Here is a 114,923-nt window from a genome sequence, read left to right as displayed (position 1 = left end):
GTCAGCTACGGCGTCGGCACGACCGACAACGCGGAACTCGAGACCACCCTCGCCGCGCTCGAGCCGGCCGAGCCGGGCGCGGTGGTCGCCTATCTGGCCGGTGACGCGGCGAGCACGGTGAACGCGCAGGTGATCCGGCTCAACGGCACCGGCGGCCGGTAGCCCGGCGGCGCGCCCGCCGACCGTGGGCGCGCCGCCGCACGATCACGCGACGACCGTACCGCCATAGGACGTGAAGCCCCGGCCCAGCGCCTGGCAGGTGAAGCTGCCGTGGAAGCCGACCTGGCACGACGCGCCCGCGTGCTCGATGGTCGGACCCCATTGCCCCGAACCGGTCTTCACGTCGTAGATGCTGGGATTGCCGCCCGCCAGGGTGTACGCCGCGGCCGGGTCGAACGTGGGATGCGCGGGCAGCCAAGGCTGGTCGATCGCGATCTCGTTCACCGTCACCGGCACCGGGATGTAGGTGTCGCCGACGTAGTAGCTCAAACGCATGGGCGAGGCGAAATCACATCCGAGCGCGCCGTCCGCGAAAATCGCGCAGTTCATGCTGCCCACCGAGAAGTAGACCGTGCCCGGGTCCGCTTGGGCGTTACCGGCCGCGAGGATCGGCGCCACCGCCACGGCGGCGAGTGCTCCGGCGAGCTTCGTGCTGCGCTTCATATCGTCTCCTTGTTGCTTCGCTGATGGACAACCCACCCGGTGATTCTGCTGAGTCTGTCGATCCGAGACGAGATTCCGTTTCGCCGACCCGTCGTCCGGGCACCGCGCCACGAGCGACGCGGTGAGCAGACGCTAACGCGGCGATAACTTACGGACATCCCATCGACATGCGAGGTCAATAGCGTATACAGCCATGTCGACACGGATAGCGACCCTGGCGGACGCGGCGGGCAAATCCCTACGCGACGTGGTGTACGCGGCACTGCGCAGCGAGCTCATGAACGGGGACATCAAGTTCGGCGAACGTCTGACCGAGCCGAAACTCTCCGCGCGATTCGGCATTTCGCGCACACCGATCCGCGAAGCGCTGACCGTCCTGTGCTCGGACGGACTGCTGCAACGCGAGGAATACGGCTTCAGTCCGGTCCGCCCGAGCATCCCGCTGATCCGGGACCTGTACGAGTTGCGAATCACCCTGGAACTGGGCGGCCTTCAGCGCGCGATGACCAATCCCGCGGTCACGCACGACCGGGAGCTGCTGGAATCCGAGCGCGCCGCATGGCTGGAGCTGCGCGCCGACCCGCCGGAACAGGAGCCCGGTTTCGTGGTGCGCGACGAGGAATTCCACGTCACGCTGCTCACCGCGGCGGGCAACACCGAGATGGTGCGGGCGCTCAAAGCGGTGAATTCCCGCATCCGCCACGTGCGCATGTACGACTTCATGGTCAACAACCGGATCGAGACCACCATCGCCGAGCACCTGGGCATCCTCGACGCCGTGCTGGCGGACGATCTCCCGCTCGCGTACCGGCTGTTGCACACGCATATCGGTGAATCGCTGGACGTGGTGCTCGAACGGGTCACCCGCGCGATCGCGGCGATGTCGCTGGCCACGGAATAGCGAGGAGCGGTAGTGGGACTGGAATTCGATGCGGTGCTCGTCGCGAACCGCGGCGAGATCGCGTGCCGCATCATGCGTACCGCCCGGGCACTCGGGCTGAAGACGGTCGCGGTGTACTCCGACGCGGATGTCGGCGCGGCGCACGTCGAGATGGCCGACGTCGCCGTGCGTCTGGGTCCTGGCCCGGCCGCGGAGTCGTACTTGCGCGCCGACCTGGTGGTCGATGCGGCGCTCGCGACCGGGGCCGGGGCCATTCATCCCGGCTACGGATTCCTCTCGGAGAACGCGGAGTTCGCCACCGTCGTGGAGGAGGCGGGCATCGCGTTCGTCGGCCCGACTGCCGAGCAGCTGCGCGTCTTCGGCGACAAGCACACCGCCCGTACGGCGGCGCGTGCGGTCGGCGTACCGCTCATTCCGGGCAGTGACCTGCTCGAAGCGGCCGATCACGCGGTGGCGGAGGCGGAGCGGATCGGCTTTCCCGTGATGCTCAAGGCGGTCGGCGGCGGTGGCGGCATCGGCATGCAGGCTTGTTTCGGCCCGGACGAGGTGCGCGCGGCCTACGAGCGCGTGCAGCGCATCGCGGCGGCGAATTTCGGTTCGGCGGGCGTCTTCCTGGAACGTTTCGTCGCACGGGCCAGGCACGTCGAAGTGCAGTTGTTCGGTGACGGCCACGGCCGCGTCGTCAGCCTCGGCACCAGGGACTGCTCGCTGCAACGCCGCAACCAGAAGGTGATCGAGGAGGCGCCCGCGCCGGGACTCACCGCGCAACTGTCGGAGCGCCTGCTCGCCGCGTCCCGGGAACTCGCCCGCTCGGTCGGGTACCGCTCGGCCGGGACGGTGGAATTCGTCTACGACGCCGACAGCGGGGCCGCGTCGTTCCTGGAGATGAACACTCGCTTGCAGGTGGAACATCCGGTCACCGAGGCGGTCACCGGCGTCGATCTGGTGGAGTGGATGCTGCGCCTGGCCGGCGGGGACACCTCGATGGTGGACGAACTGCCCGAGAGCGGTCCTGCGATCACCGGTCACGCGGTGGAGGCCCGCGTCTACGCGGAAGATCCCGGCCACGATTACCGCCCCAGCGCGGGCCTGATCACGGCCGCGCGCTTCCCGGCTGACGTGCGGGTCGACACGTGGGTCGACACCGGTTCGGAGGTCAGCCCGTATTACGACCCGTTGCTGGCGAAGGTGATCAGCGCGGGCGAGAGCCGAGCGGACGCCTTCGCCGCACTGCGCACCGCGCTCGCCGCCACGCGGATCTACGGCGTGCAGACGAACCTGCCGCAACTGCGCCAGGCCACGGCCGAGGGCCGGGTCCTGCGCACCGAGCACACCACCACCACGCTGGCCGAGATCCGCCCGGCCGGCCGACGCATCGACGTACTGCGCGGCGGGACCATGACCACGGTGCAGGACCACCCCGGTCGGATCGGCCTGTGGAACGTCGGCATTCCGCCGTCCGGCCCGATGGACGACCTCTCCTTCACCCTCGCCAACACCGCGGTCGGCAACCCGGCCGGGGCCCCCGCGCTCGAATGCACCCTGGAGGGCCCGCGATTGCGCTTCTCCGATGCCACCGTCGTGTGCGTGACCGGTGCGCCTGCTCCGGTGACGGTGGACGGCCGCTCGGTGTCCATGTGGGAGCCCGTCACGGTGGCCGCGGGCGCGGTACTGGACATCGGCGCACCCACCGACACCGGCCTGCGCACCTATCTGGCGGTGCGCGGCGGCATCGACGCGCCGCTCTATCACGGCAGCGCGGCCACCTTCACCCTCGGCGGATTCGGCGGGGTGACCGGTAGCGCCGTAACCACCGGCGACGTGCTCGGCATCGCCCCGGCCGACGCGAGCGCACTCGGCTCACCCGCCACGGTGCCGCCGGATGAGCGGCCCCGTTTCACCCACGAGTGGCAGCTCGCGGTAGGCATCGGCCCGCAGACCTCCGCGTACTTCACCGACGACGACATGATCCAGTTCTGCACGCACCCGTGGCGGGTCGGCAGCCACGCCAATCGCACCGGCATCCGCTTGGAGGGCCCGAAACCGGCCTGGTCGCGCACCGACGGCGGCGAGGCCGGGCTGCACCCGTCCAACCTGCACGACAACCCCTACAGCGTGGGCGCGCTGAACGTCTCCGGTGACACGCCCATCCTGCTCGGGCCCGACGGCCCGAGCCTCGGCGGATTCGCCTGTCCGCTGACGGTGGTGTCCGCGCATCGCTGGCGGATGGGCCAGTTGCGTCCCGGCGACTCGGTGCGGTTCGTGCCGGTCGACGACGACAAGGCGGCGGCGTTGCGTTCGTCCGATGGCGGTCACGTGCCGGAGCTGGTCACCGATGCTGCCGCGGCCCTGCGTGATCGCGGTGTTCTCGGCGGACTCGAGGCGTCGCTGGACCGTCCGCGGGTGCGGTACCTGCGCGGCGGGGACGACAACGTCCTGGTCGAATACGGCAAGATGGTGCTCGATCTCGGGCTGCGCATGCGGGTGCACGCGCTGGCCGAAAGCCTCGCGGGCGTCCGGCTGCCCGGCATTCTCGACGTGACGCCCGGCGTCCGGTCCCTGCACATCCACTTCGACCCCGCGGTGCTGCCGCTGTATCGGTTGCTCGGCACGTTGACCGACCTCGAACTCGAGCTGCCCGCCACGACCGACCTGGTGGTGCCGAGCCGCACCATCCGGTTACCGCTGTCGTTCGACGACCCGTCCATCGCCGAAGCCATCGACCGTTACCGCAGCGGTGTGCGCGACACCGCGCCATGGCTGCCGTCGAACATCGAGTTCATCCGCCGTATCAACGGGCTCGCCTGCGTGGACGATGTGCGCACCACCGTCTTCGACGCCGAGTATCTGGTGCTCGGACTCGGGGACGTATACCTCGGTGCGCCGCTGGCGGTTCCGCTGGATCCGCGGCACCGCCTGGTCACCACCAAATACAACCCGGCGCGCACCTGGACCCCGTCGGATGCCGTCGGCATCGGCGGTAAGTACCTGTGCGTCTACGGAATGGCCTCCCCGGGCGGCTATCAACTGATCGGGCGCACCGTGCCGATCTGGTCCAGCTACCGGCAGTCCGCGCCGTTCGAACCGGGCACGCCCTGGCTGTTCCGGTTCTTCGATCGCATCGTCTGGGAGCCGGTCGGCGCGCAACAGTTGCTCGAGTACCGGCGCGCGGCCGAGGCGGGCAGGTTCGACGCCGAGGTGAGCGAGGGCAGTTTCGCGCTCGCCGACCACCTGCGCCTGTTGCGGACCGAGGCCGACGCCATCGCCGAGTTCGAGGCCGGACAGGCCGCCGCGTTCGAGGCGGAGAAGGACGCGTGGCGGGCGGCGGGCGAATTCGAGCGCAGCACGGTCGCGCCCGTCGCCGCCCCGATCGACAACCCGCTCGCCGGGCTACCCGCCGACGCGACGGTGGTGTCGGCGCCGATGATCGGCAATGTCTGGCGGGTGGAAGTCGAACCGGGTCAGCAGGTCGCGGCCGGTGCGCCGGTGGCCGTCCTGGAGGCGATGAAACTCGAACTACCCGTGCACAGCCCGAGTGCGGGCACCGTGCTGAAGGTACTGACCACACCCGGCGCCAAGGTGGAGCCGGGCACGCCACTAGTAGTGATCGGAGTCGACTGAATGCCCGCAGGCGTCCTAGGCAATACGGCGGCCGACCCCGTCGAACGCGTCGCGGCCGCTTATCGGCGGATCGCCGAGGTCGATCGGCCGGAGGTGTGGATCACCCTGCGACCGGAATCCGAGGTCGCCGCCGAAGCGGCCACCCTCGCGCGGCGGCTCGCCGCCGGAGAATCCTTGCCGCTGGCCGGAGTTCTGGTGGCGGTGAAGGACAACATCGATGTGGCGGGCCTGCCGACCACCGCGGCCTGCCCGGAGTTCGCCTACCTGCCGGAGGTGACCGCGGCGGCGATCGAGCGATTGCTCGCGGCCGGGGCGCTGGTGCTGGGAAAGACGAACCTGGATCAGTTCGCCACCGGGCTGGTCGGGACGCGCAGCCCGTACGGCGCGGTGCGCAACGCCCACTATCCGGAGCTGGTGGCGGGCGGGTCCAGTTCCGGTTCCGCCGCCGCGGTGGCACTCGGCATCGCGGACATCGGCATCGGCACCGACACCGCCGGGTCCGGCCGCGTGCCCGCGGCACTGCACGGGATCGTCGGCATCAAGCCCACCTTGGGAATGATCCCGGCGCATGGGACCGTGCCCGCCTGCGCCGATTACGACGCCGTCACGGTCTTCGCCGCCGACCTCGACTCGGCGGTCGCCGCGGCCGCGGTGATGGCGGGCCCCGAGCCGCGCGACCCGCGCAGCCGGACCTGGCCCGCCGACGTCCGGCTGGCCGCCCCGCTCGCGCCGCGCATCGCCGTGCCGCGCCCGGAGGACCTGACCGCGCTCGGCGAGCCGTATCGGGAAGCGTTCGCCCGCACCGTCGCCGGTGTCGCCGATATCGGCGCGAAGACCGAGGAAATCGACATCTCCGTCCTGATCGACGCCGCGCTATTGCTCTACGACGGTGCGCTCGTCGCCGAACGTTATGCCGCGGTGGGCGCGTTCCTGGACACCGCTCCCGCGGGCGCCGACCCCACGGTCACCGCGATCATCGGCGCGGCGCGGGAGAAGACCGGCACGGCGTTCGCCGCCGATCTCGAGCGGCTGGCCCGCGCGAAGGCGGCGGCCGCCGGACTGCTGCACGGCTTCGACGCACTGCTGCTGCCGACGACCACCGAACACCCCAGCATCGCAGCGGTGCGAGCCGATCCGATCGGAATCAACCGGCGGATGGGCACATACACCAATTTCTGCAATCTGCTGGACATGGCCGCCGTCGCCGTCCCCGGCGCGTCCACCGCCGACGGCGCGCCGTTCGGAGTCATGCTGGTCACCCCCGCCTTCGCCGATCAGGTGGCCGTCGACCTCGCCGCCCGCCTGCTCGGTTCGGAAAGCTCGCCGCTGCTGGTCGATCGCGGTGTCGACCTCGCCGTCTTCGGAGCACACCTGCGCGGACAGCCGCTGCACTTCCAGCTCGAGCAACTCGGCGCGCGCTTTCTCGGCGAGATCCGGACCACCGACGCCTACCGGCTGACCGCTCTCGACACCACGCCGCCCAAGCCGGGACTGGTGCGGCACGGACCGGGCCGCGGCGCCCCGATCGAAGGAGAACTGTTCCGCGTCTCCACCGCCGGATTGGGCGCGTTCCTCGCCGAGCTTCCCGCTCCCATGGCCCTGACCAGCATCGAACTCGCCGACGGCCGCGAGGTGGTCGGTTTCACCTGCACCTACGATGCCGCGAGCGCCGCGACCGACATCACCCATCTCGCGAGCTGGCGCACCTACCTCCAGCGTCGTTCCTAGGTCGCGCTTTTCACCGATGGCCCATGGCCGCGAGTGCTCCTCGCCGCCATGGGCCATTGCCCTGTCCACCTGGTTAGACATTTGTGCTAGACAGTTGTGCCAGTCTGTGTTAGACATATGTCTAAGACATTTGGTCAATCCAGTGGGAGTCGAGGAAAGTCATGAGCGCCAAATCCGTAAGCAGCCAGCTCCGCGTGCTCGTCGCCGGTGGCGGCATCGGCGGCAATGCCGTCGCGCTGCAACTGCTCCGGTCCGGCATCCGGGCCACCGTCGTGGAGCGTGCCGCGGCGCCGCGGCCCGGCGGGCAGGCCGTCGACCTGCGCGGGCCCAGTCGCGAGGTGGCCGAGCGGATGGGCTTGATGCCGGGCATCCGCGACTACCAGCTCGACGAGCGGGGCATGAAGTACGTCGACGACGCGGGCCGCGAGATCCTCCGCATGCCCGCCGAACTCTTCGACGGCAAGGGCGCGGTCGCCGAAATCGAGATCACCCGAGGGGATCTCAACCAGGTACTGCTCGACTTGCTCGCCGCGGAGGGCGGCGTCGACTACCGGTACGGCGAGTGGATCACCGAGATCCGGCAGGACGACGCGGGCGTCGACGTCACGTTCGCCTCCGGTGCGGCCGAACGGTTCGACATCGTGATCGGCGCGGACGGGCTGCACTCGGCCACCCGCCGGATGGTCTTCGGCCCCGAGGAAAAGTTCGCGACGTACCTGGGCGGATACATGTCGTTCTTCACGTTGGCGCGCCCGCAAGACCTCGAGCCGCACTGGTTCACGATGCACTCGCTGGTGGGCGCCACCGGGCTGGGCATGCGTCCCGACGCCGACCCGGCCACCTGCAAGGCGCTCGTGGTGATCCGCGCGGCAGCCGATCCCGCGCTGCGGCGGGATGTCGCCGCACAGCAGCAGTTCATCCGCGACCGCCTGGCCGGCGGCGGCTGGGAATCGGCTCGCATCGCGGCGGCCGTGTCCGAGGCGCCGGACTTCTACTTCGACGAGCTGGCCCGGATCGACATGCCGAGCTGGGTCGAGGGCCGAGTGGTCCTGCTCGGCGACGCGGGCTACTGCGGTTCACCGCTCACCGGCCAGGGAACCGCGATGGCGCTGGTCGGCGCGTACGTCCTCGCCGGTGAGCTGGCCGCGCACGCCGCCAACCCCGGCTGGGGCCTGGCCCGCTACCAGGAAGTGCTGCGCCCCTTCGTGAAGACGGCCCAGCAGTTGCAGCCGGGCGGCCTGAACGCCATGACGCCCAAGTCTCGCTTCGGCATTCGCGCGGGGCACGCCCTCAGCAAGCTGATGATGTCGAAGGCAATGCGCCCGGTGATGATGCGGATGTTGAGCAAGACCGAGAGCTACGATCTGCCCGACTACTCGGCCGCGACGGTCTGAGCCCAGGCGCGGCGGGGTCGCGCTTCGACCGGAGTCCCGCGCGGCTCCGGTCGACGACGTGCCGGATCAGGCGATGACCGTCCGGTCGTCGAGCAGGAACGGCAGCACGAAGTCGCGCAGCATCGCCCGTTCCTCGTCTTCACCCGCACCGGGCAGCGTCAGCAACGACACCATCGCACGCACCACCCACCGCCCGACGCGCTCGGCGGCGACGGCGGGCAGCCCGGGGCGGAATCCGGCGACGAAGTCCGTGGCCAGCGCGTCCACCACGCCCGCCGAATTCGCCAGCTGGGCAACGATGCCCGCGTTGGACGGTTCGAACCAGACCGCCAGGTGCGGCGTTTTCCGTACCTCGGCGAGCAGCGCGGTCAACGTGTCGAGCAACTGCTCCCCCGGCTCCGCGCTCGCGGGCACCGCGCGGTCGCGCCAGACTCGCTCGATCAACTGCCGCGCCTCCCGCCCCGCGAAGGCCACGTACAGCGCCTGCCGATTCTCGAAGTAGCGATACAGCGTCGCCCTGGAACAGCCTGCGGCCTCGGCGACTTCGGCCATGCCGACCCCGCTGACGCCCTTGTCGATGAACAGCGCGCGCACCGCGTCGAGAATGCGCTCACCGGCCAGCTCGGTGCGGCCGTCGGCCAGCCAATCGCCACTCATGCCGTGTCCTCTCCTACTTCACCGCACCGCGGCGCCACTCCGACAGCGATGGGAACCGCCGCACCGAGTTCTCCGGCCCGCCGACGCCGGGTTCACCGGCTGCGGCGCGGGCGGACGTGCGCGGTCCGGGTCGCGCCACCTCGCCGCTCAGCCCCTGCACCGGAACGGCACAGTAGTCGGCCTGCGAACGTACGGACCGCTCGCGTACTCGACCGCGTCGATGTCGACCACGTACTCGGGGAACCGATCGAGCAGCTCCTCGAGCGCGACCCTGGCCTGCATCCGCGCCGCCGCCGCACCGAGACAGTGGTGCGGCCCGTGCCCGAAGGTGAGGATGCGCTGCGGGTTCCGGTCGATGTCCAGTTCGGCGGCGTCCGCGCCGAACGCCCGCTCGTCGCGGTTGGCGGACCCGAACACCAGCAGCACTTTCCGCCCCGCTCGTACCGTTTTCCCGGCCAGTTCGACATCGCGCGTCGCGGTTCGCGCCAACCCTTGCACCGGCGAGGTGAGCCGGGCGAACTCCTCGATCGCGACGCGAATCCGGTCCGGCTCCGCGGCGAGCGCGGCGCGCTGGTCCGGGTGCTGTTGCAGTAGTTGCACGGCGCCGCCGAGCAGGCCCGTGGTGGTGTCGTTGCCGCCCGCGACCATGGTCCAGGCATAGGCGAGGATTTGGATCAGCCCGCGCACGTCCGCGTCGTCGGCCGCCATTCCCGCCTGGACCAGCAGTGACACCGTGTCGTCACCGGGATCGGAGCGCCTGCGTTCGATCAGCCCGGCGAAGTAGCCCATCATCTCCGCCGACGCCGCCTGCGCCTTGGTGTTCGTCCGGTCGATGCTGCCAGCGACGACGGCGTCGGTCCACCCGTCGAACCTCGCCCGGTCCTGTTCGGGCACCCCGAGGTAATACGCCACCACCATGCTCGGCAGCGGCTTGAACAGCTGCTCGACGATGTCACCGCCGCCCTGTGCCCCGAGGTGGTCGAGCCGGTCGCGCACGAACCGGCGGACCACCGGCTCGACTTCCTCGACCTGACGCGGGGTGAACCCGCGAGCGACCAGTTTGCGGAAGTCGGTGTGCTGCGGCGGGTCCTGCATCACCAGCGGGGGGTTTTCGGTCAGGCCGAGTTCATCGAGTTCGCCGTATTCCACCGTCAGCCCGTCGCGAGAGGAATACGTTTCGCTGTCGCGTGCCGCCGCGTACACGTGTTCGTGCCGGGTGAGCACCCAGTAGTCGTTCTCCGGGCGCGCCGCCGGTACGACGTGCTGCACCGGATCGTGCTCACGCAGCGCCCCGTACATCTCCCAAGGCGATGCCCAAGTGGGGCCGGAACGGAGTTCGAACACCGGAGCCGACCGATACGCAACGTTCACCATGTATCGACTGTAAGACAGAAACACACACATGTCTAGAACAGGTTCCAGAAGGCGGGCCGATCACCCTCGCGACCAGCCCAGCCACACCTTCCCGCTACGGACCCGGTGCCGCACTCATCGGTTACCTTCGGCAGCGGCAACCACCGTGTCGTTGCCGGTCAGCTCCAGGAAGAGCCGGTGCGAGCATCCGCTCCGCATCCGCGTCCACCGGGTCGGCCACCCCTCGTAGACCGGCCCGGCGGACACCACCCCCGAGGTCCGGCCTGTCACCCCTCGAGACAGGTCGTTCCCCGGTTCGCACCTTCGGTGCTGGGCTTGTTCCTCCCGCGAGACAAACAATGCAGGCCGGCGCTTGGCACGCACTTAAGAACACCTTGCAAGATCGAAACCGCAGGTGAATACACCTTTACCAAGCGGTGCCCGGCAAGCTCCTACCGCGCGGAGCCGGATCGCGGGATGATGGTCACGAGTGCGCCGAACGATTGGGAGCGACGATGGAAACCGTGGTGGTCTGGATTCTGGCCAGCCTGCTGTACTGGTGGGGCCTGCTGTAGGTGTACGAACCTGGCCGCCCGAACCCGGCCAGGTCCCCCCTGCAGTCCCCGCGAAGTCCGGCGCACCGCGGCGACGGAAGCGCGCAGTCGGCGATGCCGATCGGTTCGATGGGGCGGGCGCCGCGGGTCACCGTAGACGTTCTACAGCTACCTTCGCCACTTCCGCCAGCAAGTCGTTGTTCGCCTCGGCGTCCGCGTCGGACTTGCGGCTCAGGATCGCGATCACGATCGGTGCCCGGCCACCCTCCGGCCAGACGATCGCGACGTCGTTGGCCGAGCCGTAGGAGCCGGTGCCCGTCTTGTCGCCGGTGACCCAGTTCGCGGGCAACCCCGCGCGGATGCGTTCGCCGCCGGTGGTGTTCGCCTTCAGCCAGGCGACCAGCTGATCGCGTTCGGGTGCGCCGAGCGCGTCGCCCAGCGCCGAAGCGCGGTAGTCCGCCGCCAGCGCGGCGGGCGTGGTGGTGTCCCGCTCGTCACCGGGGATCGCGGTGTTGAGTTCCGTTTCCCAGCGGTCGAGCCTGCTCGCCGGATCGCCGAGCGTGCGAAGGAACGCCGTGAGCCCCTCCGGTCCGCCGATCTCGCGCAGCAGCAGGTTGCCCGCGGTGTTGTCGCTCCGGGTGATCGCGGCCTCGGCCACTCGCGCCATGGTCATCCCCTCGGCCACTCCCGCACTGGTCACCGGCGAGTGCTCGACCAGATCCGCTTCGTGGAACCGGATCACTCGATCGAAATATCCCGTGTCGAGCGGATGCGAACGCAGCAGCGCGGCCGCCGCGAGCGCCTTGAAGGTGGACAGGAACGGGAAACGCTCGTCGGCGCGGTGGGTCACCGTCCTGCCGGTGCCGGTGTCCACCGCGAACAGCCCGATCTGCGCGTCGTAGCGAGCCTCCAGGTCCGCCACGCTCGTGTTCGCGGCGGCACTTACTTGGACGCTGGATGTGGTCGAACCCGGCTGCGCCGCATCCGTTCCCGTACCGCAACCGGCCAGCAGAGCCAATGCGGCGGCGAGCGCCACCCGGTGGTCGCGTGTCAGCCGAGACATGCCATCACTCTGGCACCCGGGCACCTACCGGGCAAACAGGATCGGCCGGACACGCCGAAGGCAGGCGAGCGCCGATGACACACACCTGCCTTCGATGCGGGCGCTCAGCCCTGCGAGCTGCCGTCGAGCCCGGCGCGCACGCCCTCCTCGACCCGCTTGCCGAGGTCGGCGTCCACGTTCTTCCAGTACTCGAAAACCCTGCCGAGCACCGGTTCCCGCACACCGCCGAGCACGTGGCCGACGATGTTGCGCACCAGCCGCTCGCGTTGCGCGTCGTCGAGCACCTCGCGGACCAGGGTGCCCGCCTGGGTGAAGTCACCGTCCTCGGCGTGCCGGAGGTAGCCTGCCCGCACGATGGCCGGGTCGAAGTCCCAGAGGCCGCCGTCGGGCGCCCGCTCCGGGGCGGCGTGCGGTCCACCGAACGAATTCGGCGCGTACACCGGCACATTCGGCTCGTTGTAGTGGTACCGCATGGCGCCCTCCTTGGAGTAGGAGTTCACCTCCGCCGCCCTGGCCTGGTTCGGCGGCAACTGCGCGTAGTTCGTGCCGATGCGGTAGCGGTGCGCGTCCGCGTAGGCGAAGACGCGGCCGAGCAGCATCTTGTCCGGCGAGAAACCGATGCCGGGAACCACATTCGACGGCTCGAACGCGGCCTGCTCGATATCGACGAAGTAGTTGCGCGGGTTGCGGTTCAGCGTCCACTTGCCGACCTCGAGCAAGGGGTAGTCCTTGTGCGACCACACCTTGGTCAGGTCGAACGGGTTGAACCGGTAGCCTTCCGCCTCCGCGACCGGCATGACCTGCACGTACACCGTCCAGCTCGGGAAGTCGCCGCGCTCGATCGCCTCCCACAGGTCCTTGCGGTGGTAATCGGCGTCCTCGCCCGCGATCCGGTCGGCGTCGGCCTGGGTCAGGTATTCGATGCCCTGGTCGGTCTTGAAGTGGTACTTGACCCAGAAGCGCTCGCCCGCGGCATTGATCCACTGATAGGTGTGCGATCCGTAGCCGTTCATGTGCCGGTAGGTCTTCGGGATGCCGCGATCGCCCATCAGCCAGGTCACCTGGTGCGCGCTCTCCGGACGCAGGGTCCAGAAATCCCACTGCATGTGGTGATCGCGAAGACCGTTGCCGGGCAGGCGCTTTTGCGACCGGATGAAGTCGGGGAACTTGATCGGGTCCTTGATGAAGAAGACGGGCGTGTTGTTGCCGACGAGGTCGTAGTTGCCGTCCTCGGTGTAGAACTTCACCGCGAATCCGCGCGGGTCACGCCAGGTGTCCGGGCTGCCCTGCTCACCGGCCACGGTGGAGAATCGCGCCAGCGACTCCGTGCGCGCGCCGGGCTGGAACAGTTTCGCCTTGGTATACCTGCTGACGTCGTTGGTCACGACCAGTTCGCCGTAAGCGCCCGCCCCTTTGGCGTGCACGATGCGTTCCGGCACCCGTTCCCGGTTGAACTGGGCCAGCTTCTCGATGAGGTAGTGGTCGTGCAGCAGAATCGGGCCTTGCGCGCCCGCGGTGAGCGATTCGTCGTCGCTCTCTACCGGGATACCGGTGTTCGTGGTGGTCGGCTTGGTCATCGGACTCCTCGGCTGGTGAACATCGTCCCGGGAGTGCTACCCGGGGTGGCAAGGTGCGGACCGCTACTCGGAACGGCAGGTCGGGCACAGTCCCCAGAAGACGACCTCGGCTTCATCGACCACGAATCCGTGAGCGTCCGAAGGGTCCAGACATGGGGCTTCGCCCACGGCGCAGTCGACATCCGCGACCGCACCGCAGCTTCGGCACACCAGATGGTGGTGGTTGTCACCGATCCGGGTCTCGTATCGCGCGGACGAGCCCGCGGGCTCGATCCGCCGCAGGATCCCGGCGCGCACGCAAGCGTGCAGGACGTCGTAGACAGCCTGCGTGGACACCGAGCCCAGCGCGTCCCGGACGGTGGCGGCCACCGTGTCGGCATCCGAATGCGGCCGCGCGGCAACCGCGTCCAGCACCGCGATCCGCGGGGCGGTGACCCGCAAACCCGCTGCTCGCAGCCACTCGCGTGGATCGGCGCCGTTGGTGTGCATGCTTCGATTCTGGCTCTTTTCTGGAATAAGTCAAGAAAATAATCTGGAATCATTCAAGAAATGTTTCGGGCCCGAAGACCCCGTCTACCGCCTCGACTCGCCGAGCACACCCCATCGAAGTGGCGGGCGTCACAGATCTGCCCCGGAATAGCTTGCGGGAGCCGCTGGTTGAACCCCCTGTCGGCGTCCGGACAGCCCCGGGCCGCACCCTTTGTCGCTTCGAGCGACCACCCGCCGAGAGGCGCTTGTGGGACGTCGACACCCACCGCCGGCGTCCGGACAGCCCCGGGCCGCACCCTTTGTCGCTACGAGCGACCACCCGCCGAGAGGCGCTTGTGGGGCGTCGACGGTTGTGACACCGATATGGTGTCCGAGCTCGCAACGCCGCCGGATTCCTCGCGAATCCGGCGGCGTTGTCATTTCCGACCACATCGGTCGAGTGGCACCTGAGCGTGAGGGCTTCTCGCGTTTCGCCGCAGCCATGTGCCCTCGACGGAGTTCTTCGCCGAGTCGTACTCGCTCTGCGGCGGCAGGGGCGATGCGAAAGGATGCACTCCATGGCGTCGCAGAACGGGACCTTGCACCGCAGGCTCGGGCTCACCGATTCGGTGGTCATCGGGTTGGGGGCGATGGTGGGGGCGGGGATATTCGCGGCGCTGGCGCCCGCGGCGGCTTCGGCAGGGAATTGGTTGCCGGTGGCGCTCGCGGTGGCGGCGGTGCTGGCGTACTGCAATGCGATGTCGTCGGCACGGCTGGCGGCGCGGTATCCCGTGTCCGGTGGAACGTATGTCTACGGGCGGGAGCGGCTCGGGCCGTTCTGGGGATATCTCGCGGGGTGGGGATTCGTCGCGGGCAAGTCCGCCTCGTGTGCGGCGATGGCGCTGACCGTCGGTAGCTACGCCTGGCCCGAGCAGGCGCACGCCGTAGCGGTGGGGACGGTGGTGGCGATCACCGCCGTCAACTACACCGGGGTGCAGAAGTCGGCGTTCGTGACCCGGGTGCTCGTCGCGGTGGTGCTCGCGGTGCTGGCCGTCGTCATCGTGATCGGGCTGGCGGGAACGCACTCGGGGGCAACGGCCTTGCCCGACCGGATCGGCCCGCGCGAGGTGCTCACGGCGGCGGGGTTGCTGTTCTTCGCGTTCGCGGGGTACGCCCGCATCGCCACGCTCGGCGAGGAGGTACGCGAACCGCGACGTACCATTCCCCGTGCCGTCATGATCGCGCTCGGACTCGCTCTCGTGGTCTACGCGCTGGTGGCGGTCGCGGCGCTGAGCGTGCTCGGCTCCGCCGGACTGGCCCAGGCCACCGATCCACTGGCGCGAGTGGTCGCTGCGGCAGGCGTCCCGGCGGCCGCTCCGGTGGTGCGGATCGGCGCGGTACTCGCGGCGACCGGATCGCTGCTCGCGTTGATCCTCGGCGTGTCACGCACGGTGCTCGCCATGGCGCGGGACCGTTATCTGCCGGGCGCGCTCGCCGCCGTGCATCCGCGGTTCGGGGTGCCGCACCGCGCGGAACTGGTGGTCGGCGCGACGGTCGCCGTGGTGGCCGCGCTGTTCGATCTGCGCGCGGCCATCGGATTCTCCTCGTTCACCGTGCTCTTCTACTACTCGATCGCCAACATCTCCGCCGCCACCCTGACCACCGAGGAGAACCGCCCGCCCCGGTGGGTCCCCGTGGTCGGCGCGGTGGGCTGCGTCGTCGTCGGGTTCTCCCTGCCCCTCGGCTCCGTGCTCGCCGGGCTCGGCGCGCTGGCACTCGGCAGCGCGTTATATGGCCTGGCCAGGCACTCCCGCCGATGACGCCCGCCGCTCGCGGCAGGGCCCCAGGCCCGGCACCAAAGTCATCCACGCATCGACCTACGGCATCGGGGTGACACTTCCCCGCTCTCCTCGATGCCTGCGCCCGGCGCCCGCCGATTCCGACTGCCGCGCGGTCCCCGATCGCTCGGCACGCTCGCCCGTTCGCGCGGCGGGTCTGCGATAAGGGTGTCCGCCGATCGAGTTTCAACGACGAGGCGCCCGAGTCCGGCCCCCGCGGAGATCAGACGTCCAGTTCCCCGCCTGTTGCCGGTGTGATCAGGCGAAAGGGCGCTAGCCTCTTGCGTATGGGGCGTTTCGGTGGATTCCTGGCGGGAATCGCGGCAGTTTCGCTGGTGGCGGGCAATGTGTTCGCCGCAGGCGCGGTGGCCGCGCCCGGCGAGCAGGTGCGATGCGCGGTCAGCTCGGGACGCGATCTGGAGCGGGCGGCGCCGGAACAGGTCGGTCTGGATTCCGTGAAACTTCGGGACGCACTGACCTTCGCGTCCGGCCGAAACCGGTTCAACGTGCAGGTGTTCCGGCACAACTGCCTCATCGGCGAGGGACCGACGAACGACCAGACCGGCGACGTGGCCTGGAACATCTGGAGTGCGACGAAGAGCGTCGTCTCCTTGCTCGCCGGAATCGCCTGGGACCAAGGGAAACTCGATCTCCGAGCACCGATCGACCGCTATCTGCCCGCCGGGCTCGGCGATGCGGCGCACCGGTCGATCACCGTCGAGAACCTGCTCACCGAGACCTCGGGCATGCGGGTCGGCGTGCTGACCGAGGGCGTCACCGGTGTGATCCCGGTCGACCCGGACAGCGCGGTGCAGGCGCTCGGCGTGCCGCTGGACAATCCGCCGGGCACCGTCTTCACCTACAGCCAGCGCAATGTCGACCTGCTGGCCTACGTGCTGGAGCTGGCCGTCGGCGAGCCTCTGCAACGGTTCGCGCAGCGCGAATTGTTCGATCCGCTCGGCATTCTCCGCAGCGATTACTACTGGGCGCGCGACCGCTCCGGGCACACCTACGGTTACGCGCACCTGATGATCCCGCCGAACGACTTCGCGAAACTCGGCCTGCTGGTCGGCAACGACGGGCGCTGGGGCGCGCAGCGGATCGTCTCCACCGACTACTTGGCCAAGGCACGCACGCCGTCACCCACGAACGCGTGCTACGGCTACCTGTTCTGGCTCGGCAGCGGTTGCGCCGAGATCGCCGACTTCCTGCCCGGCGACGTGTACGCGATGGCCGGGCTCGGGTTGCAGAACGTCTTCGTCATTCCGAGCCTCGATCTCACGGTGGTGTGGACCGGCGTCTTCGGCAACGTCAGCGGCCAGGGCGTGTCGGGCGTCGTACAGAACACCCAGGAACTGCCCTACGAGTTCTTCCGCAAGGTGTTCGACGCGTTCGACGAGCGGCCGGTGCCCGACCCGGGGCCGTATGTGGAGCCGCCGCTGCGGCTGGACCCCCGCCGCTTCGTCGACACGGACATCCTGGTCGCGGTGTTCGGGCTCGGTCCCGCCGCCTATCCGGGCTGCAATGTCTTCGCTTGCCTGAATCACCCGCTGGACCCGCCGTTCACGGACACCCCGCCGGGGTGCGCCATCCTGGTCTGTCTCGGACCCGACCCGCGCACCCCGGGCATCCGCTGACGGCGCGGTGGATTACCGGGCCGCGGACAAATCCGTGACCCAGCCGTGCACGCTGTCGGTACGCAGTGCCGCGTGGTGGCGTTTGCGCAGCCCCTGGGAGATCGGGCCGGGCGCGCCGTTCGCCACGACGCGGCCGTCCACCTCGACGACCGGCGCCGCGCCCGCCGACGTTCCGGTCACGAAAACCTCGTCGGCGATGTACAACTCGGTGAGATCGACGGTGCGTTCGACCACCGGAATGCCGTCCTCGGCCGCCAAGGTGAGTACGGTCCTGCGGTTGATGCCGTCGAGGATGTCGCAGGAGACATCGGGGGTGATCAGTGTGCCGTTGCGGACCAGGAAGATATTGGCCGCGCTGAGTTCGCAGACGTGCCCGTTGCCATCGAGGAAGACGCAGTCGTCGTAGCCGCTGTCGATCGCGTCCTGCTTGGCCAGCACGGAATTCACATACGCCCCGTTGACTTTCGCGCGGGACGGAATCGCGTTGTCCGGAATGCGCCGCCACGGACTCGACTTCAGGCGCATGCCGTCCTGCGGGACGATGGGCACCGCGTCGTAGACGAACATGCTGACCTGGATCGCGCAGCCCCGTACCCGGGTGCCCGGAATGGACTCGACCACGTGCACCGTCGCCCGGACGAAAACGTCCTCGCGCGGAGCGTTCACCGCGATCAGTTCGACGACGGTCGCACGGAACCGCTCGAAATCCCACTCCGCCGCGAACCGATCGATTCCGATGATCTTGCAGGACTCCTCGAGCCGGCGGAAATGGTCGTCCAGGCGGAATGCCGTACGCGCTGCTCCATCCACATGCACCGGGAAAACGGTGTAGACGCTGAGTCCGTACAACACCGCCGACGATGCGACGCCCACCGTGGCCGCATCGGCCGCCACGATCCGGTCGCCGAGATACACATGAGGATGAGGATTCGCCATCGGCGCAGGCTAACAGCCGCGCCGCGCGCCGAGCGAGGCCTTTTCGGCGGGCAGACCGAGGTCAGTCGTACTCATCCGGCAGTTTCAGGGACCCGCAAGAGCGACGTTCGGCGCGAACGCGTCATTCACCGTTTCGCGGAGCGGGCGAAGCGGGCGGTGTCCATGTAGTCGCGGAAGAGCACGACCTCGCCGTCGCGGATATGGACGACGTTGACGGACGTGCGAACTCGGGCGCGGCCGGTTCCCGGGACGGTCATGTCGACCTCGTTCTCCACGAGCAGCACCTCGGGGTCGGTGGTCTCGTAGACCTGGGGATGGATGGCGTGCACTTCGATTCCGGAAAGTCCCGACCAGCGCTGCGCCAAGTGCTCGCGAATCGCTTCGCGGCCCTCCAAGCGGGCCGGGAGCCCCGGGACGATGAACGGGATCTCGAAGATGGCGTCGGGCGCGAACCGCGCGACGAACGCCTCCGCGTCGCGGGAGCGTAGCTCGCCGAACAGCCGCTCGACCACCTCACGCGGGCTTTCGACGGGCCAGTCGAGAGTCATCACACACCTCCGAATAAGCGGAACGAACGACCCGCTTATCATTCGGAACGAGCGCCCCGTTTGTCAACAGTAAACTCGTCCCTCATGACCGAGCCCGAGGGCCGACCGCTGCGCGCCGACGCCCGCCGCAACCGCGAGCGGGTGCTGGCGGCCGCGCAAGAAGCGTTCGCGGCGGAGGGGCTCGCGGTGCCGCTGGACGAGATCGCGCGGCGAGCCGGTGTCGGCGCGGGCACCGTCTACCGGCACTTTCCGACCAAGGAGGCGCTGTTCGAGGCGGCGATCGTGGATCGAGTCGACCGGATCATCGCCTCGGCCCGGGAACTGGCCGACGCCGCCGACCCGGTGCCCGCGTTCTTCGACTTCCTCGCCCGGCTCGTGGCGGAGGGCAGCGTCAAACGCGATCTCGCCGATGCGGTGGGCGGCGCGGATGCCCCGGCGTATCTGCGGCCGGTGCACGAACTGAACACGGTGATCGGCACGCTGCTCACCCGCGCCCAAGAGGCGGGCGGCGTACGCACCGACATCGATGTCGATGACCTGATGCGCCTGGTCAAGGGCGCGTTCCTCGCCACCCACGGCAGCACGGCCACTCCCGCGCAGCGCGACCGCACCTTCGCCGTCGTCTTCGACGGACTGCGCGCCCGCTGATCGGTTCCGGAAACGACGAACGGGCCACGGAAAGTCCGCGGCCCGTTCGATCGATCCGTCTCAGCGGTCGCCGATCAGCACCTCGGCGATCTGAATGGTGTTGAGGGCAGCGCCTTTACGCAGGTTGTCACCGGAGATGAACAGCGCGAGCCCGCGACCGTCCGGCACGCCCTGGTCCTGGCGGATGCGGCCGACGAGGGACTCATCGATGCCCGCCGCGGCGAGCGGTGTCGGCACGTCGACCAGCTTCACGCCGGGCGCCTTGGCCAGGATCTCCTTGGCGTGCTCGACCGAGAGCGGCTCGGCGAATTCGGCGTTCACCGAGAGCGAGTGGCCGGTGAAGACCGGCACGCGCACGCAGGTGCCGCTCACGGCCAGATCCGGGATGCCGAGGATCTTGCGGCTCTCGTTGCGCAGCTTCTGATCCTCGTCCGTCTCGCCGGAGCCGTCGTCGACCAGCGAACCCGCCAGCGGAAGCACGTTGAACGCGATCGGGGCGACGTACTTGTTCGGGGCGGGGAAGTCCACGGCGCGGCCGTCGTGGGTCAGCTTCTCGGCGTCGCCGATCACCGCGCGGGCCTGGCTCGCCAGCTCTTCGACACCGGCCAGGCCGCTGCCGGAGACGGCCTGGTAGCTGGACACGATCAGGCGGCGCAGACCGGCGATGTCGTGCAGCGGCTTGAGCACCGGCATGGCCGCCATCGTGGTGCAGTTCGGGTTGGCGATGATGCCCTTGACCAGGTTGCGCGTCTGCTCCGGGTTGACCTCGCTGACCACCAGCGGAACCTCGGGGTCCTTGCGCCACGCCGAGGAATTGTCGATCACCGTGACGCCCGCCGCGGCGAAACGCGGCGCCTGCACGCGGGACATGGTGGCGCCCGCCGAGAACAGCGCGATGTCCAAACCGGACGGATCTGCGGTCTCGGTGTCCTCGACGACGATCTCGCGGCCGCGCCAGGGCAGCGTCTTGCCCGCCGAACGGGCGGAGGCGAAGAACCGCAGCTCGTCGGCCGGGAAGTCGCGCTCGTCCAGCAGTTTCCGCATGACGGCGCCGACCTGACCGGTCGCGCCGACGACTCCTACGCGAACTCCCATGACCTATCGCCCCGTTCCCGCGTGAACCACCGCGACCTCGTCGCCGCCCAGATCGAAGGCCTTGTGCAGCACCTGCACGGCCTCGTCCAGTTCGGTGTCCTTGACCAGCACGGAGATCCGGATCTCCGAGGTGGAGATCAGGTCGATGTTCACACCCGCCTCGGCCAGCGCCTCGCAGAAGGTGGCGGTGACGCCCGGGTGGCTCTTCATGCCCGCGCCGACCAGCGACACCTTGCCGATGTGATCGTCGTAGAGCACCTGGGAGAAGCCGATCTCGGCCTGGCGCTTGGTCAGCATCTCGACCGCGCGGGCGCCCTCGGACTTCGGCAGCGTGAACGTGATGTCGGTCTTGCCGGTCTCGATCTTCGAGATGTTCTGCAGGACCATGTCGATGTTGATCTCCGAGTCGGCGACGGCGCGGAACACCTTGGCGGCGTAGCCCGGTTCGTCCGGCAGCCCGACCACGGTCACCTTGGCCTCGCTGCGGTCGTGCGCGACGCCGGTGAGGATTGCTTGCTCCAAGGGGATGTCCTCCATCGATCCGTAAACGTAGGTGCCCTGCTTGTCGGTGTAGGACGAGCGCACATGCACGGGCACGTTGTAGCGGCGGGCGTATTCGACGCAGCGCAGCATCAGCACCTTGGCCCCGCAGGCCGCCAGTTCCAGCATCTCCTCGTAGGAGACCTGCTCGAGCCGCTGCGCGTCGGGCACGATCCGCGGATCGGCGGTGAAGACGCCGTCCACGTCGGTGTAGATCTCGCACACGTCCGCCTGCAGCGCGGCCGCCAGCGCGACGGCCGTGGTGTCGGAGCCGCCGCGACCCAGCGTGGTGACGTCCCTGCTGTCCTGGCTCACGCCCTGGAAGCCCGCGACCAGGACGACGAGGCCCTCGTCCAGTGCGGCGCGGACCCGACCGGGGGTCACATCGATGATCTTCGCGTTGCCGTGCGCGCCGGTGGTGATCACACCCGCCTGCGAACCGGTGAACGAGCGGGCCTCGGCACCGAGGGAGTGGATGGCCATGGCGACCAGCGCGTTGGAGATGCGCTCACCGGAAGTGAGCAGCATGTCCATCTCGCGGGCGGGCGGCGACGGCGCCACCTGCTGCGCGAGATCCAGCAGCTCGTCGGTGGTGTCACCCATGGCGGAGCAGACGACCACCACATCGTGGCCCTGCTTCTTGGTCTCCACGATCCGTTCAGCGACGCGCCGGATACGCTCGGCGGTCGCCACCGAGGATCCTCCGTACTTCTGAACCACGAGAGCCACGACAGGGTCCTCCAAGATCGACAACAAACTGGTAACAGTCATTCAGGGTACCGGCCGGGGCCAGCGGTTTTGCCGCTACCTACCCGGCTTGTGGAAAAGCCCACAGCCGCATCCCATCCCGGTCGCGCCGCGCGGCCCGCGGCGGATGAGGGACGATGTGCACATGAAGAGCACACTGCTCGAGGTGCGAACAGGCCACAAGGAAGTGGTACAGGACATCACGCCACAGTGCGCGACTTTCGCGCGCGAAGCGGGCGGCGACGGGCTGCTGCACGTCTTCGTGCCGCACGCCACCGCGGGGATCGCGGTCATGGAACTCGGCGCGCGCAGCGACGACGATCTGCTGGCCGCGCTGCGTGATCTGCTGCCCGCCGACGACCGGTGGCGGCACGCGCACGGTTCGCGCGGACATGGACGCTCCCACGTCATGCCCGCCCTGATCGCGCCGTACGCGACCGTGCCGGTGCTCGGCGGGAAGCTCGCCCTCGGCACCTGGCAGTCGATCGCGCTGGTCGATCTCAATGTCGACAACCCGGACCGGCAGGTGCGACTGTCGTTCCTCACCGACGCGACCTGACCCGGATTTCTCCGGGCGGAGCGATAACGGAAAGATCGCTGCCGAACCGACCACCGCACCCGGCCGGTGCGGGCGGCCGGATTCGCCGGGTCAGGTTCGGGTGAACCAGCTGACCTGGACGCCGTCGCCGATGGCCTTGCGCTCGGTCGGCCGGAACAGCGTCGGACGGAAGTCGCCCGCGAAGGCGGGTACCCCGGTGCCCGCGACGACCGGATAGCTCTTGATCACCAATTCATCGATCTCCTCCAGCAGCGCGGCGGCGAGCAAGCCGCCACCCGCCAGCCAGATGTCCTTACCGTCCTGCCGCTTCAGTTCACGGACCAGCCCCACCGGGTCGCGCTCGACCAGTTCGACCGCCGGGTCATCGATACGGCCGAGCGTGCTGGACACCACGTACTGCTTCATGTGGGCGTACGGGCTGGTCACGCCGATGGCCAGGGCCGGGTCGTAGGTGCCGCGACCCATGACGAGAGTGTCGAATTTCTGATTGGGCGCGTCCACGGCGAGGCCGATGTGTGGCCGCACGTGAGTGGGTAGCGTCTCGGGATACTCCGCGCGCAGCCAGTCCCACATGTCATCGCCCACCGGAATGAAGTCGATCTCACCATTCGGCCCCGCGATATAGCCGTCGAGGGAAAGACCGACGAAATAGACGAGTTTTCGCATGAAATACCTTTCGGATGGAGGTCGGGCGCCGGCTCAGGCCCGCGTGAACCAGGTGACCTGAGCGCCGTTGCCGAACTCCTTGCGCTGTACCGGGGCGAACAAAGTGGGACCGAACACGCCGGAGAACGCGGATATCCCGCTGCCCGCGACCACCGGATAGCTCTTGATGATCATCTCGTCGATCTCGCTCAGCACTTGGGCGGCGAGTTCGCCACCGCCGACCAGCCAGATGTCCCCGCCTTCGGCTTGCTTCAGCTCCCGCACCAGGCCGAGGGGGTCGCGTTCGACCAGCTCGACGGCCGGATCGTCGATGCGCCCGAGCGTGCTGGACACCACGTACTGCTTCAGGTGCGCATACGGGCTGGTCACCTTTTCGGACAGGGCCGGTTCGTAGCTGCGGCGGCCCATCACCGCGGTGTCGCACCGCTTGTTCGGTTCGTCCACTGCCATCCCCACGAGCGGACGCAAGTGACTCGGCACGAATTCCGGATACCGGCCGTTGAGCCACGCGCCCATTTCGGCGTCGGACGGATAGAAATCGAACTCCCCCGCCGGGCCCGCGATGTAGCCGTCCAGCGACACAGCCACGTAGTAGACAAGCTTTCGCATACCAGCACCTCACTTGTAGTACTCTGTTCGTAGTGGTTGAAAGATAGTACTACGAATGGAGTGGTGTCAAGTGCGGACCAATCCGGAGCGACGACAGACGCTGGTCGACGCCGCAATCGAGGTCTTGGCGCGTGATGGGGCGCGCGGACTGACCTTCCGCGCGGTGGACAAGGAGGCCGGGGTACCCGCGGGCACGGCGTCGAACTACTTCGCCAACCGCGACGACCTGCTCACTCAGGCGGGCCGACGGTTCTACGAGCGGCTACAGCCGAGCGAAGCCACGATGACCCAGCTGACCGACGGTCCGAAGACCCGCGCCAATATCGTCGAGCTGATGACGGAGACGGTCGGACGCATCGAGGCTTTCCGCACCGGCTACCTCGCGCTGCTCGAATTGCGCCTGGAGGCGACCCGGCGGCCGGAATTGCGCGCGGTGCTGACCGAGCGGGTGCGCGAGGACATCGACTACAACGTGCGCAACCATCTCGCGGCGGGCCTGCCCGGTGACGAGAAGTCGGTGCTGTTGCTCTACCTCGCACTGAACTGGCTGATCGTCGACCGGATGACGCTGCCCGACGTATTCACCGAGGAGCAGAGCCGGGCATTGATCGAAGCCGCGGTCGAGCGCGTGATCAGCGCGGACGACTGAATCGGATCCGGCGCCTTCGCCCGAATGGTTGTGACGCGCACCACTGGCGGTCGATAATGGGGCGATGATCGCACATGTAGGAGATCGACTCTGCGTGCATGGACACGTGGTGGGAGAAGTGGATCACCTGGCCGAGATCATCGAGGTCCGCGGGCCGGAGGGGACGCCGCCCTACGTGGTGCGCTTCTCCGACGGTCACGAGTCGCTGGTGTATCCAGGGCCCGACGCGATCGTCGAGCCCGCCACATCGGAATGAACGACGCGCCGGATCGCGCCGGGCGGCCTCGCCCGCGCTCGGTCCGGCGCTCCCCGACGGGAGACGCCGCTCGCCGCGCCGGTCAGGCGCGGCGTTTGGCGTAGCGAGTCAGCGCGAAGGCCAGCACCCCCGCGATCAGCACCTTGCCCGCCGTCTCGATGATCGCGTTGACATCCACGGCCGGATGCCAGGTCAATCGCCCGTCGCGGAGCACATAGGCGCCGACGGGCTTGGCGCCTACTCCGAACGCCACGCCTTCCCCGGCGCCCTCCCCGTCCGGACCGTTCCCGGTACCGCCGCCTCCGCCACCGCCGCCCCCGACCGAGGCGGCGGGAATGACGATCGCCCCCTCGGATTCGTAGGGCTCACCGTAGACCCGGCGCACCGTGATCGCGTCCCGCGCCTGCGCCAGCAGTTCGGCGTATTTCATGACATCCTCCCGCCCGACCGACGGCGCCGCAGACCGGCGCCGATTCGGATCCGATCGTAGGCGCGCGAACCTCCGGCCGACCCTATCCTTCCGTCCGGAAGTTGTTCCTGCGGTAGCCGATCGCCGATCTCGACCTGATAACGGCGCGTTATCCGGTTAGCCGAGATGCGGTCTCGCACAGTCAGGTTGACGAACCGGACAAATCGCGGAGACAATCGGCCGACTTGTCCAACAGGGGGTCGGAGGTATGCCATGCGCACCAAAACGGATATCCGATTCTTCGTCGATACCGATCCCGAACAGGTCATGGATGCCCTGACAGCCGTCGAATCGCTGCCGGAATGGTCGTCCTCCTACAGCGACGTGCGGGTCGCCACCCGCGACGCCCGGCGCAGGCCGCGGCGCGTCTTTCTCAAGGCGGAACTGCTCGGCAGCTCGGATCTGCAAGTGCTCGAATACGATTGGACCGACGACCGGTCCTCCTGGGTTGTCGCCGACAGCACCCGGGGCGTCCGGGGCGGCGGCTTTTTCGAAGTGTCCGACAGCGTCGACGGCACGCACGTCTGGTACCACGTCGAGCTCTATCTGCCCCTCCCCGTTCCCGGATTTCTGCTGAAACGCACTTTCCGCAAGGCCAATGAAGTGGTCGCGGAGTGTTTCATCGATTTCGCCGAGCGGTTCCCCGAAACAGAGACCTATCAACCCGTGTAGCCGCGCTGTGCTCTGCGCGAAATCGGCGGGCGGGCGCGGCAGCGAACCGGCGCCGAACCGATCGGGGTGCGACGATGAGCGGCATGATCGGTTCCAAACGAGTGCGGTTCCAGCCGATGGCCGAAGACGCCTCGGTGACGCAGCTCGAGCTGTTCTTCGACCTGGTGCTCGTCTTCGCGCTGACCATGGTCACCGGCTTGATCGCGGATGACACCAGCGCGAAGAACGCGCTGCGCGCGGTGCTGGTGCTCGCGGTGATGTGGTGGCTGTGGATCGCCTACTCCTGGCTCGGCAACGTGGTCCGCGCCGACGAGGGCATCGCACGGGTGGCGATGTTCGCGGCCATGGGCGGCGCGTTCCTCGCCGCGCTCACCATCCCGGAGGCGTTCGACGACAAGCCCGGCGGGTGGTTCGGGCCGCTGGTCTTCGCCGTCGCCTACCTGGTGGTGCGATTGGTGCACCTCGGGATGTTCTGGCTGGCCAGTGCCGATGATCCGCAATTGCGCGGCCAGTTGCTGCGCTGGGCGCTCGGTTCGATCACCCTCGGTACCACGCTGCTGGTCGTCGCCGCGCTGACCACCGGCAGGGTGCAGATCGCGCTGTGGATCGCCGCGATCGCGGGCGACTACCTGTGGACGTTCTTCGCCGGCACCGATTGGCGGTTGAATTCGGCCAGGCATTTCGTCGAGCGATACGGTCTGATCGTCATCGTCGCGCTCGGTGAATCGATCGTCTCTATCGGCATCGGGGTGGCCGGTCTGCCGATCTCCTGGCCGATCGCGCTCGGCTCGCTGCTGGGCCTGGCCATCTCCGGTCTGCTGTGGTGGGCCTATTTCGACGTCGCCGCCCTGGCGGTGGAGCACGAGTTCGTCCACGCCGAGGGCAGGCGGCAGATCAAGATCGCGCAGGGTTCCTACACCTTCTGGCATTTCCCGATGATCGTCGGGATCATCGCGCTGTCACTGGGGCTGAAGAAAGTTCTCTACTACGTCGGGGATTCCTCGCACCACACGCTGAAGGACGCGCTGTACGGCATCCCGCTCTACGCGCTCTACGGCGGCGTCGTGCTGTATCTGATCGGCCTGGTGGGGTTCAAGCACTTCGCCACCGGCGCCGTCACGATGCCCCGCGTGGTCGCCGTGGCGGTGCTGCTGGCGCTCATCCCGTTGGCCTGCGCCCTGCCCGCGCTGGCGTCGCTGGCCCTGCTGTGCGTCGTCCTGATCGCGCTGATCGCTTGGGAGACCGTGCGTTTGGCGCAGCCGCGGGACGCGATCAGGCACGCGGTGCCCGAGTGACGCGATGCCGCACGCAGTCCTCGTCGGGTGTCGGCCCGTACGCGGACGGCGGCACCCGCACACCGTCGCGGACCGCGTCGCGGATCTGATCGATGTTCTCCCGCAGCACGTCCGCGACGAGTTCGTCGGTGCGCGGATCCTCCAGCACCTGGAACACGATGCGGAAGGTGGTGTCGGCGATCAGCCGGATGATCTCGTCGTGGAACGGGATGTAGCGCACCCGGCCCGCCTGCGGGTCCTTCTTGATCAGCTCGAGGATCATCTCGTCCAGCTCGGCGCGGTTCTCCTCGAGGGCGGCCGCGATGTTGCGGGTGTAGTGGCCGGTGCGCAGCACCTGCGCCACCTCGTCCATCACCGCGATCGTCATCGGACGGCGGATGGTGTCGACGATGGTCGCCACGAACCGGTTCACCACCGCGGCCGTCACCCGGTCGCCGAACAGGCGATCGGCCACCCTGGCGAGCCGGACGACGATCACCACGATCCGCAACAGCCGGAAGCCGCGGAAGAACAGGCTGGTCACCGGGATCATGCCGAGGACCTCGTACCAGTACACGAGCGGGAAGGTCCACGGCCAGCCCGCGCGGCGCCAGCGCCACAGGAACTCGATCGCGAACACCGCGCACAACGACCAGTCGGCGACCACGACCGCGTGGTAGGTGTGCCCGGAGACCGGGAAGAAGGTGATCCAAGCGACCAGCGCCACGGAGATGACGGCCAGCGCGAGCATCACGAAGTCGGTCCACAGCATCGGCGGCTTGCGCGGATAGTCCTGCGGCTGCGGCGATTCCCGCAGCCCGTATCGATCGGCCGAGGAACTCTCGATGCCCGAACTGGAAGCGGGAGCGGACACTGCGAATCCCTTCGACGCCGAACGGTGCCGCCGACATTAGTACGCCGAAAGCATGCTCGGCACGGTTGGCGATACTCCCGGGCGCACCGCCCGGAGGCCTACGTGCTCAGCGACCGGCGCGAACGATCGCCTCGATATTGCGTTCGGCCAGCGCGGCGATGGTGAGCGACGGATTGACCGTCCCCGTGCTGCCCGGTATCGCCGCGCCGTCCATCACGTAGAGACCGGGATGACCGTGCACACGGCCGTAGCCGTCGGTTGCCCGCCCCAGCACCGCTCCGCCGAGCGGATGCGCGGTGAACAGCGCGTTCGCGTCGTAGCCGAGTGCGCTGTACTCGACGAGGGCGTCCGATCGTTCGGCGATCCGGTGGTCGACCGCCCTGGCCGCCGCCACGGTGTCCTCCCGGTTCTGGGCCGACCAGCTCAGGCCTACCCGGTTCGCGGCCCGGTCGTAGCCGAAACGGGTACGGGTCGGGTCGAGCACCATGCCGAGCGATGCCAGCGCGCCGGTCTCGAACGGGATGCCGGGGATGTACCAGCTCTCCAGGGTCAGCGGTACGCCGGATTCGTCGAAGATACGGCTCGCGCTCGGCACGCCTTGGCCATGACCGGCGAGCGCGCTGGCGCCGCGGGCGAGCACCACATCACCGTTGGTGCCCCAGCCGTCGCCGACGTGTTCGTTCAGGTTCGGCAGCGCACCGGTGGCCTGGGCGCGGACCAGCAGTTCGGAGGTGCCGATCGATCCGGCGCCGAGGAAGAGCCGATCGCAGGTGAGGGTGCGGGTGGACAGCACTTCACCGGTCGGCGACAGCTTCGTCACGGTGACCGCGTAGCGGCCGCCGGATTCCTGCGCGATGGCGTCCACCCGATGGCCGGGGAAGACCCCGCACCGTCCGGTGCCCTGCGCGTAGGCCAAGTAATTCTGGTTCAGGTCGAACTTGGCGCCGTTGGAGTTGCCCAGGTTGCTCCTGGCCGCCGTGGCCGAAGGCTTCGCGCCGCCCGCGAGTTCGGCGCGCAGGATGTCCCAGTTGAAGATCGAGTCGTTCGCCTGCGGCTGGTAGCCGGCTTTGCGCACCTGGTCGTCCCAGGCGCGGGAATGCGTGAACGGCGAGGAGTTGTAGATGTCCGCGGGCATCGGGCTCAGCCGCAGCATGTCCCGCACGCGCGGGTAGTAGACGCGCTCCATCTCGCCGTAATCGACGGTGCCACCGAAGACGTGGTCGAAGAAGCGGCGCTGCGGGGCGATCATGGCCCCGCTGAAGATCACCGAGCCGCCGCCGACCGCCGCCGCGCGCCAGACGTCGATGCCCGGATACTCGGTGCAGTCCAGCACGCCGCCGAAACTGGCGAAATGCATCGGCACCTTGGTGACGCCGGTGAACTGGGTGCGGTGCCAGAAGCCGCGGCCGTCGGGCAGGTCGTCGCCGGTGAAGATCTCCCGCCACGGATCGTTCGGCCAGCGCGAACCGCGTTCCAGCACGGTGGTGACGATCCCGGCCTCGGCCAGGCGCAACGCGGTCACGGCGGCGCCGAAGCCCGAGCCGATGACGATCGCGGGCGAGTGCTCCGCCGGATCGGGAACCGGGGCGAAGATCTCCGGCACCCAGGCGCGGAACAAGGCCTCCCACATCGGGTCGGCGGACGCAGTACTCGTTCCCGCCATCGTCCCCACAGCACCGAGCAGGGCGGCGGTGCCCGCCGCCTTGAACAAGGCACGTCTACGCACCGGTCACCTTCCATCATCAGGCTTAGCGTGCGCAGATTACCGGTATTCCCGTTTTGTGAACAGATATCCGTTTTTGCTATCGGTCGAACGGCAGCTCGTCGGGGCGACAGGTCGCTCCGGGGGCGGGTAGCTGTAGGTCGATGAGATAACGCTCGCGCAGCTTCCGGGTGCATTCGTTCAGCGGGGTGTGCCCGTACCCGTCTTCGACGACGACCAACCGGGCGTTCACCAATTCCTGCTGCGCGCGCCGCGCGCCGCTGAGCGGAGTGACCGGGTCGAATCGGTTGTCCACCAACACGGCCGGGGTGTCCGATCGCAGGATCCACGGCCCGGTGTACCGCTGGGCATACCCCTCGGGCGGGAACGGCCAGAAGGCGCACGCGTGGAGCAACGACAACCAGAACGCGCCGTAGGTCGGGCTGACGCCGGCCAGATCTCTCGCCATGCCGGACCATTGGCCGGGATCACGCGGAAAGCTGTTGTCCGCGCAGGAAATCGCGACAAACGAGTCGAGGAATCCGTCCGATTGCGCGGTCGCCGAGAGGATCTCGCCCACCGCGTCGGGATTGCCCGCCGGTCCGCGTTCCAGTTCGGCGAGCAGTTCGGCCAGGGCGGGCCAGCCCCGCTCCGGGTCGTACAGCAACAGCGCGTGCGACGACAGCACCTCGGCATAGGTGACCGTGCGCGCCCGCTCTCCGGCCCCCACCACGAGCTGTCCCTCGCGAAGACGTTGCAGCACAGCGTCATTGCGGGTGCGGAGGTCGGCGGGGCGGACGGGAGCGCCCGCACCTCCGCTCACGACGGCATCGCCCTGACCGCCCGGCGCGGCGAAGGCGCAGCGCTCCCGTCCCGCGTCCGCGCACAGCCGCAGGAATTCATCGAGCACTTCTTCGGTTCCGGCCGCGCGGTTCTCGACGGCGCTTCGCGTGTCGTTGGTGTACGTGTCCGGGTCGATCACCGACGCCAGGTGCAGCGCGCGCACCCGATCGCCGAACAGCGCGCCGTACACCTGGCCCAGGTAGCTCGCGTAGGAGCCGCCTTCGTAGGTCAGCTGCGGATCGCCGACGGCTCGGCGCAGCAGGTCCAGGTCGCGTGCCGCATCGACGGTGGTCAGGTGTCCGAGCAGTGCGCCGCCGTGCGCCGCGCAACCGGCGGCCAGCTCGCGGCTCGCCGCGTCGGCCGCCCGCTGCTGCTCCGGGTTCGCCGGTGGCAGCAAGGCGCCGGACCAGAACCGCCGCTGCTGCTCGATGTCCGCGAAACACCGCACCTGCCCGCTCCGGCCGATACCGCGCTGGTCGAAGGTGACCACGTCGAAGCGGCGCGCGAGCTCGCCGCCGAGCAGTTCCCCTTGCTCCGCCCAGCGCAGCCCCGACCCACCGGGACCACCGACGGCGGAGAACAGCGTGCCGATCCGCCGCTGGGGGTCGGCGGCCTGCTGACGCACCACCGCCAGCCCGAGGGTCGGCCCGTCCGGATGCGCGTAGTCCACCGGCACCTGCGCGGTCGCGCATTGGAACCTGTTCAGCTTCGGCTCCGCGCACGGCGCCCATTCGAGCAGCGGCGTCGGCGCCGCGTCGGCCTGCGCGGCCAGTTCCGCGACCGCCGACTCGTGTCGGCTCGGCGGACCGCCGCAGCCGCTCACCGCGGGCAGCGCTGCGGCGAGGGCGGCGGCGATGACGATCTTCCAGCTAGGCACGGCACTCATCCTGTGCCCCGTGCGGGCGGGCGTCGTCCCCCTGAGGATTGACATCCCACCCTGAGATCTTCGCGGCATTACCCCGCCACCCGGCGCGACCCGTCCTAGGACGCCATCAGGCGGACCACCGCGATGACGCCGACGACGACGATGACCGCGCGCAGCGCGACCGGCGGCATCCGCCTGCCCAGCCGTGCGCCGAGCTGTCCGCCGATGATCGAGCCGAGCGCGATCAGCACCGCCGCACGCCAGTCGACGTCCGCGACGACGATGAAGATCAGCGCGGACACCGCGTTCACGATCAGGGCGAGCGCGTTCTTCACTCCGTTGAGGCGCTGGATGTCGTCGTGGACGAAAACGCCCAGCAAACCGATCAGCAGCACGCCTTGAGCGGCTCCGAAGTACCCGCCGTAGACACCTGTGGCGAAGATCGCGGCGAACAGGACGGGGCCGCCGTGCGCGGGCGCCGGGGCGCCGTCGTTCTCCCTGCGGCGTTTGACCCAGTCCGCCAATCGCGGCTGCACGACCACCAGCACCAGTGCCAGGATGATCAATATGGGCACGATCGCCTTGAACGCTCCGGCCGGCAGGACCAGCAGCAGGACCGCGCCGGTGATGCCGCCGAGCAACGACGCGGTGCCCAGCCGCACCAGCCGGTCGCGCTGGCCTGCGAGTTCCCTGCGATATCCGTGCACGCCGCTGATCGAGCCGGGGACCAGACCGATGGTGTTGGAGACGTTCGCGGTCACCGGAGGAAGGCCGAACGCCAGCAGAACGGGAAACGTGAGCAGCGTGCCGGAGCCGACGATGGTGTTGATGCCGCCCGCCGCGATGCCCGCACCGAAGACGGCCAGTTGCTCCAGCCAGGTCATAGCCAATCCTTCGACGTCCCGTCGGACCACGGGCCCGTACAAGCGTTGTCCATTGCCGGACCGAACGGTAGCCGGGTCGTCGGATCACCCGACGACGGACCTCCCTTCCCGCCCGAACACCGGCACGGTAAACTCGCGGACATCATGCAGCGGGCACTTCTTCTCGACCGCCGCGACGGGGTCTGATCGGACCGGCTCCCGTCGCGGGGTTTTGCCGCGCCGGTCGACCCAGCCCATTGGGAAAAACGACATCCTCGGGAGAAACCCCCATGTCCCCTGCTGACGCATTCGTATCCGCCGCGCGCACCATCACCGCGCCGAGCAAGCCCGCCCCGGCCGACCAGCCCGGGTGGAACAAACAGAAGAACTCCTCGATGCCCACCTTCCGGTACCGGCCGTTCGCCGAGGAGGTCGAGCCGATCACGCTGCCCGACCGCACCTGGCCGGACCGGGTCATCGACCGCGCGCCGGGCTGGTGCGCGGTCGACCTGCGTGACGGCAACCAAGCGTTGATCGACCCGATGAGCCCCGCCCGCAAGCGCCGCATGTTCGACCTGCTGGTGCGGATGGGCTACAAGGAGATCGAGGTCGGGTTCCCCTCGGCGAGCCAGACCGATTTCGACTTCGTCCGCGAGATCATCGAGGACGGCGCGATCCCCGACGACGTGACCATCCAGGTGCTGACCCAGTGCCGCCCGGAGCTGATCGAACGCACGTTCGAAGCATGCGCGGGCGCGCAGAGCGTCATCGTGCACTTCTACAACTCCACCTCGATCCTGCAGCGGAAGGTGGTGTTCCGCGCCGACCGCGAGGCGGTGAAGAAGATCGCCACCGACGCCGCCGCGCTGTGCCTGGAGATCGAGCAGCGCTACCCGGACACCTCGTGGCGCTACGAGTACAGCCCGGAGTCCTACACCGGCACCGAGCTGGAGTACGCCAAGGACGTCTGCGACGCGGTCTCGGCGATCATCGCGCCCACGCCGGACAAGCCGCTGATCATCAACCTGCCCGCCACCGTGGAGATGGCCACGCCGAACGTCTACGCCGACTCCATCGAGTGGATGAGCCGCAACCTGGCCCGCCGCGACTCGATCGTGCTGTCGCTGCACCCGCACAACGACCGCGGCACCGCGGTGGCCGCCGCCGAGCTGGGCTACCAGGCGGGCGCCGACCGGATCGAGGGCTGCCTGTTCGGCAACGGCGAGCGCACCGGCAACGTCTGCCTGGTCACGCTGGGGATGAACATGTTCTCCCGCGGCATCGACCCGCAGATCAACTTCTCCGACATCGACGAGATCCGCCGGACCGTCGAATACTGCAACCAGCTGCCGGTGCACGAGCGCCACCCGTACGGCGGCGACCTGGTCTACACCGCGTTCTCCGGCAGCCACCAGGACGCCATCAACAAGGGCCTGGACGCGATGAAGGCCACGGCCGACGCCGCAGGGGCGGATGTCGACGACATCGTCTGGGAGGTGCCCTACCTGCCGATCGACCCGAAGGACGTCGGCCGCACCTACGAGGCGGTCATCCGGGTCAACTCGCAGTCCGGCAAGGGCGGCGTCGCCTACATCATGAAGACCGACCACGGGCTGGCGTTGCCCCGGCGGTTGCAGATCGAGTTCTCCCAGGCGATCCAGAAGATCACCGACGGGGAGGGCGGCGAGGTGACGCCCAAGGAGATGTGGGACGTCTTCCACGAGGAGTACCTGAGCCCGATCCGCCCGCTGGAGCGGATGCGCCAGAAGGTCACCGCGTCGGAGACCGACGGCGGGGTCGACTCCATCGTGGCCGTGGTGAAGGTCGACGGCGTCGAGCAGGAGATCACCGGCAAGGGCAACGGGCCGCTGGCGGCGTTCGTCGACGCGATCGCCGCGGTCGGCTTCGACGTCGAGGTGCTGGACTACTCCGAGCACGCGATGTCCGCGGGCGACGACGCGCAGGCCGCCGCCTACGTCGAGTGCGCGATCGGCGACAGGGTGGTGTGGGGCGTCGGCATCGCCACCTCGATCACGACCGCGTCGCTGCGCGCGGTGGTGTCGGCGGTGAACCGGGCGCACTGACAGCGCATTCCGGAAGGACTCGGACGGGCGTCGCGACGGTTGCACCGCGCGGCGCCCGATCCCGCTGGCGCAGACCGCTTGTGGGCCGCGCCGCTCCCCACGTCCGGCACGCCTTCCGCGATACGGCGTAGCGAACCCCGTGCTAGCGTGGGATTCGCACTCCAAGCGCCGAGCTCTCTGCTCGAATTCCCGAGCAGATGGGGGAACCGTGACAACTAACGACCACAATCCGACCTCACCGCCCTGGCTGCAGAGTCATTCCGTGGAGACGGCCGAAGTCAGCGACGCGGAGTCAGCGGCCACCGATCCGTCGGCCGAACCGATCGGCGGCGAGGAAGCGAAGGAATCCGACGTGGCGGATGGGCCTGCCCAGCCGGACGCACAACCCGAACAGCCGGAGCCGCAAGGCTCGACGGAGCAGACCACGGTCTACTCGCAAGCAGGCGCACCGGCGCAGGCTTGGGCTCCCCCGCAGGCCGGACCGGCCGAGCCCTACGGTTCGTACGCCCCGCCGACCCCGGGCCCGTACCCCCCTCCGTCGCCGTTTCCCGGGGAGCCGTTCCCTACCGGCGCATTTCAGCCGCAGCAGAGTCACAGTGGTAGCCACCCGATAGCCCCACCTCCCGACGGACCCCATCCCGGTTACGGGGAGTACCGCCAGGAGATCGGCGGCGACGGCTTGGTCCGGCGGGTTCCGGTGGATTCCGCGCCGCCCGAATCCGGTGCGCCGCAGCAGGATCAACCCAGTGGCCCGATCTACAGCTGGGCTCCGCCGCCCCCGCCGGTGACGCACCAGCCTCCGCCGCCCCCGTACCAACCGCCGCCTCCGCCGCCGCTCGGGCAACCGCAGATGCCGAGCTGGCAGGGCGGTCCGCCGCATCTGTCCGCACCGCCGTTCCAACCGCAGCATGTGCCGCAGCCCGGCCAGCCGGGACATTCGGTGAACGACCTCAACCTGCTCAGGCGGGCCCGCAGGGCGCCGCGCAGCGGTTGGCGCCGTGCCGTGCACAAGGCGTCCGGCGGCATGATCAACCCGGGCGAGTCGGCGGCCGACATCGTCTACCAGGACCTCGTCGACCGGGTGAACCAGCCGGTGCGCGGGGACTACCGGATCGCGATCCTCTCGCTCAAGGGCGGCGTCGGGAAGACCACCACCACGGTCGGTCTCGGCTCCACCTTCGCCTCGCAGCGCGGCGACCGGGTCATCGCGATCGACGCCAATCCCGACCTGGGCACGCTCGCGCACCGGGTGCCGCGGCAGACCCGCTCCACCGTGCGCAACCTGCTCGAAGACCAGCACATCACCAGGTACTCCGACGTGCGGGCACACACCTCGCAGGCGCCTAGCCGCTTGGAAGTGCTTGCCAGTGAACAGGATCCGGCGGTCTCCGAGGCGTTCAGCGAAGCGGACTACCGCAAAGCGATCGGCATTCTGCAGTCGTTCTACAACATCATCCTGACCGACTGCGGCACCGGCTTGATGCACTCCGCGATGGCGGGCGTGCTGGATATGGCGAGTTCGCTGGTGCTGGTCACCTCGCCCGCCATCGACGGTGCGCGCAGCGCGTCGGCCACGCTGGACTGGCTCGACCACCACGGCTACGGCAAGCTGGTGGAGCGAACGGTCGTGGTGGTGAACGCTTCCCGGCGCGGCGCGTCCACCGTCGATCTCGACCAGCTGCGCAAGCTGTTCCTCGACCGCACCCGCGCGGTGCAGGTGGTGCCGTTCGACGACCACCTCGCCGAGGGCGCGGAGATCGATCTGGAACTGGTGAGCAAGCCGACGCGGCGAGCGCTGCTGGAGCTGGCGGCGATGGTCGCCGACGACTTCGGCTACGTCAGCTCGCAGTCCCAGCATCCCTACCGGCACCAGCCGCCGCCGGGATTCTGATCGGTTCATCGGCCGACTCGGCGCCGCCGCCCGGAGCTATGCCCGGGCGGCGGTGCCTTTTCCGTGCGGCGTCCCGGAATCGGCCGTCGCCGACATGGCGGCCGATTCGAACGCCGCGAGCACGGCCGCGATCGCCGGACGGGCCTCGGCCCGGGGCCGGGTGGCCAGTTCGTACATCCGGGCGGCACGCACACCGGACAGCCGCAGCACCGCCAGGTCGGGGTGGCCCACGGCGTAGCGCGGCATGAGCGCGACACCGTAGCCGACGGCGACCAAGGTCTCGATGACGCGGAAATCGTTGAGGCGCTGCGCTATGCGCGGCTGCACGCCGGTCACGGTGGCGATCGAGCGCAGCACGTCGTCGACGGGGAATCCGCCCCGCACGCTCAGCCAGGTCTCGTCGGCCAACTCCTCCGGCGTCACGGCCGAGCGGCCCGCGAGCCGATGCGTCGGTGCCGCGACGACATCGATCGGCTCGCGCATGAGCACCCTGGTCGCGACGCGCGGATCGGCGATGGGCGCGGCGCGTTCGTCGCGGTGGGTCAGGACCACGTCGTAGTCGGCGAGCAGTCGCGCCACCTCCGACGGCGGCACGTCCTCGTCCCGCGCGACCACCTCGACACCGCTGTCCGCCAGGCCGGGCAGCACATGCGGCAGCAGCAGGGCCCCACCGGAGGGGAACACCGCGACGCGGACCCGTCCGCGCGGTGAGCCGCGATAGTGCGCCATTTCGGCGACCGCGCGATCCATCGCCGCGAGCACTTCGTCGGCGCGCACCACCAGGGCGCGGCCCGCGTCGGTGAGCCGGACCCGTCTGCCGTCGGGTTCGAGCAGGGCCACGCCCGCTTCCCTGGCCAGCACCTTGAGCTGCTGGGAGACGGCGGAAGGCGTCATCGACAGCGCCGCTGCGACGGCGGCCACGGTGCCTCGATCGGCCAGTTCACGCAGCACTCGCAGCCGCTCCAGGGCCATGGGCGGACCGGATGTGACCGGGTAATCCATTAAGTGAAACTACACCATTCATCCATTATTATTCGATTGTCCTGATGATTAGCTAGCCGCACGATGTAGTGCGTGACCAACCGCGACCGCCTGCTCGGCCTGACCGTCGTCCTGCTCTGGGGATTGAACTTCCTCGCCATCCGGGTGGGGCTCGACCACTTCCCCCCGTTCTTCTTCGCGGCGCTGCGCTTCGCGGTGCTCGCGGTGCCCGCGCTGCTGTTCGTTCCGCGTCCTCCGGTGCGGATGCGCTGGATCCTGCTGTACGGCACCGGGTTCGGCATCCTGCAATTCGCGTTCCTGTTCACGGCGATGCGGGTGGGGATGCCGACCGGGCTGGCCTCGCTGGTCCTGCAATCCTCGGCGCCGTTCACCGTGCTGCTCGGCACGCTGCTGCTGGGTGAGCGGATTCGCCCGGCGCAGGTCGCGGGGATCGCCGTGGCGGTGGCCGGCATGGCGGTGATCGGCTGGGACCGGCTGGAACACGCGACCCTGCTCCCGGTGCTGCTCACCTTGGCGGGCGGGCTCGGCTGGGCCTTCGGCAACATCGGCGCGCGCCTGGCGGGTACCGAGACGCCGGGCGTCAACCCGCTGCATCTGATGCTGTGGACCACCGCCGTGCCGCCGGTGCCGCTGTTCGCGCTGTCCGTGGTCGCCGAAGGGCCCACCGCGGGCGCTCGCGCCTTCGCCGAGTCGTGCACAGCCGAGGGTTTGCCTGCCCTGCTGGCTCTCGCCTACATCGCCGTTCTCGCGACCGTCGTGGGCACGGGACTGTGGACCTACTTGCTCGGGCGCTATCCCGCCGGGCTGGTCGCGCCGTTCTCGCTGCTCGTTCCGGTCGTCGGGATCGCCGCCGCCTGGATCGCACTCGGCGAGACACCGACCCCGTTGTCGCTGGTCGGAGGCGTGGTGGTGCTGGCAGGCGCGTTCGCCGCCACGTCGAGCAGGCCGCGGGCCGTGACGGCCGACGTCCGCACCGGGGCACCGAGCGTCCCCGTGCCTGCCGACTCCGGCCACCCGGCCTGACGGGCGGTCACGCCCGGATCCGGTCGGCGGCAGCGACGCCGCGGGCCGGACCCGCGCGACCTGACCGGCGCCGCCCCAGGACGCCGAAGCGCTCGCGCCCGCGTGTGCTCGGTCGCACGAGTTCCGCGCGTCGCATCGATCGCTTCGCGGGGTCGGTGCGAGATCCTCGAATTGCCGCCTTACAGTAGTGCCCGGCGTGGAAGTTGGTCCCGGTTCTAGCAACAGAGCGGCGCATGGCAGAAAATCGATGGACCGTATCGCGAAGAACACTGCTTCGTAACACGGTCGCGGCGGGAGTGGCAGCGGGTGCGCTGGCGGCGGGTGCGGTGCGACCGACGCCGGGCGCGGCGAATCCCGGTGGAAGACGGGTCGCGGTGCTGGGCGGCGGTGTCGCCGGTCTCACCGCCGCGCACGAGCTGGCCGAACGCGGGTTCCAGGTCACCGTCTACGAAAAGCGCGCGTGGGGCGGCAAAGCCCGCAGCGTCGGCGTACCGGGCACCGGAGTCGAAGGACGACCGGACCTGCCCGGTGAACACGGCTTCCGCTTCTTTCCGGGCTTCTATCAGCACGTGCCCGACACCATGCGCCGAATCCCGTTCCCGGGCAACGCGAACGGCGTATGGGACAACCTCGTCGCGGTACCGGAAGCGCGATTCGCCCGCAGCGGCGGCGACGACTTCCGCGTCCCGCTCGGTCCGCGTTCCCGCGCCGAATTCTCACCGGACAGTTTCCGCGAAACGCTCGGCGCTGCGCTGTCGACCGCGCTGAAGATGCCCCCGACGAGGGCATCTACTTCGCCGAACGCCTGCTGGTCTTCAACACCAGCTGCGATGCCCGCCGCGTCGGCCAGTGGGAGCGGACGTCCTGGCACGATTTCGTCGGCGGCCACGCCCGCTCGCACGAGTTCCGCGCGCTGCTCTCGCGCACGCTGACCAGCATCATGGTCGCCGCGAAGGAGAACGTGGCGAGCGTGCGCACCATCGGCACGATGGGCGAGCAGTTCCTCGGCAATCCGCTGGGGATCGGCAACGACGGCGGCTTGGACCGCGTGCTCAACGGCCCGACCACCGCGGTCTGGATCGAGCCGTGGATGCGGCGGATCCGTGAACTCGGGGCCGAGTTCGCGCTCGGCACCGAGGTGCGCGGGCTGGAGGTGCGCGACCGCAGGATCGTCGCGGCCCGCGTCATCGACGAAACCGGCGCGCAGCGCACGATCGAGGCGGACTATTTCGTCGTCGCGCTGCCCGCCGAACGAGCGCGCACCCTGTGGTCGCCGCAGGTGCTCGCCGTCCAGCCGGAACTGGCGGGGATGGACAACCTCGTCACCGACTGGATGAACGGCATCCAGTTCTATCTGCGCAGGTCGGCCGACATCTCGCGCGGCCACACCGCCTATATCGACGCGCCGTGGTCGCTCACCTCGATCAGCCAGAACCAGCTGTGGCGCCGCAAGCTGACCGAGTTCGGCGACGGCGCTGTGCGGGACTGCCTGTCGGTGGACATCTCCGACTGGAACACCCCCGGCATCCTGTTCGGCAAACCGGCCAAGGAGTGCACGCACGAGGAGATCGCGCGCGAGGCGTGGGCGCAGATCCGGGCGCACCTGGACGACCGCGGCGAGGTACTGGGCGACGCCGACCTGCACTCCTGGTTCCTCGACCCGGGCATCACCTGGCAGGAGGGGCAGCGGCGCAATGCCAACGCCGATCCGCTGCTGATCAACACCGCCGGGTCGTGGGAGTACCGTCCGCAGGCGCACGGCGCTGTGGAAAACCTCTTCCTGGCAGGCGACTACGTGCGCACGAATGTCGACCTTGCGACCATGGAGGGCGCCAACGAGTCCGCGCGCGCCGCGGTGAACGCGCTGCTGGACGTGGCCGGTTCGAACGCGGAGCGCTGCCGGACCTACACCCTCTTCCGCGCGCCCGAACTGGAGCCGCTGCGCCGGATCGACGCCGACCGCTACGCGGCCGGGCAGCCGAACCTGTTCGACATGCCGGTGTGACCGGAACACCCGAACGCCCGTTCTCGAGTTATTGCGCTGACCTCAGCAAAGCGATAGTCTCTGCCCATGCACGGGGAAGAGGGGGACCTCAAAACGCGGGGAAAAATCTGGCGTTGGAACAGCAAGCGCGCGACAGGAATCGTTGAGTCCATCACCGGAGATCACATCTGGTTCGGATTGGACTCATTACGCGGGAGGGATTTCGACGATATCTCGATAGGCGACAGCGTCGAGGTCGAGTACGAATTCGCCCAGCAGGACTCCCATACTCTCCGCGCAGTGAGAATAGACTGGTTGTAGATCACGCTTTTCAACGGGGGGATAATGAAATATTCTTTTGCGGCAGCTCTCGCCACTGCCGCGCTTCTATGCGTGCCGAGCTTTGCTGCCGCTGAACCGAACCCGGCCGACCTGGAGTTCACGGCAAGTTCTGCGTATCGAGAGTACCAGAACAATATCGCGACGTTCACCGGCCAGGTGAACTACAGTTCGAACGTGTTCGCATGGTCGTTGAAGCTATTGCCCGCGACTCAAAACATTGTGTACGGCGGCATGAACTGCCATACCACAATAGGCGGTATTGCCGGCTACTCCGACGATCATCAAAACATCCCGCGCGACTACCTCCTCCATTCGAGCATCAAAATCGATCGAGGACGATGGCACAAGCTACGTAGTCGATGTGATTTCAAGGTGTTGACCGATGCCGGAATGCAGCCAGGCGATGTGGAAACGTCTGTCGACTTCATCGCCAGGTAGCCGCGCTCCTGGCATCGTCGGAGTTCTCCGACGGAGCGGCCGACCGGCATAAAAGTGCGGCACGCAGCGATCGCGCCCACGGCTGAGACAGCCCCGTGTATGCCGAGGGTGGGTTGATGGTCAGCAGTTCGCGCATCCGCCGAATGGGCTGGTGTGCCGCGGGTCGGTGTCGTTGCGCTGACCGCTACACAGCCGGGTAGTCCCAACATCTTGGACATCCCGGTGTGAACGGATGTGATCGATCTCCCCTCGCAGGAACCGATTTCGAGCGCCATCCTCCGGGCTGCGGTGCTTGAATCGAAATATGCGTGAAAGCATCGCCTCCGACGAGATCACCGACCCGGCGGATCTACGGGCGTTGCTCGGCGAAGTCGCGCCGCGCACCGCCACCAAGGAGCGGGCCGCGCTGCACGCCAGGGACCGGGAGTGGATCGCCACCTCCCCGTTCCTGGTGATGAGCACCAGCGATGCGAACGGCAATTGCGACGCCTCCCCGAAAGGCGATCCGGCCGGGTTCGTGCGGGTGCTCGACGACACCACCCTCGCCGTGCCGGAGCGCCCCGGTAACCGGCGCGCCGACGGCTACCTCAATATCCTGGCCAACCCGCATGTCGGCCTGCTGTTCGTGATTCCCGGCCGCCGCGAGACGCTGCGGATCAACGGCCGCGCCCGGCTGGTGCGCGACGCGCCGTACTTCGACGACATGGTGGTGCGCGGGCACCGCCCGATCCTCGCCGTCGAGGTGGATATCGACCAGATCTTCTTCCATTGCGCCAAGGCGTTCATGCGCAGCCACCTGTGGGAGCCCGAGCAGTGGCCGGAGGACACCTTGCCCAGTGCTGCGTGCCTGGTCAAAGAGGTGCAGACGAACGTAACCGAGACGGTGGAGGAACTGGAGCGCTACTACTCGCCGGAGAACTACGCGGCCAAGCTCTACCGGGACTGAGCCGCGTGGCCCACGCCACCCGCCCGCGGCGCGCCCGGAGCACGGGGCGAACATAGACTCGCGACGTGGCAGACATATCGGTGCGCGGACGGCTCGCGCTGGCGGCGGCGGGAGCGGCGTCCTGGGCCTCGCAGAAGGCGGGTCGCGGCAAGGGCTCGATGATCGGCGGCCTGATCGCGTTGAAGATCGATCCGACCGTGATGGACCAGTTGGGGCGGCAGCGGCGCACCGTGCTGGTGACCGGCACGAACGGCAAGTCCACCACCACGCGGATGACCACCGCCGCGCTCAGCACCCTCGGCGCGGTCGCGACCCAGGCCGACGGCGCGAACATGGACGCGGGCATCGTCGCCGCGCTCAACGCGCACCGGCGCGCGCCGCTGGCCGCGATCGAGGTGGACGAACTGCACCTGCCGCACGTCACCGATTCGCTGAACCCTTCGGCGGTGGTGCTGCTCAACCTCAGCCGCGACCAGCTCGACCGGGTCGGCGAGATCAACATGATCGAGCGCAAGCTGCGTGCCGGGCTGGCCCGGCACCCCGCCACCGTGGTGGTCGCCAACTGCGACGACGTCCTGGTCACCTCCATCGCCTACGACCACCCCAACGTGGTGTGGGTGTCCGCGGGCAGCGGCTGGGCGATGGACGCGACCAGCTGCCCGCGCAGCGGTGAGCCGATCGTCTGGGAGGGCGCCCACTGGCGTAGTACCGGTGCGGATTTCCAACGCCCCGAACCGGATTGGTGGCTCGACGGGGAAGACCTGGTCGGGCCGGAGAACGCGCGGTTCCCGCTGCGGCTCGCGCTGCCGGGCCGGGCCAATCGCGGCAACGCGGCGCAGGCGGTGGCAGCCGCCGTCGCACTCGGCGCCGACGCGGAGCAGGCCGTCGCGGCCGCCGGCACGGTCCGCGAGATCGCGGGCCGCTACCGCACCGTGCAGGTCGGTGAGCACGACGCGCGTCTGCTGCTGGCGAAGAATCCGGCCGGCTGGCAGGAGGCGCTGTCGATGATCGAGCCCACCTCCGCGGGGCTGGTGATCGCGGTGAACGGCCAGGTCCCCGACGGCGAGGACCTGTCCTGGCTGTGGGACGTACGGTTCGAGCACTTCGAGGGCGTGCAGGTGGTGGCCGCGGGCGAGCGCGCCACCGACCTGGCGGTGCGGCTGACCTACGCAGGCGTGGAGCACACCTTGGTGCCCGATCCGGTGCGCGCCATCGCGTCGTGCCCCGCGGGCCACGTCGAAGTGCTGGCGAACTACACCGCGTTCCGCGATCTCAACCGTGACCTCGAGGAGCAGGCATCGTGAGTACTTTTCGCATCGGCCTGGTGCTGCCGGACGTGATGGGCACCTACGGCGACGGCGGCAACGCCCTGGTGCTGCGCCAGCGGCTGCGCATGCGCGGCTACGACGCCGAGATCGTGGAGATCACGCTGTCCGACCCGGTGCCGGATTCCCTGGACATCTACACCTTGGGCGGCGCGGAGGATTCCGCCCAGCGGCTGGCCACCCGGCACCTGCAACGCTATCCCGGCTTGCAGCGCGCCGCCGCGAAAGGCGCGCCGGTGCTGGCCATCTGCGCGGCCATCCAGGTGCTCGGCCAGTGGTACGAGACCTCGGTGGGCGAGCGCGTGGACGGCGTCGGCCTGATCGACGTCACCACCTCGCCGCAGGCCGAACGCGCGATCGGCGAGGTGACCACCGCACCGCTGCTCGACGGGCTCACCGCCGCGCTCACCGGCTTCGAAAATCACCGTGGCGGTACGAAACTCGGCAGTGAAGCGCACGGCCTTGCGCGCGTCACCCGTGGCGTCGGCAACGGCGTCGGCGACGGGCTGGAGGGCGTCGTCCAGGGTTCGGTGATCGGCACCTACATGCACGGCCCCGCGCTGGCCCGCAACCCCGAACTCGCCGACCTGCTGCTGACGCGTGCCCTCGGCGTCACCGAGCTGGCTCCCCTCGACCTCCCCGAGGTAGATCAGCTCCGCCGGGAGCGCCTGCGCGCCTGAGTTCGGCGGGTGGTCTCGCCCCGTCCGGCTCCGTGCGCACGTCGACGCGTGGTAGGCGGGCCGGATTCCGCCGGTCGGGGTTGCATCCTGTACCCGGGTACAGGCTTACCGTGGCCACATGATGGTTTCGCCTTCCGCTGGGGATTGGGTGCCGGAGTCATGCACCTTGCCCACCGTCGAGCAGCCCGTCCGGGTCGCGGAGTTCGATCGGTTCTTCGCCGAGTCGGTGCGGGGCGCGCGTCGGCCCGCGCGCACGCGGCTGGATCTGCTGCTGGACGCCGACGCCGAACCGGTCGGCCGTGACCTCGCCGCCCGGGAATCGGGTTGCTGCTCGTTCTTCGCGTTCAGCTTCGGTACCGCCGATTCCGGACCGGTGATGCACATCGAAGTTCCCGACACCGAGGTCGAGGTCCTCGATGCGCTCGCCGCCCGGGTGGAAGCCTCGATCGGCGGCCGGAGGTGACCGGCCTGCGCACCGGCGAGCCGGCCGCGGCGGCGGGAGTGAACGCCCAGACGCTGCGGTACTACGAGCGGCGCGGCCTGCTCGCCGAACCGCGGCGGTCCCTGGGTGGGCACCGACTGTATCCGGAGCAGTCGGTCACGGTGTTGCGGGTGATCAAAGCGGCCCAGCGGCTCGGGTTCACCCTCGACGAGGTCACCGAACTGCTGGCCGCCACCCGGTTCGGCCGCCGCCGCGCCGATGCCGGGTTGCAGGCCCGCGCCACGGCCAAGCTGGCCGTGAGTTTGTCCCGGCCGGCACAGCTCGGCCTCGCCCTCAGCGCCGCCGGGGTGATCGGACTGTCGTGGTCTCGGACCCGCACCCGGCGCACCGAAACCTCGACGGGCTGTACGGCTTCGGGATGCGACTGCCCACGGCACCCTGAACCCGATTCGTAAGCTCGGCGGCCGTCACCCTTTCGGTTCCGCTGTCCGCCCTGGCCCCCGTCGCACCGAGATCGGCTGCGCCCGCTGGTGGTTGTGGCGCAGGGTGGCCCGGAATGGGCGTCCGCTCCGGGTGTTCAGAACCCCGCCGACACAACGAGTTCGTGGGACAATCGCTTGATTCTCCAGATGCGAGGGGGACTGATGCGTTCGGCGCCACTGCTCGTCGCGTTGGGTTTGTGCCTGGTCGCCTGCGGCACACCCGAGCCCGCTCCCAGCCCGACAACCACGACTGTGCCGACGTCATCAGCGGCGGCGCCGTCGATATCGACTACCGAACCCGTGCCGACGTCGGCGGACCAGCCGACGGTAACGGTGATCCGGTCTCAGCCGGCCCGAAACACCGACTCGGCGAACGTGCCCCAGACCTCGGTATCACTCACAGCCGTCCCGTTGACCGAAAGCTTGCCGACGACAGCCGATATCGGGGCGACCACGCCCGACGAAGGGGCTCGGCTCACCACGCCCCCGAGCTCCCCCTTCACCAGTCCCCCTGCCACTACGCCGTCGCGATGAGCAGCGCGCGCACCGATGAGACGTCACCGTCTCGGCGCGCGATGGCTTTCGCGGTGGCGACATCGGAAGCGACCCTGACCCTGGCGGTGCTCTACTACGTCGGGTCGGTGTACACCCGCTCCTGGTACGGGCATTTCGGAATCGACGCTCGTCTGCTGGACTTCAGCGTGTCCGACTACGTCATCAAGAGCCTCGACGGCGCCTTCTTCCCGGTCGTGCTGGCGTTGTTGATCGCTGCCGCGGTGTTCGCACTGCGGCAGGTTCCGCTCGTAACGGTCATGCGCACTCGACGGCCGCGGCGGGCGCTGCGGCTGTGGGTGCGGGCAGTCACTGTCGTCGGGGTGCTGCTGTGCACCGGGGTCGCGGCAGGGCTTGTGCTGCGTAAGCAATTGCCCAGCTGGATGAGTCTGGGCCTGCCGCTGATGCTCATCACCGGCGTCGCATTGATCTGGTACGCCCAGGAACTGTCCACCACCTACCACCGGTTGCTCTACCGACGACCCGGCGACTCCCCACCCCGTCGGTCGGTACCCCTGCTGGTCACGTTATTGGGTTTGGCCTTCCTCGCCGGATTCTGGGCCATCGGGTACTACGCCGGCGTGCAGGGCAGCCGTAGCGCGACCGAGGAGGAGAACCGTGGTCTCGGGCATCAGCCCGCGGTCGTGGTGTTCAGTGTCGACCGACTCGCCATCGCAGGCGGAAAGTCCAGAATCGACGCGATCACGCTGCCTGACACCAGATATCGCTATCAGTACAGCGGACTCCTGCTGCTCGCCCGCGCCGACGACCGCTATTTCCTGATCCCCGCCGACTGGGACAAAGAACGCGGTGACCGGGTCTTCGTCATCACCACCTCCGACAACATCCGCATCGACCTCGCACCGCGACGCGCCCCGAAACAACCCGATCATCCGTAGCCGCGCACTCCGCGCGTGTCCGACGAATCGCCGACCGAATGTCGAACTCACGAGGGCGGTCCGATTCCGATCTCGGTGACGTCGACGGAAACGCTGATCGTGCTGTCCTTGGCGTCGGTGTAGATGATGCCGCGCAGCGGAGGGACGTCCGCGTAGTCCCGGCCCCAGGCGGCGGTGATGTAGCGCTCGTCGCCGAACTGGTCGTTGGTGGGGTCGAGGTCCAGCCAGTGGCCGGTGCGGTCGGATCCGTGCGCGGCGGGTGTCCACACGGCCGCCCAGGCGTGCGTGGCGTCGGCGCCGACCATCCGCTCCTTGCCCGGCGGCGGATCGGTGGCCAGGTAGCCGGACACGTAACGGGCGGCGAGGCCGCGCGACCGCAGGCAGGCGACGGCGAGGCGGGCGAAGTCCTGACAGACGCCCGCGCGTGCGGCGAACACGTCGGCCACCCGGGTGGACACCGTCGTGGCGCCGGAACGGTAGGCGAAGTCGTCGTGGATACGCGTGTTCAGTTCGGCCACCGCGTCCAGCAGCGGCCTGCCCGGCGGGAAGGATTCGGCCGTGTACGCCGCGACCTCCGCCGTGATCTCCGGCGGGTGCAGGTCGAGGGCGAACTCCACGGCGAACGGTCCGTTCGCACCGGTCGGCCGCGCTTTCTCCCACGGTTCGGCGGCCGGTCCGCCATCCCGGAGGGGGGCGTCGACCTCGACCAGCGATTCGCCGACGACGGTCAGCGCACGATGCTCGGTGGTGACGTGGAAGTAGGAGGTGATGTTGCCGTACACGTCCGCGCCCACCGACCGGTCCGAGGGAGCCGGGTCGATCCGGATGTCGTGGGACAGCAGTCGCTGGCCGGGCAGATCACGCGGCGTGAGGTACGCGCGACCGTAGGAATTGGTGACCTCTCCGGAGTACGAGTACTTGGTGCGATGCTCCACTTGATAGCGGCGCACCGCACCGCCCGGGCCGATCATTCGACAACCTGCGCGCTACCCCACAGCGGCTGGATGCCGACCGGCAGCGACAGCGTCGTGGTCTCGAAGGATTCGGATACCTTGCGCAGCCGCAAGTGCACTCCCTCCAGCAGCTCCGCCAGTTCGATGCGCCGGTCGTCGGAGTCGGTGACCTCCAAGTCGTCGGGGTCGAGGCGGCGCAGCATGCGGCGCGCGTCCGCGAGCAGCCGCTGCGGACGCGAGGACGCCGAAGCGCCGGGCAACGCATGGAAATCGGCGTGCAGCCGTTCCAGCTGGTAGGCCAGCGATCGCGGGTTGGCGGTGTCGAACAGCAGGAGTTCGGCGACGTTCGACAGGCGCACCGAATCCTGATGCCGCCTGCGGTAACTCACCGAGGACTCGGTGGCTCGCAACACCCAGTCCGTCACTTCTCGCTCGGTCTGCTCCGGATACCGCTTCGTCAGCGCGGCCGAGAGCAACGCGGTCATGGCGAGACCGCGCTCGATGCGCTTGCCGATGTCCCTGACGTGCCATCCGGTGTCGCGGATCAGCGACTCCCCGTCGATCCCGGACAGCGCGAGCAGCCCGGCCAGGGTGCGCGAATGCACGTCCGACAACTCCGCCTCCAGATCGTCCACCCCGGCCGGATAACCGGCCAGCGCGCGGTCGACCGCACCGAGGATCATCCACGTGTCCATCGACAACTGGTCGCGCACGGCGCGCGCGGCGTTGCCGTACCGGTCGATCGCGAATGCCAGCGATCCGGGCAGCTCCCGGTCGATCGTCAGCGCGACGAGATAGTCGTGACCGGCACGGGACGCGCCGGGCACCGGCGCGCTGTCCTCCGCCGCGCTCGTCGTCTCGTCGCTGTCCGATCGCCCGGCGACGGCCTCCACACCGGCCGCGACCGGAGGCGCATCGGCACCGGCAACGGCTTCCTCGCGGGGGGCTCCTCCCGCACCGGGCACTGCCGGAACGGGTCTCGGCTGCCCTTCGGCATGCGCGGTCGAGCCGGCCTCGGCGTGCGCGCGCTCGTCGCCGTATCGCGCGACGCCCCGGTCGACGGCGCCGCCCGGCGCGTTCGTGCCGCGATCGGCCGAACTCTGCTGCGGCGCAAGGGCTCGCACCTCTGGACCGAACAGTCCCTCGGTCGGAGCCGCCGTGGCGGTGACCCGGCCGAGGGCGGCAAGGAGTATCGGCAGCGCCTCGGCGCCTTCCAGCCAGGGGCGATAACGGAACTCCTGGTAGCGCTCGTGGGTGGCGATCAGCAGACGGGCGGCGTCCTCCGCGCGCTCGCCGTAGCGGCCGATCCAGAACAGGTCGTTGAGCACGCGCGGTGAGCTGATCGCCGCCACGGTAGGGGCGGTGCGCCGTTCGCGCTCGCGGGGCGGCTCGGTGCTGATCGCGGCGGCGGCCGTCGGCGCGGCGCGTACCCAGATGTCCTTGGCGGCGACCTTGCGCGCGGCACGATCGAGCGTGCGCTGACGCAGCTGGCCGAGACCACCGGACATCACGGTGTAGCCGCCCCGGTGGGCGAGCGAGAACAATCGCATGCCGACGGGAGCCGCACCGAGGCCATCGTGATCGCGGATGGCGGGCGTGACGGAGAACTGCGCCGGTTCCTGGCCCACCCACTGCCACCCGTGCGCATCGATCCTGGCCTTCAGCTCCGCGCGCTGATCCCGGCTCAGCTCGGGACCGAACAGCGTGGCCCCGTCGACCGCGGAGCGGAGGATCAACTTGTCCAGCCGCGCGATCAAGTGCTTGCGTTCCCGCTCGTGCCAGCCCCAGTACGACGGCGCGCTCTCCAGCAGCAGATCCTCGCCCAGCAGCGCGCGGGACAGGGCGGGCAGGAAACCGGCCAGCGCGGGATTCTCCAGCAGCCCACTGCCGAGCGTGTTCACCACCGTCACCGCGCCGCGCCGCAGTACCTCGACCAGTCCCACCACGCCCAGCCGTGAGTCCGGCCGCAGATCGAGCGGATCGGAGAATTCGGCGTCCACCCGCCGCAACACGACGTCCACCCGCTTCAGCGTGCCCAGCGACCGCATCCACAGCGCGCCGTCGCGCACCACCAGATCGGCGCTCTCCACCAGCGGAAAACCGAGCGTGGAAGCGAGATACGCCTGGTCGAACGCGGTCTCGGAGTGCACGCCGGGGCTGAGCACCACGACCACCGGCTCGTCGTCGTCGGTCGGCGCCGATTCGATCAGCATCAATCGCATCGCCCTGGCGAACGGCGTCAGCGGACGCGGATTGGCATGCTCGAACGATTCCGGGACAGCGGTCGAGACCACCCTGCGGTCCGCCAGCGCGTATCCGGCGCCCGCCGGCGCCTGCGTCCAGTCGGCGAGCGCCCGGAACCGCCCGTCGCTCCAACGGCTGATATCGCAGGCGTGCAGGAAGAGCTGGTGCCGCCCCGGCACGGTGATGCCGTGCGCGGCCCGGACGTAGCCGCGGTTGCCGAACACGGCCTCCGGCGCGAGCAGTCCCGAGCCGAGCGTCCTGCGCGGCCCGTAGATATCGGTGAGCACCTCGTCGAACACGCGGGAGCGCTGCTCCAACCCGGCCTCCAGCCGGGTCCAATCGTCGGCGGCGACCAGCAGGGGAATCGGATCGAGGCGCCACGGCGCGGGGGTTTCGGCCGCTGCGCCGACCTCGAGGTAGGTGATGCCGTCGTCGTCGATCAGCCTGCGCACCCGGCTGTCCAGCCTGCCGAGGCCGTCCCCGCCGAGTTCGGCGAAGTCGGCCGACAGCTCCGACCACATCCGGCGCACGTTGCCGTCCGCGTCGACCAGTTCGTCGTAGTAGCCCGCGACGGGCGCGCCGCATTCGTCGTAGGCGGCGGTTTCGGCGCCCTCCGAGCGGTAGCGCGTGAACTGCTCGCGCACCGTGGCGCCGGTCGCGGTCTCCCGCCGCTCATCGCGCAACGTCACCGCGCCGACCTCGCTTCCGCGCCATCCGTACCAACGGTCGTCGAACGCTCCGGGCGGTCCGCGCCCGGCGGACTGTGTGACTATTTTCGCATGTCGCGGCCCCGGCACCGGGTGAACCGGCAGCCCGCGCGGCGTGGCCGCACCTGCGCCGGACACGGCGACACACGGGCCGGGGTCCCACAACCAATGCCGAGCCGGTGGTATCACCGAACCACGACAACGATCTCGTCAGGAGGTCATATGCGTACACCAGGTTGTTCATCTTGCGAATCCGCGTTCGACCACTGCCATGGAACCCTGATCGTGCACGCGAGCCGGATCGCGGAATGCACCGACGAGCAGTGCCTCGACCTCAGCCATGACCGGCACGCCTTCGTCCTCGATTGCCGAGACCTCGCGGGCGGCTGCCGGTGCACCGACGACGACACGGTCCGCCGCCGCGCCTGAACGGTTCCGTACCCTGGCCCGGTGAGCTATGACCACGTGTTGCTACCGTCCGGTGTCGCGTCGTCGATCGCGGAGGTCGACGCCTACCTGAGCACCCAGCAGGGCGCCCCCGAGTCGGGGACGGTAGCGCGGATCGCGGCCGAACTGAACAGACGCAACGCCGAACTGCCCGAGGAGGACGGCTTTCTCAGCACCGCGCCGGTCGGCGGCGCGGCCACCGGCGCGGTGCTGCACGTGGCGTGTCTCTACGACGCGATCGGTTTCGTCCGCCACCTGCTGTTCGAACTGGCCACACCGCTGAACTACGCCGTCTACGACCCCCAGCTGGCCTGGCTGATCGATCCCGCCGGACATGTCGACGCCATGGTCACGCACGGTGGTGCGGGCGAGTTCCCGTACCTGACCGAAGCGCTTGTCCAGCAGTGGGTCCCGGAGCTGAGCCCGCCCAACCCGTACCTCGTGGTCGAGCGCGGCGACCAGTTCTACATCCAGACCTACCGCGACAACTCCGGCGCGTACACCGTGGAATACCGGGACGGCGATCCCGACAGGCATTTCGGCACCACCATCTCCGACCCGGCCACCGTGGCCGCCCTCATCTGGGGCTGGGCCAACGACGACCGCAGCCGTTTCCCCGGCCTACCCTGGTCTCGCGTCGATCTCTAGCACCGTCACTGGTTCTGGATGGCCAGCCGGCCCGCCAGCGCGAGGAACGAGACGCCGAAAACCCGCCGCGTCCAGGTGACGACGGCGGGCCGGGAGACGACCTGGCCGCGGACGGCGGCCGCGCAGGCGCCGTAGACCGCGAACACCGCGAAGGTCGCCAGCATGAAGATGCCGCTCAGCTCGAGCATGCGCGCGACGGCGTCCGGCGCGCCGCTGGGCACGAACTGCGGGAGGAACGCGAAGAAGAAGATGGTCAGCTTGGGGTTGAGCAGGTTCAGCAGCACCGCCGAGGTGATCACCTTCCGCACCGAGGGCGCGGGGTGCCCGGTCCGTTCCGGCACGGCGAGCGCGCCCTTGTCCCGGAAGGTGCTCCAGGCCATGTACACCAGATAGGCGACGCCGAGGTACTTCAGCGTCTGGAAGGCGACCGCGCCGGCGTTCAGCAGCGCGGCCAGACCCGTGATCGCCGCGATCAGGTGCGGGACGGTGCCGAGCGTGCAGCCGAAAGCCGCGATCACCGCGGCCCGCACGCCCCTGGACAGTCCGGCCGCGAGCGTGAACAGCACACCGGTTCCGGGGGTGGCGACGATGACGAGCGTCGTCAGCAAGAATTCGATGCTCATCTCCGACACGGTAACCCACGCCGGGCGGCGCGCAATCCCGCTCGGGAGAGGCGTTCGCGCCTGCTACAGCGCGCGCCGCCCGGACAGCGCGCGGCCGAGGGTCAGCTCGTCGGCGAATTCGAGGTCGCCGCCCATCGGCAAGCCCGAGGCAAGCCTGGTCACGCTCAGGCCGGGGAAGTCGCGCAGCATCCGGACCAGATAGGTGGCGGTGGCCTCGCCCTCGGTGTTCGGATCGGTCGCGATGATCACCTCGCTGACGTCGACGCCGTCCTCCTGGTTTCCGATGCGCGCCAGCAACTCCCGGATGCGCAGCTGGTCGGGGCCGATGCCGCTGAGCGGATCGAGCGCGCCGCCGAGCACGTGGTAGCGACCGCGGAACTCCCGGGTGCGCTCGATCGCCTGCACGTCCTTGGGTTCCTCGACCACGCAGATCATCGTCCGGTCCCGGCGCGGGTCGGCGCAGATACGGCACAGCTCGCCGTCGGAGACCGTCCCGCACGTCACGCAGAACTGCACACCGTCGCGCACCTTCTGCAGCGCGGCCTGCAACCGATCGATCTCCGGCGGCTCCACCCCGAGCAGGTGAAAGGCGATGCGCTGGGCGCTCTTCGGACCGACGCCGGGCAGCTTGCCCAATTCGTCGATCAGATCCTGGACCGGACCCTCGTACAACTGCTACCCCGGCTCAGAAACCGGGCAGCGAACCGCCGCCGAGGCCGCCGGACAGCGGTCCGAGCCGTTCCGCGGCGACGCGCTGCGCGTTGGCCATCGCGTCGTTGACCGCGCCGATGACCAGGTCCTGCAAGGTCTCGACGTCCTCGGGATCCACGGCCTTCGGGTCGATGGTCAGCGACACCACCTCGCCGCTTGCCTTGATGGTGACCCGGACCAGGCCGCCGCCCGCCTCGCCTTCCACCTCGGTCGCCGCGATCTCTTCCTGGGCTTCCATCACCGCCTGCTGCATCTGCTGCGCCTGGGCGAGCAACTGTTGCATATCGAACTGGCCACCTGGCTGCACGGGAGGGTCCTCTCTGAAGAAGGTGTCACCGGCCAGCCTAGTCCTGCCGCACCGTGTCCCCGGCGCGGCCCGACGGGTCCGATGTCGCGGCGCATGGTGGATAACAGGTTGGGTAGTTCCGGTGGAGACCGACCGAGCGCGCCTTACCATCGACACCGAGTCGGGGCCGGTGTGCAAATCTGGAGACAAAGATGATCGCAGTTCGTGCACGTTTCCTGAGCACCCTGGTGCTCACGCTTGGTGTTCCCAGCATCTTTCTCGGCACTACGGCGCCAACGGCGTCCGCGGACACGGAGATCATCGATGCGACCGAGATCATCAACGCGACCGAGGTGATCGATGCCCAAGAGGTCATCGATGCCGAAACCACCCCGGCGGTCGCGGACTACGGTGACGGTTGCGTCCTCTATCCGGACGACAAGGCCGCGACACTCGATTCGCTGCGCTTCCGGTGCTCGGCGCAGCAGCAGGACGCCATCTTCCGCGCCGCGCCGCTGGGCGACGTTCCCTCCGGTGTGAAGTCGGGCTGGGTCACTCGTCCACCGGTCATGCAAGCCGTCGCGCCCCCGCTGTGGATCGGCAAGACCTTCTACACCGGCCCGGACGGCGGCTACCTGATGAACCGCCTCACCGGTGCGGGCATCGAGGGCTGGCGCGCCGACGTCTACGCGGCGCCCGCACTGACCGACGGGCAGCCCGCCTGGGCCCTGAACTACGCGCCCTCCCCGACGCCGCCGGTCTACGACGAGATCCGGGAGGTCACCCCGGGTGTGTGGTTCGGCTATTCGTGGTGGCGCGGCGCGTTCCAGACCACCCTGCTGCTGACCTTCGCGCTCGCCTGAACACCGGGTGTCGTTGACCCTCCCGTCGCTGGAGGGTGTTGGCTGGTGCCATGACGGCAACCGTCCCCATCGGGGAGTTCTCCAGGCTGAGCAATCTCAGCGTGAAGACGTTGCGCTACTACCACGAGATCGGCCTACTGGCTCCGGTCGACGTGGACGCCGGGTCGGGCTATCGGCGGTACGCGACGGCGCAGGTCACGCAGGCACAGTTGATCCGGCGGCTGCGCGAGCTGGACATGCCGGTCCCGGAGATCCGCGCCGTCCTCGCCGCGCCGGACGACAACGCCCGTGACGCCACGCTGCGCGCGCATCTGGAGCGCATGGAGGCGGAGCTGATCCGTACCCGTGCGGTCGTGGCGTCGTTGCGCTCGCTGCTGACGCCCGCACCCCCGATCACCGTGGAGTATCGCGTGGTTCCGGCGTTCCCGGCCGCGGCGATCGGCGCGACGGTGGCGCGCGAACACATCGCCCAGTGGTGCGCGTCGACCTTCCCGGCGTTGTACGAGGCGCTGGCCGCCGCGGATATCGCACCCGCGGGTGCCGGCGGCGCCACCTACGGCACCGATTTCTTCGAACAGGACGAGGGCGCGGTCGTCGCGTTCGTCCCGGTCGCCGACGCCGACATCGTCTTGCCCCCAGGCCTTTCGGCGATCGAGTTACCCACGCGACGATTCGCCGTCACCGTGCACGAGGGGCCGTTCGAGGATTTCGACCGCACCTACGGCGCGCTGGGCAGTCATGTCGCCGAACACGATGTCGCGTTGCCCGAACCGATCCGCGAGTTGTACCTGCTCGGACCGGATGTGTCCGACGATCCCGCCACCTACCGAACCGAAGTGTGCTGGCCCATCGCCCAACCGTGAACAAGGAGACATCCATGACGCTCTCTATCGCCCATGTCACCATCGACTGCGAGAACGCGGGCGCGCTCGCCGAATTCTGGTCGCGGTTGCTGGAGACGCCCGTCGATCCCGGCCCCACCCCGGAGTTCGCCACCGTCGGCCGGACCACGGGCGCCGCGACCGCGCTGATGTTCCTCCGGGTGCCCGACAAGAACCCCGGGAAGAACGTGATCCACCTCGACCTGCTCGCCTCCGACCGGGACGAAGTCGGACGCGCGATCGACCTCGGCGCGAAGCACGTCGGCGACTTCGACGAGTGGGGCATGAAGTGGACGACGCTGGCCGATCCCGAGGGGAACCTCTTCGACATCGCGGCCGAGTAGGCCGCTCGACATCGCGACGACGGCCCGCACGGACCGTCGTCGCGTCCGTCCGATCAGGCCAGTTCGCGCTGCAGGTTCCCGAGCACCTCGGCCTGGATCTTCTTCAGGCCGAGCGGCGCGAAGATACCTTCGAAGATGCCCGCGATGCCGCCCGCGCCCTTCCAGGTGGTGCGCAGCGTGACCCGAGCCCCCGTGCCCTCCGGCGTGACGGTCCAGGTGTTCACCAGCGTCGAGTTCGAGTCGCGCTCGGTGACAATGGAATCGGATACCGAGACGACCGCGTGCACGTTGCGCGAGCGCTTCTCGGTGGCCTGCAACGTCCACTCCGCGACGGTGCCCGCGCCCTTGCCGCCCTCGACCACCTTGTAGTCGCGGTAGTGCGACGAGAGAATGCGCGGACGCACCGTGTCGTAGTCGGCGATGGCCTCCAGCGCGCGCTGCGGATCCGCCTGCACGTCGATCGAACTACTGGCGCTGACCTGTCCCACAATGAGCTCCTTGTCCGGATGCGGTGTCTCGACCGAGCTCCATCCTGCCCTGTCGGCGCAGGAGGAAAGCGCCGAGGGTGCCGCGAACTACTCCAGACAATTCGGTATTCCATTTCGCAACATATGCGTGACATTTCTCCGCCACCATGCCCGCGCGGTGGCCCCGCCGTTTGGTCCGTACTAGCGTCGAGGGGTGGCAGTGAGTCTGTTGGGGAAGGCCGGACACGCACCGGCCGCACGCGAATCAGGATTTGCCGCGCATCGAGCGGGCGTGGACCGTCTTTTGGCGAGCTACCGCGCGATACCCGAGCACGCCAACGTCCGGTTGGCGAAGAAAACGTCGAACCTATTCCGCGCCAGGGCGAAGAACCCCGCGCCCGGCCTCGACGTCTCCGGACTGACCCGGGTCATCGCCGTCGACCCGGTCGCCAAGACCGCCGATGTCGCGGGCATGACCACCTACGAGGAGCTGGTCGCTGCCACCCTCCCGTACGGGCTCGCGCCGCTGGTCGTTCCCCAGCTCAAGACGATCACGCTGGGCGGCGCGGTCACCGGCCTCGGCATCGAGTCCACGTCCTTCCGCAGCGGCCTGCCGCACGAGTCGGTGCTGGAGATGGACGTGCTCACCGGCGCGGGCGAGATCCTCACCGCCACGCCGCACAACGAGCACGCCGATCTGTTCCGCGGATTCCCGAACTCCTACGGCACGCTGGGCTACACGGTGCGGTTGAAGATCGAGCTGGAAGAGGTGCGGCCGTACGTCGCGCTGCGGCACGTGCGTTTCCGGGACCTGCGCGAACTGGAGGCGACCCTCGCGACGATCGTGACGGACCGCGTCTTCGAGGGTGAGCCCGTCGACTATCTCGACGGCGTCGTCTTCTCCGCCGAGGAGAGCTACCTGACGCTGGGCCGCCGCACCGACGAGCCGGGCCCGGTCAGCGACTACACCGGTATGGACATCTTCTACCGGTCCATCCAGCACGACGGCGACACGCCCAAGCGCGACCGCCTGACCATCCACGACTACCTGTGGCGCTGGGACACCGACTGGTTCTGGTGCTCGCGCGCTTTCGGCGCACAGCACCCGAGGATCCGCCGGATCTGGCCGAAACGCTACCGGCGCAGCAGTTTCTACTGGAAGCTCGTGGCGCTGGACCACAAGTACGCCATCGCCGACAAGCTGGAGGCCCGCAAGGGCAATCCCCCGCGCGAGCGGGTCGTGCAGGACATCGAGGTGCCGGTGGACCGCACCGCCGACTTCGTGGAATGGTTTCTGCGCGAGATCCCGATCGAGCCGATCTGGCTGTGCCCACTGCGTTTGCGCGAGAGCGGCGACCCGGCCGGGCCGGGCGGACGCACCTGGCCGCTGTACCCCCTGGAGCCGGACCGGACCTACGTGAATGTCGGATTCTGGTCGGCCGTGCCCACCACCCCCGGGCAGCGAGAGGGCGCGGCCAACCGCGCGATCGAGCGCACGGTGACCGAGTTCGACGGGCATAAGTCGCTGTACTCGGATTCCTTCTACGACAAGGATGAGTTCGCGGCGCTCTACGGCGGAAACATCTATACCGAACTGAAGAAACGCTACGACCCGGACCAGCGCCTGCTGGATTTGTATTCGAAGGCGGTGCAACGCAGATGACGACATTCAAGGACCGTTCCGATGTCTTCGCCGATCTCGGGACCAAACTCAGCATTGCCGAGATCTTCGAGACCCTCGTCGAGGGAGAAGTCCCGATCCGCTTGACGGCCTACGACGGCAGCTCGACCGGACCGCGGGATTCGGAGTTCGCGCTGGACATCCGTACCCCGCGCGGCATCAACTATCTGGCGACAGCCCCTGGCGACCTCGGCATGGCCCGCGCCTACATTTCCGGCGACATGACCGCGACCGGTGTGCACCCGGGTGATCCGTACGAGATCCTGAAGGCGCTGGACGGGTTGAAGTTCCGCCGTCCGTCCGCGCTGGCCCTGGTGACCATCGCGCGCTCGCTGGGCTGGGAGCGGCTCAAGCCGGTCGCCCCGCCGCCGCAGGAGACCCTGCCGCGCTGGCGCCGGATCGCCTTCGAGGGCCTGCGCCACTCCAAGACCCGCGACGCCGAGGCGATCCACCACCATTACGACGTCTCGAACGCCTTCTACGAGTACGTGCTCGGCCCGTCGATGACCTACACCTGCGCGGTCTACGGCGACGAGAACTGGACGCTCGAGCAGGCACAGGAGAACAAGTACCGCTTGGTGTTCGAGAAGCTCCGGTTGAAGGAAGGCGACCGGCTGCTCGACATCGGCTGCGGCTGGGGCGGCATGGTGCGCTACGCCGCCAAGCGCGGCGTGAAGGTGATCGGCGCGACGCTCTCGGCCGAGCAGGCGGACTGGGCGCAGAAGAAGATCGCCGAGGAAGGCCTGGCCGACCTGGCGGAGGTGCGCCATTCCGACTACCGCGATGTGCCGGAGGGCGAGTTCGACGCGGTGTCCTCGATCGGCCTCACCGAGCACATCGGGGTGCACAACTACCCGTTCTACTTCGACTTCATCAAGAGCAAGCTGCGCGACGGCGGCCTGTTCCTGAATCACTGCATCACCCGCCCGGACAACACCCGCACCACCAAGGCGGGCGATTTCATCGACCGCTACGTGTTCCCGGACGGCGAGCTGATCGGCTCCGGGCGGATCATCTCCGAGATCCAGAATATCGGGCTCGAGGTGCTGCACGAGGAGAACCTGCGCGAGCACTACGCCCTGACCCTGCACGAATGGTGCAAGAACCTGGTCGCCAACTGGGACGCCTGCGTGGCCGAGGTCGGCGAGGGCACCGCGAAGGTGTGGGGCCTGTACATGGCGGGATGCCGGCTGGGCTTCCAGCGCAACGTGGTTCAGCTGCACCAGGTGCTGGGGGTCAAGCTCCCCGCCGACGGCGACTGGACCGTGCCGCTGCGCCCGTGGTGGCAGCCGTAATCCGGTTCGCTCAGAAGGCCTGACTGCCCGCCTCGTTCAGGAGTTCATCCAGGAACGGGGCGGGCAGTTCGATGTCACCGACCTGGGCCGAGGCGGGCAGGTCGGCGCGCAGCACGCGCAGGATGCCGACCACGCCGGGGCCCGCGTCCAGCAGCGGCCTGGTCCAGCCGAGGCCTGCGCAGGTGGTGACCGCGGGTAGCAGCAGGTTGGTGGCCTCGCCGACCCAGCCCGCGGTGGCCAGACATTCGGCCAGGAGCAGCGCGGCGTCCAATTGGGCGCGCGGACGGTGCTTTTGCAGAGTGTGGTCGTAGAGCGCGCGGGCGCGGCGAACGGCCCGGTCGTCGGAGCCGGGCCGGTGTTCGGCGAGCAGCGCGCGAATCGCGGCGAGTTCCTCCGCCTCGGCGGTGAGCAGGGCGGCGCCGGTCAGCCGATGCCCCATCTGCAACGGCGTGGACTCGCTGAGATCGGTGTAGCGGCGCTCCCCGGCCTCCAGCGGAAGCCCGAGGCGCAGCCGTTCGGCGCGGATGTGCGCGGCCAGGCGCGCCAAGCGGTTGTCGGCGGCGATGCGCGCGCCCTCGTCCAGCCGCGTGGCCGCGGTGAACAGATCCCCGCCGACCGCCTTGACCCGCGCGCCGACGACGAAGGTGGAGATCAGGAAGTCCACCGGCCCCACCCGGGTGACCAGCTCGTGGCTTTCGTCCAGCAGCCGGTCGGCGGTCTGCAGATCACCCCGGCGATAACTTGTTTCGCCGAGCAGAGCGGCGGCTACGCGCACCGCGTGCGAGCGCGGTCCGGAGCGCTCGCGCGCGGACTCCCACGCCTGCTGGAAACAGCGGGTCGCGGTGGCGACGTCGAGTTGCTCGTAGGCGGCCGCGCCCTGGCCGCAGCGGCCGAACACCAGGCCCAGCGGGTCCTTCGAGTCCTTGTGGTAGTCCTCGGCCCATTCCTGGATCTTCCTGGCGCCCTCGAAGTCGAATCCGCACAGGCGCACGAACGTGGTGAGGTTCGCCGCGGTCGAGACCGTCCACGCCGGTAGATCGTCCGGCTCCTGCAAGCAGTCCGCGATCCGATCCAGCACGCCCTCGGTGTGGTCGCGCGCGATCTGGTCCGAAGCGGCGAGCACCGCCGCCTGGCAGCGCTGCACGCGCACATCCGCGTCACCGGTGGAGCCGCGGGCGAGGATGTTGGACAGCCTGCCCAGCGCGTTGCGCGCCGCGCCGGACTGCTGCAGGTTGACGTTCGCCCTGGCCACCGCCATCAGCAACTTCGAGCGCGAGGCCACCTGCTGCATCGGCAGTTTCGACACGCTGCCCAGCAGGGTGGCGAGCCGGGATCCGTCGATCAGGTCCATCCCACCACCCTCGAGCAGGTCCAGCGCCATCTTCAGATCGGTCGCGGCCAATGCGTGGTCGACCGACTTGCGCAGCAGCTGGTGTTCGGCGTACCAGCGCGAAGCCTTGCGGTGCAGTGACTTCGACTTGCCGGGGTGAACGCGATCGAGCCGGGTCCGCAGATGCTCGGCGAACAGCGGTTGCATCCGGAACCACTCCGGGTCGTGCTCGATGCGCCGCAGGAACAGTTCCCGTTGCTCGGCCTGCTCGAGTAGCTGTTCGGCGTCCGGTTCACCGGACAGCGCCGCGGCGAGCGAGCCGCAGATCCGCTCGGTCACCGCGATCGACATGAGGAACTCGAGCATCTTGGGTTCCAAGGTGTCCAGCACGTTCTCGGCGAGGTATTCGCGGATGCCGTGGTTGCCCTCCGACAGCGTGGCGATCAGCTGAGCGGGGTCGGCGTTGCCGCGCAGGGACAGTCCGACCAGTTGGATGGCCGCCGGCCAGCCGTCGGTCGCGGTGTGGATCTCGGTCACCTGCTCGGGGGTCAGGTCGAATCCGTTGCGCTCGACGAGGATCTGCCTGGTCTCCGCCTCGGTCAGGCGCAACGCGGCCGAGCCGATCTCGACCAGCTCGTCGTGTACCCGCATCCGGCTCGTCGGCAGGCCGGATTGCTCTCGGCTGGTCACGACGAAACGCAGGTGGTGGCAGCCGTTGTCCAGGAGGGCTTCCATCGCCCGGTGCGCGCCCGCGTCGGTGATCCGCTGCCAGTCCTCGACGATCACCACGACCGTCTTGCCCGCGGCGTGGATCTCGTCGATGAGCGTGGGAATCACGAACGCGGCGGCGTCGGCGGGCCGCTCCTCCAGCACTTGGTCCAGACCGGCGCCGACGTCCGGGTGCACCCGGCGGATCGCCTGGATCAGGTGGGCGAGCAACCAGATCTCGTTGTCGTCGTCACGGTCGATACCGATCCAGGCGACGGCGGCAGAGCTCTCGGTGAGTTCGGCGCGCCACTGCGCGGCCAGTGTGCTCTTGCCGAATCCCGCGGGCGCGTGGATCACCGCGAGTCTGCGCCGTCCGCCCCCGCGCAGGGTGTCCAGCAGACGCGGCCGCGGTATCGGGTCTCGCGTGGGCGTGGGGGGACGGAATTTGGTCACGGCCGTCGGCGGTGCCGTCGTCGAGGTCGCCGAATGCTGCGAGACGGCGGGCCGCAGCGTCAACGGCCAGCTGCGGCGCGCGGTGACCGCGGGACGGGAACCGGTCCACGCCACGGTCGGTAGGCCCACCGCGGTCGGAATCGTGGGTTCGGGTTCCGGCGTGGTGTCCAGCAGCGCCATTTCGTCGGGCAGCTGGCCATGGCCGCGCTGCACCTCGCGCAGCATCTCGCCGAACTCGTAGGCGCTGGCCGGGCGATCTCGCGGACTCGGAGCCATCGCGTGTTCGATGACGGTGGCCACATCCGGCGGAATGTCCTGTTCGCGCAGGTCCGGCACCGGCTGGGTGGTGATTCGCAAGAACTGCGCCACCACCCGCTCCCCCGCCTGCCGCTCGAAGGCGGCGTGCCCGGTGAGCAAGGCGAACAGCGTCGAGCCGAGGCCGTAGACGTCGGACCGGATGGTCGGCTCGTCGCCTTTGAGGACCTCCGGCGCGGTGAACGCGGGCGAGCCGGTGATCATGCTGCTGGACGTGCGGAACCCGCCCGGGATGCGGGCGATGCCGAAATCCGTCAGCTGCGGTTCGCCATAGCCGCTGAGCAGGACGTTGGCCGGTTTCACGTCACGGTGCAGGATCCGGGCGCGGTGTGCGCTCTCGATGGCGCCCGCCAGCTTGACCCCGGCTCGCAGCGAGTCCGCCCAGGTCAGCGGGCCCTGATCGCGGATGAGCTGCTCCAGGGACCCATGGGTGCAGTACGGCATGACGATGAGCGGCATGCCGGTCGCCGTCACGTCCACCTGGAGGATGTCGACGATATTCGGGTGGCCGGACAGCCTGCCCATGGCTTGTTCCTCACGCAGGAACCGCTCCCGGCTCTCCTGGTCGATCTCCGAGGAGAGCACCTTCACCGCGACCACCCGATCCAGCGCGGTCTGCACGCAGCGATACACCACGCCGAATCCGCCCCGGCCGATCTCCACCGCACCGGACAGGCCCATCGCCTCCAACTCGTCGGCGATGTCGATGGGCGCATCCCGCCGCGTGTCCGTCTCGGCCGCAGCCGATTCGGGGCGCACCCGGCCCGAACGCGTCTGTGGATTCATGTGATCACCTCGAACTCACATCGAATCGGCGACATCGGCGACCGAACTCCGCGCCGACTCCGGACGCCGTGTCCGATATGTCTGCGCATACTCCAACGTAGCGCGGCCCGGTATCAGGCGGGTGACGTTTCCGAACAGCACGACTCGTGCCGCCGATCCGTACGTTCCGCGCAGCTCGGCGCTCCGGTCGGGGGCTCGATGTCCGGCGCGAAATGGGCTCTCGCGCTCACCTTTGCAGGCGTCGCCTCGGCTCGTGACCGCCGCCACGTCTGATCCACCCTGATGGATACCCGAGCAGGAGCCGGCCAACCGGGTCCATGAGCTATCCGCCGTGGATCGGTCAGCGCTGCTCGGCGGGACGTGTCGCTGGAGTGATCCAGAAGGTCATGCGCTCCATGAGCTTCCTGCGTTTGGTGTTCTGAAAAGCGGCGATGCGCCATCGGCCGTCCCTGCGGACCACGGTGTAGGTCTGGACCTTCGCCGGCTCCTGCTTCGGCGATCCCTTGTAGGTGTCGCCACGGCTGGTGACCACGGCGACGTCCGGACCGTAGTGGCGAATGTCCAGCACCGCATCGGCCAGCCGGGTGCCCTTCAGGACGCCCGCGAACAAGGCTCGGTGCGAAGCCACGATGTCTGCGCGGCCACGGTAATGGGTGCCGAGGTAACTGGTGTAGGTGGCGTCCTCGGTGAAGACCTCGCCGTAGGCGTCGGCATCTCCCCGCCCCCAGGCGTCTGTCAGCTCGGCGAGAACGGCCAGGATGCCGCGCCGGTCGGTGTTCTCGTCGCCACTCATGATGGTGCCTCCATGGTAGATTACTTCTTGTGAGAGCTTTCTTCTTATAAGAAGTCTCTTCGTGTAAGAAGAAATTAATGGATGGAGGGATCTCGTGTCAACACCCGAGGCCGCGCCGCACGGCCTTCGACCGGACGCCCATGAGGTCTACCGGCGCTATCTGAGCGCGGTGATGCTGCACGGCCAAGCCGGGGCGCGGGCGGTCGATCTGGGCGCCACCGACCTCTACGCGCTCAACATCCTGGGACTGGCCGGACCGATGACGCCGGGCGAACTCGGCGCTCGCAGCGGCCTGACCACCGGCCCGACCACCCGGCTGATCGACCGGCTGGAGGAGGCGGGCTACGTCCGCCGCGCGCCGGTCCCGGGCGACCGGCGCAAGGTGATCGTCGAACTGGTCGGCAAACCCGCTGATCTGGACGAGGTCCTCGCCCCGGCGCGGCGGCGCATCGGCGAGATCATCGGCGGCTATTCACCCGAACAGCGCGAAGTGCTGTTCGACTACTTCGCGAGGGCCGCCGCCGCGTACCAGGCCGCCGCCGAGGAGTTGCGTCCCGCGGACTAGGCGACGGCGAGGACGACGATCCGGGTGATCTGGCGGCTGTCGAAATTGTCGTCGCTGACCAGGACCAGGGTTCGTTCGCCGGAAGGCAGCCGGGGACCCCACGTCATACCCTCCACGTTGTCGACGGCGGCGAGTCCGACGTCGTCGAGGTCCACCAGCAGCCGCTTGGCCGCCGGGCGTGCGGCGCCGAGCGGTGCATCGAGGATGTCGGTCGCGCCGCTCAGGTCGGCCTCGTAGACGCGGATCTTGTTGGCCGTCCCCGGGGAGAAAGACCGTTCCAGCACAAGAAGTTTCGTGGGGTCGAGCGGATCGGCGGCGAGGATGGACGCGATCCCGGTGCCGCCGCGGCCGGGTTCGGGCCGCGACTCGGCGAAGACGGGCTCCATCGGATACGCGTACTGGGCGAGTAGCGGTCCGGATCGAGCCTGGACGGTGATGCGCGCCAGTGCCCCACTGGTCGTGGTCGGCGGCGGTCCGTCCGGCAGCAGCGGCCCTTCCGTCGCGGTCGCGAACAATGCGCCGGAGGCGAGGAAGGTCGCTGCCTCCAGCGCCTGGTTCTGCCTCGGCCCGGAACCGGGACGCATCCGTTCGTTCTCCGGAATCGGCAGCTCACCGGCATAGGAGCCGTCCTGGTGCGCGATCCGCACCGATGGGTCGGCCAGTAGGTCGCCGTCGCGTTCGCCTTCTTGCGTCCAGTAGTAGTCGCCGGTCCACGGATCGACCCGGATCTCCTCCGGGTCCACCGACATCGGCGGGTAGGCAGCACCCGTCGCGGTCAGCAGCGGCCGGGTGCCGGTGATCGTCACCGGTCCGACGCCGCGCTCGCCGACCTCGATGCGCGCGGTGTAGTACCGCGCGGGGTTCTTGCTCGACCGATCGTCGCTGATCAGCACGAATTCACCCGTGCGTGCCGAGTAATCGATACCGGACAGGCCGCCCACGGTGGTGCCCTCGAAGTCCAGGCCCGAAGCGATCACCTGCTCGCCCAGCAAGCGCACCGAGGGCACGGGCGCGGAATCGGCGCCCGCCACCGGCGCCGATGCGAGGACGAGGGCACAACCGGCGATCAGAACATGGCAACTACGTCTCGGCACGGCTGCCAACCTATCCGGCCGGAAGGACGCGAACGTGCACGGGCTGGGAAGCGACGGAAGCCCGCCACCGCGAAAAGCGGTGACGGGCTTCGCCGTTGCGTCAGGCGCGAGACTACTTACGCAGCGAGGCCGGGACCTCGAAGCGCTCGCCGTAGTTCTTGGCGAGGTAGTCGGCGCGTTCCACGAAGGCCTCCTGGCCACCCGGGTAACCGACGATGAACTGGTGCACACCACCGGTCCAGGCCGGGAAGCCGATGCCGAAGATCGAGCCGATGTTGGCGTCGGCGGTGGAGGTGAGCACGCCCTCGTCGAAGCACTTCTGGGTCTCGATCGCCTCCGCGAACAGCATGCGGTCGATCAGATCCTGCAGCGGGACACCGAAGTCCGCCGAGGTCTTGAAGTGCTCGCGCAGGCCGGCCCACAGACCGGTGCGCTTGCCGTTCTCGTCGTACTCGTAGAAGCCGGCCTTCTCCAGGCGACCCGGACGACCCTCGGACACCATGTAGTCGATGACATCCTGCGCCGGGTGCCGCTTGACGCCCAGGGTGGTGTCGCCCGCTTGCGCGGCTTCCAGGGTCTCCTTGGCGATCTTCTGCATGAGCTTCATGTTCAGCTCGTCCGACAGCTGCAGCGGCGCGGCCGGGTAGCCCGCCTGCAGACCGGCCTGCTCGATGGTGGCGGGCTCGATGCCCTCATTGAGCATGGCGATCGCCTCGTTGACGAAGGTGCCGATCACGCGCGAGGTGAAGAAGCCACGGCTGTCGTTGACGACGATCGGGGTCTTCTTGATCGCGAGGGTGTAGTCGAACACCCGGGCCAGCGCCTCGTCCGAGGTCTTCTCACCCTTGATGATCTCGACCAGGGGCATCTTGTCGACCGGCGAGAAGAAGTGGATGCCGATGAAGTCCTCCTGGCGCTTCACGCCGGTCGCCAGACCGGTGATCGGCAGGGTGGAGGTGTTCGAGCCGAGCAGCGCGTCGGGGGTGACGACGTCCTCGATCTCCTGGAACACCTTGTGCTTGAGCTCGGTGTTCTCGAAGACGGCCTCGATGACGAAGTCGACGCCCGCGAAGTCGGCCGCGTCCGCGCTCGGCTTGATCCGGTCCAGCAGCGCCTTGGACTTCTCCTCGGTGGTCTTGCCCCGGGAGAGAGCCTTGGCCTCGATCTTCTCGGAGTAGTTCTTGCCGCGCTCGGCCGCCTCGATCGAGACGTCCTTCAGCACGACCTCGTAGCCCGCCTTGGCGGAGACGTACGCGATGCCCGCGCCCATCATGCCCGCGCCGAGCACGCCGACCTTCTTGATCTCCTTCTTCGGCACGTCCTTCGGACGCGAACCGCCGTTGTTGATCGTCTGCAGGTCGAAGAAGAACGCCTGGATCATGTTCTTCGCGACCGGGCCGGTGAGCAGGTGCACGAAGTAGCGGGACTCGATCAGCGACGCGTTGTCGATGTCGACCTGCGAGCCCTCGACCGCGGCCGACATGATGGCGCGCGGCGCGGGCATGTTCGCGCCCTTGATCTGCTTGCGCAGGTTCGCCGGGAAGGCGGGCAGGTTCGCCGCGAACGCGGGCGAGGACGGGGTGCCGCCGGGGATCTTGAAGCCCTTCTTGTCCCAGGGCTGCACGCCGGCGTCGGGGTTGGCCTTGATCCACGCCTTGGCGGCGGGGACCAGCTCCTCGATCGAGCCGACCAGCTCGTCGACCAGGCCGATCTCCTTGGCCTTGGCCGGCTTGTTGCGCTGGCCCTGCAGCAGCACCTGCATCAGGGCGTTCTGCAGGCCGAGCATGCGCACGGTGCGGATGATGCCGCCGCCCGCGGGCAGCAGGCCGAGGGTGGCCTCCGGCAGACCGATCTGCGAACCCGGCACGTCCGCCGCGATGCGGTGGTGGGTGGCCAGCGCGATCTCCAGACCGCCGCCCAGCGCCGCGCCGTTGATGGCGGCGACGACCGGCTTGCCCAGCTGCTCCAGGCGACGCAGGGCGCTCTTGATCTCGCCGAGCTCCTCCATCAGCGCCTGGGCGTCGTCCGGGCCGACCTTCATCATGTTCTTCAGGTCGCCGCCGGCGAAGAAGGTCTTCTTCGCGGAGGTCAGGACGACACCGGTGATGTTGTCCTTCTCCGCCTCGAGCCGGTCGACGGTGGCGGTCATCGACTTCTTGTACAGCTCGTTCATGGTGTTGGCGCCCTGGTTCGGGTCGTCCATCGTCAGTACGACGATGCCGTCCGAATCCTGCTCCCAACCGATCATGTTGGTTTCGCTCACAGCTCTGTGTCTCCTAGGTGAATTAGCGGCGTTCGCGGCCCTACGTGGTTACGCAGGCTGCCGCCTCCGGGCCTGACGCTCACGCCGCCGCAAATCTTCAGCTGTCGGTTGGGGCTCAGACCCGCTCGATGATGGTCGCCACGCCCATGCCGCCACCGATGCACAGGGTGACCAGCGCGTAGCGGCCGTTGCGGCGCTCCAGTTCGTCGACCATGGTGCCGGTGATCATCGCGCCGGTGGCGCCGAGCGGGTGGCCCATCGCGATCGCACCGCCGTTGACATTCAGCTTCTCGTCGGGGATGTTCAGATCCTTCTGGAACTTCAGCACCACGGAGGCGAACGCCTCGTTGATCTCGACCAGGTCGATGTCGTCGAGGGTCAGGCCCGCCTTGGCCAGCACCTTCTTGGCGGCCGGGGTCGGACCGGTGAGCATGATGGTGGAGTCGGCGCCGCTGGTGGCGGTCGCGACGACGCGCGCACGCGGGGTCAGACCGGAGGCCTTGCCCGCCTCTTCCGAACCGATCAGCACGAGCGCGGCGCCGTCGACGATGCCGGAGCTGTTGCCGCCGTGGTGCACGTGGTTGATCTTCTCGACGAAGTGGTACTTCTGCAGCGCCACCGCGTCGAAGCCACCCATCTCACCGATCACGGCGAAGGACGGCTGCAGCTTGGCCAGGTCCTCGGCGGTGGTGCCGGGGCGCATGTGCTCGTCCTTGTCCAGCACGACGATGCCGTTCTGGTCCTTGACCGGGACGATCGACTTGGCGAAGTAACCGCCGGTGGTGGCCTTGGCGGCCAGCTCCTGCGAGCGCACCGCGTAGGCGTCGACATCGTCGCGGCTGAAGCCCTCGATGGTGGCGATCAGGTCGGCGGAGACGCCCTGCGGGACGAAGTAGGTGTCGTAGTTGGTGGCCGGGTCCAGCGCCCAGGCGCCACCGTCGGAGCCCATCGGCACGCGCGACATGGACTCGACGCCACCGGCGAGAACCAGGTCGTCGAAGCCGGAGCGGACCTTCTGGGCCGCCAGGTTGACCGCCTCGAGGCCGGACGCGCAGAAGCGGTTGAGCTGGAACCCGCCGACGGTGTCGGGCAGGCCTGCCACGGTGACCGCGGTACGGGCGATGTCCGCACCCTGGTCGCCGACCGGCGCGACCACGCCGAGGATCAGGTCGGAGATCCGGTCCTCGTCGAGGTTCGGGAAGCGGCCGCGCAGCTCCTGGATCAGACCAACAGTCAGGTCGATCGGCTTGACCGAGTGCAGCGAGCCGTTCTTCTTGCCACGGCCACGCGGAGTGCGGATGGCCTCGTAAATGTAGGCCTCTGTGGTCATATCGGAGTGTTCCTTCCTCAATGTGCGGCGGCCGGACGTTCGTCCGTCCGAGCGCTTCTGTGCGGCGGCCGGACGTTCGTCCGTCCGAGCGCTTCTGTGCGGTCGACCGGAACGTTCGTCCGTCCGAGCGCTTCTGTGCGGTCGACCGGAACGTGCGTCCGTCCGAGCGCTTCTGTGCGTCCGGGCGGGACATACGTCCGTCCGAGCGCTTCTGTGCGGTCGACCGGAACGTTCGTCCGTCCGAGCGCTCCTGTGCGGCCGGGCCGGACATACGTCCGTCCGAGCGCTGGTTTGCGGCGACACCGCGGGTGCGGCGTGGCTGCGGCTGACCTCGCCGACCGGCCTTGCGGCCGACCGTTCCTAACGCTGTACAAAACCAGGCAGGCAAGAGCGATCGCACGTCACGGTCGCACGTACGCCTGGGCATACCATAGAACGTCGGCGTACCGAAGCTCCCGGCTACCCGTACATACTACCGTGGAGTGCGAACTCCGGTTAACTTAACGTCGTGAGAGCGGTGGTTGTCAACCATCCAGCCGTGTGGCACCCAGCTCACTCTTCAGCAATTCGAGGGCGACCTCGTCCGGGTCGCGCCGGTCGCCGGGGGCCACCGGATCGGCCGCGGCGGCCATCATCTCCCGCTCCTCTTCCGGCGTCGAGGCGGGAACGGCGCCGTCGCCGCTCCAGCTCCGGCTGCTCGCGGCGTCGCTTCCGCTCGGTTCGGCGTCGTAGGGCGGCGGATAGTCCGCGGGGCCGGGATCGTCCGGCAGGTCGGGATAGTCGGGCGGCGGTATGTCGTCCTCCGCGGGGAACGGGCGCGGATTCGCGCCACCCGCGCGGGCGCGACCCGCGTTACCCGGCTTCTCGGCGCCCGCGTTGCGCGCCTGGCTGGGGCGGGAGAACCTCGGCGGAGCGGCGGCATCCGGAGCGCGGCCTGTCGCGTTGCCGGATTCACGTCCCGGCTGGCCTGCCGCCTGTCCGCGAGCACGGTTCCCGCTACCGCCGGCACGTGGCGCCGCGGGCCGTGGCGCCGCGCCGCCCGCTTCCCAGCGCACCTCGTGGTCGCGGCCGAGCACCGCCCGCACCGCCGACCGCACCGCTTCCAGGTTCCGCGGATCGGACAGACGCTGGGCCAGCGGCGCGTGCTGATGCGCGAAGACGATGACCTCGCCCTCCACCCGGGCGACCGACGCACCGGCGAGCATCGCCTGCACGGCCGCGCCGAACTCCCGCACTTTCGCGCGGATATCCGCCCAAGCGGCTTCCACCTCGCGCAGCAGATCACCGCTCGGCGCCGAGGAAGGACCGGCGGGCTCCTGCGCGGACGTGTGGGACGACCCTGCCTCGGATCGCCCAGGATCGCCCTGATCGGGGGCGGAATCCTGCGCGCCGGGCGAGTCGGCGGCACCGCGATCGGGCCCGGCCGCAGAACGCCGCGCCGTACTCGGGTCCCCCGCCCCAGGATCACGCCCGCCAGCGGAACTCCGGACGGCATCCGGGCCCGCGGTCCCCTGCTCGCGCCCGGAACTCGGCGCGGCGGACGACTCGACGGCACCGCGATCACGCCCGACAGCGGAACTCCGCGCCGCATCCGGGCCCGCGCTCCCGTCCTCGCGCCCAGAACTCGGCCCCGCAGCCCCGCGATCAGGCCCCACGGCAGAATCCCGCGCAGCAGTCGCGTCGGCGGCCCCGCGCTCGCGCACGGAGCCCCGCGCGGCAGTCGGGTCGGCCCCGGGAGCGTTCCCGACGGCCGGATCGACGGTAGGCGACGCCGCCTGCGCATCCGATGCCGGAGAACCCGCCTGCTGCGGCACCGGAGAAAGTCCCGATTGCGCTACGGCGTCGGAAACGCGCTGCACGGCAGCCGGTCCGGAAGGAACGCGGACCGCCCCGGCGCCCGCTGCGCTGCCAACCGGGCCGGACGCCTGAGGATTCGGCCCCGACGCACCCGCCGTCCCGGCCTTCGAAGTACTCGGCGCGGCGGTCGCACTCGGCCCTCCCGCCGACATCGTTCCCGCCGACCCGCTGTCGGGCACAACCGCGTCCGGTTCGGCAACCGGCGCAACAGGCTCCGCGCCGCCTTCCGTGCCCGGAGCCGGCGCATTCGTGGACGACTCACCACCGGCGGGCGTCGGTCGATGCCCGCCGCCCGGTGCGGCGACAGTGGAACCTGCCGCACCGGAAGACGGACTTCCCCCGCCACCGATCGGCAGTGGGCGATCAGCGGTTCCGGCACCGGTGCCAGGCCCCTCGGTTTGCGCCGAACCGCCGGTGGGATTGGCTCCCCCGGCGTCGGCAGCGTCCTCCGAGCGACCACCCCCGCGGTTCTCGCGACGAATCGCGGCCAGCGCCTCGGCACCCCGGCGACGAGGTGACTCCGACGGCGACCCGGCCGTGGGCTGGGCGGGCGCGGGCGCCGAAGACGCGGCGGGCGCGGCGGCGAAGGAGCCCCCGGCCATACCGCGCTCGAGCCGTTCCAAGCGTTGCAGCGTGGCGGATTCCGCATCGGACGCCGACGGCAGCAACATGCGCGCGCAGACCACTTCGAGCAGCAGTCGCGGCGCCGTCGCGCCGCGCATCTCGCCGAGACCCTCGTGCAACAGTTGGGCGTAACGGGTCAGGGTGGCCGAACCCAATCGCTCGGCTTGGTCCCGCATCCGGTCGAGCACGTCACCCGGGCCGGTGACCAGGCCGCGTTCGGTGGCGTCGGGCACCGCCCGCATGAGGATCAGGTCCCGGAAGCGGTCGAGCAGGTCGGCGGCGAATCGCCGCGGGTCGTGGCCCGCCTCCATCACCCGGTCGACGGTGCCGAACAACGCGGCGCCGTCGTCGGCGGCCAGCGCCTCGACCGCGTCGTCGATCAGCGCCACGTCGGTGACGCCGAGCAGCGAGACCGCGCGGGCGTACGTGACGCCCTCGGGGCCCGCGCCGGCCAGCAATTGATCGAGCACGCTCAGGCTGTCGCGCGGCGAGCCGCCGCCCGCGCGAATCACCAAGGGGTACACCGCTTCTTCGACCGGCACGTGCTCCTGCTCGCAGATCCGCCCGAGCAGTCCGCGCATCGTGGCGGGCGGCAGCAGCCGGAACGGATAGTGGTGCGTGCGCGAGCGGATGGTGGGCAGCACCTTGTCCGGCTCGGTGGTCGCGAAGATGAAGATCAGGTGGGCAGGCGGCTCCTCGACGATCTTGAGCAGCGCGTTGAATCCGGCGGTGGTCACCATGTGCGCCTCGTCGACGATGAACACCCGGTACCTGGACTCGGCGGGCGCGTAGAAGGCGCGGTCCCGCAATTCCCTGGTGTCGTCGACGCCGCCGTGGCTCGCGGCGTCGAGTTCGATGACATCCAGGTTGCCGGTACCGCCGGGCCCGAGTGCTACGCAGGACGGGCAGGTACCGCAGGGCGTCGAAGTGGGGCCCGACACGCAGTTCAGCGATCGGGCCAGAATGCGCGCGGAGGACGTCTTGCCGCAGCCGCGTGGACCGGAGAACAGATAGGCATGACTGATCCGCCCCGTGTCGAGCGCGATACTCAGCGGGTCGGTGACGTGCTCCTGACCCACCACCTCAGCGAACGTTGCCGGTCGGTACTTCCGGTACAGAGCCACGGCCAGAGGTTACCGGCGACCCCCGACAAAGGACATGCCCGCCCGCCGCGCCGGGCGCAGGCCCTCGCGGGCGCACAAATGTGACTCAAGTCACAACATGCGCCGCGTCTTCTTCGCCGCCCACCCCTCGCACGCACGATAGCAACCTCAGAGCTATCGCTCACGCTGCACGAGCGAAGTCCGGACACAGCCGCCACGACACCCTGCCCGGGCCGCAGAATGCGGACTCACACCCCGATTTACCTCGACTTTTCGGAGATAACGAAACCGCAACCATGGGTGACATCGATGCAATCGTCTGGCTAACGTGGCAGTCGGCAACTTCGGTAGCCAAACCTTCATCAGGTTGGTGACCCCGGCCGGTCCCTCATCCCGACCGGGGCACAACCTCGAGAGCACCACGGGTGACCAGCGCCAATTCCCCCACTTCCACCGGAGGACCGTCCACCGTGTCGTGTGACGACATCGCCGCCGCCTGGCTGTCCAGCACCGATTTCGCAGGCGACCGCTCCGCCGTCGCCCTCTTGAGCCGCGCCATCAGCCCGCAGGAGTTCGCGATCAAACGCGACTCGCTGCCGGTCACCGCGGCAGCAGATCCGGCCACCGCAGCCGCCATCCTCGAACTCCTCGAGCGCGGCCAGGTGCCGACCATGGCCGCGATCCGCACTTTGACCGCGCAGAACGAGATGCGCCGCGAGGCCGAGCGCATCGAACGTCTCGGCCGCCGCGCCCAGCGCAGCATCGATGACTTCGGCCGGGTGCTGGCCAAACTGGCCGACGCGCACTGGACCGCGCACGGCTACGGGCCCACCCGCCGAGACGTGCTGTGCACCGAGCAGATCATGACGCTGATCCGCACCCGCGTCGGCAACATCGCCCCATCGGCGGTCAAACACCTCTGGCTGATCGAGCGAGCCCAGCGCGCGGGATGGATCGCCTCCAACGCGAATCCCCGGTCCCTGTGCGCGGGCCGCCGTTTCTACGCGGCCCAGTACGGAAACCGGGTCTCGTTGCGCCCCGTGAACACCATCGGCACCGCGATCGCGGCCTATCTGGCCGATTACCTCGACGAACACGGCCGCGCGCCACGCTGGTCGGTGGTCGCGCAAGAACTGCGCGACGACCGCGGCCGCCGGATCTTCCACAACACCGCCGATGCCCGCGCCCAGGAACTCTGGTTGACCACCGCGGAGTGGGTGGAGATGCGCGACGACCTGCCCGTGCCCGGACGGAGGGGATTGCGGGCCATCCGTAAGTCCCGCGGCTGACTCGGACGCCGCCCGCGGGCTCGACACCTTGGGTTAACGGCGTTACTCTAACGCCGTTAACCTATCGAGCGGAGCCGCGATGCTGACCCGGATGGCCCGATTCATCACCCGAGCTCCGCGCGCGGTGCTGGCCGCGGCGCTCGCGGTCGCCGTGCTGTGCGGCGTCTTCGGCGCCACCGCGCCCGCGCACTTGAAGTCCGGCGGGTTCACCTCGAACGACGCCGAATCCGCCCTCGTCAATGAGCTGATCGCCGACAACTTCGCCGGCGCCGCCCCCAATTTCGTCCTGCTGGTCGGTTCGGACGCGGGCGCGGACGATCCGGCCACCAAGGCGGCGGGCATCGGGCTGGCCGACGCGCTGAAAGCCCGCGGCGACGTGCGAGGCGTGCAGTCCTACTGGACCACGCCGCAGCCGCTGTCGAACGCGTTGCGCAGCGCCGATCGCAAGAGCGCCCTGGTCGTCGCCTACCTCGACGGAGACGAGACGCAGGTCCAGCAGACCGCGAGTGAATTGAAGCGGCAGTTCTCGGGCGTCTCCGACGGCATCACGGTCCGCCAGGGCGGCATCGCCGCGATCTATCACGACGTCACCGAGCAGACCACCCGCGACCTCACCCTGGCCGAGGGCGTCGCCGTACCGCTGTCGATGATCGTGCTGGTCCTGGTGTTCGGCAGTCTGGTCGCCGCGGCCCTCCCGCTGACCATCGGCGTGTTCGCCATCCTGGCGACGCTGGCGCTGCTGCGCCTGTGCACGCTGTTCACCGACGTCTCGATCTACGCGCTGAACATGACGACGGCGATGGGGCTGGCGCTGGCCATCGATTCCAGCCTGTTCATCGTCAGCCGCTTCCGGGAGGAACTGGCGCGCGGCCTGGATCCGGCCGCCGCCACCATCCGGTCGGTGCAGACCGCGGGGCGCACCGTGCTGTTCTCCGCACTCACCGTCGCGCTCTCGCTGGCCGTGCTGAGCGTGTTCGACCTGTACTTCCTGAAGAGCTTCGCCTACGCGGGCGTCGCGGTGGTCGCCGCGGCGGCGACCGCGTCGATCGTGGTGCTGCCCGCGGCGCTGGTCCTGCTCGGGCACCGGGTGAACTCCCTCGACCTGCGGGCTCCGCTGCGCCGCCTGTTCCGCCGCGGCGCGCCCGCGCCCGGCCCGAAGGAGCCGGAGGACAGCGGCTGGTATCGGCTGGCAGGGGTGGTGATGCGGCACGCGGCGCCGGTCGCGATCGTGATCATCGCGCTGCTGCTGGCGCTCGGCGCACCGTTCCTGTCGGTGAAGTTCGGTTATCCCGACGACCGGGTGCTGCCGGTCAGCGCCACCAGCCGCCAGGTCGGCGACGCCCTGCGCACCGAGTTCCCGCAGGCCGATCCGGTCGCGGGCACCACGATCGTGCTGGACGGCTACCACGGTGACAACGCGGCGCTCGGCGGGTACGCCGCCGAACTGTCGAAGGTCGAGGGCGTGCCCGCTGTTCTGTCCGCCGCCGGGGTCTACGCGGCAGGCGCGCGAGTCGCGCCCGCTCCGCCCGGGATGGCCAACGACACCGGGACCTACCTGAATGTCGCGACCAAGCTCGATCCCTTCTCCCCTGCCGGGGACCGCCAGCTGACGGCGATCCGGACGGTCCCGGCCCCGGGCGAGGCGCTCTACGGCGGCGCCGCGGCGGCCAACGCCGACTCCCTGCACGCGCTGGCCTCCCGCCTTCCGCTCGCGGCAGGCCTCATCGCCCTCACCACCTTCATCGTGTTGTTCCTGTTCACCGGCAGCGTCGTGCTGCCGATCAAAGCCCTGGTGCTGAACACACTGTCGCTGGCCGCCGCCTTCGGCGCGATGGTGTGGGTGTTCCAGGAGGGCCATCTGTCCGGGTTGCTCGGCTTCACGCCGGTCGGTTATCTGGTGCCGACCATGCCGATCCTGATGTTCTGCCTGGCCTTCGGCCTGTCCATGGACTACGAGGTGTTCCTGCTTTCGCGGGTGCGCGAGGAGTGGCTGGCCACCCACGACAACACCCGCGCGGTGGCGGTCGGCCTGGCCCGCACGGGCCGGATCTTCACCGCGGCCGCCGTGCTGATGGCCATCGTGCTCGGCGCGCTGGTCACCGCGAAGGTGTCGTTCATGCAGTTGCTCGGCCTCGGCCTCACGCTGACCGTGCTCGCCGACGCCACGATCATCCGCGGTCTGCTCGCGCCCGCGCTCATGCGCCTGCTCGGTCCGGCCAACTGGTGGGCGCCCGCACCGCTGGCCCGCCTGCACGCCAAGATCGGGCTGACCGAAGGCGAGGAGGACGCCGCCGCGCGCCCGCTGGAAACCGCGGGGCGCGCGTGATCGGTGGCAGGCGTCCGCGCTCGCCGCGCGGCTCCGGCGCCCAGCTGCGCGAGGAGATCCTGCGGGCCACGGCCGAACTGCTCACCACGACCGGGCATGCCGACGCCGTCTCGATCCGGGCGGTGAGCAAGCTGGTCGGGGTGAGCGCGCCGTCGATCTATCGGCACTTCGCGGACAAGGACGAGCTCATCGACGCCGTCGTCGCCCAGGTCTTCGAAGACCTCGCCGAGGCGATGCGAGCGGCCACCGACCCCACCACCTCTCCGATGCACCAGCTGCACGATCAAGGCATGGCCTACGTCCGCTTCGCGCTCGAGCATCCCGAGCAATACCGGCTCGCGACCGCGCCCACCGAGACCGAGGGCGTGGTGGACCAAGTGCTCACCAGCGGTGCCTTCGAGCATTTCACGGCCACCGTACGCAAGTGCATGGAGGACGGGACGATGGCGCAGCGCGACCCGCTGCCGATCGTGCTGGAACTGTGGTCGGCGGCCCATGGCATCGCCTCCCTGCTGCTTGCCAAGCCCTTCCTGCCGTGGGGCGACGCGGAAGCCGTCGCCTCGCGCGTGCTGGGCGCGGCATGCGTCGGCTACAGCGTGCTCGACCTGGTGGGTTCGGACCCGCCCACACCGGACACGGTGACGGCGTGGCTGCGCCGCGTCAGGAAGGACCAGACGCCGGCCTGACCGCCTTTCGACCGATCGGCTGTCGGCCCGCGAGCGACCATTCGGTAACTTCCTCGCAGCGCACGCGCGCGGAAGGAGTGAACCCGTGTCTTCAACCATCGACCCCGCGGCTACCGCCTGGCTGCTGGTCAGCACGGCCCTCGTCCTGCTGATGACCCCGGGCCTGGCCATCTTCTACGGCGGCATGGTCCGCTCGACCGGCGTACTCAACATGCTGATGATGAACTTCATCGCCATCCCGCTGGTGACGGTGACCTGGCTACTGCTCGGCTACAGCTTGGCGTTCGGTGACGACGCGGGCGGCGGCCTGATCGGCGGCCTCGCCCACCTGGGCATGGCGGGCATCGATCCGACCTCGGTGCGCGGCTCGGTGCCGGAGCTGTTGTTCGCGACGTTCCAGCTCACCTTCGCGGTCCTGACCGCCGCGCTGATCAGCGGCGCCATCGCCGATCGGGCCGAGTTCGGCGCGTGGATGATCTTCGTGCCGCTCTGGGCGCTGGTGGTGTACGCGCCGATCGCCCACTGGGTGTGGGGCCCGGACGGCTGGCTGGCCTCGTTCGGCGCGCTGGACTACGCGGGCGGCCTGGTGGTGGAGATCGCCTCCGGCGCGTCGGCCCTGGCCCTCGCGCTGGTGCTCGGCCCGCGCATCGGGTTCAAGGTCGATGCGATGCGCCCGCACAACCTGCCCTTCGTGCTGCTCGGGGCGGGGCTGCTGTGGTTCGGCTGGTTCGGTTTCAACGCCGGTTCGGCGCTGGCGGCCAACGGCCTGGCCGCGGCCGTCTTCCTCAACACCTTGGTGGCGGGCTGCCTCGGCATGCTCGGCTGGCTGGCGGTCGAGCAGATCCGCGACGGCAGGCCGACCACCTTCGGCGCCGCGTCCGGCGTGGTGGCCGGTCTGGTCGCCATCACTCCCTCGTGCGGGTCGGTCAACACCCTCGGTGCGCTGCTGGTCGGGCTCGCCGCGGGCGTGCTGTGCTCGTTCGCGGTGGGCTGGAAGTTCAAAGCGGGCTACGACGATTCGCTCGACGTGGTCGGCGTGCACTTCGTCGGCGGCATCGTGGGCACCGTGCTGATCGGCTTGCTCGCCACCGAGGTGATGACCGGCGGCGTCGAGGGCCTGTTCTTCGGCGGTGGGCTCGCTCAGCTCGGCAAGCAGCTGGTGGCGGTGCTCGTCGTCGCGGCCTACGCGTTCGGCGTCTCGTTCGCGCTCGGCAAGGGCATCGACCGGTTCGTCGGATTCCGGGTCAGCAAGGAGGACGAGACCGCCGGGATCGACTTCGCCCTGCACGCCGAGACGGCGTACGCGGAGGGAGTGCACGGCCACGCGCCGCGCCGCCTCGGCGAAGGACATCTCGGGCGCCCGCACGCCCAGCGCCCACTCGAGGACGATCCGACGGCATGAGCGCCCGCGTCGCGCCTCAGCTCACCGAGCCGGCCGACGCGGTGAACGTATTGCACTGGACCGCACGGTTGTTGTCCAAACCCGCCTCGAACCACTGTCCGCCGTTCTCGGACGACCCGTGGTCGCGCATGTCCCCGGCCTGGTCACCGCGCCCGTAGGCGTCCTTGCGGGCCAGAGTGAGCTGCGGGTCGGTGAGCGAACCGCCCTTCGACGACGAGGAGAGGTACATGCCGTCGAAGCAGTTGGCCTGCAATTCGACTCGGCGCGACAGCTCCAGTCCCTTGGCGCTGCGCGGCCCCACGTCGGCCCGATCGCTGTTGGCCTTGCGCAGGATGCCGGACATCGCCTGCACGTGATGTCCGTACTCGTGCGCGAAAACCGACAGGTAGACCACCCAGTTGTCTTTGAAGTAGTCCGTCTGCAACTGGCTGATCGGCATGTAGACGGTCTTGTTCGCCGGGCAGTAGAACGCGGCGAAATTGCTGGTCGAGCCGGTGCACGGGGTGGTGATGCCCGTCGTGGTCGCGCTGACGTTCAGTGCCGGCGGCTGGAACGGCAGATTCGCCTTGCGCAGCACGGGTTTCCACGCCGCTTCCAGGCAGGACGCGGCGCTTTCGAAGAACTTGCGGGCGGCGTCCACCTGGGTGCCCCACGGCGAGTAGTCGCACTGCGCCGGAAGCAGCGTCGCGTTGGGGTCGGTCAGCAGCGGGTTGTTGCCGGTTTCCGACGGTCCGACCGTGCCGTCCGGCTGCGTGTCGAACGTGAAACTCGGTTGCGGACCGGACGCGTCGCTCGCGTCGCGCCCCACCGAGATCGCGTTGCGTACCAGTCCCGCCGCCGCCAGGAATACGACGACGACCAGCAGCACAACCCATCCGCCGCCTCCGCGTTTGCGTGGCGGCGGGTAGGGCGGCCGCCCGGGCGGACCATAGGGCATGGGCGGAGGCACCGCCGGGCCGTAACCCGGTGGCGGGCCGTAGGCGGGCGGCGCGTATCCCGGCGGCGGGCCGTATCCGGGAGTCGGACCGTACCCAGGCGGCGGGCCGTACCCCGGGCGCGGGCCGTAGGGCGCACCGTAGCCGGGCGGCGGAGGCACCGGGCGCCCCCCGCGCGGGACCGGTCCGTGTCCGTACGGTGGTTGTGTCACGCCCCCGTACCCCCTCGTCTCAGTGATCGCCGACAGCCGCTGACGCAGGATAGCAAGCTGTCTAGAGTAGGCAGCCATGCTGACTTTTCGGGGGGCCGCCCTAGGCGCGCTGCTTCTCGCCATCGCGGGAATGTTCGCGACGGCCCCGGTCACCCAGGCCCAGCCCGCGCCGGAGGGCGTGACCATCACCGCCGATCTGAAGCTGAGCCGCGAGGGCGTCCTCGAAGTGGTCGAACAGGTCTCGGTGCCGCCGGAGGGCTCGTTCCGGATGTCACTTCCGCTGCGGCTGCGGGTCGGTGACGACGCCGAGCGCGTCTTCCGGGTCACCGACGTGGATACCGAGGGCGCGGGCACCGCGACGGTCGCCAACGACCAGTTCACCATCGAGGCCCGGCCCGGCGAATCCACCTTCCGGTACTCCGTGCAGAACACCGTCAGCGACGCGCGGGGCACCCAGGTCTTCCATTGGCTCGGTGTGCTCAACACCGACATCGCGTCCATCAGCGCCTCGCTGATCAGCCCGAGCTTCGAAATGGGCATCGTGGACTGCAAACTCGGCCCGCCCGGTAACACCCGGCCGTGCGCCGACGTCAAGATCGAGACCGACGGCGTCCTCTTCCTCGAGCAGACCGACCTGCACAAGGGCGACGCGATCGATCTGACGCTGCAATTGCCGCCCGGCACCGTGCCGAGCAACGCGGATGTCCGCGACAGCGGCGACGCGGGCCCCTTCGCGATCACCGCCCCGGTGCTCGTCGCGTTCGGCGTGCTGCTGCTCGCGCTGGCCGGTTTGGTCGCCTATGTGCTGCGCGCTCGCCGCCTGGACGCGACGGTGGGCGGCGGTTCCGCGACGATCGATCCGCTGGTGCGCGAGGGTGATCGCGTGCAGTTCACCTCGCCCGAGGGCACGCTGCCCGGTGAGGCCGGGCTGCTGCTGGACGGACATGTCGATCCGGTCGACATCGCCGCCACCGTGGTGGATCTCGCGGTGCGCCGGTACATCCGGATCACGCCGCTCAGTGACAGCGACTGGCGGATCACCCGGGTGAACACCCCCGACGACCAACTGCGCGACTACGAGAAGGCCGTCTACCAGGCGCTGCTGCCCGAAGGCACCGACGCGGTGACCTTGGGCGAACTGCGCAAGCCGGGGCGCGTGACCTCCGAACCGGTACGCGCCGCACTGGTCGCCGACGCCGTCGCCCGCGGCAACTTCCTCGATCGCCGCCGTCCCGGCCTCGCCCTGTGGCTCGGTGGGGCGCTGGTGGTCGCGGGGGTCGTGGCCACCGTGGCGCTCGCGCTCACCTCCGGACATGCCCTGGTCGGTGTCGCCATCGGGCTGGGGGGTGTCGCGACCCTGCTCTCGCCGAAGTACCTGCCGGTGCGGACGGCGCGCGGGCTGGAGCTCGCCAAGCAGATCCGCGCGCTGCAACGCGGCCTGGAAACCACTCGGCGCGAACAGATCCCGCCGATCGACCAGGAAACCGTGTTCTCCCGCGCCCTGCCGTTCATGGTGCTCGGCGCACGCGCCGACAACTGGATCCGCGCCTTCCGCGACCTGGACCCCTCGGCCGACGCGCAACCCGGCCTCTACTGGTTCGGCGGCTTCGAACGCGACCGCAACCTGCAGCGCTTCGCGGGCCACTTCCCGTTCTTCATCACCGCCCTGGAGAGGCTTTTCGCCCTCGCGGGCGATCCACACCGCTAGCGTCACGCGCACGAAAAGGGCGATCAGCCGCTGCGGCCGATCGCCCTTCGCCGTATCACTCAGTCGTGCAAGGCGGTTCGCCGGACCGCGGCCAGCGGATCGGCGTAGAGAACGCTCAGCGAGGTCACCACCGCGGCGTATTCCTGCACTTTGCCGCCGAAACCGCTGATCCGGATGTCGGTGGGCGGCAGGGTCGAACCCTGGTTGAACGCCCGCGCCACGTGCGCGACCGCGGGACGGTAGCCGGTGAAGGCCTGGCCGCCGAGGATCACCCGATCGGGGTTGAGCATGTCACGCACCATGGCCACGGTGTGGCCGAGGATGGTGGCCCGCTCGGCGAGCAGTTCGCGCGCGGACTCCGATCCGGCCTCCGCGGCCCGGTACAGGTCGGCGATGGTCGAGCCCGCGGTGCCGTTGTGCGCCGGGATGATGCCCCGCCCGACCGCCCTGGAGTGCAGTGACCGATCACCGACGGTCACCTCCAAGCAGCCACGCCGTCCGCAGGTGCATTCCACGTCCGAGCCCGTGGGCAGATGCGCGATCGAGCCGGGACCGTTGCTCGGCGTGTGCACGCGACCATCCAAGGTCACCGCGACACCCGCGGTCTCACGCACGTAGAAATACAGGCTGCTGCCCCGCTCGAGGCGGGCCTGGTCCTTGGGCTCGCCGGTGGGCAGCAACAGCTCCGAGCCTGCCATCGCCTCCACGTGCGGCGCCACCGAGACGGGCAACTCCAGCACCTCGCCGAGGACCGAACCGACCTGCGCTCCACGCCATTCCAGTTTCGGATGATCGACGACGCCGGTCAGCGGGTCGACCCGGCCGCCGATCGCGACGCCTGCCCACAGCGCCTTGCGCCGGTGCCAGCGCTGCAGGAACGCCTTCGCGCTGCGCGCGACGGTGGTGGTGGCGAATTCCTGACCGGTCTGCGGGGTGGCGATGGCCAGCCCACCGAGGATGCGGCCGCGCAGGTCGGCGGCGACGATCTTGGTGACCGCGGCGCCGATGTGGATACCGAGGGTGAGGTAGGCGTCGTGGTCGATTTCGAAGGGGACGCGGGGGCGCCCGACCGCACCCGAGGCCGTCAGGTCGGGGCGTTCCCGCAGCAGGCCGGCCGCGAGCAGCGCGGAGACCTGGCGGTTGACCGTGGCGATGCTCAAACCCGTTGTGCGCGCGGCGTTGTCGCGGGAAACGGGACCTCCGGTGGCGGCGCGCAGGACCGCGGCCGCCGGGTTGTCGGCGAGGCGCAGTTCGGGAGCGACAACCGGGCGCTGAACGCGGGCACGGCCGTTGGCAACCCTGGAGACGGATCGTTCAAGGGTGGGAAGGGACATTGTGCGGATCCTTGCTGAAGTCCCGTAATCGACGGGACATGCCTACATGGGCGGCGAGGCAGCAAACGAGCAGGAAAAACCGCTCAGCTGCAGCAAGAGAGACGACACAGTTCGCGTGTCAATGGCAGCCGCAGACCCAGCGCGGCGGTCACGTAAGTGACGCGCAGGAGGTTGGGTCGGCCGGCAGACATGTCATCAAAATTAACACCGATTTCCGCGACGCACCAACCCTCGACGCGCCGTTGTGTGCACAGGCACATTGTTTCCGCAGGTCGCGGGCACGCGAAAAGACCCCGCCGCCCGGAGAGCTCCACGGGGGCGGGGTATTTTCGCTCGGAAGGATTACTTCGGCGCGGTGAACGGCTGGTTGATCGTCGTGAAGTACTGGATCGCGGCGCCGATCGCGACCGGGGCGGTGACCAGCAGCTGGCCCGCGAGGGTGCCCAGGGCGCCGACGGCGATGATGCCGCCGAGGCAGCCGATGGCGGCGGCCGGGATGAACGCGCCGAACAGGCCGACGATCGCCGCGGAGGCGACGGTGGCGCCGGCGATGCCGCCGAGCACGCAACCGGCCGCACCGCCCACGATGCCACCGACGAGCGTGCCGATGGTCGCACCGGCGGCGATCGTGCTGGTCAGGCGGGTCCAGGCGGCGACCTCACGGTCGTACTCGGTCTTCCACGGCGCCTTGTCCTCGTACGGCAGGGCGACCGGCTTGTAGACCGCGTGCTCCCGGTCGAACAGCGGCGTCAGCGTCGCGCTACGACCGGAAATCTGTGCGGCGATCGGGAATTCGAAGTCCTCCAGCTGAAACCGCAGCGGCTGTGCCGCGAGCACGGTACCGTTGGATGCCTTCACTTGGAGCACTTCGTCCTCGACTGCGAGCGAACCCGCGTCGGTTTCGATGATCGACTGGGTGTCGGTCGCGTACGCGGTGAAATTTATTGCGCTTTCGGCGCTTTCTTCCGTCGGCGCGGCACCGGATGTCCCCGCGGCCACTCCGGTCGCAATGGTCACCAGCGCCGCCACTACGGCGAGTTTCCTCATCCTCATGTCCTGCAATCCCTCATCTCAGGTGGAGCCGTTCCAGGCAAAAGCATCAGGCACCGGCTGTGCGAGAACGAGGAAAAAACGCAGGACGATTTCAAATAGGCAACCGCAGAGTTACAGTTGCCGTACTACTTCGCTTTGGCCGCCGCTTTCGCCTGCTTCTTGAATTCCCTTACCTGCGCGAGAGATTCGGCGTCCGTCACGTCGGCAACCGATCGGCGTGAGCCCTCGTCGCCGTACGCGCCCGCCGCCGCGCGCCAGCCTTCCAACTGCACGCCCCGCTGCTTACCCAGCAGAGCCAGAAAGATCTTCGCCTTCTGCTCGCCGTAACCGGGGAGGTCCTTCAGGCGGCGCAGCACCTCTTTACCGTCCGGGTCGCCCGCCGTCCAGATGTTCTCCGCCTTGCCGTCGTAGTGCTCGATGACGTAGCGCGCCAATTCCTGCGCGCGCCGGGCCATGGACCTGCCGTAGCGGTGGATCGCGGGCGGCGTCGCGGCGAGCTCCTCGAACTCCTGGGGGTCGGCCTCCGCGATGCGCTGGATGTCGAAGCCACCCATCCGGTCGGCGATCTTCTTCGGGCCGCGGAAAGCGTGCTCCATCGGGTACTGCTGGTCCAGGAGCATGCCGAGCAGGGTGGCGAAGTGGTCCTCGGTCAGTAGCTTGTCCGCCTCGGCGTCCTGCGCCAGGCATAGCGTGCGAGTCATCGCCTACCTCCTGCTCGGTGTGCTGGGGACGGGTCGATCATCTCACCGGCGCCTACGGGGCGGGACGCCGCGGGTCGTCACCGCCCGACATGGGTAGTGACTCACCTCACACTGCCTACGCGCGGGTAGATGACCTGCCGCGTAGGCTCCAGACCATGCCTCAGATGACGGCGACACCGACCAAGACGACGGCAACGGCCAGGGATGGACACGGGCCCATGAGCACCTACGCATTGCGCCCCGACCGGTTCGACCGAGCAGGCCAGGACCAACTCGTAGACGTGCGCGACCTACAGGCCGCGCTGCCCGGTATCCGCCGCTTGCGCAGCTGGGCGCATGAAGCGCTGGCGCTGCGGCCCGGCGAGCACGCCCTGGACATCGGCTCCGGCACCGGGACGGAGGTCATCGCCTTGGCCGAAGCGGTGGGCCCGGACGGCAGCGCGGTCGGGATCGAGCCCGACCCGCATCTGCTCGCCTCCGCCGAGCGCCGCGCCGCCGAGGCCGGCTCGACCGCCAAATTCCACTCCGGGGACGCGTACGGCGTGCCGTTCGGCGCGGAGAGCTTCGACGCCGTCCTGTGCGAACGAGTCTTCCAGCACCTGACCGCGCCCGCCCGCGCGGCCAACGAGATCGCGCGCGTGCTCCGCCCGGGTGGACGCGTCGTGGTGGTGGACAGCGACTGGGGAACGGCGATCATGCACCCCGGTGACCGGCAGGTCGTCCGGGAGGTGATCGACACCCTCGTGTCGGCAACCACCAATCCGTTGTCCGGCCGTCGGCTCCCCGGCCTGCTCACCAAGGCGGGCCTGGTGGTCGACGACATCGGTTCGCATGCCTTGGTGCAGGACCGCAGCGTGGGCGCGGGCTCGTTGGTGACCAGGATCTCGGCGATGGCGGTCGCGCGCGGCGCGATCACCGAGGCGCAGCGCGACCAGCTGCTCACCGACCTGGAGGCGGGCGCGGCCAACGGCGACATCCACCTCTCGGTCACCATGTTCGCCGTCCTCGCGCACAAGCCGCACTGACCCGGCCGATGGCCGTCGACGTGCGCACCGACGTCGTGATCGACCGCTCCCGCGAGCTGGTCGCGGCGTACGCGGCCGATCCGGCGCACGCTCCGGCCTGGTATTCGCGCATCCACGGCGTCACCTGGGAAACGGAGCCGCCGCTGGGCGTCGGCTCCCGCATGGTGTTCGTCGCGCACTTCCTCGGCAACAAACTGACCTACACCTACGAGGTGGTCGCCTACGATCCCGGCACACGGCTGGTGATGCGCACCGCGCAGGGGCCGTTTCCGATGGAGACGACCTACACCTGGGCGGACACGCCGGAGGGCGGCACCCGTATGACGCTGCGCAACCGCGGCGAGCCGAGCGGATTCGGGAAACTCGCCGCGCCGGTACTGGAGGCAGCGATCCGGCGGGCGAACCGGGGGGATCTGGCGCGGCTCAAGGAACTGTTGGAGACCGGGTAGGCGGCTGCCTCACCGTCTCGCCGGTACCACCTCGGTCGGCGTCGGATCGAGCGCACAAATGGAATCGCCCGGCACGAATCCGTGCCGGGCGATCACTGTGTTCTGGATCCGCCGCTACTTGCCGAGCAGCTTCTCGGTGGCCGCCAGCAGCACGCAGGTGGCCAAGCCGTCCATCGCCTTCTCCAGTTCGGGCAGCTTCGGGAAGCTCGGGGCGATCCGGATGTTCTTGTCCTCCGGGTCGTTCTTGTACGGGAAGGCCGAACCGGCCGCCGTGAGCGCGATACCCGCGTCCTTCGCGAGCGCGATCACCCGCGCCGCGGTGCCCTCCAGCACGTCCAGGCTGATGAAGTAGCCGCCCTTGGGCTCGGTCCAGGACGCCACCTTGGACGCGCCGAGGCGGTCCTCGAGGACCTTCAGCACCAGGGCGAACTTCGGTTCCAGGATGGCGCGGTGCTTCTGCATATGCGCGCGCACGCCGTCGGCGTCGCCGAAGAAGCGCAGGTGACGCAATTGGTTGATCTTGTCAGGGCCGATGCTCTTCTTCGAGGCGTGGCTCAGGTACCAGTCCAGGTTCGCGGTGGAACCGCCGAGGAAGCTCACGCCCGCGCCGGCGAAGGTGATCTTCGAGGTGGAGGCGAACACCAACGGGCGGTTGGGGTTGCCGGCGGCGGCGGCCAGTCCGAGCACGTCGATCACCGGTGCGGCGGTGTCGGTGAGCGGGTGCACCGCGTACGCGTTGTCCCAGAACAGCCGGAAGTCGGGCGCTGCCGCCGGCATCGAGACCAATTCGCGGACAACGTCTTCGGAGAACACCACGCCGGTGGGGTTGGCGTAGTTCGGCACTGCCCACAGACCCTTGATCTGCGGGTCCCTCGCCAGCAGCTCGGCGATGGCGTGGGTGTCCGGGCCGTCGTGGCGCATCGGGATCGGGATCATCTCGAAGCCGAGCGCCTCGGTGATCGCGAAGTGCCGGTCGTAACCGGGGGCCGGGCACAGGAACTTCAGGGTGTCCTCGGCGGCCCAGCGACGCTCGGAATCATTGGTGCCGTACAGCATCGCGTAGGTGATCACGTCGTGCATCAGCTCGAGGCTGGCGTTGTTGCCCGCGAGCAGATTGTCCACCGGGATGTTCAGCAGCTCGCCGAAGATCGCGCGCAACTCCGGGAGACCGTGCAGGCCACCGTAGTTGCGGCAGTCGGTGCCTGTGCCGTCGCGGAAATCGCCCTCGCCGGGCAGGTGCAGCAGGGCGGCGGACAGGTCGAGTTGCTCCGGCGAAGGTTTTCCCCGGGTCAGGTCCAGCGTGAGCTTCTCGGTCTCGAGCGTCGCGTAGTTCGCGGTCTGGGTGTCGTGCTCGAGCACGAGCTCCTCATGGCTCATCAAACCGATCTGCGTTTGCCGGGGCATCCTGGGCAGCCTTTCAAGCAGCTAGGGGACGATGGTCTGGCCGGACCGATGGGCGGCGACCGAACAGTTGTCCATGCAGACGCACATGCATCCGCGGACGGTGTTCACGTTACCCGTGTGGTGCCCGGAATTGGAGGCGTTATCCGCCCACGGGCGGGGTTCGTCCGGAACCCGGGCCACGTCCGGTCCGCATCGATCGAGCGAAGGCTCGGCAACCGCGCATACGCCGCGCGAGCCGTAAGATAGGGGACCCCGCGCACCCGGCAGAGCCCGTTGACCCTTGCTGCCTTCCGGCCCTGGGGGAGTTCACAGGATGCGCGCCGCGCGGGATCCGTCGGCCAGTGTAGCGCCTCCGGTCCGCAACACCACCTTCCGGGCCCATCACCCCGCCAGAACAGGCATTCCACTCCCCCTTCCCCCACCCTGTTTGGCGACCGACGGGGGGATACCGGTATGCTGCTCCACGGAGGATTCGCCTAGTGGCCTATGGCGCTCGCCTGGAACGCGGGTTGGGTTAACGCCCTCAGGGGTTCAAATCCCCTATCCTCCGCCACGAAAGGCCGGGTCGGACGCTTGATCGCGTCCGGCCCGGCCTTTCGCATGAGATACGCCAGCTCGGCGGCTGAGCATTCGGCAACTTTGCTCGGCTGTGACGTGGGCCACTATCCTCCACGCGGGAATCGCTTCACCGGAGACGTTCGCCGTTCGATGGCTACGGATTCGCGGCGCGGCAGGTCCCCAGAAGCCGAGACGCTCGGGCCGACCCACGGCGTCCGGCAGCGGGGCGAGCCCCGTTCGTCCGATCTAGGCTGTGCGACTTCCCATTCCGATGGAATGATCGTCCCCGTGACTCAGTGGCTCCCGCTCTTCGGTTCCCTCATCGTCGCCATGGCGGCATTGGTCGGCGTGCTGGTCAACAACCGCACGAACCGGGCGGCGCTCACCGCCGCTGACGAGCGCAATCGGGTCACCCTGGACGCGGCGCAGCGCAGCGTGGAGTCGACCAACGCGGCGGCCGAGCGGCGCGAGCACGACAAATGGCGGCGGGAGTCGGTGCTCACCGCGGTGTCCTCGGTGCTGGCCATCTCGAACGACGTGCGCCAGCAGTTGTTGCGCTGCGAACGCTGGGAGGCCGACGAGCTGGATCGGGTGGACGAGGAGATCCGGCAGATCATCACCGGCTCGCGAGGTTTCATCAGCAGCTTGCGCGTCGTGGCGCATCGCAAGATCCCCAATCGCTGCGAGGACCTGATGCGTACGCTCACGGCGGCACTGAACATCAGTTTGCAGCGCCGCAGGATCGAACTCGACGGCGAGGCCGTCGCCGAGGAGATCACCGAGATCCAGGCGCTGTGGTCGCGGGCGATCGAGAACACCGTCGAGGAGGAACGCTCGGTCATCAACGCCACCCGGCTGGAACTGGAGATCAAGATCTCCGCCGAGGTCCATCAGTCCGCACCCCAGCCCGCCCTCGTTCGTTCTTGACCCGCGGGCGCGCGATCGTCACGCCGGGGCGGAGTCGAGCAGGGTGCGGTGTGCTTCCAGCAGCGCGGCGCGGAGGTGGGCGGCGTAGGCGTCGAGATCCGGTAGGACCGCCCGGTCGGCGTGCAGGGAGATGGTGATGGTGTCGCCGAGGCCGTGTACGCCGTGGGTGAGGTGCATGACGGAGCCGAGTGCGGGGAACCCGGCCGTGAAGCGCACCTCCCCGCCGCCGAAGGACAGGTCGGCCGGGCCGCGGTCGACGCTGGAGACCACCGTGTGCCCCGCTATCGAGTCGGGAACAGCGTCGAGGGGGTAGCCGTCCACGTCCCGGCGCAGCACCGGGGCGGGGACTGACGCGGTGACCCGGTCCTGCGCCGACAGCAGCGGATGCCGTGCGCGGACGCGCCGGTCGGCGAGCGCGGCGGCGATCTTGTCGGCGCGCAGGCCCGGATCGGGTTCGTCGATGAAGAGATCGACGCCGAGGCTGCGATAGTTGTTGCGGGGGCGGTCGACCTCGGGAAGGGCCATCGGGACCTGCGCACCGAGACGCTCCACCGGCTCGCCCCGGTCGGCCAGGTAGCGGGCGAGCGCCAGCGACACCGCGGTCAAGACGACGACCGTGACGGTACGACCTGGCACCCGCAGATCTTCCGCCGGGAACACCAGCATCCGAGCTTCGTGCCGCGAGATCCCCTCCGCTGTGGTCCGGTTCAGCGCGCTCGGCGGGTAACCCTGTCCGGGCGGCGGCAATTCGCCCGCCTCGGTCAACTCCGCCAGCCGCTGCTGGGCTCGAAACGCCTGGTAGCCACGCACCGCCGTCGCGGCCATCAGAACCGGCACGCGCAGCAGGCCGACCGCCGAATCGATCAGCACACCGATCGGCAACACGCTTCCCGACACCGCATCACCGATCGTCCGCACACGGGTCCCTGCCGTCCAGTCGATACCCTGCGGATCAGCGAGCACCTTTCGCGTGGATACGTCCAGTACCGATCGATCACTCGGCGTACGACGAGCCTCGCCGACCGAACTGCCGGCACCTGCTTCCTCGATACCGCCGTCGCCTCTGGTCCGTACCCCACCGGGCGCAGGCAACCGTGTTCGGCCTTCGTCCCCCACCGCGCGATTCTCCGCCGCACCGAACAGCGCACGCCCGATCGCCGAGGCCCGCCGCCCATCGGCCAGCGCGTGGGACATCTGGAGCAGCACCACCAGCGCGGGCTCGCCTTCCAGCCCTGGCGCGTCGGCGATAGCGCGGAAGACGTGCAGCCGCCACGGGTGCGCGGTGGCATCGACGCCGGTGCCGAGCAGCTCGCCGAGCACGTGCAGCAGGTGCTGCCAATCACGCTCCGCCAGTTCGTGTTCCACGAATTGCTCGGCAGCGAATTCACATCGCGTCCAGCACGGGTAATCGATGTCGGCGGGCAGTTCGCGCAGCCGGACCCGGAGGTCCGCGATCCGCGCGCTCCGTTCGGCGACAGCGGCGCGCAGTTCCTCGGTGGGCCGTCCGCGGTCGACGAAGCAATACAGCAGAAAAAGGTCGTTGCGCGTCCGTTCGGACAGCCAATACATCGTCGCGTCCTGTGGTGCCATGGCGCTCACAAGTAAAACGATATCGACTCGGATCGAACGGCGCCCCGCGAGCGGAACAAATGTGAATGATCTTGTTCCACAATTCTCCCGGAGAACCCCATCGATTCCGGCAGACAGCTCTGCTACCGTCTGTAGTAGGAACAGATACCACTCACCCAGGGCGGGGTGTCGGCCATGGCAATAGATCTAGCTCGCAAAATCGCCAAGCAAGCCGATGAGGCGGACGAGCGGTATAGGGCCGCCGCGTTCGTGAAGCGGTCGATCAACAAGGTCTTCCCGACCCATTGGTCGTTCCTGCTCGGCGAGATCGCGCTCTACAGCTTCATCATCCTGCTGTTGTCGGGCGTGTACCTGACGCTGTTCTTCGACCCGTCCATGACGGAGGTCGTCTACAACGGCGCCTACCAGCCACTTCGCGGTGTCACCATGTCGCGGGCGTACGAGACGGCGCTCGATCTCTCCTTCGAAGTGCGTGGCGGCCTGTTCGTGCGGCAGGTGCATCACTGGGCGGCGCTGCTGTTCGCCATTTCCATCATCGTGCACTTGTTCCGGATCTTCTTCACCGGCGCGTTCCGCAAGCCGCGTGAGGCGAACTGGGTGATCGGTTCGTTGCTGCTGATCCTGGCGATGTTCGAGGGCTTCTTCGGCTACTCGCTGCCCGACGACCTGTTGTCGGGCACCGGCCTGCGGGCCGCGTTCTCGGGTATCACGATCGGCATTCCGATCATCGGCACTTGGCTGCACTGGCTGATGTTCGGTGGGGACTTCCCCGGCGAGATCATCATCCCGCGGCTCTACATCGCGCACGTGCTGTTGTTCCCGGGCATCATCCTGGCGTTGATCGCCGCGCACGTGGCGCTGGTGTGGTACCAGAAGCACACCCAGTTCCCCGGTCCGGGCCGTACGGAGAACAACGTGGTGGGCGCCCGGATCGTGCCGGTGTTCGCCGCCGATCAGGGTGCGTTCTTCGCCTTCACCCTCGGCGTCGTGGGCATCATGGGCGGGGTGTTCCAGATCAACCCGATCTGGAACCTGGGTCCCTACAACCCCTCGCAGGTGTCGGCGGGTTCGCAGCCGGACTTCTACATGATGTGGACCGACGGCATGGCCCGGTTGATGCCGCCGTGGGAGCTGTATCTGGGCCGCTACACCGTGCCGGCGGTGTTCTGGGTCGCGCTGATCATGGGCTTGGTGTTCACCGTGCTGATCGCCTACCCGTGGATCGAGAAGCGGCTCACCGGCGACAGGAGCGCCCATCACAACCTGCTGCAGCGTCCGCGTGACGTTCCGGTCCGGACGGCGATCGGCGCGATGGCGATCGCGTTCTACGTGGTGCTGACGCTGTCGTGCGTCAACGACATCATCGCCTACAAGTTCCAGATCTCCTTGAACGCGACGACATGGGCGGGCCGCATCGGGATCCTGCTCCTGCCTCCGATCGCCTACCTGCTGGCCTACCGCATCTGCCTCGGCTTGCAGCGCAGTGACCGCGCGGTACTCGAGCACGGGGTGGAGACCGGAGTGGTCAAGCGCTTGCCGCACGGCGAATACATCGAGGTGCATCAGCCGCTCGGCCCGGTCGACGCGCACGGCCACCCGATTCCGCTGGAGTACCAGGGCGCACCCGTCCCGAAGAAGATGAGCAAGCTGGGCGCGGCGGGCAAGCCGGGCACCGGCAGCTTCCTGCGTGCGGATCCGCGCGCGGAGAGCGTGCGGCACTTCGAGATCGAGCACGAAGAGGAACGAAGGCAGCTCGCCGTGCTGCGCAAGGTTCAGCAACGAGCGAACGGTGACGGAAACGGTTCCGCGCACTGAGGATTCGCGCCGCATCCGACCCGCCCGAAAACCGCGAAGGCCCCGAGTCCACACGACCCGGGGCCCGCTTTGCCTTGTTCAGGCCATTCCGGAGCGGTTCAGCCGCGCCGGAACTCTCCCGTCGAGAACCCCATTAGGAATGCATCCCACTCGCCCGGCGCAAACGCCAAGACCGGGCCACGTCCACTGTCCTTGGTGTCACGAACCGCGACATTGCCGTCGACGAGAAAAGCGACTTCCACGCAGTTCCCATCCGGACCGCTGTATGTGCTCTTGCGCCACACAGCGCCCGTCCAATCAACCTCCACGGCACTAGCTCCTTTGCTGCGTCGAGAGCGAGATTTCTCCTGACATCGTTCCAGCTAGCATCGGTACCCGACTGGAAAGCCGAATCCCGTGGTGCACCCCGTGCCGGAGCGCACTTTCCCGGTGCGTAGATATCGCACATCGAGTTCGAGAGGAAATTAACCTCGCGCGGGGCCTGTCCCCGCGCGGTAACACTAGCAGGTCCTTCGAAAGTTTGCCCGGCTCTTGCCTATTCAATCATCGCAACCACACACGTTTGCGAAGAGAGGAAGTTGCGGGAGCATTGCCAGCCTCCCTCATTCATTCTGAACACTGGCGTACCACAATGTTTTTAACGGATGTGATTGCTCTGTTATCGGAGCACAATTCGCGCTCGCCCACGGGGCGCGTCGACGCGACCCGGGCGGCCGTGCATGATGGAACCTATGGTCGAACGCGCTCGCGACGACGCAGGTCGCGCCCGTAATGCCCGTCCGCGCGACCGTCTCGGGCGGCCGCTGCCTCCCGGGAGCACCGGAGTTGCCCGAATTCCGGACGATCTCGATCTTCCACCCCAGCAAACCTTGACCTTCGCCCAGCAACTGCTGGACGAAGGACTTGCATTCAACGCACACGAGGTTTTAGAGGCCGCATGGAAGAACGGACCGTTCGCCGAGCGGATGCTGTGGCAAGCACTCGCGCAGTTCGCTGTCGGGCTGACCCACATACAGCGCGGTAATCCGAAGGGGGCGCGTACACTGCTCGCCCGCGCTGTGTCGCGGTTGACGGCATACCAGCCGGAGAGCGGGCGAGCACCCTACGATATCGATCTCGCCGGATTGGTCGCCCACGCCGAGGCACTGCTCGCCACGCTGGAGGCAGGCGACGAACCGGCGGACGCCGACCTGCGGCCGCGTCTGCGCGGTTGAGCGCGTCGCTCCTACCATGGCCGACGTGCGCACCTCATCGTCTACCGCCGGTCCCGTGGCCGAGCCGGGCGCGGGCCGGTATGCGCCGAGCCCGTCCGGGGACCTGCATCTGGGCAATCTCCGCACCGCGCTGCTGGCCTGGGCATTCGCTCGGTCCACCGGCCGCCGCTTCCTGCTGCGGATCGACGATCTGGACCGGGTGCGTCCCGGTGCGGAGCAGCGGCAACTGGACGACCTCACGGCGATCGGCGTGGACTGGGACGGACCCGTGGTACGCCAGTCCGAACGGTTGCCGTGGTACGAGGCGGCCATCGATCGCCTCGCCGCCGCCGGTCTCACCTACGAATGCTTCTGTACCCGAAGGGAAATCCAGAAAGCCGCGACAGCGCCGCACGGCCCCATGGGCGCCTACCCCGGTACCTGCCGCACGCTGAGCGACTCGGAACGGGCCCGGCTGCGCACCGAGGGGCGTCCGGCCGCGCTGCGTCTGCGCGCCACGGTGACCGAGTTCGAAGTGCGGGACGAGCTGCACGGCCGCTATCGAGGCCCGGTGGACGACGTGGTGCTGCGGCGCGGCGACGGCGTCCCGGCATACAACCTCGCCGTCGTGGTGGACGACGCGGCACAAGGCGTCGACCAGGTGGTACGCGGCGACGACCTGTTGCCGTCGACCCCGCGCCAGGCCTACCTCGCGACGCTGCTCGGCCTGCCGGTGCCGAGCTACGCCCATGTGCCGCTGGTGCTCAATACACAGCGGCGACGACTGGCGAAACGGGATGGGGCGGTGACACTCCGCGAACGATTGGCGCTCGGCAACACGCCGGAGGAAGTAGTCTCGGCGCTGGCCGCTTCGCTCGGCTCGACCGCGACATCGTCGTCCGAGCTACTCGCGTGTTTCGACACCCGGCGGCTGCCCCGCGAACCGTGGATACTCGACGTTCACGGGTTGTTGCGAAGCAGCCCATGTCCGTAACGTACGCATCGTCCAACTACTGATCAATCGACGAGGACAAACAACTATGACAAGCGGTGGGTACGACCCCAACCAGTATCCTCAGGGCGGGCAGCCGTACGGGCAGCCGTACCCGCAGGGGGGCGACCAGTACGGGCAGCAGCCCCAGTACGGGCAGCAGCAGCAGCCCCAGTACGGCCAGCAGCCGCAATACGGGCAGCAGCAGCAGCCCCAGTACGGCCAGCAGCCGCAGTACGGGCAGCAGCAGCAGCCCCAGTACGGCCAGGACCCCTACGGCCAGTACCCGCAACAGCCCGGGTTCAACGCCTACGGCGGTCAGCCGGGGGACCTCGGCACGCGCATCGGCGCCCGCGTCATCGACGCGATCATCCTGATGATCCCGTACTTCATCCTGTACATCCTGGTCAACAACTCGGTGGGCCTGACCATCGGGCTCGGCCTGGTGTGGACCCTGGTCCAGCTCGGCTACTTCGTCGGCATGGAGACCTCGCAGGGCACCACGCTCGGCAAGAAGATCCTCGGCCTGAAGGTGCTCGCCCCGGGCGGCGCCGCCAAGATCGACCCGGTCACCTCGCTGAAGCGCAACGCGTTCGTCGCGGCGAACATCATCCCGTGCGTCGGCGGCCTGGTCTCGCTGGGTCTGGCGATCTACATCATGGTCACCATCTCGCAGGACCCGAACAAGCAGGGCTGGCACGACAAGTTCGCCGGCGGCACCCAGGTCGTCAAGGCCTGACCCGCCACAGCGATATCGAAAGTAACAGGGGCGCACCCGAATCGGGTGCGCCCCTGTTGCTTTCCCGGCCGTGCCGCTACGTGCTGGTCGCCCCCGCGATGATCACCACGACGAACCACAGGATGCCGAGCACGATCGCGCCGACACCGATCCAGATGCCGGCCAGCGCCATGCCGCGTCCTTCTTGACCGCTCTGCTTGACCTGATTCAGCGCGATCACCCCGAGGATGATGCCGACGATCGAGCCGAGCCCACAGGTGACGAATCCGACCAGCGACGAGATCAGCGCGCCGATGGCCATGCCGTTGGTGCCCTGCGCCGGGACTCCGTAGGGCTGGTAGGGCGTCTGGTAGCCGTAGTTCGGCTGACCGTACGGCTGCACGGGCTGCTGATAGGACGGATACTGCGGCTGCGGAGGCGGCGTCATCGGCTGCGAGGGCGGCTGTACCGGGTACTGCGGCGCCGACGGGTAACCCGACGGCTGCTGCTCAGGACTCGGGTACTGCGGGACCGAACTCTGCCCACCGGACTCCGGCGACACGCCTTGGCCGCCGTACTGCTTCCACCACTCGTCGGAATCGCCGGGATTCGTCATTGCTACAGCGTATTCCACAACCTGGTTGGATGATGCGGGTGAGTGAGTCGAAAACCACGCAAGAGCACGGCGGGCCTGGGCGCCCCGCGGACCATGCGGCATTTGCCCAGGTCGCGCGGGGGTACTACGCACCGATCGTGGCCCTGTTCACCGCCACCCTGATCATTTCCAACATCTGCGCCACCAAGGGGGTGGAGTTCCTCGGCGATCGATCGGTGTCGCTCGGGCCGCTGCAAGTCCTGCCGATCGCCACCGATGGCGCCTTCTTCCTGTTCCCCCTGGCCTACATCCTTGGCGACGTACTGAGCGAGGTGTACGGCTTCCGCGCCACCCGCCGCGCCATCTACTACGGCTTCGCCGCGCTGCTGCTGACGGTCGTGTGCTTCGCCATCGCGATCCGGCTGCCCGCCGCGAGCTTCTACGACAACCAAGAGGCGTTCCGCACCGTCCTCGGGACGACGCCCCGGCTCGTCATCGCGGGCCTGGCCGGGTACTTCGTCGGTCAGCTGCTGAACTCCGCGACGCTGGTGCTGATCAAGGAGCGGACGAAGGAAAAGTACCTGTGGGCCAGGCTCATCGGATCGACCATCGTCGGCGAGTTCGCCGACACGCTGATCTTCTGCTCGATCGCCGCGGGCGCCATCGGCATCGATACCTGGCAGCAGTTCCTCAACTACGTGATCATCGGCTTCCTCTGGAAGACCCTCTGCGAGGTGATCGTGCTCCCGATCACCTACCGGGTGATCGCGTTGCTCAAGAAGCACGAACCCAGCTACGCGCCGACCGGAGTGGATCCACTGCGTACCTGACGAGTTCCCCGACCACCCTGCGGCGCGGGCGCCGCAAGAGACGATCGCGGCCCCGTGGAGCTCCCGATCACCCTTGCGGACCCGCGCCGTCGTGTTCCCGGAAAGCCTTTCCCCTGCCCCAACGCCCTAATGTCTCGGCCTTGTGCTCGTCGAAGTAGCCACCCTCGATGCTGTGCCGGATGCGGTCGACCAGGCGGACCGTGAACCGCTCGTTGTGAATGGTGCACAGCGTGGAGGCGAGCATCTCCTTGGCCTTGAACAGGTGATGGATGTAGGCGCGCGTGTAGTTGGCACAGGTGTAGCAGTCGCAGTTCTCGTCGATCGGGGTGAAGTCGCGGCGGAAGCGGCTGGTGTTGATGTTGAAACGGCCGGTGTCGACGTAGATCGCGGCGTTGCGGGCGACCCGGGACGGATTCACGCAGTCGAAGGTGTCCGCGCCGTTCTCGATCGCGGTGAAGATGTCCTCCGGTTCGCTGATGCCGAGCATGTGACGCGGCTTGTCCTCGGGCAGCTCGTCGCAGCACCAACCGACGGTGGCGCCCAGGTTGTGCTTCTCCAGCGCGCCGCCGATGCCGTAACCATCGAATCCCGTTCCCGCGCTTCCGCGAATCGATTCCAGCCCTCGACATGCCTTCCGGCGCAGGTCCTCGTACTGCGCGCCTTGGATGACGGCGAACAGCGCCTGGTACGGACGGTGCGTGCGCGCGGTGGTCAGCCGTTCGTGCTCGTCGATGCAGCGCTGCGCCCACTCGTGTGTGCGCTGTACCGATCGCTCCTGGTAGGCACGGGTGTTGAGCAGCGTGGTGAGTTCGTCGAAAGCGAACATGATGTCGGCGCCGAGCTGGTGCTGGATGCCCATCGACACCTCGGGGGTGAACCGGTGCGCGGAGCCGTCGAGGTGGGAGCGGAAGGTGACCCCGTCGTCGTCCACGGTGGCCAGCCGCTCTTTGCCGGGGGCGATCACGTCGTCGCTGCGCACGTCGACCGCCTCCATCGCCAGCACCTTCTTGAAGCCGACCCCCAGTGACATCACCTGGAACCCGCCGCTGTCGGTGAAGGTCGGTCCCGGCCAGTTCATGAACGCGCCGAGCCCGCCCGCCTCGTCCACGATGTCGGCGCCCGGTTGCAGGTAGAGGTGGTAGGCGTTGGCCAGCAGCGCCTGGGCGCCCAGTTCCCGCATGGTCTCCGGCAGCACCGCCTTGACCGTCGCCTTGGTGCCCACCGGAATGAACGCGGGCGTGGCGATCGACCCGTGCGGCGTGGCGATCACACCGGACCGGCCGTGCCGCCCTTCCAGGCGCGTACCGACGGTGAAGGAGAAGGATTCGGGACCGGACACCCCGCTATCCTCGCAGTTCGCCACCCGCCGCCCGAACCAGCCCACCGCTCGCCTGCCTCACACCGCTCCCGCGAACTGGGCGTTGTACAGGCGGTAGTACGCCCCGCGCTCCTCGAGCAAACGCTCATGCGAGCCGTGTTCCACGATCCGGCCCGCCTCCATGACGACGATCAGGTCGGCGTCGCGGATGGTGGACAGGCGGTGGGCGATGACGAAGCTGGTCCGGTCGCGGCGCAGGGCGGCCGTGGCGTGCTGCACCAGCAGCTCGGTGCGGGTGTCCACCGAGCTGGTCGCCTCGTCCAGGATGAGGATGGACGGCTTGGCGAGGAACGCGCGCGCGATGGTGATGAGCTGTTTCTCGCCCGCGCTGACACCGGCGCCCTCCTCATCGATGACCGTGTCGTAGCCGTCGGGCAGCGCGTGCACGAAACGGTCGACGTAGGCGGCGCGCGCCGCGGCGAGGATCTCTTCTTCGCTCGCGTTCGGGTTGCCGTAGGCGATGTTCTCCCGGATGGTGCCGCGGAACAGCCAGGTGTCCTGCAGCACCATGCCGATGCGCGAGCGCAGGTGGTCGCGGGTGATCTCGGTGATGTCGACGCCGTCGATGGTGATCGTGCCCGCGTCCAGTTCGTAGAACCGCATGAGCAGGTTCACCAGCGTGGTCTTGCCCGCGCCGGTGGGCCCGACGATGGCGACCACGTGCCCTGGGTCGGCCACCAGCGACAGTCGCTCGATCACCGGCTTGTCGGGTTCGTAGCGGAACGAGACGGCCTCGAACTCCACCCGGCCGCGGTCGACCGGGCGCGCGTCGGCCATCACCGGGTCCGGGCTCTGCTCCTCGGCGTCGAGGATCTCGAAGATCCGCTCGGCGGAGGCGACGCCGGACTGCAACAGGTTGGCCATCGCGCCGAGCTGGGTCAGCGGCTGACTGAATTGACGGGAGTACTGGATGAACGCCTGCACCTCGCCGAGCGAGAGGCTGCCCGTGGCCACTTTCAGGCCGCCGACCAGCGCGACCAGCACGAAGTTCACGTTCCCGAGGAACATGATCGCGGGCATGATCATGCCCGAGATGAACTGCGCTTTGAAGCTGGCCTGGTAGAGCTGTTCGTTGCGCTGGTCGAACTCCTTGCCGACCTCGCGGTTGCGGCCGAACGCGGTGACCACCTCGTGCCCCGAGTACGCCTCCTCGACCTGGGCGTTGACCAAGCCGGTGTACTTCCACTGGTCGACGAAGTGCGGCTTGGACCGTTTCGCGATCTGCGCGGTGACCACGATGGCGGCGGGCACGGTGAGCAATGCGATCACCGCGAGCTGCCAGGAGATCCAGAACATCATGACCAGGATGCCGAGCACCGAGAACACCGAGATCAGCAGCTGGCTCATGGTCTGCTGCAGGCTCTGCGACACGTTGTCGACGTCGTTGGTCACCCGGCTGAGCACGTCACCGCGCGGCGCGGAGTCGAAGTAGCGCAACGGAAGCCGATGGATCTTGTCCTCGACCTCGCCGCGCAGCCGCTTCACCGTCCGATTGATCACGACGTTGAGCAGGTAGCCCTGCAACCACCCGAACACGGCCGCGCCGATGTACAGCAGGAGCACCAGGGCGAGAACCCGGCCGACCGCGCCGAAGTCCACCCCGACACCAGGCACCACGTCCATGGCGCCGAGCATGTCGGCGAAGGTGTTGTCGCCCTTGGCTCGCAGGCCTTCTATCGCCTGCTCCTTGGTCATCCCGGGCGGCAGCTGTTTGCCGACCACGCCGTCGAAGACGAGGTTGGTCGCCTTGCCGAGGATGTAGGGCCCGATGGTGTTCAGCACCACCGAGACGATGACGAGCGCGATGATCAGCCCGACCTGGAAACGCTCCGGCGCGAGCCTGCGCAGCAGCCGCTTCAGCGATGGTCCGAACGATTTCGCTTTGGTGCCCGGCGCACCGGGAGTGGGCATTCCGGGTCTCATCGCGCCTCCTCGGCACTCAGTTGCGACTCGACGATCTCCCGGTACTCCGAGCAATCCCGCAGCAGTTGCTCATGGGTGCCGATCCCGGCGATCGCGCCGTCCTCGAGCACCACGATCTGATCCGCGTCCCGGATGGTGGCGATGCGCTGCGCGACGATGAGAACCGACGCGTCCGAGGTCTCCGGCTTCAGCGCCTCGCGCAGCCTGGCGTCGGTCGCGACGTCGAGCGCGGAGAACGAGTCGTCGAACAAATACACCCTCGGCTTCTTTACCAGCGCTCGCGCGATGGCCAACCGCTGGCGCTGGCCGCCGGAAACGGTGGTGCCGCCCTGAGCGACGGGTGTCTGCAACCCCTCCGGCATCTCCCGGACGAAATCGGCGGCCTGCGCGATCTCGAGTGCGCGCCAGAGTTCGTCGTCGGTGGCGTGCGGATTGCCGTAGCGCAGATTGCTCGCGATCGTGCCGGAGAAGAGGTACCCCTTCTGCGGCACGAGGCCGATCTGCGAACGCAATACCTCCAGGTCGATGTGGCGAACGTCGGTGCCGCCGACGTAGACCGCGCCGTCGCTGACGTCCATCAGCCGCGGAATGAGGTTGATCAGCGTGGTTTTCCCGGCGCCGGTGGAGCCGACTATGGCGGTGGTGGTGCCGGGACGCACCTGGAAACGGATGGCCTCCAGCACCGGCTTTTCCGCACCGGGGAAGGCGAACTCGGCGAACTGGAAGTCCACGACGGCCGGGTCGTCGGTGAACGGCTGCGGCAAGCGCGGCGGGTGCACCGAGGATTCGGTGTCGAGCACCTCGCCGATCCGGTCGGCGGAGACCGCGGCGCGCGGCGCCATCATGGCCAGGAACGAGGCCATCATCACGGCCATCAGGATCTGCATGATGTAGGACAGCATCGCGGTGAGCGAACCGATCTGCATGTGCCCGGCGTCGATCGCGTGCCCGCCGAACCAGATCACCGCGACCGCGGTGACATTGCTGATCAACATGACCGTGGGGAACATCAACGCCATCAACCGGCCCACCCGCAGCGCGGTGTCGGTGAGTTCGGTGTTCGCCAGGCCGAAGCGCCAGGTCTCCTGCCGTTCCCGCACGAACGCCCGCACCACGCGGATACCGGTGATCTGCTCGCGCAGTACCCGATTCACCTCATCGATCCTGGCCTGCATGTCGCGGAAGCCGGGCACCATCTTGGAGATGATCACGCCCATGGCCAAGGCCAGCGCGGGCACCGCGATCAGCAGCAGCCAAGACAGCCCGAGATCCTCGCGCAAGGCCATGATGATGCCGCCCACGCACATGATCGGCGCCATCACCAGGATGGTCGCCGACATCACGATGAGCAGCTGAACCTGCTGAATGTCGTTGGTATTGCGGGTGATCAGCGAGGGCGCGCCGAACATCCCCACTTCGCGCGCGGAGAACGTGCCGACGCGGTGCAGCAGCGCGCCGCGCAGGTCGCGGCCCGCGCCCATGGCCGCCTGCGCGCCGAGATAGACCGAAGCGGCCGACGCGACGATCTGTACGCCCGTGACCGCGAGCATCCACAAGCCGGTGGTCCAGATGTAGCCGAGATCACCTTTGGTGACGCCGTTGTCGATCAGGTCCGCGTTCAGGCTGGGCAGATACAGCATCGCGATCACGGAAACCAGCTGCAGCGCAACGACCCCCGCCAGCTGGGCGCGGTAGGGGTACAGATGCGAACGAAGGAGTCTGGTCAGCATGATGAATCGCAGGCTACCGGCTGTCGGCGCGAGGCGTCGCGAAGATTTCTGACCTGCATGAATGCTCTCCCGTCGGGGTATGCGGAGCTAGCGGCGCGCCCAGGCGCCCGGGTCTTCGGTGAGCGCCTCGACGAATCCGGGCAGCCGATCGTTCGCGATGTCGGCGATGGTGACGTTCTCCAGCACCGCCCGGATGTTGACCCGCAGCGCGATCCACACCCGCTGCAACGGTTCGGCCGCACCGGAATAGCGGACGTCCTCGGGCCGGGCGCCGCGCACCGACGCCAGCGGGCCCTCGATCGCGCGGATCACGTCGGCGATGGAGATGTCGGCCGCGGCCCTGGCCAGCCAGTAGCCGCCGTCCGGACCGCGCCTGCTGATCACCAGTCCGGCTCGGCGCAGCTCGCCGAGCACGGACTCGAGCACCTTCGGCGGAATCCGCTGGGCGGTGGCGATCGCTTCGGCCTTGACCACGGGCGCGGCCTGCACGAGGGGTGCGCCGAGCCCGACGACGGACTTGTCCAGTCGCGGCGCACTGGCGATCTCGAGCAGCGTCCGCACCGCGTAATCGACCTTCGCGGTGATGTGCACAGCAGCGACTCCTGGCGTCGAGGGGACAGCTCGAATCTACGCGCCGCCGCCTGCCAGCACGCAGGTCGCGGCATCCAGCAGTGAGGATTCCACCAGCGAATCGTCCGCACCAGGCACGAGTTCCTTGGACACCAGCGCGACACCGATCACCTCGAGCGCGGCGCAGGCGCGCAACTGCGCCGCATCGGTGGCGTCCGGACCGGCCAGCCACTCGCGCAGCGCCCGACTGGCGTCCATGAGATCCGGGTAGCGGTCGGCCATGGCGTTGATGATGGCGACGGTGTCGCGCACGACCAGCGCCCCGGCGTCACGGTGATGAATCAGGCCGCGCAGATAGGTGCGCAGCACCTGGCGGATGCTCTCGGCGTCGTGCGGTACCTGGTCGAGATCGTTCACCACCGAACGCATGTGATCGACGATCGGATCGATGATCGCCAATAGCAGATCGAGCTTCGACGCGTAGTGATAGTAGAGCGACGCCTTTGTGATTCCTACCGCATCCGCGACCTCGCGCAAGCTGGTCTGCTCGAATCCTTTGGCCCCGAACAGCTTCACCGCGGCGTCTCGAATCGCGCTTTTAGTGCCTCCACCTGCGACGACAGCGCCGGGTGCGTCACGCACAGACATTCGACGATCCTCTCATCACCTTCGCGCGAGCGAACGTCGCCCGCAAAATAGAGGTTGTTCCTCCGCTTAGCTCCTGGGTAGTCTACCTACCGCACGGTAGGCAGAAAGCGTCAGTGGAGGCGGAGGCAGCAGGGCACCCCCGCGAGTGCTGTCTACACGCAGACCCAGCACGATCCCAGTCATCGCTAGGAGAACCACTCGTGTCCGTTTATCTGTACAGATGGGGAAAGTTCGCTTTCCGCCGGAAATGGATAGTCCTTCCTGTCTGGCTCGTCTTGTTCGTGCTCCTAGGTGGTCTCGGGGCACAGCTCAGCAAGCCGATGAGCAACGACTTCAGCATGCCGAACCTGCCGTCCGAACGTGCCAACGAGATTCTCGACAAGCACTTCCCGGGCGCCTCCGCCGCGTTCAAGTTCGACGCGGTCACCGGCACCTACGTCGCCGCGGCCCCGGAGGGACAGAAGCTGACCGACCCGGCGAACCGTGCGGCGCTGGACGCGTTCATCGCCGATCTCGGCAGGCTCGACATCGTCGATCACAGCAAACCCATCGTCAATCCGGTCGAAGCGGCCGACAAGATGGGCTGCGTCGCCACACCCGACCCCGCGCAGTGCAGTGGCGCCCCGCTGAACGTGCTCAGCCAGACCGCGCCGGCGACCGTCGCGGTGATCAACGTCCCGTTCACGATCGCGAAGTTCACCGACGTGACCGACGCGCACCGGGAAGAGGCGTACGCCGCCGCTGCCGGCGCGCGTAACGCCGGCCTCACGGTCGAGATGAGCGGCTCGATCGCGCAGAAGCAGGAAGCGCCGAGCGGCAAGTCCGAGATGATCGGCATGGCCGTCGCGCTGGTCGTGATGATCGTCGCGTTCGGCGCCATCGTCGCGGCGTTCGTGCCGATCGTCACCGCGATCATCGGCCTCGGCGCGGCCACCTCGCTGATCATGCTCGGCACCTCGGTGATCGAGGTCCCCAGCTTCACCACGTTCCTCGCCTCGATGATCGGCATCGCGCTGTCCATCGACTACGCGCTGTTCATCGTGTCCAGGTACAAGCACGAACTCGCGGTCCAGGACTCGCCGGAAGAGGCCGCGGGCACCGCGCTGGGCACGGCCGGTTCCGCCGTCGTATTCGCCGGTCTGACCGTCATCATCGCGCTGGCCGGCCTGAGCATCGTCGGCGTCGAGTTCATGACCTTCATGGGCCTCGGCGGCGCGATCGCCGCCGGTTTCGCGGTGCTCACCGCGATCACGCTGATGCCCGCGCTGCTCGGCGCGTTCGGTCGCTTCCTGTTCAAGCCGAAGCTGCCGGTCGTCGCCCAGCACGATCCCGAGGACGAGAACTCGGTCACCAACGGCATGCGCTTCGGCAGGCTGATCGGCCGCGTGCCGTGGGTCGCGCTGATCCTGAGCGTCGTGGTGCTCGGCGCGCTCGCCGCCCCCGCGGCCGGCCTGAACCTCGGCCTGCCCGGCGACGACAGCATGCCGAAGACCTCCACCATCCGGAAGGCCTACGAGCTGCGCACCGAGGGCTTCGGCGAGGGCAGCAACGGCGTACTGAACGTGGCCGTCGACCTGAGCGCCGTGCCCGCCGAGAACCGGGACGCGGCGGTGCGGGCGCTGCGCGACAAGCTCGCGTCCTACCCCGGCATGGACTACGTCACCGAGCCGCAGTGGAGCCAGGACCAGCAGGGCGCGCTACTGGACGGCGTCCCGAAGTCCGGGCCCAACAACCAGGCCACCAAGGACCTGGTGCAGGACGCCAGGGAGGCCGAAGGCCAGCTGAAGGCCGAGTACGGCATCGAGTACGGCATCACCGGCACCACGGCGATCTACGCCGACGTCGACCACGTGCTGCTCAGCAAGATCGTGCCCTACCTGGCGATCGTGGCTGGCGCGGCATTCCTCCTGCTGATCCTGGTGTTCCGGTCGATCCTGGTGCCGCTCACCGCGGCGCTCGGGTTCCTGCTGTCGATGGCGGCGACCTTCGGCGCGACCGTGCTGATCTTCCAGGAGGGCAAGCTCGGCCTGATCGAGGACCCGCATCCGCTGGTCAGCTTCATGCCGATCATGCTGATCGGCCTGGTGTTCGGCCTCGCGATGGACTACCAGGTCTTCCTGGTGACCCGCATGCGCGAGGAGTTCGTGCACGGCAGGTCGGCCAAGGACGCGGTGGTCGCCGGCTACCACCACGGCGCGCGCGTGGTGACCTCGGCGGCGATCATCATGATCTCGGTGTTCGGCTCCTTCCTGCTGGAGACCGACGTGACCGCGAAATCGTTCGGCTTCGCCTTGGCGGTGGGCGTGCTGCTGGACGCGTTCATCGTCCGGATGGTGCTGATTCCGTCGCTGCTGGTGATCATGGGCAAGTGGTCGTGGTGGATGCCGAAGTGGCTCGACCGCATCCTGCCCGACATCGACGTCGAGGGCTCGAAGCTGCGTGAGTTGCAGCGGCGTTCGGCCGAGACGGTGAAGGAACCGGTCGGCGTCAGCTGATTCGTCGCCCATGGCTCGGCCCCGCATCCGGACTCCGGATGCGGGGCCGAGTGCGTTTCACCGGCTCGGTTGCGGAAGTTCGCAGTCGCCCACTCGCGGATTCACCCCGACGTAGTTGAGCGGGCCCGCGAGGGCGGTGAGACCGATCGTGCCCCAACCGGCGCAGTTCAGCGGGGGGCCGCTGTCGAAATAATGCCGCTGACCGGCCGCGAGCAACCCGATCGCCAGCCAGGCCAGCAGCAGGAAGCCGAATACCCGGGAGCCGGCACCCGGGCCGCGTCTGGCACGCGCACGGGATTCGTAGTCGCGCATCTCATCGGTTCCTTCCGTGCACCCCGTAAGAGGGAATACCCGGCCGCACCGACAGCTATCCAATAAAGACCAGCGCGATCCGCAGGAATTCATAAACAGCAAATGTTCAGTTCACGTCAGGGACCGCTCGGCTCACAGCTCGTCCGAGCCTACGAATGACGGACGGCCGGGTGGGCATGCCCACCCGGCCGTCCGCTACTCACTCGATCGAACTACGGACTGGGTTGCGGGACATTGCAATCCGCGACCTTCGGATTCACGCCCATGTAGTTGAGCGGTCCCGCGATGACAGTGACGGCGATGGTGCCGAAACCGGCGCAATTGACCGGTCCACTGTCGAAGTAGTGGCGTTGTGCTGCGGCGATCACGCCGATCAGCAACCAGATCAAGACGATTACACTTCCGATTCTCATGTTTCTCTCGCGCATCGTTCCCGCGCGGACTGTCCGACGGCGCATCTGGCATCGCGTCCTTCCCGCACTTTCCGTACCGGGCGTATACCCGCGATCTCACCCGTTACCCTCCGTGAAACGAGCAATTTTCGAATCGGTTCGGCGCGGGCGGGTAGCTTCGGTAGGCATGGCATCGGTGTTGCAGTGGTGGATCCCCGGATGGGTGATCCTGCTCGTGCTGGTGGCGGTCTACGAGCTGACCGTGAACAAACGTCGCAGGCGCCGCCGAACCCCCGTCTCCGGCACGTTCACCGACGAGTTCACCGCGCTGTTCTACGCGACCAAGCGCATGGAGCTGGACCATCGCGAATCCGTGTCCATGCTGCGGGACGAGCAGGACGAGGGCGCGCCACCGCTGGTCGGGGTCGACCTGGAGCACCACCGGGTGGTGCTTCGCAAGCAAGCGGACGGCGGTAGCGACTGACGCTGCGCGCCTGCGATTTCCAGCGAAGGCGGCGGGCGTCGGCCAGAATGGGCCCATGCGTGGCTCGATGAGTGAGAAATGGGAGCGGTTCGGTGCTCACCTCGAGACCGCACCGGGGCGGCTGTCGAGCGAGATCCGCCGCGTCTTGCGCGCCAGAACCGCCGCGACAGCCGATCCGGGCCCGCACGACCAGACGGAACTCGCCGGATTCGCCGATCTGGTGGCCGACCGGTCCTACCGGGTCACCGAGCAGCACCTCGCGGCGTTGAAAGCGGCCGGGCACACCGACGACGAGATCTTCGAGGCGACCGCGGTCGCCGCCTACGGCGCGGCCGACCGGCGCCTGCGCGCCGCGCAGCTGGCGTGGGAGGGGAACTGAAATGTGGCTCGAAGCGGTGCGATCCGGCCACGACCGGCCCACCAGGTTCGTGTTGTGGACCATGCGGCGGTTCAGCGGCGTCGAGGTCCCCGCGGTGCTGAAAGTGCTGTTCTATCGGCATCGGTTCTTCGGATCGCCGCTGTCGGACCTGATCCAGGAGGCCATGCGCGGACCGTCGTACTGGACCGTCGCCGAACGCGAGATCTTCGCGACGCACACCTCCCAGGCCAACGAGTGCCCGTTCTGCGCGACCTCGCACGAGGCCATCGCCAGTGCGTACATCGACGCCGACGTGGTGACGCGCGCCTTGGCCGACGGCGCGGATTCCCCGCTGCGTCCCGAGGCGCGCGCCATGCTCGGTTTCCTCGCGAAGATGGCCCGTGACCCCGAGGGGTTGACCGCGCAGGACGCCGCCGTGGTTCGGCTGGCGGGGGTTTCCAGGGACGCGTTCGACGAGGCCGTCTGGGTCGGCACCTGCTTCAACGTGATCAACCGGATGATGAACACCGTCGGGGCGGGCCCGCTGGAGGGCAGGCAGCCCAGCGTGAGCGCCCGATTCATCAAACTCGCCGGCTACCGTATGCCGCCGCCGGTGACATTGTTCTCGCGCGGCGTCTGACCGCTTTTCCCGCGATTCACTCGCGTGCCGGAACGATGTGTGTTCTCCTCGAATGGTGAGCCAAGTCCACTTGGGGCACATTTTTCACATCGCCGGTAGCCCTGCTGCCCGCGATGTGCCCGCCGCGTTGGCCGACGTCCCGGACGGGGCTTTGATAATCGATGACGGGGGTCGGATCGCATTCTGCGGAACGCGCTCGGATATCCCGGACGAGTACCGCGCCGAAAAAGTGTTCGACCATCGGCCCGGATTCCTGCTTCCCGGGTTCGTCGACACCCATGTTCATTTCCCGCAGACCTTCGCAGGAGATGCCTACGGCGGCGGCCAGCTGCTGGAATGGCTGGAATTGTGCATCTATCCGGCGGAATCCCGTTACGCCGAAGTGGAGTTCGCGCAATCGGCGGCAGCCGAATTCTGTACCCGGCGCATCGCCGCGGGCACCACGGCGGCGATGGTGTTCGGCTCGGCATTCCCGCACGCGCAGGACGCGCTGTTCGCCGAAACCCGCCGCCGCGGTCTCCGGATGGTCGGCGGCCGTGGCATCCAAACGACCGGAGAGCCGTCGGCGGCGCCCTTGATCACCACCGAAGACGACGCCATCCGCTTGACGAGCGAGGAGATCGACAAATGGCACGCCGCCGACACCGGCGACGTGTCTACCGCCCTCTTGCACGTGGCGATCGTCCCCCGCTTTTCGCTGGCGGTGACTCGGCGAACCTTGAACAACCTCGGCGAGCTGTACGACTCGGTGCGCGAACGCGGCGTCTATTTCCACACCCATCTCAACGAGAACAACCGTCCGGGAACCGGGGAAGTCGACACCACCAAGCACGCCTACGGCGTGACCACCTATCTGGACACCTATGACGGGAAGTTCCTGCCCGGATCGGCGGTGGGCGGCAAGAGCCTGCTCGGCAGGCGCAGCATCCTCGCCCACTGCGTGCACTGCCAGGACGCCGAGCTGGCGCGGATGGCCGAAACGGGCACGTCGGTGGCGCATTGTCCGGTGTCGCAGCAGTTCCTCGGCTCCGGCACGATGCCGTGGAAGCGGACGCTCGCCTCCGGCGTCACGGTGGCCGCGGGCACCGATTACGGCGGTGGCGACGAATGGCTGATCCCGCAGGTGCTGGCGGCCGCGTTCAAGGTGCACATCTCCGAGCCGGGCGAGCACGGGGTGTCGATGCATCCGGCGGAAATGTTGTTCATCGGCACGCTGGCCGGGGCGCGCGCCCTGGATATGGAAAACCGTTTCGGGAATTTCGACGTCGGTAAGGAAGCCGATTTCGTCGTGGTGGAACCGGCGCGCGTTCCGGCTCTGGACCACACGCTGGCACAGGGTATTCGTTCCGAAGACCCCGCATTGGCCCGGGATCAGACGTTGTTCGCGCTGCTGATGGGTATCCGCGAACCCGCGATCACCGAGGTCTACGTGCAGGGTCGCCGCATCGACGTCGCATAGCGTCGATGGACGCCGCCGCTACCGCCGTAACGGTCTTTCACCGACCGGCGCACGACGCGGCTTTTCGGGACTGGCTCATGGGGATCACCGAAATCGCTCGTCTAATGGACGGATTCGTGAACTCCTCTGTCGCGGTGACCGAAGGCCCGCTTCTCGAACCGGGTTTCAGCGTTACGTTCCGATCCGAACCCGCGCTGCACGCATTTTTGGACTCCGCCGAACGAGCGGCCGCACTGTCCGAAGGCGCAAAGCTCGGTTTTCATTGCAAGAGTTCGGATCTGGTTATCGTCGAAGGCGGGGCGTCACCGCCGGGTGTCGGTGTGTTCCGGCACAGTGTCGCGCGCGACAAGGAAGCCGAATTCGAGGCCACCGAGGCACGGCTCGTCGCGGTGAGTTCCACGTTTCCGGGATTCGAAGGCGCCGCCCTTTTCCCATCGGACGGAGGGCGCTGGTTCTCGGTGCTCCGATTCCGTACGGAACGGCAGTTGTCGGATTGGCTGGGCTCGGACGAACGCGCCGCCACCCTGCCGGAATTGCGTGCGAAGCTGACCGAGGACTTCACCGTGCAGGCGCACACCACGCCGTTCGGCTCGACCGTGCGGACGGTCGACGGCGAGACCAGGATGACGCCGACGTGGAAGACCGCCATGCTGGTGTTGCTGGTGTTGTATCCGACGGTGATGGTGCTGTCGCGTTTCCTCGGCCCGGTGCTGGACCGGGCGGGATCGCCACCGTGGCTGGCGTTGTGGCTCAGCCAGATCGTGAGCGTGGGCGTGATGAGCTATTACCTGTCGCCCGCGGTGGCGAGCCGGTTCCGCCGGTGGCTCGATCCGATCGACGGCGCGGGCAGGCGGATCAGCGTCGCGGGGGCGGCGGTGGTCGTCGCGCTCTACGCGCTGACGCTGCTGCTGTTCGCGTCGGTGCGCTGGTTGCAGTACTGGGACTACGACTGAGCGCGCTCAGGACAGGTCGAGATGCCGGTTCATCGACATCGCCGCCTCGGCCAGTTCGGGTAGTTCCAGCACCGTGACACCCGCCTGCCGCAGTTTCTCCACTCCGACGCAGTTCACCACGAACGTCGACGGCTCGCGCCACGCGATCACCACGACCGGGACACCGGCCCGCAGGATCCGGTCGGTGCACGGCAGCCGGTCCTTCGTCCCGCGTTCGGAGCAGGGTTCCAGCGTGCTGTAGAGCGTGGCCCGCCCCAGCCGCGGATCCGCCCGGTCGAGCTTGCCGAGCGCCGCCTCCTCGGCGTGCTCCTTCGGGTCGGACTCACGGGAGTAACCGGTCGCGATCTCCGCACCGTCGGCGACGATCACCGCGCCCACCGAGAACGCGCCCTCGGCCACCGGGCACAAACGCGCGAGTTCGATGGCCCGGTTCATCCAGTAATGGTGGTCGGGCTCGGTCACCGGATCACCCTCCTTCGGCACACTCGTCCTGCGAAAGATGAAAAGCCCCTCACCTGCGCGAACAGATGAGGGGCTGGAGCGGTGGCGGAGGGATTTGAACCCTCGGAGGGGGGTTACCCCTCACACGCTTTCGAGGCGTGCTCCTTAGGCCGCTCGGACACGCCACCGCCGACAACCATACCGGACCGTCGCCGGATCGCTAAATCGTTTGCTGACCTGCGCTGCCCCGTGGGCTCAGCGCTGGGTGCGGAAGAACTCGTCGAGCAGTGCCGCGCACTCGTCCGCGAGCACTCCACCGCGCACCTGGGGGCGGTGATTGAGACGACGGTCGCGCACCACGTCCCACAGCGACCCGACAGCGCCGGTCTTCGGCTCCCACGCCCCGAAGACCAGACGGCTCACCCGTGCGAGCACCAGCGCGCCCGCGCACATCGTGCACGGCTCCAGGGTGACGGCGAGGGTGGCGCCCTCCAACCGCCATCCGTCGCCGTGCACCGCGGCGGCACGGCGCAGCGCCAGGATCTCCGCGTGCGCGGTCGGATCGCCGAGCGCTTCCCGCGCATTCGCGGCCCGCGCCAGTTCCCTTCCGGCGGAGTCGAACACCACCGCGCCGACCGGCACGTCACGATCCCCGGCGGCCGCCGCCGCGCTGATGGCGGCACGCACCATGTCGGCGTCCGACGCAATCGGGTCGTTCGGGAGAACGCCCACGTCAGCGTGGCAGTTTGTCCAGTACCGCGGCGAGTTCGCCTGCGAAGCCGAGACGCTGGGCGATCATGCCGAGCTGCTCGTCCGGATACAGATCGGTCTCGGCGAGGATGACGCTCAGCACCGGTTCGGGCAGGCCGAGATCGGCGAGCACCCCGAGGTCGCCCTCCTCCCACGGCTCGACGTCGTCCAGTTCGTCCGGATCAATATCCGGGATCTCCACGTTCAGGGCCTCGAGGACGTCCGCGGCGATGTCGTAATCGATCGCGGCCGTGGCGTCCGAGACGAGCATGCGGGTCCCGCTCGGCGCAGGCCGGAGCACGATGAAGAACTCATCGTCGATGTCGAGCAAGCCGAACACCGCTCCGGAGCTGCGCAAAGCCTTCAGTTCGTTTTCCGCCGCGGACAAATCGGTGAGCGCGTCCCGGCTCAGCGGACTGCACCGCCATTTGCCTTCTTCGCGGACAACCGCCACTGCGAACCCTTCCACGTCGTCGTAATCGTCCGACGCCGCCCTGTTCGTGCCCGAGCGCTGTGCTGCCATGGCCGCAACGGTAGTCTGCTCGAGCGGAAATGTTGAAGTCGTATGCCAATCTGTTCGGGTGACTTCGGCGATGAAAGCACCCGTATGCGTCCTGGGGACCGGTCTGATCGGTGGATCGCTATTGCGCGCGGCCGTCGCCGCGGGCTATGACGGCTGGGGATACAACCGGTCGTCGGCGGGCGCGCAGGCCGCCCGCGCCGACGGATTCGACGTCACCGAGGATCTGCCCGCCGCGTTGCGCCGTGCCGCGGGAACCGACGCGCTGATCGTCGTCGCGGTGCCGATGCCCGCGGTGGACCACATGCTCTCCGCGATCGCCACCTACGCCCCCGAGTGCGCGCTCACCGATGTGGTGAGCGTGAAGGCGCCGGTCGCGGCGGCCGTGCGCGACCACGGGCTCGCCGACCGGTACGTCGGTGGTCATCCGATGGCGGGTACGTCCGAATCCGGCTGGGCCGCCACCGATCCGGAGTTGTTCCGCGACGCGGTGTGGGCGGTCGGCGTCGACGAGGGCACCCGGGCCGAGCCGTGGACCCGCGTGGCGCGGCTCGCCCTGGACTGCGGCTCGGTGGTGGTACCGGTGGTGGCCGCGGAGCACGATCGCGCCGTCGCGCGCATCTCCCATCTCCCGCATGTGCTGGCCGAGGCCTTGGCTCTGGCGGGCGCGACCGGGGGCGATCTCGCGCTGGGACTGGCGGCCGGATCGTTCCGCGACGGAACCCGGGTGGCGGGCACGGCGCCCGATCTGGTTCGCGCGATCTGCGAGCCGAATTCGGGGGCGCTGCTGGAAGTTCTGGACGAAACGCTCACCGTGCTCGGCGCTGCCCGCGACAGCCTGCGCGAGGAGACATCCCTGGCGGATCTGGTCGAGGCCGGGCACGACGCCCGAGGACGCTACGAATCCGCGCGGCATTGGGAGATCACGGATATCCGCCCGGGAGACCAGAATTGGCTGGAAGACCTGCGGGCGGCCGGACAGCGCGGTGGCGTCATCACGCAGCTGGGCTGATCTCGCGCTCGAACGGCACCCCGCGGCACGTCATGCTGTCGGCGCGGCCTCGGCGACAGCCAGGGAACTCGACGATCCGGGCACTCAGCATGACCAGCACGGCATCACCGCGTCGAGATCGGCTCGGTGGACTGTGCGATGTCCGGCCCGGTTCCGCGAGAATCGCGACCTGAACCTCCTCGCGTCCCGGCTCGGCGCTGGACGCGTACCCGTCGGACCCACGAGCGGGTCGCGACAACTCGGCGCAGCCCCGGCTTGCCATATGCGCAGCTCGTGCCACCATCCGCACCCGCTATCAGATCCGTTCGGCCAGCCCCGGGTAGTCCAGCAGGAAGCCGTCGGCATCCACCGTGACCGTGGCGCTGGAGACCGGCGACAGCACGCTGATGCCGTCGGCGGCGCTGCTGTAGATCAGCGTGGCCTCTTGAACGAGCAGGTCGGGCAGGCGGACATAGACCACCGGGACCTGGACGTCCTCGACCGCGTGTTGCAAATCGTAGCGGCGGATCGGCAGCGTGTTGAAGAACGGGCTGAGCACCACGTCCACGTCGAGGGCGCCCGCGAAGGTGGAGCGCACATGGTTGCCGCCCGCATCGACGAGCCAGTAGTTCTCCTCGTCACGGGCGATCGAGGCGTGCCGCTCACCGGCGGCCGTCGTGGTACGCAGCGACAGCCGCTTCGTCGCGCCGTTCTCGTCGGTGACCAGGTCGTACGACGCGCTGAAGGCGGGGTGATCCGCGCTCGCGCCGCCGATCATGCGCCCGGCGGCGCGGATGCGGTTGCCATTGAGCTGCACCCGCACCGACTCCATCCGGGTCGCGTCGTGGGCGCGCCAGGTGAGGATCGCCGGCCACCGGGATTCCTGCGGACTCGCGGCGGGGCGCTCGGGGTCGGGGGCTGGGGTCGTCACGTATCTACCGTAAGCGACACCCGCCCCCGGCCCGCACAACCGCCGGGTCATGGGCACCCTCGTCGGCCTTGTGGAGCAGGTGCGGGTCGTGCAGGCCGCGACCGGCAAGGACCTGCACGACCACCTCCAGTGCGCCACCGCGACCGCGGGCAAGCAGGCCGACCGGATCGCGACCGTGTGGGCTGAGCGCAGGGAAGCGGTCGCGATCGAACGTGACGCGGCCGAGGCCCAAGCCAGCGGCGCTGAAGGGGGCTACGACAGCCCGCAGCGGCGTGAGGAGCTGGAGAAGACGCTCCGGGCGAAGGGACTCGACGACGACCAGGTCGCCCAGCACATGGCCGCTCACGCCGGATTCGCCAAACCACCTTCGGCGGCGGCCGCGCGCATACCCCGTCCGCGACGAGGACGCCGCCCGACTCTCACCGTTCGTGCGTGAGCACATCGGCCTGGACGGGCATACGCCTTCCACCTGCCCGATTTCGGGGGCGGTCGCCGGCCGGTGCGCGATCCCGACGCCGCAGACGACTGAACCCGCTGCGGCTCACCGGTTGTCCCCAGTCGCCGGTTCGGGCAGATCGATCCAGAGTGCGTGGGGTCCTGGTAGTCCTGGCCGAAAGAGCAACGGATATCGCTGACCTGCGCTAACTGCGTGCAGGGAAAATCCCGAACCCTCCACCACGCGGCGATTCGCGACCAACCCAGGCCCCCATCGGTCATCCTCGCCGGGCCCGGCGGGTGTCGAGAATCGATCAATTCTCAACACGGTGATGCGGTCGGTGATCGATCGAAGCAGGGCTCGGCCAGCACCGTGCAGCATCCCCGGTGCGCTCTACTGGTCGGACTGCGGGGAGCGCCCGGACAGGATCCGGTTCAGATCGACGCGCAACGGGGCTTTAGCGGCTTGCCCGCCCGCGGTCGGTAGTTCGGTGAGGACGCGCTGGGCGAGCTCGCGTAGTCGCACGTCGGTGTGCTGCGAGCAGGACCGCAGCAGCTGGAACGCTTGCTGCTCGCCGATCCCGTAGACCAGCATCAGCATGCCTTTGGCCTGCTCGATGACCGTGCGGCCGACCTCGAACGCGAACCGATCGGCTTCGTCTGGGGGTCGGGGCGCTTGGATGTCCACATCCCCCACCTCTACCGGAGTTCCGGCGTGAAGAACACCGCACCCGCCATAGAGAAAAACTCCACTCCATGATGTAGACATCCTGGGAATGCCGGTATACAGTCGCTGTCGTTGGAGTTGAAGAGTCTGGTTGGCCGGGCAGGTGAGCTGCCCGGAAAGCAAGAACTACCGTCCCCTCCGGCGGAGAAGAGAATCCGGTGCACTCGGCCGGACCGCCGGAGGGGACGACGAAATTACCGCAGGCAGATTTGTCGATCCGGGAGGTGGTCGCTGAAGCAGTTGCCTACACCTTGCGCGCCCGGGAAGAAGTGCCGGGCGCGGTGTTCGACGTCGGCTCTGCGGGTCGGCGATCGGAATTGATATCAAACCCCCTCGATCCCGGGCCCCGGCGCACTGTGCGCCGGGGCCCGTCGGCGTGGAAACCAGAGGTGTTGTGCAGCAACCGAACACAGACCCCACCGGCCCCATAGATCCCACCGACGCTTCCGGTGCCGCGGACCGGCTCGATGACGAGGACTATCCCGCCTACAGCATGGGCAGGGCCGCGGAAATCCTCGGCGTCACCCCCGCCTTCCTGCGCGGTCTCGACGCCGCCGAACTGCTCACCCCGCAGCGCTCACCGGGCGGGCATCGCCGCTACTCCCGCTACCAGCTGCGTATCGCCGCCCGCGCCCGCGCACTGGTCGACTCCGGCACACCACTGGAGGCGGCGTGCCGGATCATCGTCCTGGAAGACCAGCTCACCGAAGCCCTCGAACTCAACGCCCAACTCTCCCGCCAAGACCCACCCGCACCGGACCCCGGCAGCTGAACCCTTACCCACCGCCGCGGCGGACGCCGAGTTCGGCCCACACCGTTTTGCCGCCGCCGTGGTAGTCCACACCCCAGCAGGTGGCCAGCTCATCGACCAGGATCAACCCGCGCCCGCCGGTGTGATCAGGGCGGCGGATGCGCGCCGGCGCGCGGGAGCCGTCGTCGACCTCCACACGGAACCAGCCACGACCGGCCACGATCAACCGGCACCCGCGCGGGGCGCGGGCATGCACGACAGCGTTGCCGGCCAACTCATCACACACCTGCACCGCGTCCTCGACGCCGATACCAGTGGCACGCTCGAGCAGACGCCGCACCGCGGCCCGCAGCTGCCCCAACGAGACGGCCTCGAGATCCAACTCCACAACAACACCGTCCACGCGTTCATCGGTACACGCCTTCTTGGGCGGGAGTGTCAGAACCTTTGTGGGTGAGGGCGATCGGTTCTGATTCTACTTTTCGGTGTGGTCTGTGATGCGGTCGCCGTAGATCAGGGCGAACTGCTGAAGGGCTCGTTTCCAGCCGGGGGTGTGCCCGACAA

The 114,923-nt window shown here is 68.6% G+C and carries 105 protein-coding genes, 2 tRNA genes, 1 other RNA gene and 1 pseudogene (1 of these 109 running past the window's edge); 56 read left to right on the top strand and 53 right to left on the bottom strand.

Annotated features, from left to right (window positions below):
* Positions 1-162 carry the 3' end of an SDR family NAD(P)-dependent oxidoreductase gene (locus ON29_RS02400; RefSeq protein ID WP_051174801.1) on the top strand. The gene continues 561 nt to the left of window position 1, outside the view, so only the last 162 of its 723 coding nucleotides appear in the window; its start codon lies beyond the left edge, outside the window; its stop codon occupies positions 160-162.
* Between the two features lie 42 nt (positions 163-204).
* On the opposite strand, the gene ON29_RS02395 is transcribed toward ON29_RS02400, so the two are convergent.
* Complete coding sequence (locus ON29_RS02395; protein WP_040864450.1) at positions 205-663, bottom strand: hypothetical protein; 459 nt, start codon at positions 661-663, stop codon at positions 205-207.
* 193 nt (positions 664-856) lie between these two features.
* Between ON29_RS02395 and ON29_RS02390 the strand changes: the two genes are divergently transcribed.
* The 4 genes from ON29_RS02390 to ON29_RS02375 all read left to right on the top strand — a co-directional run bounded on the left by ON29_RS02390 (position 857) and on the right by ON29_RS02375 (position 8,307).
* Complete coding sequence (locus ON29_RS02390; RefSeq protein ID WP_051174800.1) at positions 857-1,564, top strand: GntR family transcriptional regulator; 708 nt, start codon at positions 857-859, stop codon at positions 1,562-1,564.
* Positions 1,565-1,636: 72 nt separating this feature from the next.
* Positions 1,637-5,185 carry an urea carboxylase gene (uca, locus tag ON29_RS02385; protein WP_051174809.1) on the top strand — a complete coding sequence of 1,183 codons (3,549 nt, stop codon included), beginning with the start codon at positions 1,637-1,639 and terminating at the stop codon, positions 5,183-5,185.
* Positions 5,186-6,913, top strand: a complete 1,728-nt coding sequence (atzF, locus tag ON29_RS02380) for an allophanate hydrolase (protein WP_040864448.1) — start codon at positions 5,186-5,188, stop codon at positions 6,911-6,913.
* Between the two features lie 161 nt (positions 6,914-7,074).
* Positions 7,075-8,307, top strand: a complete 1,233-nt coding sequence (locus tag ON29_RS02375) for an FAD-dependent monooxygenase (RefSeq protein WP_040864447.1) — start codon at positions 7,075-7,077, stop codon at positions 8,305-8,307.
* A gap of 66 nt (positions 8,308-8,373) precedes the next feature.
* Here the strand turns inward: ON29_RS02375 and ON29_RS02370 are convergent, their stop codons facing one another.
* Complete coding sequence (locus ON29_RS02370; RefSeq protein ID WP_040864446.1) at positions 8,374-8,964, bottom strand: TetR/AcrR family transcriptional regulator; 591 nt, start codon at positions 8,962-8,964, stop codon at positions 8,374-8,376.
* A 147-nt stretch (positions 8,965-9,111) separates the two neighbouring features.
* Positions 9,112-10,338: a cytochrome P450 gene (locus tag ON29_RS02365; RefSeq protein ID WP_040864445.1), complete on the bottom strand. Its 1,227-nt coding sequence runs from the start codon at positions 10,336-10,338 to the stop codon at positions 9,112-9,114.
* Between the two features lie 416 nt (positions 10,339-10,754).
* Here ON29_RS02365 and ON29_RS35550 point away from each other — a divergent pair, with 416 nt between their 5' ends.
* Positions 10,755-10,892: a hypothetical protein gene (locus ON29_RS35550; RefSeq protein WP_157172633.1), complete on the top strand. Its 138-nt coding sequence runs from the start codon at positions 10,755-10,757 to the stop codon at positions 10,890-10,892.
* Between the two features lie 127 nt (positions 10,893-11,019).
* Here the strand turns inward: ON29_RS35550 and bla are convergent, their stop codons facing one another.
* The 3 genes from bla to ON29_RS02350 form a co-directional block, all read right to left on the bottom strand.
* On the bottom strand, positions 11,020-11,934 hold the full coding sequence (bla, locus tag ON29_RS02360; protein ID WP_040864444.1) for a class A beta-lactamase: 915 nt from the start codon (positions 11,932-11,934) through the stop codon (positions 11,020-11,022).
* 104 nt (positions 11,935-12,038) lie between these two features.
* Entirely contained in the window at positions 12,039-13,511 is a 1,473-nt protein-coding gene (locus ON29_RS02355; protein WP_040864443.1) for a catalase, read from the bottom strand.
* 63 nt (positions 13,512-13,574) lie between these two features.
* A complete protein-coding gene (locus tag ON29_RS02350) occupies positions 13,575-14,000 on the bottom strand; it encodes a Fur family transcriptional regulator (RefSeq protein ID WP_040864442.1) in 426 nt (141 codons plus the stop codon).
* Positions 14,001-14,557: 557 nt separating this feature from the next.
* Here ON29_RS02350 and ON29_RS02345 point away from each other — a divergent pair.
* Together ON29_RS02345 and ON29_RS02340 are read left to right on the top strand one after the other, a co-directional pair.
* Complete coding sequence (locus ON29_RS02345; protein ID WP_040864487.1) at positions 14,558-15,799, top strand: APC family permease; 1,242 nt, start codon at positions 14,558-14,560, stop codon at positions 15,797-15,799.
* Between the two features lie 305 nt (positions 15,800-16,104).
* Entirely contained in the window at positions 16,105-17,454 is a 1,350-nt protein-coding gene (locus tag ON29_RS02340; RefSeq protein ID WP_040864441.1) for a serine hydrolase domain-containing protein, read from the top strand.
* Positions 17,455-17,466: 12 nt separating this feature from the next.
* On the opposite strand, the gene ON29_RS02335 is transcribed toward ON29_RS02340, so the two are convergent.
* Together ON29_RS02335 and ON29_RS02330 are read right to left on the bottom strand one after the other, a co-directional pair.
* Complete coding sequence (locus ON29_RS02335) at positions 17,467-18,390, bottom strand: aminotransferase class IV (protein ID WP_040864440.1); 924 nt, start codon at positions 18,388-18,390, stop codon at positions 17,467-17,469.
* A gap of 125 nt (positions 18,391-18,515) precedes the next feature.
* Positions 18,516-18,938: a nuclear transport factor 2 family protein gene (locus ON29_RS02330; protein WP_040864439.1), complete on the bottom strand. Its 423-nt coding sequence runs from the start codon at positions 18,936-18,938 to the stop codon at positions 18,516-18,518.
* Between the two features lie 84 nt (positions 18,939-19,022).
* Between ON29_RS02330 and ON29_RS37430 the strand changes: the two genes are divergently transcribed.
* The gene (locus ON29_RS37430) at positions 19,023-19,586 is read left to right on the top strand and encodes a TetR/AcrR family transcriptional regulator (RefSeq protein ID WP_040864438.1); all 564 of its coding nucleotides are present in this window, start codon (positions 19,023-19,025) and stop codon (positions 19,584-19,586) included.
* A gap of 60 nt (positions 19,587-19,646) precedes the next feature.
* Here the strand turns inward: ON29_RS37430 and ON29_RS02320 are convergent, their stop codons facing one another.
* Both ON29_RS02320 and ON29_RS02315 read right to left on the bottom strand, forming a co-directional pair.
* Complete coding sequence (locus ON29_RS02320; RefSeq protein WP_040864437.1) at positions 19,647-20,681, bottom strand: aspartate-semialdehyde dehydrogenase; 1,035 nt, start codon at positions 20,679-20,681, stop codon at positions 19,647-19,649.
* A gap of 3 nt (positions 20,682-20,684) precedes the next feature.
* Complete coding sequence (locus tag ON29_RS02315) at positions 20,685-21,950, bottom strand: aspartate kinase (protein ID WP_040864436.1); 1,266 nt, start codon at positions 21,948-21,950, stop codon at positions 20,685-20,687.
* Positions 21,951-22,113: 163 nt separating this feature from the next.
* Here ON29_RS02315 and ON29_RS02310 point away from each other — a divergent pair, with 163 nt between their 5' ends.
* Entirely contained in the window at positions 22,114-22,527 is a 414-nt protein-coding gene (locus tag ON29_RS02310) for a YjbQ family protein (RefSeq protein WP_040864486.1), read from the top strand.
* A 90-nt stretch (positions 22,528-22,617) separates the two neighbouring features.
* Here the strand turns inward: ON29_RS02310 and ON29_RS02305 are convergent, their stop codons facing one another.
* Both ON29_RS02305 and ON29_RS02300 read right to left on the bottom strand, forming a co-directional pair.
* A complete protein-coding gene (locus ON29_RS02305; RefSeq protein ID WP_040864435.1) occupies positions 22,618-23,193 on the bottom strand; it encodes a dihydrofolate reductase family protein in 576 nt (191 codons plus the stop codon).
* Positions 23,194-23,226: 33 nt separating this feature from the next.
* Entirely contained in the window at positions 23,227-23,802 is a 576-nt protein-coding gene (locus ON29_RS02300; protein ID WP_040864434.1) for a dihydrofolate reductase family protein, read from the bottom strand.
* A gap of 55 nt (positions 23,803-23,857) precedes the next feature.
* Between ON29_RS02300 and ON29_RS02295 the strand changes: the two genes are divergently transcribed.
* Together ON29_RS02295 and ON29_RS02290 are read left to right on the top strand one after the other, a co-directional pair.
* Entirely contained in the window at positions 23,858-24,451 is a 594-nt protein-coding gene (locus ON29_RS02295) for a TetR/AcrR family transcriptional regulator (RefSeq protein ID WP_040864433.1), read from the top strand.
* 64 nt (positions 24,452-24,515) lie between these two features.
* Complete coding sequence (locus tag ON29_RS02290) at positions 24,516-24,707, top strand: DUF1918 domain-containing protein (RefSeq protein WP_040864432.1); 192 nt, start codon at positions 24,516-24,518, stop codon at positions 24,705-24,707.
* An 82-nt stretch (positions 24,708-24,789) separates the two neighbouring features.
* Here the strand turns inward: ON29_RS02290 and ON29_RS35545 are convergent, their stop codons facing one another.
* Positions 24,790-25,137, bottom strand: coding sequence for a sporulation protein (locus tag ON29_RS35545; RefSeq protein WP_040864431.1), 348 nt, complete (start codon positions 25,135-25,137; stop codon positions 24,790-24,792).
* A 252-nt stretch (positions 25,138-25,389) separates the two neighbouring features.
* Between ON29_RS35545 and ON29_RS02280 the strand changes: the two genes are divergently transcribed.
* Together ON29_RS02280 and ON29_RS02275 are read left to right on the top strand one after the other, a co-directional pair.
* Positions 25,390-25,848: an SRPBCC family protein gene (locus ON29_RS02280; RefSeq protein ID WP_040864430.1), complete on the top strand. Its 459-nt coding sequence runs from the start codon at positions 25,390-25,392 to the stop codon at positions 25,846-25,848.
* Positions 25,849-25,931: 83 nt separating this feature from the next.
* Positions 25,932-27,143, top strand: a complete 1,212-nt coding sequence (locus ON29_RS02275) for a low temperature requirement protein A (RefSeq protein ID WP_040864485.1) — start codon at positions 25,932-25,934, stop codon at positions 27,141-27,143.
* On the opposite strand, the gene ON29_RS02270 is transcribed toward ON29_RS02275, so the two are convergent.
* The 4 genes from ON29_RS02270 to ON29_RS02255 form a co-directional block, all read right to left on the bottom strand.
* Positions 27,121-27,996, bottom strand: coding sequence for an ion transporter (locus ON29_RS02270; RefSeq protein WP_245548799.1), 876 nt, complete (start codon positions 27,994-27,996; stop codon positions 27,121-27,123). The two genes, ON29_RS02275 and ON29_RS02270, sit on opposite strands and share 23 nt — an antisense overlap.
* Positions 27,997-28,102: 106 nt before the next feature.
* Positions 28,103-29,722, bottom strand: a complete 1,620-nt coding sequence (locus ON29_RS02265; RefSeq protein ID WP_040864429.1) for a GMC oxidoreductase — start codon at positions 29,720-29,722, stop codon at positions 28,103-28,105.
* 76 nt (positions 29,723-29,798) lie between these two features.
* Positions 29,799-31,427 carry an alpha/beta hydrolase gene (locus tag ON29_RS02260; protein ID WP_051174799.1) on the bottom strand — a complete coding sequence of 543 codons (1,629 nt, stop codon included), beginning with the start codon at positions 31,425-31,427 and terminating at the stop codon, positions 29,799-29,801.
* 95 nt (positions 31,428-31,522) lie between these two features.
* The gene (locus ON29_RS02255) at positions 31,523-32,290 is read right to left on the bottom strand and encodes a sulfite exporter TauE/SafE family protein (RefSeq protein WP_040864428.1); all 768 of its coding nucleotides are present in this window, start codon (positions 32,288-32,290) and stop codon (positions 31,523-31,525) included.
* A 269-nt stretch (positions 32,291-32,559) separates the two neighbouring features.
* On the opposite strand from ON29_RS02255, the gene leuA reads away from it, so the two are divergent.
* Complete coding sequence (gene leuA / locus ON29_RS02250) at positions 32,560-34,353, top strand: 2-isopropylmalate synthase (RefSeq protein WP_040864427.1); 1,794 nt, start codon at positions 32,560-32,562, stop codon at positions 34,351-34,353.
* 208 nt (positions 34,354-34,561) lie between these two features.
* Positions 34,562-36,244 carry a MinD/ParA family ATP-binding protein gene (locus ON29_RS02245; protein WP_051174798.1) on the top strand — a complete coding sequence of 561 codons (1,683 nt, stop codon included), beginning with the start codon at positions 34,562-34,564 and terminating at the stop codon, positions 36,242-36,244.
* Positions 36,245-36,280: 36 nt separating this feature from the next.
* On the opposite strand, the gene ON29_RS02240 is transcribed toward ON29_RS02245, so the two are convergent.
* A complete protein-coding gene (locus ON29_RS02240) occupies positions 36,281-37,216 on the bottom strand; it encodes a LysR family transcriptional regulator (protein WP_040864481.1) in 936 nt (311 codons plus the stop codon).
* A 102-nt stretch (positions 37,217-37,318) separates the two neighbouring features.
* Between ON29_RS02240 and ON29_RS02235 the strand changes: the two genes are divergently transcribed.
* From ON29_RS02235 to ON29_RS02195, 9 genes and pseudogenes are all read left to right on the top strand, one after another.
* Positions 37,319-38,269, top strand: coding sequence for an EamA family transporter (locus ON29_RS02235; RefSeq protein WP_051174797.1), 951 nt, complete (start codon positions 37,319-37,321; stop codon positions 38,267-38,269).
* A gap of 233 nt (positions 38,270-38,502) precedes the next feature.
* Positions 38,503-40,274 (top strand): annotated as a pseudogene (locus ON29_RS37690) (hydroxysqualene dehydroxylase).
* A gap of 324 nt (positions 40,275-40,598) precedes the next feature.
* Entirely contained in the window at positions 40,599-41,033 is a 435-nt protein-coding gene (locus ON29_RS35540; RefSeq protein WP_157172632.1) for a hypothetical protein, read from the top strand.
* 304 nt (positions 41,034-41,337) lie between these two features.
* Entirely contained in the window at positions 41,338-41,979 is a 642-nt protein-coding gene (locus ON29_RS02220) for a pyridoxamine 5'-phosphate oxidase family protein (RefSeq protein WP_040864425.1), read from the top strand.
* A 65-nt stretch (positions 41,980-42,044) separates the two neighbouring features.
* Entirely contained in the window at positions 42,045-43,283 is a 1,239-nt protein-coding gene (locus ON29_RS02215; RefSeq protein ID WP_040864424.1) for a MurT ligase domain-containing protein, read from the top strand.
* Positions 43,280-43,984 (top strand): type 1 glutamine amidotransferase, encoded by a 705-nt coding sequence (locus ON29_RS02210; protein ID WP_281032488.1) that lies wholly within the window; start codon positions 43,280-43,282, stop codon positions 43,982-43,984. The genes ON29_RS02215 and ON29_RS02210 overlap by 4 nt, the downstream gene beginning before the upstream one ends.
* A gap of 118 nt (positions 43,985-44,102) precedes the next feature.
* Entirely contained in the window at positions 44,103-44,447 is a 345-nt protein-coding gene (locus tag ON29_RS02205; RefSeq protein WP_040864422.1) for a hypothetical protein, read from the top strand.
* Positions 44,444-44,881 (top strand): MerR family transcriptional regulator, encoded by a 438-nt coding sequence (locus ON29_RS02200; protein WP_040864421.1) that lies wholly within the window; start codon positions 44,444-44,446, stop codon positions 44,879-44,881. Before ON29_RS02205 ends, ON29_RS02200 begins: the two co-directional genes overlap by 4 nt.
* A 557-nt stretch (positions 44,882-45,438) precedes the next feature.
* Positions 45,439-46,359 carry a hypothetical protein gene (locus tag ON29_RS02195; protein ID WP_157172631.1) on the top strand — a complete coding sequence of 307 codons (921 nt, stop codon included), beginning with the start codon at positions 45,439-45,441 and terminating at the stop codon, positions 46,357-46,359.
* A 47-nt stretch (positions 46,360-46,406) separates the two neighbouring features.
* Here ON29_RS02195 and ON29_RS02190 read toward each other — a convergent pair whose 3' ends face one another.
* The gene (locus ON29_RS02190; protein ID WP_040864419.1) at positions 46,407-47,330 is read right to left on the bottom strand and encodes a transglutaminase family protein; all 924 of its coding nucleotides are present in this window, start codon (positions 47,328-47,330) and stop codon (positions 46,407-46,409) included.
* On the bottom strand, positions 47,327-50,239 hold the full coding sequence (locus ON29_RS02185; RefSeq protein WP_444543617.1) for a circularly permuted type 2 ATP-grasp protein: 2,913 nt from the start codon (positions 50,237-50,239) through the stop codon (positions 47,327-47,329). The genes ON29_RS02190 and ON29_RS02185 overlap by 4 nt, the downstream gene beginning before the upstream one ends.
* 309 nt (positions 50,240-50,548) lie before the next feature.
* Here ON29_RS02185 and ON29_RS02180 point away from each other — a divergent pair, with 309 nt between their 5' ends.
* Both ON29_RS02180 and ON29_RS02175 read left to right on the top strand, forming a co-directional pair.
* On the top strand, positions 50,549-50,692 hold the full coding sequence (locus ON29_RS02180) for a hypothetical protein (protein WP_306307202.1): 144 nt from the start codon (positions 50,549-50,551) through the stop codon (positions 50,690-50,692).
* A 21-nt stretch (positions 50,693-50,713) separates the two neighbouring features.
* Complete coding sequence (locus ON29_RS02175) at positions 50,714-51,358, top strand: hypothetical protein (protein WP_040864417.1); 645 nt, start codon at positions 50,714-50,716, stop codon at positions 51,356-51,358.
* A gap of 5 nt (positions 51,359-51,363) precedes the next feature.
* Here the strand turns inward: ON29_RS02175 and ON29_RS02170 are convergent, their stop codons facing one another.
* From ON29_RS02170 to ON29_RS02160, 3 genes are all read right to left on the bottom strand, one after another.
* A complete protein-coding gene (locus ON29_RS02170; protein ID WP_040864416.1) occupies positions 51,364-51,981 on the bottom strand; it encodes a LysE family translocator in 618 nt (205 codons plus the stop codon).
* A gap of 63 nt (positions 51,982-52,044) precedes the next feature.
* Positions 52,045-52,653, bottom strand: a complete 609-nt coding sequence (gene recR, locus ON29_RS02165) for a recombination mediator RecR (RefSeq protein ID WP_040864415.1) — start codon at positions 52,651-52,653, stop codon at positions 52,045-52,047.
* A gap of 13 nt (positions 52,654-52,666) precedes the next feature.
* Positions 52,667-52,999 (bottom strand): YbaB/EbfC family nucleoid-associated protein, encoded by a 333-nt coding sequence (locus tag ON29_RS02160; RefSeq protein WP_040864414.1) that lies wholly within the window; start codon positions 52,997-52,999, stop codon positions 52,667-52,669.
* Positions 53,000-53,190: 191 nt separating this feature from the next.
* Between ON29_RS02160 and ON29_RS02155 the strand changes: the two genes are divergently transcribed.
* From ON29_RS02155 to ON29_RS02145, 3 genes are read left to right on the top strand one after another with little or no spacing between them, the layout of a single operon-like run.
* Complete coding sequence (locus ON29_RS02155; protein WP_040864413.1) at positions 53,191-53,841, top strand: hypothetical protein; 651 nt, start codon at positions 53,191-53,193, stop codon at positions 53,839-53,841.
* Positions 53,842-53,891: 50 nt separating this feature from the next.
* Positions 53,892-54,704 (top strand): MerR family transcriptional regulator, encoded by an 813-nt coding sequence (locus tag ON29_RS02150; protein ID WP_040864412.1) that lies wholly within the window; start codon positions 53,892-53,894, stop codon positions 54,702-54,704.
* 14 nt (positions 54,705-54,718) lie between these two features.
* The gene (locus ON29_RS02145) at positions 54,719-55,066 is read left to right on the top strand and encodes a VOC family protein (protein ID WP_040864478.1); all 348 of its coding nucleotides are present in this window, start codon (positions 54,719-54,721) and stop codon (positions 55,064-55,066) included.
* A 53-nt stretch (positions 55,067-55,119) separates the two neighbouring features.
* Here ON29_RS02145 and ON29_RS02140 read toward each other — a convergent pair whose 3' ends face one another.
* Entirely contained in the window at positions 55,120-55,554 is a 435-nt protein-coding gene (locus ON29_RS02140; RefSeq protein WP_040864411.1) for an SRPBCC family protein, read from the bottom strand.
* Positions 55,555-55,753: 199 nt separating this feature from the next.
* On the opposite strand from ON29_RS02140, the gene ON29_RS02135 reads away from it, so the two are divergent.
* Together ON29_RS02135 and ON29_RS02130 are read left to right on the top strand one after the other, a co-directional pair.
* Entirely contained in the window at positions 55,754-57,196 is a 1,443-nt protein-coding gene (locus ON29_RS02135) for an FAD-binding oxidoreductase (RefSeq protein ID WP_051174795.1), read from the top strand.
* Positions 57,193-58,509: a class I SAM-dependent methyltransferase gene (locus tag ON29_RS02130; protein ID WP_040864410.1), complete on the top strand. Its 1,317-nt coding sequence runs from the start codon at positions 57,193-57,195 to the stop codon at positions 58,507-58,509. The genes ON29_RS02135 and ON29_RS02130 overlap by 4 nt, the downstream gene beginning before the upstream one ends.
* Positions 58,510-58,519: 10 nt before the next feature.
* On the opposite strand, the gene ON29_RS02125 is transcribed toward ON29_RS02130, so the two are convergent.
* On the bottom strand, positions 58,520-62,101 hold the full coding sequence (locus ON29_RS02125) for a serine/threonine-protein kinase (protein WP_040864409.1): 3,582 nt from the start codon (positions 62,099-62,101) through the stop codon (positions 58,520-58,522).
* Between the two features lie 340 nt (positions 62,102-62,441).
* Complete coding sequence (locus ON29_RS02120; protein ID WP_040864408.1) at positions 62,442-62,894, bottom strand: SgcJ/EcaC family oxidoreductase; 453 nt, start codon at positions 62,892-62,894, stop codon at positions 62,442-62,444.
* A 94-nt stretch (positions 62,895-62,988) separates the two neighbouring features.
* Here ON29_RS02120 and ON29_RS02115 point away from each other — a divergent pair, with 94 nt between their 5' ends.
* A complete protein-coding gene (locus tag ON29_RS02115) occupies positions 62,989-63,459 on the top strand; it encodes a MarR family winged helix-turn-helix transcriptional regulator (RefSeq protein ID WP_040864407.1) in 471 nt (156 codons plus the stop codon).
* On the opposite strand, the gene ON29_RS02110 is transcribed toward ON29_RS02115, so the two are convergent.
* The 4 genes from ON29_RS02110 to ON29_RS37685 form a co-directional block, all read right to left on the bottom strand.
* Positions 63,456-64,553, bottom strand: a complete 1,098-nt coding sequence (locus tag ON29_RS02110) for an esterase-like activity of phytase family protein (protein WP_051174794.1) — start codon at positions 64,551-64,553, stop codon at positions 63,456-63,458. The genes ON29_RS02115 and ON29_RS02110 overlap by 4 nt on opposite strands.
* 112 nt (positions 64,554-64,665) lie before the next feature.
* Positions 64,666-66,816: a 3-hydroxyacyl-CoA dehydrogenase NAD-binding domain-containing protein gene (locus tag ON29_RS02105; RefSeq protein ID WP_040864406.1), complete on the bottom strand. Its 2,151-nt coding sequence runs from the start codon at positions 66,814-66,816 to the stop codon at positions 64,666-64,668.
* Positions 66,817-66,931: 115 nt separating this feature from the next.
* Positions 66,932-68,146 (bottom strand): acetyl-CoA C-acetyltransferase, encoded by a 1,215-nt coding sequence (locus ON29_RS02100; protein ID WP_040864405.1) that lies wholly within the window; start codon positions 68,144-68,146, stop codon positions 66,932-66,934.
* A 524-nt stretch (positions 68,147-68,670) separates the two neighbouring features.
* Positions 68,671-71,751, bottom strand: coding sequence for a DNA polymerase III subunit gamma and tau (locus ON29_RS37685; protein ID WP_040864404.1), 3,081 nt, complete (start codon positions 71,749-71,751; stop codon positions 68,671-68,673).
* Between the two features lie 449 nt (positions 71,752-72,200).
* On the opposite strand from ON29_RS37685, the gene ON29_RS02090 reads away from it, so the two are divergent.
* The 4 genes from ON29_RS02090 to ON29_RS02075 all read left to right on the top strand — a co-directional run bounded on the left by ON29_RS02090 (position 72,201) and on the right by ON29_RS02075 (position 77,433).
* Positions 72,201-73,019 (top strand): hypothetical protein, encoded by an 819-nt coding sequence (locus tag ON29_RS02090; RefSeq protein ID WP_040864403.1) that lies wholly within the window; start codon positions 72,201-72,203, stop codon positions 73,017-73,019.
* A 79-nt stretch (positions 73,020-73,098) separates the two neighbouring features.
* Positions 73,099-75,345: an MMPL family transporter gene (locus ON29_RS02085; RefSeq protein WP_040864402.1), complete on the top strand. Its 2,247-nt coding sequence runs from the start codon at positions 73,099-73,101 to the stop codon at positions 75,343-75,345.
* Complete coding sequence (locus ON29_RS02080) at positions 75,342-76,031, top strand: TetR/AcrR family transcriptional regulator (protein ID WP_040864401.1); 690 nt, start codon at positions 75,342-75,344, stop codon at positions 76,029-76,031. The genes ON29_RS02085 and ON29_RS02080 overlap by 4 nt, the downstream gene beginning before the upstream one ends.
* Before the next feature lie 85 nt (positions 76,032-76,116).
* Positions 76,117-77,433, top strand: a complete 1,317-nt coding sequence (locus tag ON29_RS02075; RefSeq protein ID WP_040864400.1) for an ammonium transporter — start codon at positions 76,117-76,119, stop codon at positions 77,431-77,433.
* A gap of 16 nt (positions 77,434-77,449) precedes the next feature.
* Here the strand turns inward: ON29_RS02075 and ON29_RS37425 are convergent, their stop codons facing one another.
* A complete protein-coding gene (locus tag ON29_RS37425; RefSeq protein WP_281032487.1) occupies positions 77,450-78,529 on the bottom strand; it encodes a neutral zinc metallopeptidase in 1,080 nt (359 codons plus the stop codon).
* A 127-nt stretch (positions 78,530-78,656) separates the two neighbouring features.
* On the opposite strand from ON29_RS37425, the gene ON29_RS02065 reads away from it, so the two are divergent.
* Positions 78,657-80,288 (top strand): DUF2207 family protein, encoded by a 1,632-nt coding sequence (locus ON29_RS02065; protein ID WP_040864398.1) that lies wholly within the window; start codon positions 78,657-78,659, stop codon positions 80,286-80,288.
* Positions 80,289-80,347: 59 nt separating this feature from the next.
* On the opposite strand, the gene ON29_RS02060 is transcribed toward ON29_RS02065, so the two are convergent.
* The 3 genes from ON29_RS02060 to ON29_RS02050 all read right to left on the bottom strand — a co-directional run bounded on the left by ON29_RS02060 (position 80,348) and on the right by ON29_RS02050 (position 83,376).
* Positions 80,348-81,622, bottom strand: coding sequence for an ROK family transcriptional regulator (locus ON29_RS02060; RefSeq protein WP_040864397.1), 1,275 nt, complete (start codon positions 81,620-81,622; stop codon positions 80,348-80,350).
* A gap of 342 nt (positions 81,623-81,964) precedes the next feature.
* Positions 81,965-82,675 carry a DUF8020 domain-containing protein gene (locus ON29_RS02055; RefSeq protein WP_040864396.1) on the bottom strand — a complete coding sequence of 237 codons (711 nt, stop codon included), beginning with the start codon at positions 82,673-82,675 and terminating at the stop codon, positions 81,965-81,967.
* Positions 82,676-82,800: 125 nt separating this feature from the next.
* A complete protein-coding gene (locus tag ON29_RS02050; RefSeq protein WP_040864395.1) occupies positions 82,801-83,376 on the bottom strand; it encodes an HhH-GPD-type base excision DNA repair protein in 576 nt (191 codons plus the stop codon).
* A 218-nt stretch (positions 83,377-83,594) separates the two neighbouring features.
* Between ON29_RS02050 and ON29_RS02045 the strand changes: the two genes are divergently transcribed.
* Positions 83,595-84,401 (top strand): methyltransferase domain-containing protein, encoded by an 807-nt coding sequence (locus ON29_RS02045; RefSeq protein ID WP_040864394.1) that lies wholly within the window; start codon positions 83,595-83,597, stop codon positions 84,399-84,401.
* 8 nt (positions 84,402-84,409) lie between these two features.
* The gene (locus ON29_RS02040; protein WP_040864393.1) at positions 84,410-84,850 is read left to right on the top strand and encodes an SRPBCC family protein; all 441 of its coding nucleotides are present in this window, start codon (positions 84,410-84,412) and stop codon (positions 84,848-84,850) included.
* A 114-nt stretch (positions 84,851-84,964) separates the two neighbouring features.
* Here the strand turns inward: ON29_RS02040 and ON29_RS02035 are convergent, their stop codons facing one another.
* Both ON29_RS02035 and ffs read right to left on the bottom strand, forming a co-directional pair.
* Positions 84,965-86,254 carry an aspartate aminotransferase type Ic gene (locus tag ON29_RS02035; protein WP_040864392.1) on the bottom strand — a complete coding sequence of 430 codons (1,290 nt, stop codon included), beginning with the start codon at positions 86,252-86,254 and terminating at the stop codon, positions 84,965-84,967.
* Positions 86,255-86,495: 241 nt separating this feature from the next.
* Positions 86,496-86,590: signal recognition particle sRNA small type (gene ffs, locus ON29_RS34225), an RNA gene on the bottom strand.
* A 129-nt stretch (positions 86,591-86,719) separates the two neighbouring features.
* Between ffs and ON29_RS02030 the strand changes: the two genes are divergently transcribed.
* Positions 86,720-86,807 (top strand) — tRNA-Ser (locus ON29_RS02030).
* Between the two features lie 293 nt (positions 86,808-87,100).
* Positions 87,101-87,739 carry a hypothetical protein gene (locus ON29_RS02025; RefSeq protein WP_157172630.1) on the top strand — a complete coding sequence of 213 codons (639 nt, stop codon included), beginning with the start codon at positions 87,101-87,103 and terminating at the stop codon, positions 87,737-87,739.
* An 18-nt stretch (positions 87,740-87,757) separates the two neighbouring features.
* On the opposite strand, the gene ON29_RS33560 is transcribed toward ON29_RS02025, so the two are convergent.
* Entirely contained in the window at positions 87,758-89,329 is a 1,572-nt protein-coding gene (locus ON29_RS33560; protein WP_051174793.1) for a WS/DGAT domain-containing protein, read from the bottom strand.
* A 174-nt stretch (positions 89,330-89,503) separates the two neighbouring features.
* On the opposite strand from ON29_RS33560, the gene qcrB reads away from it, so the two are divergent.
* Positions 89,504-91,144, top strand: coding sequence for a cytochrome bc1 complex cytochrome b subunit (qcrB, locus tag ON29_RS02010; RefSeq protein WP_040864390.1), 1,641 nt, complete (start codon positions 89,504-89,506; stop codon positions 91,142-91,144).
* A 98-nt stretch (positions 91,145-91,242) separates the two neighbouring features.
* Here qcrB and ON29_RS34415 read toward each other — a convergent pair whose 3' ends face one another.
* Positions 91,243-91,428 carry a DUF397 domain-containing protein gene (locus ON29_RS34415; protein ID WP_373283841.1) on the bottom strand — a complete coding sequence of 62 codons (186 nt, stop codon included), beginning with the start codon at positions 91,426-91,428 and terminating at the stop codon, positions 91,243-91,245.
* Between the two features lie 447 nt (positions 91,429-91,875).
* On the opposite strand from ON29_RS34415, the gene ON29_RS02005 reads away from it, so the two are divergent.
* The 3 genes from ON29_RS02005 to ON29_RS01995 are packed head-to-tail and all read left to right on the top strand — an operon-like array spanning position 91,876 to position 94,067.
* Entirely contained in the window at positions 91,876-92,358 is a 483-nt protein-coding gene (locus ON29_RS02005) for a DUF309 domain-containing protein (RefSeq protein ID WP_040864389.1), read from the top strand.
* Positions 92,359-92,374: 16 nt separating this feature from the next.
* Complete coding sequence (gene gluQRS, locus ON29_RS02000; protein ID WP_051174792.1) at positions 92,375-93,331, top strand: tRNA glutamyl-Q(34) synthetase GluQRS; 957 nt, start codon at positions 92,375-92,377, stop codon at positions 93,329-93,331.
* A gap of 46 nt (positions 93,332-93,377) precedes the next feature.
* Positions 93,378-94,067 carry an RDD family protein gene (locus ON29_RS01995; RefSeq protein WP_040864387.1) on the top strand — a complete coding sequence of 230 codons (690 nt, stop codon included), beginning with the start codon at positions 93,378-93,380 and terminating at the stop codon, positions 94,065-94,067.
* A 76-nt stretch (positions 94,068-94,143) separates the two neighbouring features.
* Here the strand turns inward: ON29_RS01995 and ON29_RS01990 are convergent, their stop codons facing one another.
* Positions 94,144-94,662 (bottom strand): DUF4190 domain-containing protein, encoded by a 519-nt coding sequence (locus ON29_RS01990; RefSeq protein ID WP_040864386.1) that lies wholly within the window; start codon positions 94,660-94,662, stop codon positions 94,144-94,146.
* A 29-nt stretch (positions 94,663-94,691) separates the two neighbouring features.
* Here ON29_RS01990 and ON29_RS01985 point away from each other — a divergent pair, with 29 nt between their 5' ends.
* On the top strand, positions 94,692-95,471 hold the full coding sequence (locus ON29_RS01985; RefSeq protein ID WP_085994819.1) for a queuosine precursor transporter: 780 nt from the start codon (positions 94,692-94,694) through the stop codon (positions 95,469-95,471).
* Between the two features lie 67 nt (positions 95,472-95,538).
* Here the strand turns inward: ON29_RS01985 and tgt are convergent, their stop codons facing one another.
* The 5 genes from tgt to ON29_RS01960 form a co-directional block, all read right to left on the bottom strand.
* A complete protein-coding gene (gene tgt, locus ON29_RS01980; RefSeq protein ID WP_040864472.1) occupies positions 95,539-96,810 on the bottom strand; it encodes a tRNA guanosine(34) transglycosylase Tgt in 1,272 nt (423 codons plus the stop codon).
* A gap of 57 nt (positions 96,811-96,867) precedes the next feature.
* Complete coding sequence (locus ON29_RS01975) at positions 96,868-98,772, bottom strand: ABC transporter ATP-binding protein (protein WP_040864385.1); 1,905 nt, start codon at positions 98,770-98,772, stop codon at positions 96,868-96,870.
* Entirely contained in the window at positions 98,769-100,502 is a 1,734-nt protein-coding gene (locus ON29_RS01970) for an ABC transporter ATP-binding protein (RefSeq protein ID WP_040864384.1), read from the bottom strand. Before ON29_RS01970 ends, ON29_RS01975 begins: the two co-directional genes overlap by 4 nt.
* Before the next feature lie 87 nt (positions 100,503-100,589).
* The gene (locus tag ON29_RS01965) at positions 100,590-101,093 is read right to left on the bottom strand and encodes an RrF2 family transcriptional regulator (protein WP_040864383.1); all 504 of its coding nucleotides are present in this window, start codon (positions 101,091-101,093) and stop codon (positions 100,590-100,592) included.
* A gap of 36 nt (positions 101,094-101,129) precedes the next feature.
* Positions 101,130-101,720, bottom strand: a complete 591-nt coding sequence (locus tag ON29_RS01960; protein WP_040864382.1) for a TetR/AcrR family transcriptional regulator — start codon at positions 101,718-101,720, stop codon at positions 101,130-101,132.
* A gap of 200 nt (positions 101,721-101,920) precedes the next feature.
* Here ON29_RS01960 and ON29_RS01955 point away from each other — a divergent pair, with 200 nt between their 5' ends.
* The gene (locus tag ON29_RS01955; RefSeq protein WP_040864381.1) at positions 101,921-104,215 is read left to right on the top strand and encodes an MMPL family transporter; all 2,295 of its coding nucleotides are present in this window, start codon (positions 101,921-101,923) and stop codon (positions 104,213-104,215) included.
* A 57-nt stretch (positions 104,216-104,272) separates the two neighbouring features.
* Here the strand turns inward: ON29_RS01955 and ON29_RS01950 are convergent, their stop codons facing one another.
* Entirely contained in the window at positions 104,273-104,527 is a 255-nt protein-coding gene (locus ON29_RS01950; protein ID WP_051174791.1) for a hypothetical protein, read from the bottom strand.
* Positions 104,528-104,739: 212 nt separating this feature from the next.
* The gene (locus ON29_RS01945; RefSeq protein ID WP_040864380.1) at positions 104,740-104,940 is read right to left on the bottom strand and encodes a hypothetical protein; all 201 of its coding nucleotides are present in this window, start codon (positions 104,938-104,940) and stop codon (positions 104,740-104,742) included.
* Between the two features lie 166 nt (positions 104,941-105,106).
* Here ON29_RS01945 and ON29_RS01940 point away from each other — a divergent pair, with 166 nt between their 5' ends.
* From ON29_RS01940 to ON29_RS01920, 5 genes are all read left to right on the top strand, one after another.
* Positions 105,107-105,403, top strand: coding sequence for a DUF6191 domain-containing protein (locus ON29_RS01940; RefSeq protein WP_040864379.1), 297 nt, complete (start codon positions 105,107-105,109; stop codon positions 105,401-105,403).
* Between the two features lie 67 nt (positions 105,404-105,470).
* Positions 105,471-105,782, top strand: a complete 312-nt coding sequence (locus ON29_RS01935) for a carboxymuconolactone decarboxylase family protein (protein WP_040864378.1) — start codon at positions 105,471-105,473, stop codon at positions 105,780-105,782.
* A gap of 1 nt (position 105,783) precedes the next feature.
* On the top strand, positions 105,784-106,401 hold the full coding sequence (locus ON29_RS33555) for a carboxymuconolactone decarboxylase family protein (RefSeq protein ID WP_051174790.1): 618 nt from the start codon (positions 105,784-105,786) through the stop codon (positions 106,399-106,401).
* A gap of 52 nt (positions 106,402-106,453) precedes the next feature.
* Positions 106,454-107,860, top strand: a complete 1,407-nt coding sequence (locus ON29_RS01925) for an amidohydrolase family protein (protein ID WP_040864377.1) — start codon at positions 106,454-106,456, stop codon at positions 107,858-107,860.
* Positions 107,861-108,180: 320 nt separating this feature from the next.
* Entirely contained in the window at positions 108,181-108,813 is a 633-nt protein-coding gene (locus ON29_RS01920; RefSeq protein WP_245548798.1) for an antibiotic biosynthesis monooxygenase, read from the top strand.
* 6 nt (positions 108,814-108,819) lie between these two features.
* Here the strand turns inward: ON29_RS01920 and ON29_RS01915 are convergent, their stop codons facing one another.
* The 4 genes from ON29_RS01915 to ON29_RS01900 all read right to left on the bottom strand — a co-directional run bounded on the left by ON29_RS01915 (position 108,820) and on the right by ON29_RS01900 (position 110,527).
* Entirely contained in the window at positions 108,820-109,275 is a 456-nt protein-coding gene (locus tag ON29_RS01915) for a deaminase (protein WP_040864469.1), read from the bottom strand.
* A gap of 79 nt (positions 109,276-109,354) precedes the next feature.
* A tRNA-Ser gene (locus ON29_RS01910) sits at positions 109,355-109,442 on the bottom strand.
* Between the two features lie 67 nt (positions 109,443-109,509).
* Positions 109,510-109,944 (bottom strand): nucleoside deaminase, encoded by a 435-nt coding sequence (locus ON29_RS01905; RefSeq protein ID WP_083863191.1) that lies wholly within the window; start codon positions 109,942-109,944, stop codon positions 109,510-109,512.
* Between the two features lie 43 nt (positions 109,945-109,987).
* Positions 109,988-110,527: a tRNA adenosine deaminase-associated protein gene (locus ON29_RS01900; RefSeq protein ID WP_040864375.1), complete on the bottom strand. Its 540-nt coding sequence runs from the start codon at positions 110,525-110,527 to the stop codon at positions 109,988-109,990.
* A 70-nt stretch (positions 110,528-110,597) separates the two neighbouring features.
* Here ON29_RS01900 and ON29_RS01895 point away from each other — a divergent pair, with 70 nt between their 5' ends.
* A complete protein-coding gene (locus tag ON29_RS01895; RefSeq protein ID WP_040864374.1) occupies positions 110,598-111,536 on the top strand; it encodes a prephenate dehydrogenase in 939 nt (312 codons plus the stop codon).
* A gap of 295 nt (positions 111,537-111,831) precedes the next feature.
* Here ON29_RS01895 and ON29_RS01890 read toward each other — a convergent pair whose 3' ends face one another.
* Positions 111,832-112,446, bottom strand: coding sequence for a putative glycolipid-binding domain-containing protein (locus ON29_RS01890; RefSeq protein WP_084499007.1), 615 nt, complete (start codon positions 112,444-112,446; stop codon positions 111,832-111,834).
* Between the two features lie 49 nt (positions 112,447-112,495).
* Here ON29_RS01890 and ON29_RS01885 point away from each other — a divergent pair, with 49 nt between their 5' ends.
* Positions 112,496-112,882, top strand: coding sequence for a hypothetical protein (locus ON29_RS01885; protein WP_040864373.1), 387 nt, complete (start codon positions 112,496-112,498; stop codon positions 112,880-112,882).
* A gap of 393 nt (positions 112,883-113,275) precedes the next feature.
* Here the strand turns inward: ON29_RS01885 and ON29_RS01880 are convergent, their stop codons facing one another.
* The gene (locus ON29_RS01880; RefSeq protein ID WP_040864372.1) at positions 113,276-113,569 is read right to left on the bottom strand and encodes an ANTAR domain-containing protein; all 294 of its coding nucleotides are present in this window, start codon (positions 113,567-113,569) and stop codon (positions 113,276-113,278) included.
* A 433-nt stretch (positions 113,570-114,002) separates the two neighbouring features.
* Here ON29_RS01880 and ON29_RS01875 point away from each other — a divergent pair, with 433 nt between their 5' ends.
* Positions 114,003-114,380 carry a helix-turn-helix domain-containing protein gene (locus ON29_RS01875; RefSeq protein ID WP_051174789.1) on the top strand — a complete coding sequence of 126 codons (378 nt, stop codon included), beginning with the start codon at positions 114,003-114,005 and terminating at the stop codon, positions 114,378-114,380.
* Positions 114,381-114,384: 4 nt separating this feature from the next.
* Here ON29_RS01875 and ON29_RS01870 read toward each other — a convergent pair whose 3' ends face one another.
* Positions 114,385-114,762 (bottom strand): ATP-binding protein, encoded by a 378-nt coding sequence (locus ON29_RS01870; protein WP_157172628.1) that lies wholly within the window; start codon positions 114,760-114,762, stop codon positions 114,385-114,387.
* Positions 114,763-114,923: the final 161 nt, after the last annotated feature.

The organism is Nocardia exalbida NBRC 100660 (assembly GCF_000308575.1).
Classification (GTDB): domain Bacteria; phylum Actinomycetota; class Actinomycetes; order Mycobacteriales; family Mycobacteriaceae; genus Nocardia; species Nocardia exalbida.
The sequence above is the reverse complement of the archived record's forward strand: the minus strand, read 5'-3'. Positions and strand labels throughout refer to the sequence as shown.

Excerpts from the sequence above, each read along its gene's own strand:
- ON29_RS02085 (WP_040864402.1), top strand. The coding sequence starts at position 73,099 with ATGCTGACCCGGATGGCCCGATTCATCACCCGAGCTCCGCGCGCGGTG.
- ON29_RS01940 (WP_040864379.1), top strand. The coding sequence starts at position 105,107 with ATGGCATCGGTGTTGCAGTGGTGGATCCCCGGATGGGTGATCCTGCTC.
- ON29_RS01995 (WP_040864387.1), top strand. The coding sequence starts at position 93,378 with ATGACAAGCGGTGGGTACGACCCCAACCAGTATCCTCAGGGCGGGCAG.
- ON29_RS02355 (WP_040864443.1), bottom strand. The coding sequence starts at position 13,511 with ATGACCAAGCCGACCACCACGAACACCGGTATCCCGGTAGAGAGCGAC.
- ON29_RS02035 (WP_040864392.1), bottom strand. The coding sequence starts at position 86,254 with ATGCCCCGGCAAACGCAGATCGGTTTGATGAGCCATGAGGAGCTCGTG.
- ON29_RS01935 (WP_040864378.1), top strand. The coding sequence starts at position 105,471 with ATGAGTGAGAAATGGGAGCGGTTCGGTGCTCACCTCGAGACCGCACCG.
- ON29_RS37430 (WP_040864438.1), top strand. The coding sequence starts at position 19,023 with ATGACCGAGCCCGAGGGCCGACCGCTGCGCGCCGACGCCCGCCGCAAC.
- ON29_RS01990 (WP_040864386.1), bottom strand. The coding sequence starts at position 94,662 with ATGACGAATCCCGGCGATTCCGACGAGTGGTGGAAGCAGTACGGCGGC.
- ON29_RS35540 (WP_157172632.1), top strand. The coding sequence starts at position 40,599 with ATGAAATATTCTTTTGCGGCAGCTCTCGCCACTGCCGCGCTTCTATGC.
- ON29_RS02050 (WP_040864395.1), bottom strand. The coding sequence starts at position 83,376 with ATGACTCGCACGCTATGCCTGGCGCAGGACGCCGAGGCGGACAAGCTA.
- ON29_RS02275 (WP_040864485.1), top strand. The coding sequence starts at position 25,932 with ATGATCGGTTCCAAACGAGTGCGGTTCCAGCCGATGGCCGAAGACGCC.
- ON29_RS02190 (WP_040864419.1), bottom strand. The coding sequence starts at position 47,330 with ATGATCGGCCCGGGCGGTGCGGTGCGCCGCTATCAAGTGGAGCATCGC.
- ON29_RS02145 (WP_040864478.1), top strand. The coding sequence starts at position 54,719 with ATGACGCTCTCTATCGCCCATGTCACCATCGACTGCGAGAACGCGGGC.
- ON29_RS02280 (WP_040864430.1), top strand. The coding sequence starts at position 25,390 with ATGCGCACCAAAACGGATATCCGATTCTTCGTCGATACCGATCCCGAA.
- ON29_RS02260 (WP_051174799.1), bottom strand. The coding sequence starts at position 31,427 with ATGAGTGCCGTGCCTAGCTGGAAGATCGTCATCGCCGCCGCCCTCGCC.
- ON29_RS01905 (WP_083863191.1), bottom strand. The coding sequence starts at position 109,944 with ATGGTGCGTGCCGCCATCAGCGCGGCGGCGGCCGCCGGGGATCGTGAC.
- ON29_RS01945 (WP_040864380.1), bottom strand. The coding sequence starts at position 104,940 with ATGAGAATCGGAAGTGTAATCGTCTTGATCTGGTTGCTGATCGGCGTG.
- ON29_RS02195 (WP_157172631.1), top strand. The coding sequence starts at position 45,439 with ATGAGCAGCGCGCGCACCGATGAGACGTCACCGTCTCGGCGCGCGATG.
- atzF (WP_040864448.1), top strand. The coding sequence starts at position 5,186 with ATGCCCGCAGGCGTCCTAGGCAATACGGCGGCCGACCCCGTCGAACGC.
- ON29_RS02375 (WP_040864447.1), top strand. The coding sequence starts at position 7,075 with ATGAGCGCCAAATCCGTAAGCAGCCAGCTCCGCGTGCTCGTCGCCGGT.
- qcrB (WP_040864390.1), top strand. The coding sequence starts at position 89,504 with ATGGCAATAGATCTAGCTCGCAAAATCGCCAAGCAAGCCGATGAGGCG.
- ON29_RS02100 (WP_040864405.1), bottom strand. The coding sequence starts at position 68,146 with ATGACCACAGAGGCCTACATTTACGAGGCCATCCGCACTCCGCGTGGC.
- ON29_RS02065 (WP_040864398.1), top strand. The coding sequence starts at position 78,657 with ATGCTGACTTTTCGGGGGGCCGCCCTAGGCGCGCTGCTTCTCGCCATC.
- ON29_RS02040 (WP_040864393.1), top strand. The coding sequence starts at position 84,410 with ATGGCCGTCGACGTGCGCACCGACGTCGTGATCGACCGCTCCCGCGAG.
- ON29_RS02340 (WP_040864441.1), top strand. The coding sequence starts at position 16,105 with ATGGGGCGTTTCGGTGGATTCCTGGCGGGAATCGCGGCAGTTTCGCTG.
- ON29_RS35545 (WP_040864431.1), bottom strand. The coding sequence starts at position 25,137 with ATGAAATACGCCGAACTGCTGGCGCAGGCGCGGGACGCGATCACGGTG.
- ON29_RS02345 (WP_040864487.1), top strand. The coding sequence starts at position 14,558 with ATGGCGTCGCAGAACGGGACCTTGCACCGCAGGCTCGGGCTCACCGAT.
- ON29_RS02310 (WP_040864486.1), top strand. The coding sequence starts at position 22,114 with ATGAAGAGCACACTGCTCGAGGTGCGAACAGGCCACAAGGAAGTGGTA.
- ON29_RS02055 (WP_040864396.1), bottom strand. The coding sequence starts at position 82,675 with ATGAGGATGAGGAAACTCGCCGTAGTGGCGGCGCTGGTGACCATTGCG.
- ON29_RS02305 (WP_040864435.1), bottom strand. The coding sequence starts at position 23,193 with ATGCGAAAACTCGTCTATTTCGTCGGTCTTTCCCTCGACGGCTATATC.
- ON29_RS02240 (WP_040864481.1), bottom strand. The coding sequence starts at position 37,216 with ATGGCCCTGGAGCGGCTGCGAGTGCTGCGTGAACTGGCCGATCGAGGC.
- ON29_RS01985 (WP_085994819.1), top strand. The coding sequence starts at position 94,692 with ATGATGCGGGTGAGTGAGTCGAAAACCACGCAAGAGCACGGCGGGCCT.
- ON29_RS02205 (WP_040864422.1), top strand. The coding sequence starts at position 44,103 with ATGATGGTTTCGCCTTCCGCTGGGGATTGGGTGCCGGAGTCATGCACC.
- ON29_RS02365 (WP_040864445.1), bottom strand. The coding sequence starts at position 10,338 with ATGGTGAACGTTGCGTATCGGTCGGCTCCGGTGTTCGAACTCCGTTCC.
- ON29_RS02060 (WP_040864397.1), bottom strand. The coding sequence starts at position 81,622 with ATGTCCCTTCCCACCCTTGAACGATCCGTCTCCAGGGTTGCCAACGGC.
- ON29_RS01950 (WP_051174791.1), bottom strand. The coding sequence starts at position 104,527 with ATGCGCGACTACGAATCCCGTGCGCGTGCCAGACGCGGCCCGGGTGCC.
- ON29_RS02295 (WP_040864433.1), top strand. The coding sequence starts at position 23,858 with ATGGAGTGGTGTCAAGTGCGGACCAATCCGGAGCGACGACAGACGCTG.
- bla (WP_040864444.1), bottom strand. The coding sequence starts at position 11,934 with ATGTCTCGGCTGACACGCGACCACCGGGTGGCGCTCGCCGCCGCATTG.
- leuA (WP_040864427.1), top strand. The coding sequence starts at position 32,560 with ATGTCCCCTGCTGACGCATTCGTATCCGCCGCGCGCACCATCACCGCG.
- ON29_RS01975 (WP_040864385.1), bottom strand. The coding sequence starts at position 98,772 with ATGAGACCCGGAATGCCCACTCCCGGTGCGCCGGGCACCAAAGCGAAA.
- ON29_RS33555 (WP_051174790.1), top strand. The coding sequence starts at position 105,784 with ATGTGGCTCGAAGCGGTGCGATCCGGCCACGACCGGCCCACCAGGTTC.
- ON29_RS02255 (WP_040864428.1), bottom strand. The coding sequence starts at position 32,290 with ATGACCTGGCTGGAGCAACTGGCCGTCTTCGGTGCGGGCATCGCGGCG.
- ON29_RS02370 (WP_040864446.1), bottom strand. The coding sequence starts at position 8,964 with ATGAGTGGCGATTGGCTGGCCGACGGCCGCACCGAGCTGGCCGGTGAG.
- uca (WP_051174809.1), top strand. The coding sequence starts at position 1,637 with ATGCGTACCGCCCGGGCACTCGGGCTGAAGACGGTCGCGGTGTACTCC.
- ON29_RS33560 (WP_051174793.1), bottom strand. The coding sequence starts at position 89,329 with ATGGCACCACAGGACGCGACGATGTATTGGCTGTCCGAACGGACGCGC.
- ON29_RS02300 (WP_040864434.1), bottom strand. The coding sequence starts at position 23,802 with ATGCGAAAGCTTGTCTACTACGTGGCTGTGTCGCTGGACGGCTACATC.
- ON29_RS02170 (WP_040864416.1), bottom strand. The coding sequence starts at position 51,981 with ATGAGCATCGAATTCTTGCTGACGACGCTCGTCATCGTCGCCACCCCC.
- ON29_RS01960 (WP_040864382.1), bottom strand. The coding sequence starts at position 101,720 with ATGTCTGTGCGTGACGCACCCGGCGCTGTCGTCGCAGGTGGAGGCACT.
- ON29_RS01900 (WP_040864375.1), bottom strand. The coding sequence starts at position 110,527 with ATGGCAGCACAGCGCTCGGGCACGAACAGGGCGGCGTCGGACGATTAC.
- ON29_RS02390 (WP_051174800.1), top strand. The coding sequence starts at position 857 with ATGTCGACACGGATAGCGACCCTGGCGGACGCGGCGGGCAAATCCCTA.
- gluQRS (WP_051174792.1), top strand. The coding sequence starts at position 92,375 with ATGGCCGACGTGCGCACCTCATCGTCTACCGCCGGTCCCGTGGCCGAG.
- ON29_RS02335 (WP_040864440.1), bottom strand. The coding sequence starts at position 18,390 with ATGGCGAATCCTCATCCTCATGTGTATCTCGGCGACCGGATCGTGGCG.
- ON29_RS02005 (WP_040864389.1), top strand. The coding sequence starts at position 91,876 with ATGGTCGAACGCGCTCGCGACGACGCAGGTCGCGCCCGTAATGCCCGT.
- ON29_RS02125 (WP_040864409.1), bottom strand. The coding sequence starts at position 62,101 with ATGAATCCACAGACGCGTTCGGGCCGGGTGCGCCCCGAATCGGCTGCG.
- ON29_RS02120 (WP_040864408.1), bottom strand. The coding sequence starts at position 62,894 with ATGAGTGGCGACGAGAACACCGACCGGCGCGGCATCCTGGCCGTTCTC.
- ON29_RS02330 (WP_040864439.1), bottom strand. The coding sequence starts at position 18,938 with ATGACTCTCGACTGGCCCGTCGAAAGCCCGCGTGAGGTGGTCGAGCGG.
- ON29_RS01970 (WP_040864384.1), bottom strand. The coding sequence starts at position 100,502 with ATGCTGACCAGACTCCTTCGTTCGCATCTGTACCCCTACCGCGCCCAG.
- ON29_RS02220 (WP_040864425.1), top strand. The coding sequence starts at position 41,338 with ATGCGTGAAAGCATCGCCTCCGACGAGATCACCGACCCGGCGGATCTA.
- ON29_RS02150 (WP_040864412.1), top strand. The coding sequence starts at position 53,892 with ATGACGGCAACCGTCCCCATCGGGGAGTTCTCCAGGCTGAGCAATCTC.
- ON29_RS02320 (WP_040864437.1), bottom strand. The coding sequence starts at position 20,681 with ATGGGAGTTCGCGTAGGAGTCGTCGGCGCGACCGGTCAGGTCGGCGCC.
- ON29_RS02290 (WP_040864432.1), top strand. The coding sequence starts at position 24,516 with ATGATCGCACATGTAGGAGATCGACTCTGCGTGCATGGACACGTGGTG.
- ON29_RS01895 (WP_040864374.1), top strand. The coding sequence starts at position 110,598 with ATGAAAGCACCCGTATGCGTCCTGGGGACCGGTCTGATCGGTGGATCG.
- ON29_RS01885 (WP_040864373.1), top strand. The coding sequence starts at position 112,496 with ATGGGCACCCTCGTCGGCCTTGTGGAGCAGGTGCGGGTCGTGCAGGCC.
- ON29_RS02350 (WP_040864442.1), bottom strand. The coding sequence starts at position 14,000 with ATGCACACCAACGGCGCCGATCCACGCGAGTGGCTGCGAGCAGCGGGT.
- ON29_RS02395 (WP_040864450.1), bottom strand. The coding sequence starts at position 663 with ATGAAGCGCAGCACGAAGCTCGCCGGAGCACTCGCCGCCGTGGCGGTG.
- ON29_RS01925 (WP_040864377.1), top strand. The coding sequence starts at position 106,454 with ATGGTGAGCCAAGTCCACTTGGGGCACATTTTTCACATCGCCGGTAGC.
- ON29_RS02155 (WP_040864413.1), top strand. The coding sequence starts at position 53,191 with ATGATCGCAGTTCGTGCACGTTTCCTGAGCACCCTGGTGCTCACGCTT.
- ON29_RS02130 (WP_040864410.1), top strand. The coding sequence starts at position 57,193 with ATGACGACATTCAAGGACCGTTCCGATGTCTTCGCCGATCTCGGGACC.
- ON29_RS02045 (WP_040864394.1), top strand. The coding sequence starts at position 83,595 with ATGAGCACCTACGCATTGCGCCCCGACCGGTTCGACCGAGCAGGCCAG.